The 111,275-nt window shown below is 68.2% G+C and carries 124 protein-coding genes (2 of these 124 cut by a window edge); 41 read left to right on the top strand and 83 right to left on the bottom strand.

Annotated elements, in window-relative coordinates; genetic code table 11:
• Both BKA16_RS20690 and BKA16_RS20695 read left to right on the top strand, forming a co-directional pair.
• On the top strand, positions 1–21 hold the 3' portion of the coding sequence (locus tag BKA16_RS20690) for a DEAD/DEAH box helicase (protein WP_183372440.1). Its footprint begins 1,539 nt before the window's first position; 21 of the gene's 1,560 nt are visible here — the last part of the coding sequence; the start codon falls outside the window, past its left edge; the stop codon is at positions 19–21.
• 24 nt (positions 22–45) lie between these two features.
• Entirely contained in the window at positions 46–1,308 is a 1,263-nt protein-coding gene (locus BKA16_RS20695) for an Rv3212 family protein (protein ID WP_183372441.1), read from the top strand.
• 4 nt (positions 1,309–1,312) lie between these two features.
• On the opposite strand, the gene BKA16_RS20700 is transcribed toward BKA16_RS20695, so the two are convergent.
• Both BKA16_RS20700 and BKA16_RS20705 read right to left on the bottom strand, forming a co-directional pair.
• The gene (locus BKA16_RS20700) at positions 1,313–2,104 is read right to left on the bottom strand and encodes a ParA family protein (RefSeq protein ID WP_183372442.1); all 792 of its coding nucleotides are present in this window, start codon (positions 2,102–2,104) and stop codon (positions 1,313–1,315) included.
• 33 nt (positions 2,105–2,137) lie between these two features.
• Positions 2,138–2,566 (bottom strand): hypothetical protein, encoded by a 429-nt coding sequence (locus tag BKA16_RS20705; protein WP_183372443.1) that lies wholly within the window; start codon positions 2,564–2,566, stop codon positions 2,138–2,140.
• Positions 2,567–2,669: 103 nt separating this feature from the next.
• On the opposite strand from BKA16_RS20705, the gene BKA16_RS20710 reads away from it, so the two are divergent.
• Both BKA16_RS20710 and BKA16_RS20715 read left to right on the top strand, forming a co-directional pair.
• Entirely contained in the window at positions 2,670–3,617 is a 948-nt protein-coding gene (locus BKA16_RS20710; RefSeq protein ID WP_183372444.1) for a diacylglycerol kinase family protein, read from the top strand.
• A gap of 263 nt (positions 3,618–3,880) precedes the next feature.
• On the top strand, positions 3,881–4,135 hold the full coding sequence (locus BKA16_RS20715; RefSeq protein ID WP_183372445.1) for a WhiB family transcriptional regulator: 255 nt from the start codon (positions 3,881–3,883) through the stop codon (positions 4,133–4,135).
• Positions 4,136–4,195: 60 nt separating this feature from the next.
• On the opposite strand, the gene BKA16_RS20720 is transcribed toward BKA16_RS20715, so the two are convergent.
• Positions 4,196–5,707 carry a sensor histidine kinase gene (locus BKA16_RS20720; RefSeq protein ID WP_183372446.1) on the bottom strand — a complete coding sequence of 504 codons (1,512 nt, stop codon included), beginning with the start codon at positions 5,705–5,707 and terminating at the stop codon, positions 4,196–4,198.
• Between the two features lie 10 nt (positions 5,708–5,717).
• Positions 5,718–5,936, bottom strand: a complete 219-nt coding sequence (locus BKA16_RS20725; protein WP_183372447.1) for a biotin/lipoyl-binding carrier protein — start codon at positions 5,934–5,936, stop codon at positions 5,718–5,720.
• A 117-nt stretch (positions 5,937–6,053) separates the two neighbouring features.
• On the opposite strand from BKA16_RS20725, the gene BKA16_RS24360 reads away from it, so the two are divergent.
• Positions 6,054–6,128: a 50S ribosomal protein bL37 gene (locus tag BKA16_RS24360; protein ID WP_382427732.1), complete on the top strand. Its 75-nt coding sequence runs from the start codon at positions 6,054–6,056 to the stop codon at positions 6,126–6,128.
• A 63-nt stretch (positions 6,129–6,191) separates the two neighbouring features.
• Here the strand turns inward: BKA16_RS24360 and rsrA are convergent, their stop codons facing one another.
• Entirely contained in the window at positions 6,192–6,494 is a 303-nt protein-coding gene (gene rsrA / locus BKA16_RS20730; RefSeq protein WP_183372448.1) for a mycothiol system anti-sigma-R factor, read from the bottom strand.
• Complete coding sequence (locus BKA16_RS20735) at positions 6,491–7,204, bottom strand: sigma-70 family RNA polymerase sigma factor (RefSeq protein ID WP_221247600.1); 714 nt, start codon at positions 7,202–7,204, stop codon at positions 6,491–6,493. Before BKA16_RS20735 ends, rsrA begins: the two co-directional genes overlap by 4 nt.
• A gap of 130 nt (positions 7,205–7,334) precedes the next feature.
• Here BKA16_RS20735 and BKA16_RS20740 point away from each other — a divergent pair, with 130 nt between their 5' ends.
• Together BKA16_RS20740 and BKA16_RS20745 are read left to right on the top strand one after the other, a co-directional pair.
• On the top strand, positions 7,335–8,084 hold the full coding sequence (locus tag BKA16_RS20740) for an SOS response-associated peptidase (protein WP_183372450.1): 750 nt from the start codon (positions 7,335–7,337) through the stop codon (positions 8,082–8,084).
• A gap of 51 nt (positions 8,085–8,135) precedes the next feature.
• Positions 8,136–8,507 carry a DUF5313 family protein gene (locus BKA16_RS20745; protein ID WP_183372451.1) on the top strand — a complete coding sequence of 124 codons (372 nt, stop codon included), beginning with the start codon at positions 8,136–8,138 and terminating at the stop codon, positions 8,505–8,507.
• A 9-nt stretch (positions 8,508–8,516) separates the two neighbouring features.
• Here the strand turns inward: BKA16_RS20745 and BKA16_RS20750 are convergent, their stop codons facing one another.
• From BKA16_RS20750 to BKA16_RS20760, 3 genes are all read right to left on the bottom strand, one after another.
• The gene (locus BKA16_RS20750; RefSeq protein WP_183372452.1) at positions 8,517–10,007 is read right to left on the bottom strand and encodes a flavin-containing monooxygenase; all 1,491 of its coding nucleotides are present in this window, start codon (positions 10,005–10,007) and stop codon (positions 8,517–8,519) included.
• A 75-nt stretch (positions 10,008–10,082) separates the two neighbouring features.
• On the bottom strand, positions 10,083–11,006 hold the full coding sequence (locus BKA16_RS20755) for a quinone oxidoreductase family protein (RefSeq protein ID WP_183372453.1): 924 nt from the start codon (positions 11,004–11,006) through the stop codon (positions 10,083–10,085).
• A gap of 22 nt (positions 11,007–11,028) precedes the next feature.
• Positions 11,029–11,214, bottom strand: coding sequence for a hypothetical protein (locus BKA16_RS20760; RefSeq protein WP_183372454.1), 186 nt, complete (start codon positions 11,212–11,214; stop codon positions 11,029–11,031).
• 180 nt (positions 11,215–11,394) lie between these two features.
• On the opposite strand from BKA16_RS20760, the gene BKA16_RS20765 reads away from it, so the two are divergent.
• Entirely contained in the window at positions 11,395–12,237 is an 843-nt protein-coding gene (locus tag BKA16_RS20765; RefSeq protein WP_183372455.1) for an aldo/keto reductase, read from the top strand.
• An 85-nt stretch (positions 12,238–12,322) separates the two neighbouring features.
• Complete coding sequence (locus BKA16_RS20770; protein WP_183372456.1) at positions 12,323–13,480, top strand: aminotransferase class I/II-fold pyridoxal phosphate-dependent enzyme; 1,158 nt, start codon at positions 12,323–12,325, stop codon at positions 13,478–13,480.
• Positions 13,481–13,483: 3 nt separating this feature from the next.
• On the opposite strand, the gene BKA16_RS20775 is transcribed toward BKA16_RS20770, so the two are convergent.
• Complete coding sequence (locus tag BKA16_RS20775) at positions 13,484–13,936, bottom strand: NUDIX hydrolase (protein WP_183372457.1); 453 nt, start codon at positions 13,934–13,936, stop codon at positions 13,484–13,486.
• A gap of 161 nt (positions 13,937–14,097) precedes the next feature.
• Between BKA16_RS20775 and BKA16_RS20780 the strand changes: the two genes are divergently transcribed.
• From BKA16_RS20780 to rsgA, 3 genes are read left to right on the top strand one after another with little or no spacing between them, the layout of a single operon-like run.
• Positions 14,098–14,472: a VOC family protein gene (locus tag BKA16_RS20780; RefSeq protein ID WP_183372458.1), complete on the top strand. Its 375-nt coding sequence runs from the start codon at positions 14,098–14,100 to the stop codon at positions 14,470–14,472.
• A gap of 34 nt (positions 14,473–14,506) precedes the next feature.
• Positions 14,507–15,775, top strand: a complete 1,269-nt coding sequence (gene aroA, locus BKA16_RS20785) for a 3-phosphoshikimate 1-carboxyvinyltransferase (protein WP_183372459.1) — start codon at positions 14,507–14,509, stop codon at positions 15,773–15,775.
• Positions 15,772–16,824, top strand: a complete 1,053-nt coding sequence (rsgA, locus tag BKA16_RS20790; protein ID WP_183372460.1) for a ribosome small subunit-dependent GTPase A — start codon at positions 15,772–15,774, stop codon at positions 16,822–16,824. Before aroA ends, rsgA begins: the two co-directional genes overlap by 4 nt.
• Before the next feature lie 131 nt (positions 16,825–16,955).
• On the opposite strand, the gene BKA16_RS20795 is transcribed toward rsgA, so the two are convergent.
• The 14 genes from BKA16_RS20795 to mtrA all read right to left on the bottom strand — a co-directional run bounded on the left by BKA16_RS20795 (position 16,956) and on the right by mtrA (position 33,750).
• Entirely contained in the window at positions 16,956–18,170 is a 1,215-nt protein-coding gene (locus BKA16_RS20795; protein WP_183372461.1) for a fatty acid desaturase family protein, read from the bottom strand.
• Between the two features lie 8 nt (positions 18,171–18,178).
• Complete coding sequence (locus BKA16_RS20800) at positions 18,179–19,441, bottom strand: fatty acid desaturase family protein (RefSeq protein ID WP_183372462.1); 1,263 nt, start codon at positions 19,439–19,441, stop codon at positions 18,179–18,181.
• Between the two features lie 63 nt (positions 19,442–19,504).
• Positions 19,505–20,617 (bottom strand): ferredoxin reductase, encoded by a 1,113-nt coding sequence (locus BKA16_RS20805; RefSeq protein ID WP_183372463.1) that lies wholly within the window; start codon positions 20,615–20,617, stop codon positions 19,505–19,507.
• Positions 20,618–20,708: 91 nt separating this feature from the next.
• Positions 20,709–21,302, bottom strand: a complete 594-nt coding sequence (locus BKA16_RS20810) for a mycothiol transferase (RefSeq protein ID WP_183372464.1) — start codon at positions 21,300–21,302, stop codon at positions 20,709–20,711.
• A 117-nt stretch (positions 21,303–21,419) separates the two neighbouring features.
• A complete protein-coding gene (locus BKA16_RS20815; protein ID WP_183373220.1) occupies positions 21,420–21,917 on the bottom strand; it encodes a DUF6912 family protein in 498 nt (165 codons plus the stop codon).
• A 62-nt stretch (positions 21,918–21,979) separates the two neighbouring features.
• Complete coding sequence (locus BKA16_RS20820) at positions 21,980–23,410, bottom strand: wax ester/triacylglycerol synthase family O-acyltransferase (protein WP_183372465.1); 1,431 nt, start codon at positions 23,408–23,410, stop codon at positions 21,980–21,982.
• A 60-nt stretch (positions 23,411–23,470) separates the two neighbouring features.
• A complete protein-coding gene (locus BKA16_RS20825; RefSeq protein ID WP_183372466.1) occupies positions 23,471–23,908 on the bottom strand; it encodes an Rv3235 family protein in 438 nt (145 codons plus the stop codon).
• Between the two features lie 71 nt (positions 23,909–23,979).
• A complete protein-coding gene (locus BKA16_RS20830) occupies positions 23,980–24,921 on the bottom strand; it encodes a DUF808 domain-containing protein (RefSeq protein WP_183372467.1) in 942 nt (313 codons plus the stop codon).
• Between the two features lie 53 nt (positions 24,922–24,974).
• Positions 24,975–27,728 carry a preprotein translocase subunit SecA gene (gene secA / locus BKA16_RS20835; RefSeq protein WP_183372468.1) on the bottom strand — a complete coding sequence of 918 codons (2,754 nt, stop codon included), beginning with the start codon at positions 27,726–27,728 and terminating at the stop codon, positions 24,975–24,977.
• Positions 27,729–27,913: 185 nt separating this feature from the next.
• Entirely contained in the window at positions 27,914–28,651 is a 738-nt protein-coding gene (gene hpf / locus BKA16_RS20840; RefSeq protein ID WP_183372469.1) for a ribosome hibernation-promoting factor, HPF/YfiA family, read from the bottom strand.
• A 314-nt stretch (positions 28,652–28,965) separates the two neighbouring features.
• Positions 28,966–29,664 carry a ComF family protein gene (locus tag BKA16_RS20845; RefSeq protein ID WP_343067550.1) on the bottom strand — a complete coding sequence of 233 codons (699 nt, stop codon included), beginning with the start codon at positions 29,662–29,664 and terminating at the stop codon, positions 28,966–28,968.
• Positions 29,665–29,726: 62 nt separating this feature from the next.
• On the bottom strand, positions 29,727–31,469 hold the full coding sequence (locus BKA16_RS20850; RefSeq protein ID WP_343067551.1) for an LpqB family beta-propeller domain-containing protein: 1,743 nt from the start codon (positions 31,467–31,469) through the stop codon (positions 29,727–29,729).
• The gene (mtrB, locus tag BKA16_RS20855; protein WP_183372470.1) at positions 31,466–33,076 is read right to left on the bottom strand and encodes an MtrAB system histidine kinase MtrB; all 1,611 of its coding nucleotides are present in this window, start codon (positions 33,074–33,076) and stop codon (positions 31,466–31,468) included. The genes BKA16_RS20850 and mtrB overlap by 4 nt, the downstream gene beginning before the upstream one ends.
• Positions 33,073–33,750, bottom strand: coding sequence for an MtrAB system response regulator MtrA (mtrA, locus tag BKA16_RS20860; protein WP_387995862.1), 678 nt, complete (start codon positions 33,748–33,750; stop codon positions 33,073–33,075). The genes mtrB and mtrA overlap by 4 nt, the downstream gene beginning before the upstream one ends.
• Positions 33,751–33,857: 107 nt before the next feature.
• Between mtrA and BKA16_RS20865 the strand changes: the two genes are divergently transcribed.
• Positions 33,858–34,493 (top strand): dTMP kinase, encoded by a 636-nt coding sequence (locus BKA16_RS20865; protein ID WP_183372472.1) that lies wholly within the window; start codon positions 33,858–33,860, stop codon positions 34,491–34,493.
• Between the two features lie 152 nt (positions 34,494–34,645).
• On the opposite strand, the gene BKA16_RS20870 is transcribed toward BKA16_RS20865, so the two are convergent.
• The 3 genes from BKA16_RS20870 to BKA16_RS20880 form a co-directional block, all read right to left on the bottom strand.
• A complete protein-coding gene (locus BKA16_RS20870) occupies positions 34,646–36,151 on the bottom strand; it encodes a DHA2 family efflux MFS transporter permease subunit (RefSeq protein WP_183372473.1) in 1,506 nt (501 codons plus the stop codon).
• 237 nt (positions 36,152–36,388) lie between these two features.
• Complete coding sequence (gene ahcY / locus BKA16_RS20875; protein ID WP_183372474.1) at positions 36,389–37,861, bottom strand: adenosylhomocysteinase; 1,473 nt, start codon at positions 37,859–37,861, stop codon at positions 36,389–36,391.
• Positions 37,862–37,968: 107 nt separating this feature from the next.
• The gene (locus BKA16_RS20880) at positions 37,969–39,522 is read right to left on the bottom strand and encodes an amino acid permease (protein ID WP_183372475.1); all 1,554 of its coding nucleotides are present in this window, start codon (positions 39,520–39,522) and stop codon (positions 37,969–37,971) included.
• Between the two features lie 327 nt (positions 39,523–39,849).
• Between BKA16_RS20880 and BKA16_RS20885 the strand changes: the two genes are divergently transcribed.
• From BKA16_RS20885 to BKA16_RS20895, 3 genes are all read left to right on the top strand, one after another.
• Positions 39,850–40,986 (top strand): LLM class flavin-dependent oxidoreductase, encoded by a 1,137-nt coding sequence (locus BKA16_RS20885; RefSeq protein WP_183372476.1) that lies wholly within the window; start codon positions 39,850–39,852, stop codon positions 40,984–40,986.
• Positions 40,983–41,642, top strand: a complete 660-nt coding sequence (locus tag BKA16_RS20890) for a CE1759 family FMN reductase (protein WP_183372477.1) — start codon at positions 40,983–40,985, stop codon at positions 41,640–41,642. The genes BKA16_RS20885 and BKA16_RS20890 overlap by 4 nt, the downstream gene beginning before the upstream one ends.
• Positions 41,643–41,836: 194 nt before the next feature.
• Entirely contained in the window at positions 41,837–42,235 is a 399-nt protein-coding gene (locus BKA16_RS20895; RefSeq protein ID WP_183372478.1) for a DUF7144 family membrane protein, read from the top strand.
• 64 nt (positions 42,236–42,299) lie between these two features.
• On the opposite strand, the gene BKA16_RS20900 is transcribed toward BKA16_RS20895, so the two are convergent.
• The 6 genes from BKA16_RS20900 to BKA16_RS20925 are packed head-to-tail and all read right to left on the bottom strand — an operon-like array spanning position 42,300 to position 45,349.
• Positions 42,300–42,593 (bottom strand): WXG100 family type VII secretion target, encoded by a 294-nt coding sequence (locus BKA16_RS20900; RefSeq protein WP_183372479.1) that lies wholly within the window; start codon positions 42,591–42,593, stop codon positions 42,300–42,302.
• A 26-nt stretch (positions 42,594–42,619) separates the two neighbouring features.
• Entirely contained in the window at positions 42,620–42,937 is a 318-nt protein-coding gene (locus BKA16_RS20905; RefSeq protein WP_343067553.1) for a WXG100 family type VII secretion target, read from the bottom strand.
• Between the two features lie 27 nt (positions 42,938–42,964).
• Positions 42,965–44,314 carry a ribosomal eL19 family protein gene (locus tag BKA16_RS20910; protein ID WP_221246936.1) on the bottom strand — a complete coding sequence of 450 codons (1,350 nt, stop codon included), beginning with the start codon at positions 44,312–44,314 and terminating at the stop codon, positions 42,965–42,967.
• On the bottom strand, positions 44,314–44,616 hold the full coding sequence (locus tag BKA16_RS20915; RefSeq protein WP_183372482.1) for a hypothetical protein: 303 nt from the start codon (positions 44,614–44,616) through the stop codon (positions 44,314–44,316). Before BKA16_RS20915 ends, BKA16_RS20910 begins: the two co-directional genes overlap by 1 nt.
• The gene (locus tag BKA16_RS20920; RefSeq protein ID WP_183372483.1) at positions 44,613–44,990 is read right to left on the bottom strand and encodes a YbaB/EbfC family nucleoid-associated protein; all 378 of its coding nucleotides are present in this window, start codon (positions 44,988–44,990) and stop codon (positions 44,613–44,615) included. Before BKA16_RS20920 ends, BKA16_RS20915 begins: the two co-directional genes overlap by 4 nt.
• Positions 44,987–45,349 carry a hypothetical protein gene (locus tag BKA16_RS20925; RefSeq protein WP_246371840.1) on the bottom strand — a complete coding sequence of 121 codons (363 nt, stop codon included), beginning with the start codon at positions 45,347–45,349 and terminating at the stop codon, positions 44,987–44,989. The genes BKA16_RS20920 and BKA16_RS20925 overlap by 4 nt, the downstream gene beginning before the upstream one ends.
• A 121-nt stretch (positions 45,350–45,470) precedes the next feature.
• Here BKA16_RS20925 and BKA16_RS20930 point away from each other — a divergent pair, with 121 nt between their 5' ends.
• On the top strand, positions 45,471–46,721 hold the full coding sequence (locus tag BKA16_RS20930) for a MinD/ParA family ATP-binding protein (protein WP_183372484.1): 1,251 nt from the start codon (positions 45,471–45,473) through the stop codon (positions 46,719–46,721).
• Between the two features lie 63 nt (positions 46,722–46,784).
• Here BKA16_RS20930 and BKA16_RS20935 read toward each other — a convergent pair whose 3' ends face one another.
• Entirely contained in the window at positions 46,785–48,053 is a 1,269-nt protein-coding gene (locus tag BKA16_RS20935) for an NAD(P)/FAD-dependent oxidoreductase (protein WP_183372485.1), read from the bottom strand.
• A gap of 129 nt (positions 48,054–48,182) precedes the next feature.
• Between BKA16_RS20935 and BKA16_RS20940 the strand changes: the two genes are divergently transcribed.
• Complete coding sequence (locus tag BKA16_RS20940) at positions 48,183–49,049, top strand: LysR family transcriptional regulator (protein ID WP_183372486.1); 867 nt, start codon at positions 48,183–48,185, stop codon at positions 49,047–49,049.
• Positions 49,050–49,053: 4 nt separating this feature from the next.
• Here the strand turns inward: BKA16_RS20940 and BKA16_RS20945 are convergent, their stop codons facing one another.
• Positions 49,054–49,647, bottom strand: coding sequence for a TetR/AcrR family transcriptional regulator (locus BKA16_RS20945; RefSeq protein ID WP_183372487.1), 594 nt, complete (start codon positions 49,645–49,647; stop codon positions 49,054–49,056).
• A 197-nt stretch (positions 49,648–49,844) separates the two neighbouring features.
• On the bottom strand, positions 49,845–50,303 hold the full coding sequence (gene soxR, locus BKA16_RS20950; protein ID WP_183372488.1) for a redox-sensitive transcriptional activator SoxR: 459 nt from the start codon (positions 50,301–50,303) through the stop codon (positions 49,845–49,847).
• A 65-nt stretch (positions 50,304–50,368) separates the two neighbouring features.
• Between soxR and BKA16_RS20955 the strand changes: the two genes are divergently transcribed.
• Positions 50,369–52,243, top strand: a complete 1,875-nt coding sequence (locus tag BKA16_RS20955; protein ID WP_183372489.1) for an ABC transporter ATP-binding protein — start codon at positions 50,369–50,371, stop codon at positions 52,241–52,243.
• Positions 52,244–52,250: 7 nt separating this feature from the next.
• On the opposite strand, the gene truA is transcribed toward BKA16_RS20955, so the two are convergent.
• The 8 genes from truA to infA form a co-directional block, all read right to left on the bottom strand.
• The gene (gene truA, locus BKA16_RS20960) at positions 52,251–53,129 is read right to left on the bottom strand and encodes a tRNA pseudouridine(38-40) synthase TruA (protein ID WP_183373224.1); all 879 of its coding nucleotides are present in this window, start codon (positions 53,127–53,129) and stop codon (positions 52,251–52,253) included.
• A gap of 17 nt (positions 53,130–53,146) precedes the next feature.
• Positions 53,147–53,746 (bottom strand): 50S ribosomal protein L17, encoded by a 600-nt coding sequence (gene rplQ, locus BKA16_RS20965; protein WP_183372490.1) that lies wholly within the window; start codon positions 53,744–53,746, stop codon positions 53,147–53,149.
• 62 nt (positions 53,747–53,808) lie between these two features.
• A complete protein-coding gene (locus BKA16_RS20970) occupies positions 53,809–54,861 on the bottom strand; it encodes a DNA-directed RNA polymerase subunit alpha (RefSeq protein ID WP_183372491.1) in 1,053 nt (350 codons plus the stop codon).
• 96 nt (positions 54,862–54,957) lie between these two features.
• Complete coding sequence (rpsD, locus tag BKA16_RS20975; protein WP_183372492.1) at positions 54,958–55,563, bottom strand: 30S ribosomal protein S4; 606 nt, start codon at positions 55,561–55,563, stop codon at positions 54,958–54,960.
• 22 nt (positions 55,564–55,585) lie between these two features.
• Positions 55,586–55,993 (bottom strand): 30S ribosomal protein S11, encoded by a 408-nt coding sequence (gene rpsK / locus BKA16_RS20980; RefSeq protein ID WP_006895581.1) that lies wholly within the window; start codon positions 55,991–55,993, stop codon positions 55,586–55,588.
• Positions 55,993–56,361, bottom strand: a complete 369-nt coding sequence (gene rpsM / locus BKA16_RS20985) for a 30S ribosomal protein S13 (RefSeq protein ID WP_183372493.1) — start codon at positions 56,359–56,361, stop codon at positions 55,993–55,995. Before rpsM ends, rpsK begins: the two co-directional genes overlap by 1 nt.
• A gap of 175 nt (positions 56,362–56,536) precedes the next feature.
• Positions 56,537–56,650 (bottom strand): 50S ribosomal protein L36, encoded by a 114-nt coding sequence (gene rpmJ / locus BKA16_RS20990; RefSeq protein WP_009679193.1) that lies wholly within the window; start codon positions 56,648–56,650, stop codon positions 56,537–56,539.
• A gap of 30 nt (positions 56,651–56,680) precedes the next feature.
• Positions 56,681–56,902: a translation initiation factor IF-1 gene (infA, locus tag BKA16_RS20995; protein ID WP_007616247.1), complete on the bottom strand. Its 222-nt coding sequence runs from the start codon at positions 56,900–56,902 to the stop codon at positions 56,681–56,683.
• A gap of 359 nt (positions 56,903–57,261) precedes the next feature.
• On the opposite strand from infA, the gene BKA16_RS21000 reads away from it, so the two are divergent.
• From BKA16_RS21000 to BKA16_RS21040, 9 genes are read left to right on the top strand one after another with little or no spacing between them, the layout of a single operon-like run.
• Positions 57,262–58,119 carry an ABC transporter permease gene (locus BKA16_RS21000; RefSeq protein ID WP_183372494.1) on the top strand — a complete coding sequence of 286 codons (858 nt, stop codon included), beginning with the start codon at positions 57,262–57,264 and terminating at the stop codon, positions 58,117–58,119.
• A gap of 6 nt (positions 58,120–58,125) precedes the next feature.
• Positions 58,126–59,175, top strand: coding sequence for an MlaD family protein (locus BKA16_RS21005; RefSeq protein ID WP_183372495.1), 1,050 nt, complete (start codon positions 58,126–58,128; stop codon positions 59,173–59,175).
• Positions 59,172–60,200, top strand: a complete 1,029-nt coding sequence (locus BKA16_RS21010) for an MlaD family protein (RefSeq protein WP_183372496.1) — start codon at positions 59,172–59,174, stop codon at positions 60,198–60,200. The genes BKA16_RS21005 and BKA16_RS21010 overlap by 4 nt, the downstream gene beginning before the upstream one ends.
• On the top strand, positions 60,188–61,246 hold the full coding sequence (locus BKA16_RS21015; protein ID WP_183372497.1) for an MlaD family protein: 1,059 nt from the start codon (positions 60,188–60,190) through the stop codon (positions 61,244–61,246). The genes BKA16_RS21010 and BKA16_RS21015 overlap by 13 nt, the downstream gene beginning before the upstream one ends.
• The gene (locus BKA16_RS21020) at positions 61,246–62,361 is read left to right on the top strand and encodes an MlaD family protein (protein WP_183372498.1); all 1,116 of its coding nucleotides are present in this window, start codon (positions 61,246–61,248) and stop codon (positions 62,359–62,361) included. Before BKA16_RS21015 ends, BKA16_RS21020 begins: the two co-directional genes overlap by 1 nt.
• A complete protein-coding gene (locus tag BKA16_RS21025) occupies positions 62,358–63,407 on the top strand; it encodes an MlaD family protein (protein WP_183372499.1) in 1,050 nt (349 codons plus the stop codon). The genes BKA16_RS21020 and BKA16_RS21025 overlap by 4 nt, the downstream gene beginning before the upstream one ends.
• On the top strand, positions 63,404–64,372 hold the full coding sequence (locus tag BKA16_RS21030; protein ID WP_183372500.1) for an MlaD family protein: 969 nt from the start codon (positions 63,404–63,406) through the stop codon (positions 64,370–64,372). The genes BKA16_RS21025 and BKA16_RS21030 overlap by 4 nt, the downstream gene beginning before the upstream one ends.
• Before the next feature lie 33 nt (positions 64,373–64,405).
• Positions 64,406–65,173, top strand: a complete 768-nt coding sequence (locus tag BKA16_RS21035) for a hypothetical protein (protein ID WP_183372501.1) — start codon at positions 64,406–64,408, stop codon at positions 65,171–65,173.
• 1 nt (position 65,174) lies between these two features.
• Positions 65,175–66,014: an ABC transporter permease gene (locus BKA16_RS21040; RefSeq protein WP_183372502.1), complete on the top strand. Its 840-nt coding sequence runs from the start codon at positions 65,175–65,177 to the stop codon at positions 66,012–66,014.
• Positions 66,015–66,040: 26 nt separating this feature from the next.
• Here the strand turns inward: BKA16_RS21040 and BKA16_RS21045 are convergent, their stop codons facing one another.
• The gene (locus BKA16_RS21045; protein ID WP_183372503.1) at positions 66,041–66,883 is read right to left on the bottom strand and encodes an LLM class F420-dependent oxidoreductase; all 843 of its coding nucleotides are present in this window, start codon (positions 66,881–66,883) and stop codon (positions 66,041–66,043) included.
• 190 nt (positions 66,884–67,073) lie between these two features.
• On the opposite strand from BKA16_RS21045, the gene BKA16_RS21050 reads away from it, so the two are divergent.
• The 4 genes from BKA16_RS21050 to BKA16_RS21065 all read left to right on the top strand — a co-directional run bounded on the left by BKA16_RS21050 (position 67,074) and on the right by BKA16_RS21065 (position 69,877).
• Positions 67,074–67,481, top strand: coding sequence for a phage holin family protein (locus tag BKA16_RS21050; protein WP_183372504.1), 408 nt, complete (start codon positions 67,074–67,076; stop codon positions 67,479–67,481).
• On the top strand, positions 67,478–68,107 hold the full coding sequence (locus BKA16_RS21055) for an SIMPL domain-containing protein (protein WP_183372505.1): 630 nt from the start codon (positions 67,478–67,480) through the stop codon (positions 68,105–68,107). Before BKA16_RS21050 ends, BKA16_RS21055 begins: the two co-directional genes overlap by 4 nt.
• 49 nt (positions 68,108–68,156) lie before the next feature.
• Positions 68,157–68,609: a D-aminoacyl-tRNA deacylase gene (gene dtd, locus BKA16_RS21060; protein ID WP_183372506.1), complete on the top strand. Its 453-nt coding sequence runs from the start codon at positions 68,157–68,159 to the stop codon at positions 68,607–68,609.
• 62 nt (positions 68,610–68,671) lie between these two features.
• Positions 68,672–69,877 (top strand): glycosyltransferase 87 family protein, encoded by a 1,206-nt coding sequence (locus BKA16_RS21065; RefSeq protein WP_183373225.1) that lies wholly within the window; start codon positions 68,672–68,674, stop codon positions 69,875–69,877.
• Here the strand turns inward: BKA16_RS21065 and BKA16_RS21070 are convergent.
• From BKA16_RS21070 to rpsH, 10 genes are all read right to left on the bottom strand, one after another.
• On the bottom strand, positions 69,852–70,295 hold the full coding sequence (locus tag BKA16_RS21070; protein WP_183372507.1) for an Rv0361 family membrane protein: 444 nt from the start codon (positions 70,293–70,295) through the stop codon (positions 69,852–69,854). The two genes, BKA16_RS21065 and BKA16_RS21070, sit on opposite strands and share 26 nt — an antisense overlap.
• Before the next feature lie 121 nt (positions 70,296–70,416).
• Entirely contained in the window at positions 70,417–71,211 is a 795-nt protein-coding gene (gene map / locus BKA16_RS21075) for a type I methionyl aminopeptidase (RefSeq protein WP_183372508.1), read from the bottom strand.
• 10 nt (positions 71,212–71,221) lie between these two features.
• Positions 71,222–71,770 (bottom strand): adenylate kinase, encoded by a 549-nt coding sequence (locus tag BKA16_RS21080; protein ID WP_183372509.1) that lies wholly within the window; start codon positions 71,768–71,770, stop codon positions 71,222–71,224.
• Positions 71,767–73,098, bottom strand: a complete 1,332-nt coding sequence (gene secY, locus BKA16_RS21085; RefSeq protein ID WP_183372510.1) for a preprotein translocase subunit SecY — start codon at positions 73,096–73,098, stop codon at positions 71,767–71,769. The genes BKA16_RS21080 and secY overlap by 4 nt, the downstream gene beginning before the upstream one ends.
• Before the next feature lie 211 nt (positions 73,099–73,309).
• Complete coding sequence (gene rplO, locus BKA16_RS21090) at positions 73,310–73,750, bottom strand: 50S ribosomal protein L15 (RefSeq protein WP_183372511.1); 441 nt, start codon at positions 73,748–73,750, stop codon at positions 73,310–73,312.
• Entirely contained in the window at positions 73,747–73,932 is a 186-nt protein-coding gene (gene rpmD / locus BKA16_RS21095; RefSeq protein WP_183372512.1) for a 50S ribosomal protein L30, read from the bottom strand. Before rpmD ends, rplO begins: the two co-directional genes overlap by 4 nt.
• A gap of 3 nt (positions 73,933–73,935) precedes the next feature.
• Positions 73,936–74,589 (bottom strand): 30S ribosomal protein S5, encoded by a 654-nt coding sequence (gene rpsE, locus BKA16_RS21100; protein WP_183372513.1) that lies wholly within the window; start codon positions 74,587–74,589, stop codon positions 73,936–73,938.
• 34 nt (positions 74,590–74,623) lie between these two features.
• Positions 74,624–75,034, bottom strand: coding sequence for a 50S ribosomal protein L18 (gene rplR, locus BKA16_RS21105; RefSeq protein ID WP_221246940.1), 411 nt, complete (start codon positions 75,032–75,034; stop codon positions 74,624–74,626).
• A gap of 3 nt (positions 75,035–75,037) precedes the next feature.
• Positions 75,038–75,574 carry a 50S ribosomal protein L6 gene (rplF, locus tag BKA16_RS21110; RefSeq protein ID WP_183372514.1) on the bottom strand — a complete coding sequence of 179 codons (537 nt, stop codon included), beginning with the start codon at positions 75,572–75,574 and terminating at the stop codon, positions 75,038–75,040.
• Positions 75,575–75,589: 15 nt separating this feature from the next.
• Positions 75,590–75,988, bottom strand: a complete 399-nt coding sequence (rpsH, locus tag BKA16_RS21115; protein WP_183372515.1) for a 30S ribosomal protein S8 — start codon at positions 75,986–75,988, stop codon at positions 75,590–75,592.
• A 388-nt stretch (positions 75,989–76,376) separates the two neighbouring features.
• Between rpsH and BKA16_RS21120 the strand changes: the two genes are divergently transcribed.
• Positions 76,377–77,351: a type IV toxin-antitoxin system AbiEi family antitoxin domain-containing protein gene (locus tag BKA16_RS21120; protein WP_183372516.1), complete on the top strand. Its 975-nt coding sequence runs from the start codon at positions 76,377–76,379 to the stop codon at positions 77,349–77,351.
• Positions 77,352–77,397: 46 nt separating this feature from the next.
• On the opposite strand, the gene BKA16_RS21125 is transcribed toward BKA16_RS21120, so the two are convergent.
• From BKA16_RS21125 to BKA16_RS21170, 10 genes are all read right to left on the bottom strand, one after another.
• A complete protein-coding gene (locus BKA16_RS21125) occupies positions 77,398–79,080 on the bottom strand; it encodes a purine-cytosine permease family protein (RefSeq protein ID WP_183372517.1) in 1,683 nt (560 codons plus the stop codon).
• 104 nt (positions 79,081–79,184) lie between these two features.
• A complete protein-coding gene (locus tag BKA16_RS21130; RefSeq protein ID WP_183372518.1) occupies positions 79,185–80,168 on the bottom strand; it encodes a HoxN/HupN/NixA family nickel/cobalt transporter in 984 nt (327 codons plus the stop codon).
• Complete coding sequence (locus BKA16_RS21135; protein ID WP_183372519.1) at positions 80,165–80,881, bottom strand: urease accessory protein UreD; 717 nt, start codon at positions 80,879–80,881, stop codon at positions 80,165–80,167. The genes BKA16_RS21130 and BKA16_RS21135 overlap by 4 nt, the downstream gene beginning before the upstream one ends.
• Positions 80,878–81,606: an urease accessory protein UreG gene (gene ureG / locus BKA16_RS21140; RefSeq protein ID WP_183372520.1), complete on the bottom strand. Its 729-nt coding sequence runs from the start codon at positions 81,604–81,606 to the stop codon at positions 80,878–80,880. Before ureG ends, BKA16_RS21135 begins: the two co-directional genes overlap by 4 nt.
• The gene (locus tag BKA16_RS21145) at positions 81,599–82,255 is read right to left on the bottom strand and encodes an urease accessory protein UreF (RefSeq protein WP_183372521.1); all 657 of its coding nucleotides are present in this window, start codon (positions 82,253–82,255) and stop codon (positions 81,599–81,601) included. The genes ureG and BKA16_RS21145 overlap by 8 nt, the downstream gene beginning before the upstream one ends.
• The gene (locus BKA16_RS21150) at positions 82,255–84,033 is read right to left on the bottom strand and encodes an urease subunit alpha (protein WP_183372522.1); all 1,779 of its coding nucleotides are present in this window, start codon (positions 84,031–84,033) and stop codon (positions 82,255–82,257) included. The genes BKA16_RS21145 and BKA16_RS21150 overlap by 1 nt, the downstream gene beginning before the upstream one ends.
• Complete coding sequence (gene ureB, locus BKA16_RS21155; protein ID WP_183372523.1) at positions 84,033–84,362, bottom strand: urease subunit beta; 330 nt, start codon at positions 84,360–84,362, stop codon at positions 84,033–84,035. Before ureB ends, BKA16_RS21150 begins: the two co-directional genes overlap by 1 nt.
• 11 nt (positions 84,363–84,373) lie before the next feature.
• Positions 84,374–84,676: an urease subunit gamma gene (locus BKA16_RS21160; protein WP_183372524.1), complete on the bottom strand. Its 303-nt coding sequence runs from the start codon at positions 84,674–84,676 to the stop codon at positions 84,374–84,376.
• 126 nt (positions 84,677–84,802) lie between these two features.
• Positions 84,803–85,423, bottom strand: a complete 621-nt coding sequence (locus BKA16_RS21165) for a response regulator (RefSeq protein WP_183372525.1) — start codon at positions 85,421–85,423, stop codon at positions 84,803–84,805.
• Entirely contained in the window at positions 85,420–86,610 is a 1,191-nt protein-coding gene (locus BKA16_RS21170; protein WP_183373227.1) for a sensor histidine kinase, read from the bottom strand. Before BKA16_RS21170 ends, BKA16_RS21165 begins: the two co-directional genes overlap by 4 nt.
• Before the next feature lie 151 nt (positions 86,611–86,761).
• Here BKA16_RS21170 and BKA16_RS21175 point away from each other — a divergent pair, with 151 nt between their 5' ends.
• Together BKA16_RS21175 and BKA16_RS21180 are read left to right on the top strand one after the other, a co-directional pair.
• Complete coding sequence (locus BKA16_RS21175; protein ID WP_183372526.1) at positions 86,762–87,847, top strand: FtsX-like permease family protein; 1,086 nt, start codon at positions 86,762–86,764, stop codon at positions 87,845–87,847.
• Positions 87,844–88,542 (top strand): ABC transporter ATP-binding protein, encoded by a 699-nt coding sequence (locus tag BKA16_RS21180; RefSeq protein WP_183372527.1) that lies wholly within the window; start codon positions 87,844–87,846, stop codon positions 88,540–88,542. The genes BKA16_RS21175 and BKA16_RS21180 overlap by 4 nt, the downstream gene beginning before the upstream one ends.
• Before the next feature lie 94 nt (positions 88,543–88,636).
• Here BKA16_RS21180 and BKA16_RS21185 read toward each other — a convergent pair whose 3' ends face one another.
• From BKA16_RS21185 to BKA16_RS21210, 6 genes are all read right to left on the bottom strand, one after another.
• Positions 88,637–89,356: a hypothetical protein gene (locus BKA16_RS21185; protein ID WP_183372528.1), complete on the bottom strand. Its 720-nt coding sequence runs from the start codon at positions 89,354–89,356 to the stop codon at positions 88,637–88,639.
• Between the two features lie 18 nt (positions 89,357–89,374).
• Positions 89,375–89,554 (bottom strand): hypothetical protein, encoded by a 180-nt coding sequence (locus BKA16_RS21190; protein ID WP_183372529.1) that lies wholly within the window; start codon positions 89,552–89,554, stop codon positions 89,375–89,377.
• A 25-nt stretch (positions 89,555–89,579) separates the two neighbouring features.
• On the bottom strand, positions 89,580–90,776 hold the full coding sequence (gene sepX / locus BKA16_RS21195; protein ID WP_183372530.1) for a divisome protein SepX/GlpR: 1,197 nt from the start codon (positions 90,774–90,776) through the stop codon (positions 89,580–89,582).
• 135 nt (positions 90,777–90,911) lie between these two features.
• Entirely contained in the window at positions 90,912–91,568 is a 657-nt protein-coding gene (locus tag BKA16_RS21200) for a GNAT family N-acetyltransferase (RefSeq protein WP_183372531.1), read from the bottom strand.
• A 3-nt stretch (positions 91,569–91,571) separates the two neighbouring features.
• Positions 91,572–92,876, bottom strand: a complete 1,305-nt coding sequence (glp, locus tag BKA16_RS21205; protein ID WP_183372532.1) for a molybdotransferase-like divisome protein Glp — start codon at positions 92,874–92,876, stop codon at positions 91,572–91,574.
• Positions 92,877–92,937: 61 nt separating this feature from the next.
• On the bottom strand, positions 92,938–93,864 hold the full coding sequence (locus BKA16_RS21210; protein ID WP_183372533.1) for a UTP--glucose-1-phosphate uridylyltransferase: 927 nt from the start codon (positions 93,862–93,864) through the stop codon (positions 92,938–92,940).
• Between the two features lie 71 nt (positions 93,865–93,935).
• On the opposite strand from BKA16_RS21210, the gene BKA16_RS21215 reads away from it, so the two are divergent.
• Complete coding sequence (locus tag BKA16_RS21215; RefSeq protein ID WP_183372534.1) at positions 93,936–94,520, top strand: 5-formyltetrahydrofolate cyclo-ligase; 585 nt, start codon at positions 93,936–93,938, stop codon at positions 94,518–94,520.
• A 2-nt stretch (positions 94,521–94,522) separates the two neighbouring features.
• On the opposite strand, the gene BKA16_RS21220 is transcribed toward BKA16_RS21215, so the two are convergent.
• On the bottom strand, positions 94,523–94,831 hold the full coding sequence (locus tag BKA16_RS21220) for an FmdB family zinc ribbon protein (protein ID WP_183372535.1): 309 nt from the start codon (positions 94,829–94,831) through the stop codon (positions 94,523–94,525).
• A gap of 270 nt (positions 94,832–95,101) precedes the next feature.
• Between BKA16_RS21220 and BKA16_RS21225 the strand changes: the two genes are divergently transcribed.
• From BKA16_RS21225 to BKA16_RS21235, 3 genes are all read left to right on the top strand, one after another.
• Positions 95,102–95,743 (top strand): SAF domain-containing protein, encoded by a 642-nt coding sequence (locus BKA16_RS21225; protein ID WP_183372536.1) that lies wholly within the window; start codon positions 95,102–95,104, stop codon positions 95,741–95,743.
• Between the two features lie 96 nt (positions 95,744–95,839).
• Positions 95,840–96,616 carry a large-conductance mechanosensitive channel protein MscL gene (gene mscL, locus BKA16_RS21230; protein WP_183372537.1) on the top strand — a complete coding sequence of 259 codons (777 nt, stop codon included), beginning with the start codon at positions 95,840–95,842 and terminating at the stop codon, positions 96,614–96,616.
• Between the two features lie 110 nt (positions 96,617–96,726).
• Positions 96,727–97,395 (top strand): biliverdin-producing heme oxygenase, encoded by a 669-nt coding sequence (locus BKA16_RS21235; RefSeq protein ID WP_183372538.1) that lies wholly within the window; start codon positions 96,727–96,729, stop codon positions 97,393–97,395.
• Between the two features lie 15 nt (positions 97,396–97,410).
• On the opposite strand, the gene BKA16_RS21240 is transcribed toward BKA16_RS21235, so the two are convergent.
• The 7 genes from BKA16_RS21240 to BKA16_RS21270 all read right to left on the bottom strand — a co-directional run bounded on the left by BKA16_RS21240 (position 97,411) and on the right by BKA16_RS21270 (position 104,305).
• Positions 97,411–97,569, bottom strand: coding sequence for a hypothetical protein (locus BKA16_RS21240; protein WP_183372539.1), 159 nt, complete (start codon positions 97,567–97,569; stop codon positions 97,411–97,413).
• Entirely contained in the window at positions 97,559–98,122 is a 564-nt protein-coding gene (locus BKA16_RS21245) for a MogA/MoaB family molybdenum cofactor biosynthesis protein (protein WP_183373228.1), read from the bottom strand. The genes BKA16_RS21240 and BKA16_RS21245 overlap by 11 nt, the downstream gene beginning before the upstream one ends.
• Positions 98,123–98,171: 49 nt before the next feature.
• Positions 98,172–99,563 (bottom strand): trypsin-like peptidase domain-containing protein, encoded by a 1,392-nt coding sequence (locus BKA16_RS21250; RefSeq protein WP_183372540.1) that lies wholly within the window; start codon positions 99,561–99,563, stop codon positions 98,172–98,174.
• 70 nt (positions 99,564–99,633) lie between these two features.
• A complete protein-coding gene (locus BKA16_RS21255) occupies positions 99,634–101,052 on the bottom strand; it encodes a HAMP domain-containing sensor histidine kinase (RefSeq protein ID WP_183373229.1) in 1,419 nt (472 codons plus the stop codon).
• A 36-nt stretch (positions 101,053–101,088) separates the two neighbouring features.
• Positions 101,089–101,772: a response regulator transcription factor gene (locus tag BKA16_RS21260; protein WP_183372541.1), complete on the bottom strand. Its 684-nt coding sequence runs from the start codon at positions 101,770–101,772 to the stop codon at positions 101,089–101,091.
• An 11-nt stretch (positions 101,773–101,783) separates the two neighbouring features.
• A complete protein-coding gene (locus BKA16_RS21265; RefSeq protein ID WP_183372542.1) occupies positions 101,784–103,382 on the bottom strand; it encodes a 4Fe-4S binding protein in 1,599 nt (532 codons plus the stop codon).
• An 8-nt stretch (positions 103,383–103,390) separates the two neighbouring features.
• The gene (locus BKA16_RS21270; protein WP_183372543.1) at positions 103,391–104,305 is read right to left on the bottom strand and encodes an AurF N-oxygenase family protein; all 915 of its coding nucleotides are present in this window, start codon (positions 104,303–104,305) and stop codon (positions 103,391–103,393) included.
• Between the two features lie 147 nt (positions 104,306–104,452).
• Here BKA16_RS21270 and BKA16_RS21275 point away from each other — a divergent pair, with 147 nt between their 5' ends.
• Positions 104,453–105,226: an SDR family oxidoreductase gene (locus BKA16_RS21275; RefSeq protein ID WP_183372544.1), complete on the top strand. Its 774-nt coding sequence runs from the start codon at positions 104,453–104,455 to the stop codon at positions 105,224–105,226.
• Positions 105,227–105,235: 9 nt separating this feature from the next.
• Here BKA16_RS21275 and BKA16_RS21280 read toward each other — a convergent pair whose 3' ends face one another.
• The 4 genes from BKA16_RS21280 to rpmF all read right to left on the bottom strand — a co-directional run bounded on the left by BKA16_RS21280 (position 105,236) and on the right by rpmF (position 110,837).
• Positions 105,236–106,795 (bottom strand): GMC family oxidoreductase, encoded by a 1,560-nt coding sequence (locus tag BKA16_RS21280; protein WP_183372545.1) that lies wholly within the window; start codon positions 106,793–106,795, stop codon positions 105,236–105,238.
• Between the two features lies 1 nt (position 106,796).
• Positions 106,797–108,302, bottom strand: coding sequence for an aldehyde dehydrogenase family protein (locus tag BKA16_RS21285; protein WP_183372546.1), 1,506 nt, complete (start codon positions 108,300–108,302; stop codon positions 106,797–106,799).
• Positions 108,299–110,482 (bottom strand): choline BCCT transporter BetT, encoded by a 2,184-nt coding sequence (gene betT, locus BKA16_RS21290; protein ID WP_343067560.1) that lies wholly within the window; start codon positions 110,480–110,482, stop codon positions 108,299–108,301. The genes BKA16_RS21285 and betT overlap by 4 nt, the downstream gene beginning before the upstream one ends.
• Positions 110,483–110,663: 181 nt before the next feature.
• Entirely contained in the window at positions 110,664–110,837 is a 174-nt protein-coding gene (gene rpmF / locus BKA16_RS21295) for a 50S ribosomal protein L32 (protein ID WP_183372547.1), read from the bottom strand.
• A 194-nt stretch (positions 110,838–111,031) separates the two neighbouring features.
• Here rpmF and BKA16_RS21300 point away from each other — a divergent pair, with 194 nt between their 5' ends.
• Positions 111,032–111,275, top strand: the 5' portion of a protein-coding gene (locus BKA16_RS21300) for an AEC family transporter (RefSeq protein WP_183372548.1). 689 nt of this gene lie beyond the right edge of the window; only the first 244 of its 933 coding nucleotides appear in the window; the start codon lies at positions 111,032–111,034; its stop codon lies off the right edge, out of view.

Below are 111,275 nucleotides of genomic sequence, written 5' to 3' on the forward strand. Positions count from 1 at the left end.
GAGGCCGCGACCACCGACTGACTCGCCTTCCGTACTGTCGCCGATATGGGATCTCGTATCGCGCCGGAGCGCCGCACCCGAGCCGACCTGATCGTGACCGCGGTGATCGTGGTCGCGGTGGTCGTCGCGGGTGTGCTCGTCTGGGCGACGAGCAGCGCCCGCCAGTCCGATCTGCAGACCGCGGCCGCCGCCCCGTCGACGCCCGGCGCCGCGGAGACGTCGCCGCAGGCGCTGACGCAGGTCTGGTCGGCGCCCTCGTCCGCGACGACGGTCCCCCAGCTCACCGCCGCATCGGTGATCGCGGCCGACGACGGCGCGGTCCGCGCCCTCGATCCGGTGACCGGGGCGCAGCGGTGGCGCTACCACCGGACCAACGCGCTGTGCGGCGCGCTCGCGGCGTGGCCGGGCGGTGAGGACCTCGCCGTCGCCGTGTACCGCGACTCGCGCGGATGCAGCGAGGTGACGGCGCTGCGCGGGGACACCGGCCTGCGCACCGCCGGACGCACCTCCGACGCCGACGACGCCGTGTCGTTGTCCTACGACGGCGATTACATCCTGTCCGCGGGCGACACCCGACTCGAGACGTGGGGCATCAACCTCGTGCGCGGCATCGAGTACGGGCGCGTGGACGCCCCGGTGAATCCCGACGTCGCTCCCGCACGTACGGACTGCAGGCTGTACTCGGCGCTGCCCGGCGCGAATCGGATCGCCGTGATCGAACGCTGCGACCGTGACTTCGGCTATCGCCTCACCGTGCTGGGCTCGGCGCAGGACTCCGACGAGAAGATCGTCCAATGGGGCACGACGATGCTCACGCAGACCGCGCACGGCCCCGCACCCCGTCTGATCGGCGGGGGCGCCACGAGCTTCTCCGTCTACGATCCGGGTGTCGACGCCACGGGCGAGGTCCGCCCCGTGCCGGGGCCGCGCATCCGCACGTTCACCCCGCAGGCCGAGCAGCAGACCGACCGCCCGGTGGCGGGCGAACCCGCGCCGGCGGGTGCTCCCATCGTCGACTCCGGCATCATCACGTACTGGACCGGTCGCGGAACCGTCGTCCTGGACGGTACGACGGGCACGGTCCTCTACGAGGTGCCCGACACACTCGGCGCGGGCGCGGTGATGGCGGGTGAACTCCTGATCCCCGTCCGCGGCGGCATCAGCGTCCGACAGCTCTCCGACGGCCACGAGGTGCGGCGGATCGACGTCGACCGCGGCGGCTACGACGGATTCGTCGCCCTTCGGGTGTTGGGCGGCACGGTGATCGAGCAGCGCGGCGGCGAGCTGGTGGCGCTGCGGGCGCCGTGAGCCGCTACTCCGTGAGTTCGTAGGTGGCCAGTTCCGCGCCACCCCAGTACTCACGCAGGTTCTCGGCGAGTTCCCGGTACGCGGTGGCGCCCTTGTTCTTGCGACCGCGCATCACCGACGCCCCCGACGCCGACGCCTCGGCGAACCGGACGGTGCGCGGGATCGGCGGGTTCAGCACCGGCATGTCGTAGCGGTCGGCGACGTCGGCGAGCACATCGCGACTGTGCGTGGTCCGCGCGTCGAACAGGGTCGCCACCGTGCCGAGGATCTTCAGCTCCGGATTGGTGATCTGCTGGACCTCGGTCACCGTGCGCAGCAGTTGGCCGACGCCGCGGTGCGCGAGCGTCTCGCACTGGAGCGGGATCGCCACCTCGTCGGCCGCGGTGAGTCCGTTGAGGGTCAGGACGCCCAGCGACGGCGGGCAGTCGATGAGCACGACGTCGTAGTCCTGGGACACCTCGGCGAGCGCGCGTTTGAGCGCGTACTCGCGCCCCGGCCGCATCAGCAGCAGGGCTTCGGCGCCCGCCAGGTCGATGGTGGCCGGCAGCAGGGTCACCTGATCGTCGGTGTCGAGGAGGACGTCGGTGATGTCCTCGGCGCCGATCAGGACGTCGTGCACCGATGCGGTGATCTGGTCCGGGTCGTGGCCGAGGGAGAAGGTCAGGCAGCCTTGCGGGTCGAGATCGACCACGAGCACCGACAGGTCCTGTGCAGCGAGGGCGGCCCCCACCGACGCCGTCGTCGTGGTCTTCGCCACGCCGCCCTTCTGATTTGCGATGGCCAGGATGCGCGTCATGCGCACCACCCTACGTCCAGTTCGTCGCGAGCGTCACTTCGCGTCCGGCGGCAATGAGTCGGCGTTGAGCCAGCTCAGAGAGGCGGGCGCGAACAGGAGAATGAGCACGGCGATCGCGACGACGGCCAGCGGCGCACCCAGATACGGTAGATGACTGTCTGTGAGCAGCGCATATGCAACCGGGAGTAACAGGATCTGCGCGATCACTCCGACGCCTCGACCCCAGCGGCGACCACGGATCAGGGCGAGGCCGCCGGCCAGCACGCCGCCGAAGATCACGATGAACCAGCCCGCCGTGCCGTAGCCGCTGATCGCGTCCTCGTGGTGTCCGCCCGCCTCGCGGATGATGAGGACGACGGCGTACACGAGGCCGACCACACCCTCGACGGCGATGATCGCGCCCGCCCAGCGCAGCGTGGACGGCACGGCGGGGGTGGTGCGAGGGGAATCGGGACTGCTCACGTACTCCAGAGTAGACACGTCGCGCAGCGGTCCCGCCCGGAGGTCGCACGCGCGGGAGACTCGATTGGGCCGGACGGCCGTACACGCTATAACGTGTGCATTCGTGCGCGTCATGCTCATCACCAACCCGTTTGCGACCTTCACCACCGTGGAAGGTCGTGATGCGCTGGCCAACACCCTCGCTTCACGCTTCACCGTCGACATCCGCCGCACGACGCACCGCGGCCATGCGGGCGAGCTCGGCGCCGAGGCCACCGCGCACGGTTACGACGCCGTCGTCGTGCACGGCGGCGACGGCTCGGTCAACGAGGTGGCCAACGGAATGGTGGGCGCACCGTCGTCGACGATCCGCGATCGCGCCGACATCCCCGCTCTCGGCGTGGTCCCGGGCGGCAGCGCGAACGTCTTCGCTCGCGCCCTGAACATCAGCCGCGACCCGCTCACCGCCACCGCACAGCTGATGGAGTTGCTCGACTCGGGCGCCCGCCGACCGATCAGCCTCGGCCACACTCTGGACCGCTGGTTCCTCTTCAACGCCGGCATGGGCATGGACGCGATCGTCGTACGCCGCATGGAGGAGTTGCGACACAAGGGCCGCCGCGCGACGGCGGGCCGCTATCTGCGCACCACGGTCGGCTCGTTCTTCCGTCCGTCGGTCACTCCCCCGACGTTCACCGTCACCGTTCCCGACCACGATCCGATCGACGGGGTCCGCTTCGGATTCGTCAGTAACACCGGTCCGTGGACATATCTGGGCACCCGTCCGATCCGCACCAATCCGAACACCGACTTCTCGCGCGGGCTCGGAATCTTCGCTGCGACGTCCGTCTCAGTTCCCCGCAACATCGTGCTGGGCTCCAGACTCCTCCGCGGCGCCGATCCGAAAGCCGCGCACCTGTTCCGCGACGACGACGTTGAGTGGGTCGAGTTCCGGTCCGCAGAACCTGCCGATGTGCAGATGGACGGCGACTACCTGGGCGAATACACAGGTCTGGACTTCGGATACCGTCACGACGTGATCGATGTGGTGGCCGCGTCGACGGCCGATTAACCCCATAGTTACCTGCCGGTACGCATAAGTTGGCTTCACTGCCAACCCCTTGTGACGTATCCGGCATTCAGCGTGCAGCTATAGCCAAAGGTAACCGCACAGTAGTACAACAGTTAATGACCGCAACAACCGGCCCCGTCTTTCTGCGCCACAACGGCACGGAATCACACGGTGACATCCGTCGTTGCAGCCCACACAACGAACCGAACGTGAATCAGCGTGCCCCGAGCACGACGTGATCTTATCTTGAAGGAGTTAGTGTCATGGACTGGCGCCACAAAGCCATCTGCCGCGATGAGGACCCCGAGCTGTTCTTCCCGGTCGGGACCAGCGGCCCGGCGATCGCGCAGGTCGCGGACGCCAAGCTGGTGTGTCAGCGTTGCCCGGTGACCGCCGACTGCCTCACGTGGGCGCTCGAGACCGGCCAGGACGCAGGCGTCTGGGGAGGCATGAGCGAGGACGAGCGTCGCGCGCTCAAGCGTCGCAACGCCCGTACCCGCGCCCGCAGCGCCGTCTGAGTCGACCACGACCCCTCGTCGAGGGCCCCGACCGCCGGTCGGGGCCCTCGACGTTTCTGTTCAGTGCAACGGGATGTCCAACTCGACCCTGGTCCCCACCCCGATCGGGACCGGTGCGATGTCGATGGTCCCGCGCAGGTCGTTCGACACCAGCGTCCGCACGATCTGCAGCCCGAGACGGTCGGACGCGGCCAGATCGAAGTCAGGCGGCAGGCCCTTGCCGTTATCGGTCACCCGCACCTGCAGACTCCGAACGTCGCGTACGGCGTCGATGACGATGAGCGCCCCCTGCTGACCCGGTGAGAAGCCGTGCTCGATGGAGTTCTGCAAGACCTCGGTCAGCACCATCACCAGCGGCATCGCCAGATCGGCGGCCAGGACGCCGAGGCGGCTGTCGCGCCTGATCCGGACGCGGGCGCCCCCGCCGTCCGGCAGGGTGACGTCCACCAGCGACGACGACACCCGGTCGACGATGGCGTCCAGATCCACTTCCTCGTCGACACTGCCCGACAGCATCTCGTGGACCAACGCGATCGACGACACGCGGCGTACGGCCTCGGCGAGCGCCTGGATGGTCTCCTGGTTGCCGGACCGTCGCGCCTGCAGCCGCAACAGCGCGGACACCGACTGCAGATTGTTCTTCACACGGTGGTGGATCTCGCGGATCGTGGCGTCCTTGCTGATCAACGCGAGGTCTCGACGCTTCACCTCGGTGACGTCGCGGATCAACACCACGGCACCCCGCGACCGGTCGCGGGACCGCAGCGGCACGGCCCGCACCAGCACGTTGGCCCGCCGCGCGTCCAGTTCCATGCGCAGCGCCAGATCGGGGCCGGGCAGCGCGTCGCCGCTGGCCGCCTCGATCATGGCGGCCGCATCGGCCGACTCGAACGGATCGGTCAGGAGCCTGGCCACCAGATCGGCGACGACGACGCCCGACAGATCGGTGGTCCATCCCATGCGATGGACGGCCGAGAGCGCGTTGGGACTGGCGTACACCACACGCCCGTCCGGACCGACCCGGATGAACCCGTCACCGGCTCTCGGTGTCGACAGCCCGAGGGTGTTGGCCTCGTCGAGCGGGAACGTGCCCTCCACGACCATCTCGCACAACGCCTGCGCGGCATCCCGGTACGCGGCCTCCAGAGGTGAGGCCGGACGGGTCTCGGAGGCGTCGCCCGCGCGCCCGAGCACCGCGATCACCCGACCGTCGAAGGTCACCGGAATCGCGATGCGGTCGATCAGCAGGTTGCCGAACCTCGTGGCGATCGAGTCCTGCTCGATCCGGCCGGTCTCCAGTGCGGTGATGATCAGCGGATTGGCGCCCTGCGGGCTGGCGGGCCGTTCCACGCGGTGGCCGACCTCGTCCTGTTGAAACACCGTCGACGCCGTGTTGGGACGACATTGCGCCACGTACACGAGGTTGCCGTCGGTGCCGCGGACCGCGAGGAGATAGTCGGCGAAGGAGAGGTCGGCGAGGAGTTGCCACTCGGCGACCAGTCGCTGCAGATGCGCCGCCGCCGCATCGGGCAGGGTGGTGTGCTCGGCGAGCAGGTCGTGCAGTGTTGCCATGGCCCGGTGGTCAGGCGCGGTAGGTGGCGATCACATCGCCCGCCTGAATCACGTCGCCCACAGTGACCTCGACCCGGTCGAGGGTGCCCGGGTCCTCGGCCAGGACGGGAATCTCCATCTTCATCGACTCCAGGAGCACCAGGGTGTCGCCCGCGGCGACCTCCTGACCTTCGGCGACGGAGACCTCGAGGACGGTGGCGACGATTTCAGCGACGACGTCTTCAGGCATGGACTGATCCTAGCCGAGGAGCCTGTCGTCGCTCAGGCGCCGCGCGCGATTAACGCGCGGGCCGCCGGGCGTGAAACAATGGCCGACGCACGTGAACACTGGAGAAGGAGGTCCGGCATGAGCAAGCGCGGACGTAAGCGGCGCAGCCGCAAGAAGAACGCAGCGAACCACGGCAGGCGGCCCAACGCCTGACCGCGAGTCGGCGACGAGGCCCGGTCCCACAGGGACCGGGCCTCGTCTCGTCTCTGAATCCGTCTACTGTTCGGTGCGATAGACCGTCTGCCGGATGGTCACCGAGCGGCGGATCTCCAGCCGGAGTCGTTCGCGCAGCCCGTCGGGCGCGGCGTCGTTCCCGCATTTGCGGCTGATGAGCTCCTTGAGCTGGCGCTGCACGCCGTAATGCTCCAGGCAGCTCGGGCAGCCGTCGAGGTGTCCCTGGAGGCGATCCCGGGCTCCTGCGTCGCATTCGTCGTCGAGCAGAAGCCAGATGTCGGCGACGACGGCGGAGCAGTCGAGCATCTCGAACTGCTCGTCTCGTTCGGGTACCCCGGTGCTCATCGGACGGCCTCCCCGGTGCGATCGAGGCCGATGCCTCGCTCGTGCGCGACGTCGGCCAGCAGGTCGCGCAGCTGGCGACGACCGCGGTGCAGTCGGGACATCACCGTTCCGATGGGAGTGTCCATGATCTCGGCGATCTCCTTGTAGGGCAGGCCCTCCACGTCCGCGTAGTACACGGCCATCCGGAAGTCCTCGGGCAGTTGTGCCAGCGCGTCCTTGATCTCCTGGTCCGGGAGGGCGTCGAGCGCTTCGATCTCGGCCGACCGCAGACCCGTCGACGTGTGCTCGGCGGTGGCGGCGAGCTGCCAGTCGGTGATCTCCTCGGTCGGATACTGCGCAGGCTGACGCTGCTTCTTCCGGTACGAGTTGATGTAGGTGTTCGTGAGGATGCGGTACATCCACGCCTTCAGGTTGGTGCCCTCTTTGAACGATTTGAACGCCGAGAACGCCTTGACATACGTCTCCTGGACGAGGTCTTCGGCGTCGGCCGGGTTGCGGGTCATGCGCAGGGCGCCGCCGTACAACTGGTCGAGCAGCGGCAGCGCGTCGCGCTCGAACCGCTCGCTGAGCTCGGCTTCCGTCTCCTCATGGCCGTCCGGCTCGGGCGGCACCTGGGTGTCCGACACAGAGTTCCCTTCGCTTGACGCTGGTTCCGTCGAGTCTAGCGATCGCTGGTCCGCGTCTGTGTCAGACGGCCAGGCGATCAGCATTCTCGGCTCGAGGACGGCTCCGGTCACGGTGCTCACGGCGTCATCCACCTCCCTGGGGTCTCGTGCTTCGCGATGGTCGGCTGGTCCAACACCGGCGGGGTCGATCTTGTTCCGTGCCACGATGGAATGCATGTGCGGACGCTATGCAGTGACCACCGATCCGGCCCGGCTGGCGGCGGAGATCGACGCCTGCGACGAGATCACCGACACCGACGCCGCGGAGGCATTCGTCGACGGGAACTACAACGTCGCACCGACGACGACGGTGATGACCGTCGTCGATCGTCATGACCGCAACGACCCCGACGCCGACGTCGCGCGACGCGTCCGCGCGATGCGGTGGGGGCTCGTGCCGTCCTGGACGAAGGAACTCGGCAAGGGACCGGTGCTCTTCAACGCTCGCGCGGAGTCGCTCGCCGAGAAGCCCGCGTTCCGGAACTCCCTCAAAGGAAAGCGCGCCCTGGTCCCGATGGACGGCTGGTACGAGTGGAAGCCGGGGCCGACCGGTCCGAACGGGAAGCCGACGAAGGTCCCGTACTTCATGTCGCCGGACGACGGCACCCGCCTGTTCATGGGCGCGTTGTGGGCCGCCTGGCGGCCCGCCCCGGCACGGGCGACGGACGACCGCTCGGCGTGGGTCTCGTCGACGACGATCATCACCACCGCCGCGGTCGGCGACCTGACGCAGGTGCACCACCGGATGCCGCTGATCATGCCGTTCGAGTACTGGGACGCCTGGCTCGACCCCGACTCGGCCGTCGACACCGCGCTGCTCGCGCCGCCCGACACCGAACTCGTCGACCGCATCGAGATCCGCGAGGTGTCGCCGTTGGTGAATCGCGTCGCGAACAACGGACCGGAGCTGTTGGCTCCGGTGTGAGACCCGCGACCGGGCTCCGATCCCGGTGACACCCGTGGGATGATGTCCCGTATGAGTGCTACCCGTCCTGGTCCCCTGCAGAAGGTGGGCTATCTGCTCGGCCGCAGGCTTCCCGACGAGATGCGGGACTGGGTGCTGGTCGATCTGACCGGGCCGGGCCACACCCGCCGATACATCGTCCGCGGACTGGTCCCGATCGTCCCGTTCCTCATCGCCTTCGCGTTCATCCCCGGACCGTGGTGGATCGTCGGCGGCATGATGCTGCTCATCCTGATCCCGTTCGTCTACTTCCAGATCGCCCTGATCCGCGTCTACCGCCGCCACCTGCTGGTCAACAACGGCCTGGACGGGTCCCTGGTCGATGCGGTGAAGATCGAGCGGGCGAACGCCGCCGCCGACGAGTACCGGAGCAAGTACCGGTAGGCGCACCCGTCACGCGTACGTGTAGTCCTCCAGCGGGAACGAGTCCATCTCGCGCAGCGTGGACAGCGTCGACTGGGGACGCAGCAGCGTCGCCTCACCGTGCTGGTTGAAGTAGTAGCTCCGCGAGCCGCTGCAGTCGCCCGCATAGAACACGGAGTCGCCGAGCCTCTCGGTCGCACGGTCGAGGAAGCGCTCGTTGGCCTGTTCGGTCACCTCGAAGCGGTCGGATCCGCGGCGACGCATCTCACCGAAGAGCCTGGCCATGTGCCGCATCTGGCCTTCGATCGTGGTGAAGTACGAGAGGCCGCTGTAGGAGTACGGGCTGTTGAGCGTCAGGAAGTTCGGGAAATGCGGTACGGTGATGCCCTCGTAGGCCTGGAAGCGGCCTTCGCGCCACCATTTTCCGAGATCGCGGCCGTTGCGGCCGGTGATGGCGAACGCCGGGAAGTTCACGTCCCACAGGTTGAATCCGGTCGCCAGGACGAGAGTGTCGATCTCGACCTTCGTCCCGTCGTCGACGACGATCCCGTCGGGCTCCACCCGTACGATCGACGAGGTCTGCAGGTCGACGTCGGGCCGGTTGAACACCCGGAAGTAGTGGTTGCTGAAGGTCGGTCGCTTGCAGCCGAAGTCGTACGACGGCGTGAGTCGCCGACGCGTGCCCGCATCCCGGACCTGGGTGCGCAGGTGTGCCTTCGACAGGAGCGCGGCGAGCTGATTGCCGGGCTTGGCCTGGCGGTAGTGCAGGACACCGAACACCATCAGCGCTTCGAGCAGGGACGTGTTGACCGCGCGCGCCGCCTTCTGCGTCAGCGGGACCGCGCCGAACAGTCTGCGGACGGGCGCCGGGATCGGGAAGTCGATCTTCGGCACCACCCAGATCGGGGTTCTCTGAAAGACGGTGAGATGCGTTGCGGTCCGGGCGATCTCCGGAATCAGCTGGACCGCGGTGGCTCCGGTGCCGATGACCGCGGCCCTCTTGCCGTGGAAGTCGTAGCCGTCACGCCACGCGGTGGTGTGGATGATCTCGCCCTCGAACGAGTCGATGCCGGGGAAGTCGGGGGTGTACGGCTGCGACAGGAAGCCGGTGGCGGTGAGGAGGTAGCGCGCGGTGATCGCGCGGCCGTCCTCGGTGCGCACCGTCCACACGCCCGCGTCGTCGTCCCAGTCGGCGCCGGCGACGACGACGCCGAACTCCATGTGCCGTCGCAGGTCGTACTTGTCGGCGACGTGCTCGGCGTACGCCTTGAGCTCGGTGCCCGGCGCGAACAGTCGCGACCAGTCCGGGTTCGGTTCGAACGAGTACGAGTAGGTGACCGATGCGATGTCGACCGCGAGGCCCGGGTAGTGGTTGACGTGCCACGTGCCGCCGAGATCGTCCTCGCGTTCGAGGATCGCGATATCGGTGACGCCCTGCCGTTTCATCTCGATCGCCGCGCCCATCCCGCCGAATCCGGCGCCGACGATGACTGCTTCGTGGTCGGGTCTCACGTCGGTCATTCCTGCACTCCCCGTTCGGTGTTACGTGGAGTTACAGACTAGCGGCGAGGCGGTGCGGTGGCCAGGACGTCGGGCTCAGGGCACGATCAGATACTTGCCGCGCGGGTGCGGCCCCGCGAGCGCGTCGAACGCCGCGGCCGCCTCGGTCAAGGGATACGTCGCGGCGATGTCGACGGCGATGCGCCCGTCGGCGACCGCATCCAGGAGGGGTCGCACGGCGTCGCGACGATGTGCGCGGCTCGCCTCGCTCGATCCGTCCAGCAGTACGATGCCGTCGTCGGCGCGGCCGAACGCCGCGATGCTGACGATCCGATCGGCGGGCACGAGCTGCAGGGACGCGTCGATCGCGGCGTCGTTCCCGACGGTGTCGATCACCGCGGAGACCGGTGCGTCGACGGCCGCCCGCACACTGGCCGCGATGTCGCCGTCGTGGCCGATCGGAGTCGCCCCCAGCCCGCGCAGATACTCGTGGTTGGCGGGCGAGGCGGTGGCGATCACCGTCGCGCCGCGCGCCACGGCCAGGGATGTGGCGACAGATCCGACCGCGCCGGATCCGCCATGGATCAGGACGACGTCGTCGGCTCCGACGTCGACGGTGGCGATCGTGTCGTAGGCGGTCACACCGGCCAGGAGCAGTCCGGCGGCCGTCTCCGTCGTCACGGCGTCGGGCAGACGGTGGACGTTCGTCACGGGTGCGACGATCTCGTCGGCGAAGGCTCCGGTCGCGGGATAGACGACCACGCGGTCGCCGGGAGCGAACCCGGTGCCGTCGGCCGCGACGCGAACCGCTCCGGCGGCCTCTCCGCCGAGGACGAGCGGCAGTTTCGCCGGATCCGCGCCCATCGCGCCGTGAACGCGTTTGACGTCGAACGGGTTGAGCCCGGCGGCCTCGATCGATACGACCACCTCGCCGTCTCCGGGACTCGCGGCGTCGACGTCGACGAGGGACAGGACCGTGGCGGGCTCACCGTAGCCGGTGGCGAGGAGTCTGCGTGTCATGGCGCCATCGTAAGTCCGCCCGTCAACTCTTCGCCTTGAACAGGGTGTAGACGCCCACTCCGGCGAGCGCGAGCAGGCCGAGCCAGAAGACGGCCTTGACGATCGGGCCGATGAGGGAGACGACCACGAGGATCGCGATGACGATGGCGACGATCTTCCAGATCGAGGTGCCGTTGGAGGTTCCGGTGTTGTCAGTGAAGGTGCTCATGACTCCACCGTGCCACCGGCCGTCGCGAAAAGCACCAGCGCAGCGGCGATATCGGGGGAAGATCAGGGTGGTCCCCCACTGGTGCGGCGGCCCCGGCAGAACACCGCCGTGCGCGAGTGGAGCCGGTCACGGGGGCGAGACCGCGGAATACCCGCCCCGTTCCGCCGCATTGAACCGACCATGGCACACAACACCGTTCCGTCCATCACCTTGAACAACGACGTGGCGATCCCCCAACTCGGCTTCGGCACCTTCCAGATCCCGCCGGCCGACACCAAGGCCGCGGTCCTGACCGCGCTCGAAGCCGGCTACCGCCACATCGACACCGCGCAGATGTACGGCAACGAGCGCGAGGTCGGCGCGGCCGTCCGCGAATCGGGCATCCCCCGCGACGAGGTGTTCGTCACCAGTAAACTCAACAACGACAAGCACGATCCGGCCGCCGCCGTCGCGGGCGTCGCACAGTCGATCGAGGCCCTCGATCTCGGCCCGGTGGACCTGTACCTGATCCACTGGCCGATGCCCGAGGTCGGCGACTACGTCGAGACCTGGCGCGCACTCGAGGGCGAGTACAAGGCGGGCCGGACCCGCTCGATCGGCGTCTCGAACTTCCAGGAGTCGCACCTGGAGCGGCTGCTCGCCGAGACCGAGATCGTCCCGGCGGTCAACCAGATCGAGGTGCACCCGTACTTTCCGCAGCCGTCGCTGCGCGCGTTCAACCGAAACCACGACATCGTCACCGAGGCCTGGGCCCCGATCGGCCAGGGCGCGGTGCTCGACGACGAGACGCTCGCCGCGATCGGTGCCGAGGTGGGTCGCAGCGTGGCCCAGGTCACCCTGCGTTGGCACGTTCAGCGCGGCGACATCGTCTTCCCGAAGAGTTCGACCGCCGCCCGCGCCGCGGAGAACATCGCACTGTTCGACTTCGCGCTGTCCGACGAGCAGATGTCGCGGATCGACGCGCTCGACGCGGACCGCCGCCTCGGCCCGAACCCGGACGAGTTCAACTGGGTGCCCGAGTAGGCACCGCCACCCGCAGGTCGAGCACCCGCCGACCGAACAGAGCCGTCTCGGTCAGCGGCAGGAGCACGCACCTACGATGGTCTCCATGCGTTTCTCCCAGCGTGCCGAGGCCGTGTCCCCGTTCTTCGCGATGGAGTTCGGCCGCCGCGCAGCCGAACTCGAAGCCGCCGGACACCGTGTGGTCAAGCTCAACATCGGCGAACCGGACTTCGGCGCACCGCCCGCGTTCCTGCGGGCGGTGCGCGAGGTCAGCGACGGCCGCGCCCTCGCCTATACGGGCGCACTCGGCCTCACCGAACTGCGTGAGGCGATCGCCCGATTCACCGATGAGCAGTTCGGCGCACCGGTCGACCCGCGCCGCGTGGTCGTCACCACCGGCGCCTCCGCCGCCCTGCTCCTGTCCTGCGCCGCGCTCATCGATCCCGGCGACGAAGTCCTGGTCGGCGACCCGTCCTACCCGTGCAATCGGCGCTTCGCCGAGAGCTTCGGCGCGCGGGTCCGGCTCCTGGAGACCGATCCGGCGTCGCACTTCCAACTGGACGCGGCGACGGTCGCCGACGCCTGGGGCGAGTCGACCCGCGGGGTGATGGTCGCATCGCCGTCCAACCCGACGGGGACATCGCTCGCCTACGACGCTCTGCTCGACCTGTGCGAGGCGGCACGCGAGCGCGACGGCTGGCGGATCGTCGACGAGATCTACCTGGGTCTGGCCGACGGCGACCGGCACAGTGTGGCCGCCGACGATCCCGGCGCGATCGTGGTGAACAGCTTCTCCAAGTACTTCGGGATGACCGGATGGCGCCTGGGGTGGGCGATCGTCCCGGACGAGATGGTGCCCGTCGCCGAGCGCCTCGCCCAGAACTACTACATCTGTCCGCCGACCCCTGCGCAGCTGGCCGCGCTGACCTGCTTCGAACCGGAGACGATCGCCGTCGCCGAACAGCGGCGCGAGGTGCTGCGTGAACGGCGACGGCTCGTCCTCGACGGTCTGGCCCGCATCGGCCTGTCTGTTCCGACCGAGCCCGACGGCGCGTTCTACGTGTACGTCGACGTGTCCGGAACCGGCCTGACGGCGACCCGGTTCTGCGACCGAGCGCTCGCCGAGGCCCAGGTGGCCCTCACCCCGGGCAAAGACTTCGGCGACGCCGGAGCCGAGCGGTACGTACGCCTGTCGTACGCGACGTCGAGCGACGACCTGGCACTGGGCGTCGAACGGCTCGGAACGTTCGTGGCCGCGCTGTAGTCCCTACCATTCCACACGCATCACGATCTCGGCCTGTGCCGCGTTGAGCTTCGTCGCGGCTTCCGCCCTGGTGAACCACGCGGCGCGGTCGACTTCGGGGAACGTCTGCGTCCGACCGGATCGCGGCGGCCACACCGTCTCGAACGTGTTGCTCACGACCGTCTCCGGGTCGAGGTCGCCCTCCAGCGCGAACACGTGCACCCGTTTGCCGGACTTGAGCCGCGCCTGGCCGAGATCGACGGCGTCGCCGTCGGGCGCCTGGTGGCCGGTCTCCTCGGCGAACTCACGGCGAGCGGCGACGAGCAGGTCCTCCCCCGGTTCGACCAGCCCTTTCGGGATCGACCAGAAACCATCGTCCTTCCGCGCGAAGAACGGCCCGCCCGGATGGACCAAGAGCACCTCGACGTCGTCGGACCGCCGCCGCCACAACAGGATTCCCGCACTGGTCTGAGGCATGGCCGCTCCGCTCCACGATGTCGACGGCGGTGACGCACTCGGTCGCGGCCACCACTGGAAACGTACCGGCAGCCGTCGGCCGTCGACGGGCTTTCGACCGGCCCGCGTCGCGGAGTCTCGTATGGGCGTCCCGCTCGGCGAACCTCGATACGCTGGCTCCCATGGAGATCCTGACCAGCCGCACCCTGCTGACCTCGGCCGACCCGCAGACCCTCACCGACTTCTACCGGGACGTCCTCGGGCTGGCCGTCGCGCGGGAGTATCCGGGCGGCACCGTCTTCCATGCCGGAGCCGGACTGATCGAGATCCCCGCGCACATGCCCGCCCGCGACGGCGTCGGCGATGTGCTGTGGCTGCAGGTGCGCGACGTCGCCGCCGCACGCGGCGAGCTGGCCACGGCCGGGGTTCCGATTGTCGCCGAACCGGAGACCAAGCCGTGGGGCCTGATCGAGATGACCGTGCACGATCCGGACGGTCGCGCGCTGATCCTGGTGCAGATCCCGGCGGACCATCCACTGCGCCGCGACCTGCGCTGACCGGTGACGCATGCACCATGAAACACTGGAGCGCATGAGCACCTGGCCGTCTCCGTCTGTCAGCACGCCCGTCGACGCCGTCGTCGACCTGCCCGGATCCAAGTCGATCACCAACCGCGCACTGATCCTGGCGGCGCTCGCCGACGGACCGTCTCAGATCACCGGCACGCTGCGCAGCCGCGACACCGACCTCATGCTCGACGCACTCGCCGCCATGGGCGTCGGGATCTCCCCCGCCCCTGACGACCCCACCACCGTCGATGTGACTCCCGCTCCCCTGCACGGCGGCCGCATCGACTGCGGCCTGGCCGGAACCGTGATGCGCTTCCTGCCCGCGGTCGGCGCGCTGGCCGCCGGCGACGTCGAATTCGACGGCGACGAGCAGGCCCGCAGCCGCCCGCTGCACACCGTGCTGGACGCCCTCCGCGATCTTGGGGCGTCCATCGACGGGTCGAGCCTGCCGTTTACCGTGCACGGCACGGGCGCGCTCGCCGGCGGTCCGGTGACCGTCGACGCGTCGGCGTCGTCGCAGTTCGTGTCGGGACTGCTGCTGTCGGCGGCACGATTCACCGACGGCGTGACGATCACTCACGACGGTCCGCCGGTCCCGTCCATGCCGCACATCGAGATGACCGTCGACATGTTGCGCGAGGCCGGCGCCGCCGTCTCCTTCGACGGAGCGTCCTGGACTGTGGCGCCCGGACCGATCCGCGCCGTCGACTGGGCGATCGAACCCGATCTGTCGAACGCCGCGGCGTTCCTGGCCGCCGCCGCCGCGACGGGCGGCCGCGTCAGCGTCCCCCGCTGGCCGACGGCCACCACCCAACCCGGCGCCGAGATCACCACGATTCTCGAGCTGATGGGCGCCACCGCCGCCCGCTCCGACGACGGTCTGCTCACCGTGACGGGCCCCGATCGACTCCGGGCGATCGACATCGATCTGCACGATGTCGGCGAACTCACGCCGACCGTCGCCGCGCTCGCCGCTCTGGCCGACGGCGCGTCGACGCTGCGCGGCATCGCCCATCTGCGCGGACACGAGACCGACCGCCTCGCCGCCCTGGCCACCGAGATCAACCGGCTCGGCGGCGATGTGACGGAGACCGACGACGGACTGAGGATCGTCGGCGTGCCACTGCGCGCGGGCGTCTGGCACACCTATGCCGACCACCGGATGGCGACGGCGGGTTCGCTTCTGGGCCTTGTGGTTCCGGGCGTCGAGATCGAGAACGTGGCGACCACGTCGAAGACTCTGCCCGACTTCGTGTCGATGTGGGAGACGATGGCCGGGTCTGCGTCGTGAGCCGCCGCGCGGGGAGCTACGACGAGTCGGATGTTCGCATCCGACCGGGCAAGGGCAGCCGTCCGCGCACCAAGACCAGACCCAAGCACGACGACGCCGAGACCGCGATGGTCGTGTCGGTGGACCGCGGCCGCTGGGGTGTGGTGCTCGACGACGATCCGGACCGCCGTGTGGTCACCATGCGGGCCCGCGAACTCGGCCGCACGCCCGTCGTGGTCGGCGATCGCGTCGGCGTGGTGGGCGATCTCTCCGGCCGACCCGACACCCTGGCCCGCATCGTCCGCGTCGAGGAACGGCGAACCGTCCTGCGCCGCACCGCGGACGACACCGACCCGTACGAGCGGATCGTCGTCGCCAACGCCGACCAGCTCCTGATCGTCACCGCGCTCGCCGACCCTCCGCCGCGCACCGGTTTCGTCGAGCGCGCTCTCGCCGCCGCGTACGCGGGCGGCCTGTCGCCCGTCCTCTGTCTGACCAAGTCCGACCTCGCCGACCCCGACGAGTTCGTCTCCCACTTCGCCGACCTCGATCTGCGCGTGGTGATCGCCGGCCGCGACGACGGGATCGGCGAGCTGCAGGAGATCCTCGCGCACAAGCTCACCGCGTTGATCGGTCACTCCGGCGTCGGCAAGTCGACCCTGGTGAATCGTCTCGTGCCCGACGCCGACCGGGCGACGGGCATCGTCTCCGGCGTCGGCAAGGGCCGCCACACGTCCACCCAGTCGGTGGTCCTCGCACTTCCCGAGACCGCCGACGGTGTGCGCGGCTGGGTGGTCGACACCCCCGGCATCCGTTCCTTCGGGCTCGCCCACGTCACTCCCGACGAGATCGTCGACGCCTTCGACGACCTGCGCGACGCCATCGACGACTGTCCCCGCGGCTGCACGCACCTCGGCCCGCCCGCCGACCCGGAATGCGCGCTCGACGCGTTGGACGGCGCCTCGCATCGTCGTGCGATGGCCGTCCGGGAGTTGCTGCAGTCGGTGTCCGCGACGGGGCCCGCCGATCCCGAGGTCGAGACCGCGTCCGATGCCCGTGAGACGACCTGACACAGCCGTCGGCTCCGCGCACCCGTACCACTGGCGCGAGTGACACCGGAGGGGTCTCGACTCCGCCCGACCATCGGGGCGCCGCTCGACCGGCAGAGCCCGGACTCGTCCGGCCGGTAGCGTTCGGCGCGTCAGCGTCGGACCGGTTCGCCCCTCTTACGTCGCGCCTTCAGCTCGGCGATCGCCGTCCGCAGACCCTTCGCACGCGGTTTGATCGCGTCGAACCGACGCTCCGACGCGGTCTCGGGCGCATCGTCGACGGTGTCCCACAGGAAGCGGTCCGGGAGCGCGAGTTTGTTGATGGTGCGGAGGGTCCGCAGGTACTGCATGGTGAACGAACCGGTGTTGTACGGCAGGTCGTACTTGTCGCAGAGTTCGCGCACCCGCACCGACATGTCGGCGTACCGGTTGCTCGGCAGGTCCGGAAACAGGTGGTGCTCGATCTGGTACGACAGGTTGCCGCTCATGAACCCGAGGACCGGACCGGCTTCGAAGTTCGCGCTGCCGAGCATCTGCCGCAGGTACCACTGACCCTGCGTCTCGTTCTCCAGCGTGTCCATCGTGAACTTCTCGGCGCCGTCCGGGAAGTGACCGCAGAAGATCACCACGTACGCCCACAGGTTGCGGACGAAGTTCGCCGTCAGATTCGCCTTCAGCGTGTGAAGGAAGTTCGGGCCTGACACCGCGGGGAACAGCACGTAGTCCTTGGCCATCTGGCGGCCGGCCTTGTGTACGAACTTCCGGATCTCGGGGCGCGCCACCTCCATCGGCTTGCGTCCGGCGATCACCTCTTTGAGTTCGAGGTCGTGCAGGGCGATGCCCCACTCGAACGTGGTCGCCAGCATCACGTTGAAGAACGGCTGGAACGCACGCCGGGGCTCCCACGGCTCGTCGCGTGTCACACGCAGGATCTTGTAGCCCACATCGTGATCCATCCCGATCACGTTCGTGTACTTGTGATGGATGAAGTTGTGGGAGTGCTTCCAATGCGGCGAGGCGCACACCATGTCCCACTCCCACGACGTGGAGTGCACCTCGGGATCGTTCATCCAGTCCCACTGCCCGTGCATCACATTGTGCCCGAGCTCCATGTTCTCGATGATCTTCGCCAGCGAGAGCGCACCGGTGCCCAACCACCACAGGGACCTGCGATGACTGCCCAGGAGGGCGACGCGGCCGAGGATCTCCAGGGACCGCTGCGCACGGATCGTGCGCCGCAGATACCGCGCGTCGCGCTCCCCCCGGTCCGCCTCGACCTCACGACGCAGCGCGTCGAGCTCGTGTCCGAGAGCCTCGACGTCCGCATCGGTCAGGTGCGCGTACTCATTGATGTCTGAGATCGCCATAACGCCTATTATGCGCTAGCGCGCTCGCGGCGGCGTTCGCGGTTGTCCGCGATCGCCGACTTCAGCCCGCGACGACGCCCCGTCCGCTGATCGACCGACGACACCAGGCGCGGTTCGCCGTCCGCGCGGAAGCGTCGTTCGGACGCCGTCTCGGGCGCGTCGTCGGCGGTGTCCTTGAGGTACTTGTTGGGAAGCGAGAGCTTCGCGATGGTCCGCCACGACTTCGCGTACTGCACCGGGAAGGATCCCGTCGTGTACGGCAGATCGTACTTCTCGCAGAGCGCGCGCACCCGCACCGAGATCTCGGCGAGCCGGTTGCTCGGCAGATCCGGGAAGAGGTGGTGCTCGATCTGGTACGACAGGTTGCCGCTCATGAACGCCAGCGTCGGACCGCACCGGAAGTTGGCGCTGCCGAGCATCTGCCGCAGGTACCACTGACCCTGCGTCTCATTGTCCATATCGGCCTTGGTGAACTTCTCGGCGCCGTCCGGGAAGTGGCCGCAGAAGATCACCGCGTTGGTCCACAGGTTGCGGATGACGTTGGCCAGCAGGTTCGCGCCGGCCGTCTTGCGTGCGGCGCGCGACGAACGGTTCAGCACACCGGAGATCGCCGGTGCCAGCACGTAGTCCTTGCCGACCTGACGCCCGATCTTGCGGCCGACGTCGGCCAGGTCGCGTTTGAGCGCGGCCTTGGCCTCCGGGGTCTTCCGCTTCTTGCCGAGTTCGAGATGCTGTGCGGCGACCCCGTACTCGAAGAACACCGCGAGCAGCGTGTTGTACGCGATGTTGCCGAGGTAGAACGGCCGCCACCGCTGATCGCGGGTCACCCGGAGCAGACCGTAGCCCACATCGTCGTCCATGCCGAGCACGTTGGTGTACTTGTGGTGGATGTAGTTGTGCGTGTGCTTCCAGTGCGCACTCGGCCCGGTGTTGTCCCACTCCCACGATGTGGAGTGCACCTCGGGATCGTTCATCCAGTCCCACTGCCCGTGCATCACATTGTGCCCGAGCTCCATGTTCTCGATGATCTTCGCGACGCCGAGCGTGCCCGCTCCCGCCCACCAGAGAGATCTCCGGCTCGCCCCCATCGTCAGCATGCGCCCGGTGAACTCGAGACCGCGCTGCAGGCGGATCGTGTTGCGCAGATAGCGCGCGTCGCGCTCCCCGCGGTCGGCCTCGATATCGGCCCGGATCGCATCGAGTTCGGCGCCCAGCGCCTCGACGTCGGCACCGGTCAGATGCGCATACTCTGGAATGTCGGCGATCGCCATCGTCACCCTCTCCCTCGTGGAAAACTAACCTACGCAATCGTAGGTTACGGGAGCGTAGGTTGTCTAGACGTCCAGCGTGCAGTCGCCTGCGGCGGCGGTCACACAGGTCTGCACACGCTCGCCTTCGACGTGCTCGACACCGGTCCGCAAGTCCCGGACACACCCCTTGTCGAGCATGACGACGCAACTCTGGCAGATGCCCATGCGGCAGCCGAACGGCATGAGCACACCCGCCTCCTCACCGGCTTCCAGGAGTGTCTGCGCGCCGTCGGCCTCGATCTTCTTGCCGCCGCGTCCGAAGGTCACCGTGCCGCCCTGCGCTCCGGCTGCGCCGCGTTCGAGGGCGAACCGCTCGACGTGCAGTCGACTCCGGATCCCGCGGTCGTCGAACATCCCACCGAGCATGTCGATGAAGCCGCCCGGCCCGCACGCCCACGTCTGGCGATCGCCCCAGTCCGGGACGAGCTCGTCCAGGCTCGCGGCGTCGAGCCGACCGTCGACGCCGGTCAATCGCAGCCGCAGGTCGATGAGGCCGTCGGCGGCGAAGCGGCGCAGCTCGTCGACGAACAGGACCGAGTCCTCGTCGGGCGCCGAGTGCACGAGAACGGCGTCGACGCGACCGCCGCGGCGCGCCATCGTGCGCAGCATCGAGATGATCGGGGTGACTCCGCTGCCCGCGGTGGCGAACAGCAGCTTCGCCGGCGGCGGATCGGGCAGGACGAACTCGCCCGCGGGCGCGGCCAGACGCACGACGGTGCCCGGCTTGAGTCCGTTCACCAGGTGCGAGGACAGGAAGCCCTCCGGCATCGCCTTGACCGTGATCGCCACGGTCCGCTCCGCCGCGGAACCGGCGGGCTCCGAGGTCAGCGAATAGGAACGCCACGTCCATCGACCTTCCACGAGAACGCCGATCCCGATGTACTGGCCCGGGTGGTAGTCGAAGGAGAAGCCCCACCCCGGCTCGATGACGATGGTGGCGCTGTCGGCGGTCACCGGGGTCACGGCGACGACCTTGCCGCGCAGTTCCCGCGCCGACCACAGCGGGTTGAGCAGATGCAGGTAGTCGTCCGGCAGCAGCGGCGTGGTGATCCGCGCGGCCGCGGCCCGCACCCAGTTGGTGGCCTTGCTCCCGGCGACCCCGGCGACCGGCGCCTCGAATCGTTCCCGCCAACTCATCACTCGACTCCTCCGTATGCGCTCCGGTCCGATCCTCGAACCGCTAACTTACGCCTCCGTAGGTTAGCGGGTCGAGGCCGACCGGCGCATCTCAGGACAGGAGGGTTCCGGGTACGGGCACGAACGGGGTGAAGAAGTCGTTGGCGGGCGCACCGGACAGGGCCAGCACGAGCCCGGGCACCGACTGCCCGTCGATCTGCTCGCGGATGATGTCGGCATGCCCGGCGTGCCGCGCGAACTCCTCGATCTGGTGGCCGAGGTAGAAGCGGTTGTTGATCGGACGCGGGTCGAAGATCCCGTTCCAGGGAGCCGGCGGCTCCGTCGACTCACCGTCCGGATCACATGCTCGGACGGCGGCCAGGTAGTCGATGCGGTCCGCGTCGAACCGAACGACGAGGTCGGCGGCGGTCTCATCGTCGGTCAAGGCGAATCCGGACATGTACTCGGCGAAGGCGGCCTCGTCGAAGACGCGGTCGAGCGGTTCGCCGCGCAGTCTGGCGGTGGCCGCGGGCAGCGACTGGGCGACGTGCTTGAGAATGCCGCCGACCGAGAGCGCGCCGGCGCACGGCGTCGTCCTCGCCTGCTCTTCGGTGAGCCCGTACAGCGCGGCGCGCAGGTGATCGAGCTGCTGGTCGATGTATCCGGCGAAGGTGTCGATCTCGGTGTCGCGGGCGGGTGCGTACATGTTGTCCTCCAAGTGGTCTGATCTGCGTGTGCCATCAGTCTGACAGGAGAACAGGACCGTTCCTGTCCGGATTGGCCGAGGAAGATCCGGTCACTTTCTGACCGGAATCGGACCGACCTACAGCAGCTCCAGCAGGAAGGGCAGTTCTTGCGTCGCATACCAGCCGAGGTCGTGGTCCTCGACGTCGCCGAGGACCAGTTCGGCGTCCTGGTCGCCGAGGTCCGCGGCGTCAATCACCTCGACGGCGGCACGCACCGCGGACTCCGCGGCGGCGCCGTCGACATGCACCGCGACGATGTCCCCGTTGGGCACCGAGCCGGAGACCCGGACGACGGCGTCGTCGAGGTCGGGACGCACCTGTGCGTCGACGTCGGCCACCACGACCACGCGGCGCGGCGGGAGGTCGGACTCGTCGGTCGACAGCAGTCTCAGGGACGCGCGGGCGGCCTCCCGCAGCGCGACCTCGCCGAGCTCCTCGTCGTCGCCGGAGGTGTACGCCTCCCGCAGCGTCGGGGTCACCGCGAAGCCGGTGCCCCCGAGCGGGGTGAACGCGTTGTCGGTGTCGGCGGTGAACTCGCCGATCATGGACAGGGTCGCGGGCAGGTAGACGCGCATCGGCATAGTCCCTTCATCGGAGGTCAAGGTTCATCGGAGGTCAAGGTTCATCGGGTCAAGGTTCATCTAGTCGAGGGCTCGCCCGGTCCGGCGTGCAGCAGTTCGTCGAACGACTCGAGCAGATATCCGGCCATCGCCGGGAGGTCTTCGACGACGGCGCGGTCGGCGAGGAAGGCGAACTGCACCGCGTCGCCGTACTGGTTGACGCTGATCGCGAGCGCGCGCTGCGCGGCGAGCGTCGGCAGCGTGTACACCTCGGCGACACGCCCGCCTGCGAGATATCGGTCGGACACCGATCCGCTCATCGAGATCGGCACGTTGTACGGGCGCTGAAAGATGCTGCTGAAGGCGCGCGCGGACAACTCGCCGAACGGGACGACACCGAGATCGGGCAGCAGCGGCTTCAGTTCGGGCGCCAGCCGACGGGTCGACCCGGCATATCGATCGGCGAGTCCCGCGACCTGCATCAACCGGACCGCGGGCGAGTCTTCGCCGACCGGGAGGTCCGTCACGAACTCCGGTCCGTCGACGGGCATCCACGAGTCCTGCCCGACGGCCTGGGCCTCGACGTCACGTGCGCGCAACGGAAGGATCACCCGGACCGTCTCCCCGTGGCCGACCGAATCGGTCACCGACAGCATCCACCGCCGGAGCACCCCGGCGACCACCGCGAGCAGCACGTCGTTGAACGTGCAGTCGAAGCGGGCGGCCACCCGCATGCAGTCCTGTCGGGAGATCCGGCCGGTCGTGAACAGGCGCAGCGAGGTGGTCACCTCGTTGAGCGGACTGTCGGGTGCCGTGTTGATCAGCTGCTGCACGGTCGACGCAACCAGACGAGCCGACCGGTCCGCGACCGACCAGACGTCCGCGACCGGGCCGTTGCCGCGCAGGAGCGACTCGACGAGCTCCCCGGGCCGGGCCATCGCCTCGGCGAGCGCTCCGACGGCCATCGAGGCCTGCCCGGGCGGTTCGCCGGGCATCCACAGGTCCTCGTCCAGCGTCACCGGCTCCGGTGTCGCATCGGTGACGACCTCGCTGAGCTCCCGATTGTCGGCGCCGTCGATCAGACACCGATGCGATTTGGTCAACAACGCGATGCGACCGTCCCCCAGACCCTCGATCAGGTACATCTCCCACAGCGGTCGCGACCGGTCCAGCGGCCGCGACATCAGCCGCGCGATCAACTCCTCGAGCTGCAGCGCCGACCCCGGCTGGGGCAGGGCGGAGAGCCGGACGTGGAAGGTCACGTCGAAGTCCGGGTCGTCCACCCACACCGGTCGCCCGAGTCCGAGTGCGATCTCCTTGACGATCTGTCGGTACCTCGGGACCAGTTGCAGCCGATGTTCCACCGTCGACACCAGGGCGGGATAGTCGACGCGTCGGCCCCCGCCCTCGACGGGGTCGATGATCAGCAGCGCCCCCGTCAGCGCACTCGTCCCGGCTCCGTCGAGGAAGTAGTACATCGAGTCCTCGGCCGACAATCGATTCACCATGATGGGTTCGAGTCTAGGCCGTGTCGCGAGAGTCCTCCGGCCGCCGAGGCGCGCAGCAGGTCACACGATGCCGAACTCCGCCAGCATCCACCGGGTCTGGGCCCGCCTGCCCGGCATGACGATCCGGTGCAACTCCACTCGGCCGGCGACGGCTCGGGTCCGTAGTCCTCGTTCGACGGTGCCGAAGTAGTTCGCCGCCGTCGCCGACGCCATCTGCAGGTGCATCCGGCGGAGTCGGGCGGTCGGACCGCGCATCGGAGCGTGTGCGATCACGTCCTCCCGGCGCCGCAGGGCCAGAGCCACCTGCGCGAACACCTCCTCACTCACGGCCGGGGTGAGGTGCTCGCACGGGCGGCGGCCGTCCAGCACCTCCAGGATCCGACCGACGACGTTCACCGCGAAGGTGCGCGCCATGCGGGCCGATTCGACGGGCGGGCCGACCGGCGCCGCGGGTGACAGGGGAACGGTGTCTGGCCGGATCTGTGTGAAGGTGCTCATACCGGTTGGACGCACCGGAGCCCGGTTCGGTTCCGCGACACGCCGACGTAGCGCGGACGTCGTCCGAGGGGTCAGTGCGCTCCGCGGTGCCGCAGCACTGCGGCACCGCGGGACGCCGCGAGCACGAGGGCGCCCCAGACGACGCCGAAGACCGCCGAGCACAGGGTGCCGGCGATCCAGCCGACGACGTCGCCGATCGACTCGATGAGACCGGCCGCCCAGTGCTCGACGTGGTGCACCACCGAGTACGGGAGAGCCCAGCCGAGTTCGTCGGCGCCCTGCAGGACGATGTGGCCGCCGACCCAGCACATGGCGATCACGCCGACCGTGCTCAGGACCGTCAGGACCACCGGCATGGCGGTGACCAGTCCGCGGCCGAAGGCGGAGACCGCCCGCGCCTGTCGCTCGGCCAGGGCGAGGCCGACGTCGTCCATCTTCACGATCACGGCCACCACTCCGTACACCAGCGCCGTGATCAGGATGCCGACGATCACCAGGATCACCGCACGGGCCACGAACGGCTCGTCGACCACCTCGTTCAGTGCGATCACCATGATCTCCGCGGACAGGATGAAGTCGGTGCGGATCGCACCGGAGACGACGGACTTCTCCTGATCGTCGCCGATCTGCTCGGCGGTCTCGGACGCCTTTCCGTGCCCGGAGATCCACTCCCACACCTTCTCCGCGCCTTCGAAGCACAGATAGGTGCCGCCGACCATCAGGATCGGGGTCAGCAGCCACGGCAGCCACTGGCTCAGGATCAATGCGACCGGGAGGATGATCAGCAGCTTGTTGCGCAGTGACCCCTTCGCGATCCTGCCGATGATCGGCAGCTCCCGCTGCGGGCGCACCCCGTGGACGTAACGGGGTGTCACCGCGGTGTCGTCGACGACGACGCCGATCGCCTTCGTGCTCGCCTTGGCTGCGCCCGCGGCGACATCGTCCAACGACGCGGCGCTCATCTTCGCCAGCACCGCGATGTCGTCCAAAAGCGCGGCCAGTCCAGCACTCATGGCGACAACAGTAGTGCCCGGCAGCGATCGCTGCCGGGCACTACGGTCACGTTCTACTTCTTGCGGCGGTTGCGACGCTCGGCCTCGCGACGCTCCTTACGGCTTCCCGTCGGCGCCTGCGGCCGCTCGGGAGCGGGCGCCGCGAGTGCCGCGGCGAGCTCGTCGGCCTCCGAGCGCACCGTCGCGTCGCCGTCCTCGTCGGGTCCGCTGAACATGTACTCCGACTCGTCCTCGGTCGAAGAGTCGCCGCCCAGACCGGCCAGCATGTCGCTGACCGACGTGCCCAACGCCGGCGCGGGCGCCTCGACCTGGACCTGCGCGTTGAACAGGATGGAGACGGTCTCCTCCTTCATCGCGTCGAGCATGGCGTTGAACATGTCGAAGCCCTCGCGCTGGTACTCGACCACCGGGTCGCGCTGCGCCATCGACCGCAGGTGGATGCCCTCGCGGAGGTAGTCCATCTCGTAGAGGTGATCGCGCCACTTGCGGTCCAGAACCTGCAGGAGCACCGAACGCTCGAGGTTGGCCATGCCCTGTTCGCCCGCCATCTCGATGATGTCCGCGACACGCTTGTCGTAGGCGGCGAGCGCGTCGTCGACGAGCTTCTCGCGGAGCTCCTCGCGCGAGATGTCTCCGCGACCGCCGTCGGCGTCCTCCTCCACGACGTCAGCGGCCTCGACACCCACCGGGTACAGGTTCTTCAGCGCCGTCCACAACGTGTCGAGGTCCCAGTCCTCGGCGTAGCCGACCTCGGTCGCACCGTCGACGTAGGCGCCGACCACGACGGCCACCATGGCGCGGATCTGATCGCGGTGACTCTCCCCCTCGAGGATCTCGCGGCGCTCGGCGTAGACCACCTTGCGCTGGGAGTTCATCACCTCGTCGTACTTGAGGACGTTCTTGCGGATCTCGAAGTTCTGTTCCTCGACCTGCGTCTGCGCGCTGCGGATGGCCCGGGTGACCATCTTCGCCTCGATCGGAACGTCGTCCGGCAGATTGACACGCGTCATGATCGTCTCGAGCGCCGCACCGTTGAATCGGCGCATCAGCTCGTCACCGAGGGACAGGTAGAACCGGGACACGCCGGGATCGCCCTGACGGCCGGATCGACCGCGCAGCTGGTTGTCGATGCGCCGGGACTCGTGACGCTCGGTGCCGAGCACGTAGAGCCCGCCCGCCTCGATGACGTCCTTGGCCTCCGACGCGGCGGCCTCGCGGGCGACCGTGATCGCCTCCTCCCACGCCGCCTCGTACTCGTCCGGGGTGTTCACCGGGTCGAGTCCGGCCTTGCGCAGACGGGTGTCGGCGATGATGTCCGGGTTGCCGCCGAGGACGACGTCGGTGCCTCGACCGGCCATGTTCGTCGCGACGGTCACACCGCCGAGACGCCCGGCCTCGGCGACGATCTGCGCCTCCTGCTCGTGGAACTTCGCGTTCAGCACCGAGTGCGGGACCTCGGCCTCGGTGAGCTTGTTCGACAGGTACTCGGAGCGCTCGACGCTCGTGGTGCCGATCAGGATCGGCTGGCCCTTCTCGTGCCGTTCGACGATGTCGTCGACGACGGCCGCGAACTTGGCCTCCTCGGACTTGTAGATGAGGTCGCCCTGATCGTCGCGGATCATCGGCTTGTTCGTCGGGATCTGCACGACGCCCAGCTTGTAGATCTGCTGGAACTCGGCGGCCTCGGTCTCGGCCGTACCGGTCATGCCCGAGAGGGTGTCGTACAGCCGGAAGTAGTTCTGCAGGGTGATCGTGGCGAGCGTCTGGTTCTCGGCTTTGATCTCGACGCCCTCCTTCGCCTCGATGGCCTGGTGCAGACCCTCGTTGAAGCGGCGGCCGTCGAGTACACGGCCGGTGAACTCGTCGACGATCATCACGTCGCCCTTGCGGACGATGTAGTCCTTGTCCCGGTGGAACAGCTCCTTGACCTTGATCGCGTTGTTCAGGTAGCTGACCAGCTGCGAGTTCTCCGGTTCGTACAGGTTGTCGATGCCGAGACGGTCCTCGACGAATTCGACGCCGGACTCGTGGACGCCGACGGTCTTCTTCTTGATGTCGACCTCGTAGTGGACGTCCTTCTCCAGCAGCGGGGCGATCCGCGCGAACTCGGTGTACCACTTGCTCGAGGAGTCGGCCGGACCCGAGATGATCAGCGGGGTCCGCGCCTCGTCGATGAGGATCGAGTCGACCTCGTCGACCACGGCGAAGTTGTGTCCGCGCTGCACCAGGTCTTCGAGCGAATGCGCCATGTTGTCGCGCAGGTAGTCGAAGCCGAACTCGTTGTTCGTACCGTAGGTGATGTCGGCCGCATAGGCGATGCGGCGGGCGTCCGGGCTCATCCCGGTCAGGATCACCGACGTCTCCAGGCCGAGGAACCGGTGCACACGGCCCATCTGCTCGGCGTCGCGCTTGGCGAGGTAGTCGTTCACGGTCACGACGTGAACGCCCTTACCGCTCAACGCGTTCAAGTACGCCGGAAGGACACAGGTCAGCGTCTTGCCCTCACCGGTCTTCATCTCGGCGATGTTGCCGAAGTGCAGCGCCGCACCGCCCATGATCTGCACGTGGAAGTGCTTCTGGTCGAGCACGCGCCACGATGCCTCACGAGCGACGGCGAAGGCCTCGAGCAGGATGTCGTCGAGCGTCTCGCCCTGGTCCAGACGTTCCTTGAACTCGTTGGTCTTTGCCCGCAGTTCGTCGTCGCTGAGCGCTTCCATCTCGCCGGAGAGCGCCTCGACGCTCGTCGCGTACGAGTCCAGTCGCTTGACCAGACGTCCTTCGCCGAGTCGGAGCAGCTTGTTGAGCAACGGTAATCCTCTTGATAGGCGGTCGAGTTCGCCGCCGGCCGCCGACGCGTGCGCCGCCGGACCGGACAGTCCCGGCCTCTATGGTACGGGGCGCGCTGATCGGTGCATGTCGCAGACACGGCACAGCAGCGGATCGGGCCGCCTCCACACGGTTGCGGAGGCGGCCCGATGGGGCGGTCAGGACGTCAGGACAGTCGGATCAATCCGTAGTCGTAGGCGTGCCTGCGGTACACCACGGACGGCCGGTCGGTCTCCTTGTCGTGGAACAGGAAGAAGTCGTGTCCCACCAGTTCCATCTCGTAGAGCGCGTCGTCGACGGTCATCGGCGAGGCCGGGTGGTCCTTGACGCGCACCACCTGCCCGGGCCGGTACTCGTCGACACCGTCGTCCCACGGATCGGCCGCACCGTCGACGTCGCCGACCTCGCCGACCGGCGGCATCGCGACTGCGGACGCCTCCGCGAGCGACGTCGCCCGGTTGGGGCCGTCCTTGCGGATCTGCTTGCGCCGCTTGGAACGACGCAGCCTCTTCTGTAGTTTCTCGAAGGCCAGTTCGGTCGCGGCGTAGAAGTTCTCGCCCGCGCCCTGCGCCCGGATTATCGGGCCGCGGCCCACGGCCGTGACTTCCACCACCTGACTCTGTTTGGCCTGTCGACGGTTGGGCTCGTGATAGAGCACGACGTCGAAACGGAAGATCGAATCGTCGAAATGCTCCAGTCGCGAGAGCTTGTCACCCAGATATGCGCGGAAGTGGTCGGGAATCTCCACATTGCGCCCGTTCCACGAGACGTCTGCGTTCGGAACGGACAGCTCGCCTGCATTCGACGAATTGGGCGGCGGTGTGAACGCGGCCGCCAATTCCTCTCGTGTCTGCGGCTCGGGACCCTTCGGTTCGCGCTGACCTTTGCGGTGAACGACCGTCATATCGAGTTCCTCCTCTGGTTCCTCTCACTCGGACTGCCGTCCGATGAGATACCAATTCGCTTGGCGCACTGCAGGAATCACTACTCATGGATTCGCGTGCGCAGCAGTGCTGGTGCACATCAGACAGTGATGCCTCCCCGGCCACAGCAGTATCGTCCAGCTCGGAGAAAAGGTGCTTCACCTCCCGGCACTCGACGTTCATCACTGCCACTTCCGAAGGTATCCGCAAACTCGGTTTCCGGCCATGTTTTCTTCAATTAATCGGCCGCGAGTCCTGTATTCGCCGCACTTGTGCCGCCGGGACGTGGTCGACGTCATACCCCGGCGACGGCGAGTACCGCAGCGACCTCCACACCCGCCCGGGCGAGCAGCCGTGTCGACGCCGCCGCCGTCGCCCCGGTCGTCACCACGTCGTCGACCAGAACGACGATCGAGTCCGACGACGTCGCAGCGGACGGCGGGGTCCGCGTCAGCCGGACGGCCCCGGCGAGATTCGCGGCGCGGGCCCCCGCCCCGAGGCCCGCGGAGTCCCGCGCGGATGCCGCGGTCACCAGCAGCGGGGCCACCGCCGCACGAGGACCCAGGCCTCGTACGGCGGACGCACACATCGCGGTGACCGGATCGCCGCCCCGTCGCCGCGCCGCCGCAGCGCGGGTCGGGGCGGGCACCAACAGCATCCGCCGACCCGCGGGCAGATCGCCCCACCGTGCCAACGTGATCAGCGCATCCGCGAGGCCGCCGCCGAGCACCGGCGCGAGGTCGGTCCGACCGTGTTCCTTCAGCGCGAGCACCGACGCCCGCAGCGGACCGTCGTACCGACCGAGCGCCCACACCGGGGCACCCGTCTCGACCCTCGGGGTCAGCGCGCGCGGGACATCGCTCAGACATCGATCGCATGTCGGACACCACGGGGTGTCGGGGCGCCCGCAACCGCCGCACAGCAGCGGGACGGCCAGGTCGCCGACCGCCGCGGCGATCCGCCGCAGCGTTCGCACCGGTCCAATCGCGCCCACGGGCTCATCATCGCCGAGACGCCGCACGGTGTCATCCGCGTCGTGCACAGGCGCGGCCCGCACTATCCGGCGGGCACCACCGGGATCGTGTCGGGCACGGGTTCGGCGGTGACCGCCGTCCAGTACTGGTCGGGGCGTCCGGACCCGGTCCCGAGCTGCTGCACGCCCTGGGTGTCGGCGACGTAGACGGTGTCCTCACCGGCGCCGACCGCGGTCAGCGGTGGCTTCAGGTTGCCTGCGACCAGCCCGACCGCCGGTCCCCCCGCCAACGCGATCCGCATGACCGGTGAGTCGTCGCCGGAGCGGACCGCGTACATCACCGTCGACCCCGACCAGGCGATGTCCTGCACCGCGGTGTCGATGTCGAGAGCCGCGGGCCGCACTCCGGTCAGCGAGGGAACGCCGCGTTCGTTGGTCGTCAGCGCGGCGAGCATCGGGCGACCGGCCACGACGAGAGCCACGCGCACCCCGTCGGGCGCGACTCGCAGAGCGGTGATCGGGCCGGGCACGGCCGCGCGGACCGCGCTCACATCCAGGTCGACGATGCTCGGCGCGCCCTGTGCGTTGTACGACCACTGGATCGGACGACCGTCGATGATCGCGTAGCCGGTCGATTGATCGGCCCCGTACGACGGCGACGTGATCGTCGTCCCGGAGGCGATCTCGGTCGGCTCTCCGCCGTACGGCCCCTCGACGAGCGTCGGACGGGGTCCGCGCGCGAGGACCGCCGCCGCCCGGCGGGAGTCGACGGTCACGGCCGCCGCCCGCACATCGCGCGTGGCGCCGAGCTCACCCGGGACGGGGATGGTGTGGCCGGCCGTCGATCGGACGAGAGCGCCCTTGTACACCAGGTGCAACGGCAGCGGCCCGTGCTCGCTGTCCGGTTCGAACGACGCGACGTCGGCGGTCCGCCACCCGCCGTTGTGACCGGGTACCAGCGGGGCGTCGTCGGCGTTGAGGACATAGGTTCCGGTGACGTCTGCGCTGTCGAGCGTCCAGATCAACTGCGCGGCCAGGACCGTGCGGTTGCGAGTGTCGTCGTCGGACACGTTGTCCAGGTTGACGATCACCGAATCGCCGTCGACGGTGACCTGTCCAGACAGACTGGCGCCGCGGTCGGCGCCCGAGCCGATCGCCCCGGCCAGATCCGGCGACGGTCCGCGCAGCAGCAGGGACACCGCATCGGTCGGATCGGTGGAGGCGCCGAACAGCCACCGGGGGTCGGTCACCAGCCGGGTCATGGTGCGATCCGGGAAGTACAGGTTGACCTGCCGATACGCGATCAGGAACTGGCCGCGATCGGTGACGGCGCCGCGCGGCAGATCGCCGGAGACACGCCATGAACCTCGGACCCGGGTCAGGGACACCGGCATCACCATCTGACCGTCGGCGGGCAGCAGCTGTCCCGCGTCGCTGAGCACACCGACCTTGTCCGCGGTGATCCGGAGCCGGACGGCGCTCTCGGTCCGCTCGTCGATCACCACTCCGACGTTGTCGACGATCGTCGTGCCGCCCTGATCGTCCCACCGGCCGGAGGCCGTCGACGTGAGGAATTTGCGCGCCGCCCGATGCCCCGAGCTGGGGTCGGCCATCGCCTTGAGGAAGTTGCGCGACAACGTCTCCGGATCGTCCGAGCGACGCGGGACGGGTACCGCGCCCGCCGGGTCCTTGCGGCTGAACGTCCCGATCGGCTGAGGCGCGGACGAGTCGGGCACCGACACGCAGCCCGCGAGGACCGCCGCGGCGATCACCAGCAGAACGGCGACGCCCGCACGCGCCGCCCGCATCGACGAGCGACCGGTCACTTGGTCACCTCCGGATTCGGCTTGAGGGGCAGCGGACTGCCGAGGAGTTTGTGTCCGCGCAGCAGTGGCAGCGTCAGGCGGAAGCTGGATCCGTTGCCGGGCTCGCCCCAGGCCTCGAGACGACCGGCGTGCAGGCGGGCGTCCTCGATGCTGATCGCCAGACCGAGGCCGGTGCCGCCGGACCGTCGGACGCGGGACGGGTCCGACCTCCAGAACCTGTTGAATACGAGCTTCTCCTCGCCCGGACGGAGTCCGATCCCCTGGTCGCGAACGGTGATCGCGACCGCGTCGCCGTCCGATCGCATGGTCAGGGTGACCGGACGGTGCTCACCGTGATCGATGGCGTTGGCCAGGAGGTTGCGCAGGATCCGTTCCACCCGGCGCGGATCGATCTCGGCGATCACCGGCTCGGCGGGCAGGTTGACGACCAGTTCGGTGCCCGACTCGGCGGCCAGATGGGTCACCGTCGACACCGCGCCGTCGATCGGGATCGCCATGTCCATCCGCTCGGCGGCGAGGTCGGCCATCCCCGCGTCATGGCGGGAGATCTCCAAGAGTTCGGTGAGCAGCGTCTCGAACCTGTCGAGTTCCTTCGACAGCAGCTCCACCGACCGTCGCTGCATCTCGTCGAGGTCGTCACGGCTCTCGTAGAGCAGGTCGGCAGCCATCTTGACGGTCGTCAGCGGGGTCCGCAGCTCGTGGCTGACGTCGCTGGTGAACTGGCGCTGAAGTCCTCCGAACTCCTCCAGATGCGTGATCTGCTTGGCCAGGCTCTCGGCCATGTCGTTGAAACTGACCGCCAACCGCGCGAACTCGTCCTCCCCGTTGACCGGCATGCGTTCGGTGAGGCGTCCGTCGGCGAATCGGACCGCGATCCGTGACGCCGACCGCAGCGGCGCGATCACCTGCCGCGACACCAGCCAGGCGATCGCCGCCAGGAGTCCGAGAAGCACCACCCCGCCGATCAGCAGAGTGCCCCGCACCAGGTCGACCGTGTTCTCCTCGCCGCTGAGCGGGAAGACCAGATACAGCTCGAGATCCTGCACCGGTGACTCCACCGGTGTCCCGATCACCAGGCCGGGCACCGTGTCGCCGTCGCGCACGATGGAGGTGTACTGGTAGGCCACCTGCCCGCTGCCGACCATCGACTGCAGCGACCGTGGGATCTCGTCGATCGGTCCCACGGACAGACCCGAGTCGACCGATCCCCGACCGCCGACGGTCAGCACGCTGTCGAAGGTCCCCACTCCCGGCGAGGACTGCGCGGTCTCCGAGTCGGTGTCGGAGAGGACCGAGCGGGCCCGGGCCATCAGATTCTGCGCCGACGACGTCGCATCGGTGGAGCTGAGCACACGTTCCACGGCGCCGCGCGCGCGATCGACCTCCTCCATAGCGGCCGCCTGCTTGGCTTCGAGGAGCCGCCCGGTGATCTGGCTGATGAGCAGGAACCCGACCACGAGCAGGACGACGAACGACAGCACCAGCGTCGACACGACGACCCGCAACTGCAGCGAACGCGACCACAACGTGCCGAACGCGCGGCCGACAGAGGCGGCCGCGCGTTGGATGCGTGCGATGAACCGGTTGAACCGGCGTCGACCGCTCATGGCGGTCCGGCCTTGTAGCCGACCCCTCTCACCGTGAGCACGATCTCCGGATTCTCCGGATCGGTCTCCACCTTCGCGCGCAGACGCTGCACGTGCACGTTCACCAGACGGGTATCGGCGGGATGCCGGTACCCCCACACCTGTTCGAGCAGCACGTCGCGCGTGAACACCTGACGTGGTTTGCGGGCGAGCGCCACCAGAAGGTCGAACTCCAAGGGCGTCAACGAGATCGGCACGCCGTCGCGGGTCACCTTATGCGCGGGCACGTCGATCTGAACGGGCCCGATCGCGAGCAGTTCGGCCGGCTCGTCCTCGGTACGACGCAGCCGCGCGCGGATCCGCGCGACGAGCTCCTTCGGCTTGAACGGCTTCACCATGTAGTCGTCGGCACCCGATTCGAGTCCCAGCACCACGTCGACGGTGTCCGACTTCGCGGTCAGCATGACGATCGGTACCCCCGAGTCCGCGCGTAGGACGCGGCACACGTCGATGCCGTTCATGCCGGGCAGCATCAGGTCGAGGAGCACCAGGTCGGGTCGCACTTCACGGACCGCGGTGAGCGCCTGCGTCCCGTCACCGACGACGAACGGCTCGAATCCCTCGTTGCGAAGCACGATCGTCAGCATCTCGGCTAGAGCAGCGTCGTCGTCGACGACCAGGATGCGTGGCTTCATGGCACCCAATGGTGTCACTTCTTCTGCCGGAAGGCCTTCCGACGCGCCGGAAGCGGCGCTCACCGGCCGGCAGTGCAGACTCCGTCGCAGCCCGTAGACTGTGACTCGTGGGCATTCTGGTGGCAATCGAAGGTCTGGACGGAGCAGGCAAACGGACGATCGTCGGCCGCATCCACAACGAGGCGACCGCACGCGGTGCGCGGGTCACCACGTTCACGTTCCCGCGGTACGGCGAGTCGATCACGGCCGACCTCGCGTCCGAGGCGTTGCACGGCGAACACGGCGACCTCCGCGACAGCGTGTACGGCATGGCGATCATGTTCGCCCTCGACCGCGCCGCTGCGGGGACCGCGCTGCGGACCGCGTGCGCCGACCACGACCTCGTGCTGTGCGATCGCTACGTGGCCTCCAGCGCGGCGTACAGCGCGGCCCGTCTCGGCGAGACGATCGGTTCGTCGCCGGTCGTCGACTGGGTGGCCGACCTCGAGTACGGCAGGTTCCGACTGCCCACGCCCGACCATCAGCTTCTGCTCGGCGTGCCGCCGGAGGTCGCGATGGCTCGCTCGTCCGGACGCGCCGCCACCGACGCCGACCGCCCGATGGACCACTACGAACGTGATCGCGACCTCCAGGCGGGCGTCTATCGCGCGTATTCGGACCTCGCGGCGTCCGGCTGGATGTCGACGTGGTCGCACGCCGCCGACGACGAGGCGGTCGCCGCGGTCCTCGACCGGTTGGGCTAGTGCCAAGGCCCTGCATCCGCGGCATATAGCGACATGAGCGGCACTCGGGAGTGCCGCTCATGTCGGTGAGGGCCGCGGATGCTCATCTCGACGCTCCGCTCGCTCAAGTCGGCGCGCCGAGCGGCTCAACCGGCGACGGGGACGCCTCGGGATTACACGTCGGCGGGCTTGCCCCGTCGCAGGAAGAACGCGGGGATCAGGGTCACCGCGACCAGGCACACCGAGACTGTCCACGTGTGCGCGAACGCGGACGCGGCCTGGTCGAGCCCCTCACTGACCACGTCGGGCGGGATCGTGTCGCGGAGCTTCGGGTTCATCTGGGCGCCGATCGCGGGCTGGGCGAGCGTGTACCGTGCCAGGAGCGTCGTCAACACCACCGAGATGACCGCCGTGCCCATCGAACTGCCCGTCTGATTGACGATGTTCATCAGGGTGCTGCCGCGCGCCACCTGCTGGTGATTGAGCGTCTGCAGTGCCGCCGTCATCGTCGGCATCATCGTGGCGCCCATGCCCAGACCCATCACGAACAGTGCGGTCTCGATCTGCCACAGCGGGGTGTCGGCGGCGACCTGGGTGAAGAACGACAGTCCGATGACGATGACGACCAGACCGGTCAGGACGACGCGGCCGGGGCCGATCTTGTCCACGAGGCGACCCGCGATGGGCATGGTGAGCATGGCGCCGAGGCCCTGCGGTGCGATGAGCAGACCCGCGGTCAGGGTTGTCTCACCGCGGACCTGCTGCAGATAGCTGGGCAGGAGCAGCGCGGCACCGAAGAACGCCATCGCGAAGAACACCATGGTGAGGACCGCGAACGTGAGGTCCCGGTTCGCGAACAGACTCAGGTCGATCAGCGGATGGTCCACGCGCAGCGCATGCCAGACGAAGACGGCGAGCAGGATCAGCCCGATGATGCCGGGAATGAGGACCCGCGCCGATGCGACCGTGCCCTCCCCCGGGATCGACGAGACGCCGAACAGGAACAGCGCCAGACCCGGCGAGGCCAGGAGCATGCCGACGAAGTCGAACGACTCGGACGGCTGCGGCGCGTCCGGTTTGAGCACGATCAGCGCCAGGATCCAGGCGACCGCGCCGATCGGCACGTTGATCAAGAAGATCCAGTGCCAGCTGAAGTACTCGATCAGCCAGCCGCCGAGAATCGGTCCCATGATGGGACCGAGCAGCATCGGGACACCCATGATGGCCATGACTCGGCCTACTCGCTGCGGTCCGGCCGCGTGGGTCATGATCGTCATGCCCAGCGGCATCAGCATGCCGCCGCCGAGTCCCTGGATCACACGGAAGGCGATGAGCGAGGTGATGTTCCACGAGGTGCTGCAGAGAATGGAGCCGAGGACGAACAGCACCAGCGCGAGCATGTACAGGCGTTTGGTGCCGAACCGGTCGGCCGCCCACCCGGTCAGCGGGATCACCGTCGCCAGCGCGAGGGTGTATCCGGTCATCGACCAGGCGGCATACGTGTAGCTGGTGTCGAAGACGTCCTGGAAGGTGGGGATCGCGACGTTGACGACCGTGATGTCGAGGATCGACATGATCGCGCCGAAGATCACGACTCCGGCGATCTTGAGGACGCCCGCGTCGAGCTTGTCGGAGGTGGGGTCGAGTTCCGGCGCCGCACCGGACGATGGTGTACTCACTGAACAATGGTGGCACCGGACGCACTCGGCGTCCACTGAATTCTCGCAGGTCGTCGTCGGGCGTCCGATTCGGACCCGGCAGATGAGACATACCAGGTGACGACGCACTGATCGACGCGACCGCGGCGCCGATCGACGCGCCCCTCACGCCGATCGAGCGGAGCCGAGATCTCCATCGGGGTCTCGGCTCCGCTCGATCAACAGGGGTCCGCTCGATCAGCGGTCGGCGAGCACGGCTCAGTAGCGGTAGTGCTCCGGCTTGTACGGGCCTTCGACGTCGACGCCGATGTATTCGGCCTGCTCCTTGGTGAGCTTGGTCAGCGTGCCGCCGAGGGCCTCGACGTGGATGCGCGCGACCTTCTCGTCGAGGTGCTTGGGCAGCCGGTAGACCTCGTTGTCGTATTCGCTGTTCTTGGTCCACAGCTCGATCTGCGCGATGACCTGGTTCGAGAAGCTGTTGCTCATGACGAACGACGGGTGGCCGGTCGCGTTGCCCAGATTCAACAGGCGGCCCTCGGACAGCACGATGATCGAGTGTCCGTCGCCGAAGACCCACTGGTCCACCTGCGGCTTGATCTTGATGCGGGTCATCTCCTCGGCCGCCTCGAGACCGGCCATGTCGATCTCGTTGTCGAAGTGACCGATGTTGCCCAGGATGGCCTGGTTCTTCATCTTCTTCATCTGCTCGAAGGTGATGATGCCGAGGTTGCCGGTCGACGTGATGACGATGTCGGCGTCGCCGATCGCGTCGTCGACGGTGACGACGTCGAAACCGTCCATGAGCGCCTGCAGCGCGTTGATCGGGTCGATCTCGGTGACCTGGACGCGCGCGCCCTGCCCCTTGAGGCTCTCGGCGCAGCCCTTGCCGACATCGCCGTAACCGCAGACGAGGGCCTTCTTGCCACCGATCAGAACGTCGGTGCCACGGTTGATGCCGTCGATGAGCGAGTGCCGGGTGCCGTACTTGTTGTCGAACTTGCTCTTGGTGACCGAGTCGTTGACGTTGATCGCCGGGAACTTGAGGTCGCCGGCCGCGGCGAACTGGTACAGGCGCAGGACACCGGTGGTGGTCTCCTCGGTGACGCCCTGCACCGACTCGGCGACGGCGGTCCACTTGCCCGCGTCGGCGGCCATCGACTTGCGAAGCAGTTCGAGGAACACCTTGTACTCGGCGGGGTGCGACGAGTCCTCGGGCGGCACGACGCCCGCCTTCTCGAACTCGGCGCCGCGCAGCACCAGCATGGTGGCGTCGCCGCCGTCGTCGAGGATCATGTTGGCCGGCTGGTCCGGCCAGGTGAGCATCTTCTCGGCGGCCCACCAGTACTCTTCGAGGCTCTCGCCCTTCCATGCGAACACCGGCACGCCCGCGGGCTCTTCCGGGGTTCCGTTCGGTCCGACGACGATCGCCGCGGCGGCCTCGTCCTGCGTGGAGAAGATGTTGCACGAGGCCCAGCGGACCTCTGCTCCCAACGCGGTCAGGGTCTCGATGAGAACGGCGGTCTGCACGGTCATGTGCAGCGAGCCGGAGATGCGGGCGCCCTTCAGCGGTGCGACGTCGGCGTACTCGCGACGCAGCTCCATCAGGCCCGGCATCTCGTGCTCGGCGAGACGGATCTCCTTGCGGCCGTACTCGGCGAGCGACAGGTCGGCGACCTTGAACTCGACTCCATTGATGGTCTGGCTGGTCATGGCGTCCGAAGGCGCTGTCATCTGGTCCCTCTCGATCGGAAAGCGTGGTTCGTGAACGAGGAGTACCGGCCACCCCCGAAGGAGGGACCGGTACGAGTCTCGGCTAGGGCAGAGTATCGCGGACGGCGTCAGGTGTCCGAGCCCGCATCCGCGGAGGGTGTCGTGTCGCCGTGGCCGTCGACGGTGGCGAAGCCCGGCAGTTCCTTTCGCTCACGCATGCCGAGGACGGAGTGTCGGACGCCGTACGCCATGTAGACGACGATGCCGATGACCATCCACACGAGGAATCGGACCCAGGTCTCGATCGACAGGTTGATCATCAGCCAGATGCACGCGAGGACCGCGAGAATCGGCACCAACGGCACCAACGGCACTCGGAAGCCGCGCTTGAGGTCCGGTCGCGTACGCCGCAGCACGACGACGCCGATGCAGACCAGGACGAACGCGAACAGGGTGCCGATGTTCACCATCTCTTCGAGGGTGCCCATCGGGAAGAAGAAGGCCAGTGCGGCGGACACGACACCGACGATCACCGTGATCCGGTACGGGGTGCCGCGCTTACCGGTCTTGGCCAGGCCGCGTGGCAGCAGCCCGTCGCGCGACATCGCGAACCCGACACGGGTCTGGCCGAGGAGCATCACCATCACGACGGTGGTGAGTCCGGCCAGGGCTCCGACGTTGATCGCCCACTGCGCCCAGGTGATCCCGTGGACTTCGAACGCGGTGGCCAGAGTGGAGGTGACCTCCTTGCCGTCGACCTCCTTCGTCGCGAGTTCGGTGTACGGCACCATCCCGGTCAGCACCAGTGAGACGCCCACGTACAGGACGGTGACGATCGCCAGCGAGCCGAGGATTCCCCGAGGCAGCGACTTCTGCGGATCCTTGGTCTCCTCGGCGGTGGTGGCGACGACGTCGAAGCCGATGAAGGCGAAGAAGACGAGCGACGCCGCGGCGAGCAGTCCGTACCAGCCGAAGTTGCTGCCGGCACCACCGCTGATCCAGGAGAACAGCGTCTGGTGAATGCCCGACGCCTGCTCGCCGGTGTCCTGGGCGGGCGGAACGTACGGGTCGAGGTTCTTACCGCTGAAGTAGAACGCGCCGACGATGATGACCAGAAGGACGACGGCGACCTTCACACAGGTGATGATCAGCGAGACGCGCGACGACAGCTTGGTTCCGAGGACGAGCAGCGTCGTCAGGACCGCGATGAGGAGCGCGGCGCCCCAGTCGAAGGTGTGCCCGCCGATCACGAAGACGTTGTTCCCCTCGCCGATCACATTGCCCAGATACGACGACCAGCCCTTGGCGACGACCGACGCCGCGAGAGCGAATTCGAGGATCAGGTCCCAGCCGATGATCCAGGCGATGAACTCGCCGAACGTCGCATACGAGAAGGTGTAGGCCGATCCCGCGACCGGCACCGTCGAAGCGAATTCCGCATAGCAGAGCGCGGCGAGTCCGCAGGCGATGGCTGCGAGGACGAACGCCAACGAGACCGAGGGCCCCGCGACGTTTCCCGCAGTCGTCGCGGTCAGGGTGAAGATGCCCGCACCGACGACGACGGCGACGCCGAACACCGTGAGGTCCCAGGCGGTCAGGTCTTTTCTGAGTTTGGTGTCCGGTTCATCGGTGTCGGCCATCGATTGCTCGACGGACTTCACCCGAAACATCGGGTTGCTCACGGCACTACTCCTTGTCCACTGTGTGCATGTCTGGGTCGCAGACTTCTGCTCGAGAAGGGGATTTGTGATCCCGTTCATACCTTTCGGTGAGCAAGAACCTATCGCATCAGACGATCATGTCCGGCCACATTCCCGTTTCTTCTGCAGGAGAACAGTATTCGTCCGACGCCCGACCCGAACGCAGCGACGCGCGCCGATGTCGTGTCATATCGCCCGGCGTCACGCCGAGTACGCCCGTCAACCCTTCGGAATTAATCGGACCGCGGTCCGGTTATGCTGATCGAGTCCGGCGCAGCAGAGCGACGGCGAGACGAAAGCGAGAGGTCAATGCAGTTCGGCATCTTCAGCGTCGGCGATCTGACCGCCGACCCCACCACCGGCAGCACGGTCAGCGAGCACGAACGGTTGACGGCGATGACCGCGATCGCTCTCAAGGCCGAAGAGGTCGGTCTCGACGTGTTCGCCACCGGCGAGCACCACAATCCGCCGTTCGTGCCGAGTTCGCCCACCACGATGCTCGGCTGGATCGCCGCGCGGACCGAGCGGCTTCAGCTCTCCACCGCGACGACCCTGATCACCACGAACGACCCGGTCAAGATCGCCGAAGACTATGCGATGCTGCAACATCTGGCGGACGGTCGGGTGGACCTGACCCTGGGCCGCGGCAACACCGGACCGGTGTATCCGTGGTTCGGCAAGGACATCCGCAAGGGCATCCCGATGGCCGTGGAGAACTACCATCTGCTGCGTCGTCTGTGGCGTGAGAAGAACGTCGATTGGGACGGCGAGTTCCGCACTCCCCTACAGGGATTCACCTCAACCCCCGCTCCGCTGGACGATACGCCGCCGTTCGTCTGGCACGGCTCCATCCGTTCGCCGGAGATCGCCGAACAGGCCGCGTTCTACGGCGACGGCTTCTTCCACAACAACATCTTCTGGAACAAGGAGCACACCGAGCAGATGGTGAACCTGTACCGGCAGCGCTACGAGCACTACGGCCACGGCTCCGCCGATCAGGCGATCGTCGGACTCGGCGGACAGGTGTTCATGGCCGAGACCGAGGCCGAGGCCAAGCGGCGCTTCCGTCCGTACTTCGACAATGCGCCGGTCTACGGGCACGGCCCGTCGATGGAGGAGTTCACCGAGATGACTCCGCTGACGGTCGGCACTCCGGAGCAGGTGATCGAGAAGACGCTGACCTTCGCCGGCTACGCGGGCGACTACCAGCGTCAGCTGTTCCTCGTCGACCACGCCGGTCTCCCGCTGGACCAGGTCCTCGAGCAGGTCGAGATCCTGGGCCGCGAGGTGGTGCCGACCCTGCGCACCGAGTTCGAACGCCGACGCCCGGCACACGTGCCGTCCGATCCGCCGTCGCACGCGGACCTGGTCGCCGCGGGCGCCGACAGCGCTCACCGCAAGGTGATCTCCAGCCCGGCGGTCGCGGCGGCCGAGGCCGCACGATGACCCGCCGGGTGGTGGTCGTCAACGCGGGAGTCTCAGCGGCGTCGTCGACACGGCTGTTGTCCGAACAGCTCGCGGGTGCGGTCGAGGCCGCGGTGTCTGCGCGCGGAGAGCAGGCGACGATCGACTACATCGACGTCGCATCGCTCGCCCGCGATCTGGCGACCGCGGTGACCTCCGGCGTCGCGTCGCCCCAGGTCCGCGCGGCGCAGGACGCGATCGCCGACGCCGACGGTCTGATCGTCGCGACACCGGTGTTCGCCGCGTCGTACAGCGGCATCTTCAAGATGTTCTTCGACGTCCTGGATCCGGACGCGCTCACCGGAGTGCCGGTCCTGGCCGCGGCGACGGCCGGTACACCGCGCCACTCGCTGGTGATCGACCACGCCATCCGCCCGCTCCTGGCGTACCTGCGGGCCGAGGTGCTGCCGACGGGTGTCTTCGCAGCGACCGACGACTTCGGTTCCCCCGAACTCGGCACCCGCATCTCGCGGGCAGGCGCCGAGCTCGCCGACCGCATGATGGTCGGCGGCTCCGTCGCCGGGTTCGGCGGTCCGACGGACGGCGCAGCGGCGCCGCGTCGCAGCGGTCATCCCACCGATCTGGGACCGGTGGCCGACTTCGCCGACCTGCTGCGCGGGCACACCGGAGAGAAGTAGGTAAGCGGTCGGCGTCGAAGGCTCAACGCCAGACGGCTCTGCGAGGCCCCCGAGCGGGGCTGACATCGCGCGCTGATCTGCGATGAGGCCACGATATCGCCAATCCCCGTCAAAACCGTGACAAGACTCTCGAATCCCTCTTATATCTCGATACAGTCGGCTGCCGTCTGTCGTCCATATGAAAGGGAAACCACATGTCGAGACCTGATCCCGTCGATAACGCCTACGCGGGTGGAATCACGATCGGCGCGGCCGCGCTGCTCTTCGTCGGAGGTGTGCTGGAAGCCCTGCAAGGCATCTCCGCGCTCGCCGACGACAAGATATTCGTGATCGGCGAAGACTACGTCTACTCGTTCAACCTGACCACCTGGGGATGGATTCACCTGATCCTCGGCATCATCGGCATCGCGGTCGCGATCGGTATGGCGATGGGTTCCGACTGGGCCCGCATGGCCGCGATCGTCATCGCCTCGGTGTCGATCATCGCCCAGTTCATGTGGCTGCCGCAGCATCCGTGGTGGGCGATCCTCATCATCGCCGTCGACGTCATGATCATCTGGGCCGTCAGCACGTGGCGGCTCGACACCGCCTGACGTCCTCGACCTCCGGCGCCGGTACCGCATCCCCCGACGAATGCGGCACCGGCGCCGGCTGCGTTCAGGCGCCGAATGTACGACTGACACGCAGGTCGGTGTCGCGCATCTGCGACGCCGCCTTCTGCACTCCGACCCCCAACGAGTCGAGCCTGGTCCGCGCGTCGGCGAACAGCTTGTCCCATTGAGCCTGCGACTGCTGGTACGCGTTCGCGCCACCGGAGTCCCAATGACTGGCGAGCGCGGTCACCTGCCGTTTGAGCTGCCCCGACAGCTCCTCCAACCGCTGAAACTGACCGCGCAGATCCCCCGACAGCGTGTCGAGACTCGCGAAATTGTATCGAATCACTCCGGACATGTTCTGTACCCCCTGATCTGCCGGCGCTAGAGCGCCAGTGTTCCCTGACCCGAGCCGCCGACCATGGCGGCCGCGGTCGCGTCCTCGTCGTCGTAGCCGCGGAAGCCGGTGGTCAGCTTGGCCTCGATCTCGTCGAGCGCGTGCTGCAGCCTGGTGGCGGTCTGGTGCCAGTCGGTGTGCGTACCGTCGAATGTGGTCGACGCCTTGCCGTCCCAGGTGCTGCTGCCGTTCGCCGCCGCCGACTGGATGCGGCCGATGATCCCCTGCATCTCGCTGACTATCCCTTTGATACTCGCCGTCGACGCCTGCGAGGCGCCGAGGTCGACATTGAGTCCTGTGGTCACGTGCATTCCCCTTCTTCAACTGCCGGATCAGACTGATCCGGCGAAATCTGTGGTGTCGGTGCCGAGCCGGAGGGCGACCTCGGCGCCGAACGGTTGCGCGAGCAGCGTCGCGAGGTCCGTACCGGTCGGATCCGCCTCCGGTGTCGCCGGCGACGTTTCGGTCAGGCGCAGCGGCGTCGGATCAACGGCTCGCCCGGCGGCCGCGACCGCCGTCGATGTCATCGGCACCGGCGGAACACCGCTGTACGAGACGGGTGCGGCGGTGCTGATCGATGCCGGTCCGGTATCGGCGACGACGGTCGCATTGCTGGTGACCGGTCGGTCGACGAGTTCGATCGGAGTCTCGGCGAGAGACGTCGCGGGCGTGTCGACGGCCTGCACCGCTGGTGTGGAGGCAGCGGGCCGAACCGTCGCCGACGGCGCAGCGGACGTCTGGACCGCGGTCGTCGACTGCGGCGTAGTCGGCGCCGTCGCGGTCGCGCACGGTGCGCAGCAGTCGGGCGATGTCGCGGCGGTCGACGCCGTCTCGTCGCCCCCGACCGCGACATCGCTCTCCGGGGCCGCGTCGCCGTCGACGCCGAGCAGTGACCCCGCGATCTGGACGCCGGCTCGGAACAGCGGCCCGGCCTGTTGCAGCAGAGTCGACCAGGTGTCGCCGGTCAGAGCGGTCGGCGGATCCGAGACGGAGACCGGTGCGCCGACACCGGCGATGTGCGCGGTCGGCGCCACCAGTTGTGCCCGGGTCTCGGCCACCACTGCGAGACCTTCGGTGAGCCCTTCGGCGGCGATGCCGAGTGCGGCGATCTGGCCGGGCGGTGTCGCCAGCGCCGGTGCGGCCGCAGCCAGCAGCCCCGCGGTCTTGGCGACGACGCTCTGCAGTCGGGTGAAGCCCGCACCGACGATCGCCCCGGCCGAAGCGACATCGGACGCCATCGCCGTGCCCTGCGCCGCGACCTGCTCGGACTGGCCCGCCGTGCGAGTGGCGGCACCGATCGCCGCGGCCGCGGCCTGTCCGGCCCAGTCGATGTCGACGCTGCTCGCCGCGTCCAGCAGGGCGGACGCACCCGACCGCAGGAGTCCGGCGAGGCCGCCCAGCGATGCGACGGGGTCGGCCCCGCCGGACATCGAACCGGTGCCGAACGTGCCGAGCAGGTCGACGATCGGCTTCATCAGCGACACCGGATCGATCCCGGTGATCGAGGGGAACGACCGCAGGTTCAGCGACGACAGGTCGGGCAGGCCGACCTGTGCCGGTGCGTCGAATCGCGGCAGTCCGAGTCCGTCGAGAACCTCGCTCACCGGGGTGTCGAACAGTGCCGTGATCCCGGTCGGCGCCAGAACGTCGCCCACGGTGAGCCCGTCGGCGTCGCAGGTCATCATGCCTCCAGACCGGACGCCCCGGCCGTGTCCGCCGCCGACAGCGCGGCCAGACCCGCCGTGGTCGCCGATGCGGTGCCCCCGTGCACGGCCGCGAGACGGGCGACGGCGGCGAGGTGATTGGCCTCGGCGACGCCGTAGGCGGCCAGGAACTCCTGTCCGATCAGACCGAATGCGGCGGCCATCACGGCCGCCCGCGCCGTATCGCCGACCGCGGCGCCCGCCGTCGCCGTACCGAGTGTCGCCGACGTCGCGGCGAACGCCTCGATCCCTGCCGGGACCGCGTGAACACGACCACTCATGACTCCCCCTTCGACGAAAAGTGCTCTCGGTAGGTTGGACGCACGGTCGGCCCGTTCGGTTCCATCGACTCGCCGGTGAGTTCGGCGAAGTCCTCGACGAACGCCGCCATGATCTCGGCGCGCTCGGTGAACACCTGGGTCGCCGCACGCACAGCCGTCCGGACGATCGCCTCCGCCAACGCGATCGGATTCCCTTTGCACGCCCCGGGAAGCAGTTCCAGACCGGTGAGTGCACCCGACACGTCGACGTGGACGATCACGCGACCGTCGTCGCCGGTCTCGCGCACCGTCAACGCCCCGAGTCGGGTCTGGACGTCCTCGAGCATCTCGAGCTGACGCTCGGCATTGCGTGCGATCTCGTCCATCACGCTCATCGCAGACTCCCGCCGCGCCGGACCGATCCGGCGTCGACCGCGTCCTCGGAGGCCAGCAGATCGTCGCGGGACGGCAGGCCGAGCAGCGACAGCGTCTCCTCCGGCACGCCGTCGGCGGCCAGACTCGCCCGTCGTCGGACGCCCGCGGTGACACCGGCATGTCTGCACAACGCGAGGATGTCGGCGGCGAGCTCGCCCGGGTCGCGGCGGCACTGCGCCGGCTCGAGCCGCATGGCCACCGGCAGTCCGGTCGGGGTGCAGGTCACGACGATTCCGCCGCCGCGCGAGCGCACCGTGGTCATCCCCTCCGGCGCCGCACCGCCGGGACCTGTGGGTTCGGGTGAATTCTTCGTCTCCATGAAGGGTCAGACGCACGCCGGACCGATCGGGTTCCATTGTCTTTCTCTCGGGCGTGTCGCGGTTCCACGGGCGTAGCGTTCCGCGCACCGCAGGAACACCGCATTCGAGGGGACCACCGCAATGACGACCGACTTCGCCTCACCGACCGGATCCGGCACCGGCCCGTACGACCCGGAGACTCCGCCTTGGCTGGTGAGTGCGACTCCGCCGGAACCGGCCGCCGCTCCGGTAGCGGCCGACCCGACTCCGATCCCGGCGGGCGCGGTGGATCTCTCGCAGATCGTGCCGCCGCCACCGGTCGGCGTCGTCAGCCCGCCCGTCACCCCGCCGCGACCGGCACCGCCGCCGCCGATGCCGCCACCGGGCGGTCCCCGGCCGAATTTCCCGAATCCGATTCGCCCGACGCCGCCTCCCACGACCGGGCAGCTCGGTCCGGCCCTCGACGAGGTCGCACTGATCAGGAAGGCCAGACGCGCGCCGGCGCATGGATGGCGTCGAGCGGTGCACACGCTCAGCGCCGGCACCGTGAATCCGGGTGAGTCGCCGGCCGAGCTCGAATACCGCGACCTGCTCGACCGCGTCCGGCAACCGGTCCGCGGCGACTACCGCATCGCGGTGCTCTCCCTCAAGGGCGGCGTCGGAAAGACCACCACGACCATCGGCCTCGGATCCACGTTCTCGTCTCTGCGCGGCGACCGCGTCATCGCCGTCGACGCCAATCCCGACCTGGGCACGCTCGCACAGCGCATCCCGCTGCAGACCCAGTCGACGGTCCGCGATCTGCTCGCCGATCCGGTCCTGTCCCGCTACTCCGACGTCCGTGCGCACACCTCGCAGGCGCCGAGCCGCTTGGAAGTCCTGGCGTCCGAACGCGATCCGGCCGCCGCAGAGGCGTTCGACGAGAGCGAGTACCGCGGCGTCATGTCGATCCTGCAGCGGTTCTACAACATCATCCTCACCGACTGCGGGACCGGAATGTCCCACGATGCAATGCGCGGTGTCCTCGACCTGGCCGATGCGATCGTGCTGGTCAGCTCGCCGGCCCTCGATGGCGCGAGGAGCGCGGGCGCCACCCTCGACTGGCTCCAGGGACACGGCTTCGGTCATCTGATCGGCCGGTGCGTCGTGGTCCTCAGTTCGGCACGGCCGGGCGCGTCGTCGATCGACGTCGGCAATCTGACCCAACACTTCCTGACCCGGTGTCGAGCCGTTCAGGAGGTGCCGTTCGACGACCATCTCGCCGAGGGCGCCGACATCGACCTCGATCTCCTCGGCAGACACGCGCGCCGGGCGTTCGTCGAACTGGCCGCCACGATCGCCGACGACTTCGGCGGCACTGTGCTGCGACGCCACCCGCCTTTCGAGGGGTGAGGCGGCGGCGACGCAGCGGCCCGGAGAGATCGGGGGATCTCTCCGGGCCGCCGATACGAGCGGTCAGGCCGCGGTGTCGACCCCGTCGGACCGGTCGTCCGGCCGACCGTCGGCGGACGGCACGGCCTGCGCGAATCCCGGGCGTGCCCGACCCGCGAACGACTTGAACCACGAGGCCACCGCGACCGCCCGGTTCCGGAAGCCGACCAGGTAGTACAAGTGCACACCCAACCAGGTGAACCAACCGAGCACTCCGGTGAGTTTGATCCCGAACGGCGCGTCGACGACGGCGTTGTGGCGGTTCACCACCGCCATGCTGCCCTTGTCGGTGTACACGAACTCGGTACCCGGCGCCTTCTTCCCGCGGATCATGTCGGCGACGTGGCGGCCCTGCTGCATGGCCACCGGGCTCTGACCCGGGTAGCCCTTGAGGCTGGTCATGTCGCCGATGGCGAAGACGTCGTCGCGGTCGCCGACGGTCAGATCGTCGTCGATCAGCAGGCGCCCGGCCCGGTCCGTGGCGCAGCCGGTGGCCTCGGCGATGGTCGCCGACAGGTCGGTGGCCCGAACGCCCGCCGACCACACGATGGTCGCCGCGCGCAGGACGCGTTCGGTCTGACCGCTGCGAACTGTCACCGCATGACCGTCGATGTCGGTGACGAAGGTGTCGGTGAGCACCTCGATCCCCGTCTTCTCCAGGGTTGCGCGGGTGAAGTCCGACAGCTTGCCGCCGTACACCGGCAGCAGGTCGCCCGCGCCTTCGACGAGGTAGACGTGCGCGGGGACGTCGGTGAAGTGGCGGACGGCCAGCTCCCGGATCTGCCCGGCGATCTCGACGCCGGTCGCACCGCCGCCGACCACCACGAAGGTGTGCGCGTCGACGTCGTCGGCCGGTGCCGCGAAACAGTCGAGCAACTGTCCGCGGAGCGCGACGGCGTCGTCGAGCGTCTTGAGCGAGAAAGTGGCCTCGGCCCACTCGTCGTGACCGAAATAGCCCTGCGCGACGCCTGCCGCCGCGATCAGCTTCCGATACGCGACCTCTTCGACTCCATCGTCGGTGCGGTAGACGACGACCTTGCGCTCGACGTCGACGGCGGTCACGTATCCGCGGACCACCGACACGGTCTCCTTGGACGCGAGCACGTCGGCGATGTTCGGCGCGATCTCCTCGGTCGGCAGGACGCCGGTCGCGACCTGATAGAGCAACGGCTGGAACAGATGCTCGTCGGTGGCCGAGATCAACAACGTGTCGACTCTCGACTTGGCCAACCGCTTCGCTGCGGCCAGACCGCCGAATCCCGATCCGATGATCACCACGTCGGTGCTTCGCATTGTCCCTGCGCTCCTCTCGCGTCCGTAACTGGTGCTACAACCAGATTGCTAGAACGCACGTGCATGGACAACCTCGATGAACAGGCATTCTGTTGTAGGTTCCATCTGGTTTTCTCATACAATGACGGAATGGAGTTTCGTCAGCTGGAGTACGTCGCGGCCGTCGCCGAGACCGGAGGCTTCTCACGTGCGGCGCAGCGCTGCTTCGTGTCGCAGTCGGCCATCAGCCACCAGGTGGCGGCCCTCGAACGCGAACTCGCGGTCGAGCTCTTCGATCGGTCGCAGCGCCGCGTCCGACTCACCGAGGCGGGCGAGACCTTCCTGCCGTACGCCCGCGATCTGCTCGCACTGCGCGACGATGCGATCGCCGCGACCGCACCGCGCCCCGACCGAGTCCGCATCGCCGCCAACATGTCGTTCGCGCGCGCCGCACTGGCGGCGGTGTCGGGGGTCCGCGACGCCAACCCCGACGCCGAGATCGACTTCCTGATCAAACCGTTCGCACAGCGCATCGACGCGGTGGCCTCCGGCGAAGCCGATCTGGCCCTGATCCGCGGCACCGTCGACCGCGACGGCCTGTACCTCGATCCGTTGTGGGTGGACCAGCCCGTCATCGCCTTCAGTTCGCGTCATCCGCTCGCAGCAGGCGGCCAGGCGCCGACTCCGGCCGATCTCGCCCCCTACCCCCTGCTGCTGCCGCCCGCCGATCGACAGGTCCTGCTCCACCGCCTCGTCGACCGGGCCTTCGACCGCGCCGACGTCGAGGTGACGTACGGTCCCGAGATCCGGGAAGGACACTCGGTGGCCTTCGACCTGATCAACCGCCCGGACTCGTGGACGCTGCTCTACGAGGACCCGTTGCAGCCGGGCATCTCGTGTCGGCGCAGCCTGAGCTTCACTCTCCCCGTGTCGGCCGTTCTACGCGACGACGCCGCGCCGAACCAACTCGTCGCCGAACTGCTGACCGAGCTGTCGCACGGCTTCCGGCGCAGCTGAACGCTCAGTCCCCGGCCGCGAGCACCGCTCGCAGCACTCTCCGCATCGAAGCGCGCCAGGCGTCGTCGAGTCCGTCGCCACCGCGCATGAGGACTGCGGCCAGGGTGCCGCCGAAGGCCATCTCGATCACCATCGTCGGATCGTCCGGGGCGTCGATGCCGTCGCGCGCGGCGGCGTCGCGCAGACGTTGCGTCACATCCGGCCATACGACGTCGCGCAGACGGTCCGTCAGCTGCTGCTGCACATCGGCCTGAGGTCCGAGGTCGCCGATCAGTCCGATGACCGCCTGGCGAGTGGCACAGTCACCGAAGATCACCGCGCATCCGTCGATGATCGCCACGATCTCGTCGTCGAGCGTCGCGTTCGGATTCCGCGGCGGCATGGTCACTTCGCTCGGAAACAGCACATGGTGCACCAGATGCACCTTCCCCGGCCAGCGGCGACGCAGAGCGGGCACCGACGTGCCCGCGCGGGCCGCGACCTCGGTCAACGTCAGTCCGGCATAGCCGACTTCGCTGAGCACCTCGCGCGCGGCGCCCAGCACCGCCGCATCGATCCGGCTGTCTCGCGGTCTCCCCGTACCGACCTCGGTCGTCATCGATTCCCTCCCCCGTTCGCCGAGCAGCGATGCTTGACGATCGACCACACTGTAGCTTATGTTTCGTTCTACAAACGAACGTAATTCCTGTGAACGTCGGCTCCCTCCCTGGCCGCTCCACCCGCGGGCCGCATGCCCGTACCGACGAGCATGCGGCCCGTGACGTTCCTCCGGACGGCACGGGCAGACGGCACGGATTACGTCTCGATCAGTCGGCGGGGCCCGTCGCCGTGGCCACCGTACTCGTCGTGCGGATTGGCCAACGCGCACCGCTGCAACGACAGACAGCCGCACCCGATGCACCCGTCGAAGTCGTCTCGGAGCTGCTGCAACCGGTGGATCCTCTCGTCGAGTTCATCGCGCCACGCCAGCGACAACTCCGCCCAGTCGTGTGCGGTCGGCGTGCGCCCCTCGGGCAGTCGGGCCAGCGCGGCTCCGATGTCGGCCAGCGGAATCCCGACTCGCTGCGCGATCCTGATCAACGCCACGCGACGCAACGTGTCGCGCCGGTACCGACGCTGGTTGCCGCTGGTCCGGCGCGCGTCGATCAGCCCCTCCCGCTCATAGAAGTGCAACGCCGAGACCGCGACGCCGCTCCTCGCCGACAGTTCACCGACCGTCAGCTCCCGACGCTCCCACGGCGGCTTGTCCGTCATCTCGGCTCCCCTCGTCGATCACCGACACTTGACCTCAACCATAGTTGATGTTTCACAGTCGAGGCATGAGCATCGAGAGCACCGCGTGGAACACCGTCTACTCCGCGATGAACACCCGAACCGGAGACGGCACCGTCGACCGGTCGACGATCGCACGCATGGCGCGGTTCGCACGACCGCATCGTCGCCGACTGACCTGCTTCGCCGCGGTGAGCGTCGCGGTAGCGGCGACGGCGGTCGCGACGCCCCTCCTCGCCGGACGAGTCGTCGACGCGATCACCCGTGCCGCACCCGCTCGGACCGTGATCGTCCTGGCCGTCGTCATCGCCGTCGTCGCGGTAGCCGAGGCGGCGCTGGGCCTGGCCCAGCGATGGCTGTCGTCGACGATCGGCGAACGACTGATCTTCGATCTGCGCACCGCGGTGTACGACCACGTGCAGACCATGCCCGTCGCCTTCTTCGGACGTACTCGCACCGGCGCACTCGTCAGCCGTCTGAACAACGACGTGATCGGCGCCCAGCGGGCCTTCAGCGATGCGTTCGCGGGCATCGTCTCGAACGTGGTGACTCTGCTGCTGGCGCTGGCCGCGATGCTCACCCTGTCCTGGCAGGTCACCGTCCTCGCCCTGGTTCTGCTGCCGCTGTTCCTGCTGCCCGCCCGTCGGATCGGCGCGCGGCTGGCCGGTCTCCAGTACAGCAAGGCCCATCACAACGCGGCGATGAGCGACCGGATGACCGAACGGTTCTCGGCGCCCGGAGCCACCCTGATCAAGCTCTTCGGCGACGCCGACCGGGAGTCGGCGGAGTTCGCCGCGCGCGCAGGTCGGGTCCGCGATCTGGGCGTACGGTCGGCCATGGTGCAACAGACCTTCGTCCTCGCCCTGATGCTGGTGTCGGCGCTGGCACTGGCCTTGACCTACGGTGTGGGCGGAGTGCTGGCCCTCGATCACCGCATCCAGGCGGGCACCGTCGTCTCGCTCGCCATGCTGCTGACCCGGCTGTACGCACCTCTGACCGCGTTGGCCAACGCACGCGTGGAGGTGATGGGCGCGCTCGTCAGCTTCTCCCGGGTGTTCGAGGTCCTCGATCTGCCACCGCTGATCACCGACCGCCCGGATCGGACGCCCCTGCCCGACGGCCCCCTCGCCGTCGAGTTCGACTCCGTCGACTTCACCTACCCGTCGGCCGAATCCGTCTCGCTCGCATCATTGGAGGACGTCACGACGCTCGATCCCACCGTCGGAGCACAGGTTCTGCACGACGTCTCGTTCGGCGTGCCCGCGGGAGGGACGGTGGCCCTCGTCGGATCGTCGGGGGCGGGCAAGTCGACCGTCGCCGGACTCATTCCCCGACTGTTCGACGTCGACAACGGTTCCGTCCGCATCGGCGGCGTCGACGTCCGGGACACCGACTCGACACAGCTGCACCGCGCGGTCGGCATGGTGACACAGGACGGACACCTGTTCCACGACACCGTGCGCGCGAATCTGACCCTGGCCCGGCCGGATGCCACGGACCCGCAGGTGTGGGACGCCTTGCGGCGCGCCCGACTCGACCGGCTGGTCGCCGCGCTCCCGGACGGTCTCGACACCGTCGTCGGCGAGCGTGGACACCGGTTCTCCGGCGGCGAACGTCAGCGGCTCACGATCGCTCGCGTCCTGTTGGCTCGGCCGCGCGTGGTGGTCCTCGACGAGGCGACGGCTCATCTGGACTCGACGTCGGAGGCCGCCGTGACCGAGGCGCTCGCCGAAGCGCTCACCGGTCGGACCGCGGTGGTGATCGCACATCGGCTGGCGACGGTCCGAGGCGCTGATCGCATTCTGGTCCTCGAGGCCGGTCGGGTCGTGGAATCGGGCACACACGTGGAACTGCTGGCCTCGGACGGTCGGTACGCGGAGCTGTACCGCACGCAGTTCGCCGAGGATGCCGAGGCCGCCTGAACGACGGTCAGTCGCCGCAGCAGCCGCCCGCGAGGTCACCCGCGTCGCGTACGTCGCGGGTCAGTTCGGCGCGGGCCGCCCATTCGGCCGGCGGCGGGTAGGCGACGTGCACCAGGCAGAGGCCGCGCGCCTGGGCGACCGGGACCTGCGCGGAGCGACTGCGCTCGGCGAGCAGACCGGTGCACCAGTCCCGATCGCGGCGGCCGTCACCGACCAGGGCGACGGCGCCGACCAGGGAGCGGACCATCGACCAGCAGAAGGCGTCCGCGCGGACCACGGCCACCAGAACGCCGTCGTCATCACGACGCCAGGAGAACTCCTGCAGTTCGCGGATGGTGGTGGAGCCCTCGCGGTAGCGGCAGAAGGCCGCGAAGTCGTTGAGTCCGACGAGGCCGTGCGCGGCGTCGTTCATCGCGTCGACGTCCAGATCGCGCGGCCAGTCGGCGGTGACGCGGGCCGCTGTGGGCTCGGCGCCCCAGCGTGCGTCGGCCAGTCGGTAGCGGTAGGTGCGCGCCAACGCCGCGAAGCGCGCGTCGAAGTCGGTGGAGACCTCGTCGACGGCTTTGACGCGGACGTCGTCGGGCAGCATCTTGGCCAACCTGCGGACCAGACGCGACGGCTCTCCGTCGATGGACCGTGTCCGCAGGGAGGCGACGGGCACGTCGCAGTGCGCGATCTGCCCCGAGGCGTGCACACCGGCGTCGGTGCGTCCGGCGACGGTGAGCCGCACGGGCGCGCGGAGCACGGTGGCGAGCGTCGACTCGACGGTCTCGCAGACGGTGCGGCGGCCGGGCTGGGTGGCCCAACCGGAGAAGTCGGTGCCGTCGTAGCCGATGGTGAGTCGAAGACGACACTGCCCGCCCTCGTCGGTGACGGGGGCGGGCAGCGAGGTGTCAGGAGGAATCAGTCTTCCTTGGCGTCCTCGGCGACGGCTGCCGACGACTGATCGTCGACCGCCTCTGCCACGGCGTCGGCGTTCTCGACCTCTGCCTCGGTGGCGTCGGCTTCGACCTCCTCGACGACGTTCTCGGCCTCGACCTCGTCGGCCTCAGCCTCGTCGGCCTTGGCTTCTTCGGCCTTGGCTTCTTCGGCCTTGGCCTTCGACGCTGCGGCACGTGCGACACGGCTCGCCTCGCTGGAGGCGGTCGATCCGCTGACCAGTTCGATCACTGCCATCGGAGCGTTGTCGCCCTTGCGCGGCAGAGTCTTGATGATGCGGGTGTAGCCACCGTTGCGCTCGGCGAACTGCGGGCCGATCTCGGCGAACAGCGTGTGGACGACGTCCTTGTCGCGGATGTCCTTCATCACCTGGCGACGGTTGGCGAGCTCGCCGGTCTTCGCATGGGTGATGAGCTTCTCCGCGTACGGACGGAGCCGCTTGGCCTTCGCTTCTGTGGTGGTGATGCGGCCGTGCTCGAAGAGCGCCGTGGCGAGGTTCGCCAGGATCGCCTTCTGGTGGCTGGCCGACCCGCCGAGGCGGGCACCCTTTGTGGGCTTTGGCATTTCTCTCTCCTAGGAGGGGACTCGCCGATCTCTCGACCGGAAGTCGTAGTGGTTCAAGCAGCTCAGAGCTGTTCGGTCTCCGCGAAATCCTCACCGGAGTCGGCGTCGTACGACGCCTCGTCCGTCCACGTGCCGGTGGCCGGGTCGTAACCGGCGACCTGCGACGGGTCGAAGCTGGCCGGGCTGTCCTTGAGGGCCAGTCCCAGACCGTGGAGCTTCACCTTCACCTCGTCGATGGACTTCTGACCGAAGTTGCGGATGTCGAGCAGATCCGACTCCGTGCGTGCGACCAGCTCGCCGACGGTGTGCACACCTTCGCGCTTGAGGCAGTTGTACGAACGGACGGTCAGCTCGAGGTCCTCGATCGGCAGCGTGAACGCGGCGATGTGGTCGGCCTCGGCAGGCGAGGGTCCGATCTCGATGCCTTCGGCCTCGACGTTGAGCTCCCGAGCCAGGCCGAAGAGCTCGACCAGGGTCTTACCGGCGGACGCCAGGGCGTCACGGGCGGTGATGGAGTTCTTGGTCTCCACGTCGAGCACCAGACGATCGAAGTCGGTGCGCTGCTCGACACGGGTGGCCTCGACGTTGTAGGTCACCTTGAGGACCGGCGAGTAGATCGAGTCGACCGGGATGCGGCCGATCTCTGCGCCGGTGGCCTTGTTCTGCACGGCCGGAACGTAACCGCGGCCCCGCTCGACGACGAGCTCGATCTCGAGCTTGCCCTTGTCGTTGAGGGTCGCGATGTGCAGGTCGGGGTTGTGGACGGTGACGCCTGCGGGCGGCACGATGTCGGCGCCGGTGACGGCTCCCGGACCCTGCTTACGGACGTACATGGTGACCGGCTCGTCTTCTTCCGAGCTGACCACGAGACCCTTGAGGTTCAGGATGATGTTGGTGACATCCTCCTTCACTCCGGGGACGGTGGTGAACTCGTGCAGGACGCCGTCGATGCGGATGCTGGTGACTGCCGCGCCCGGGATGGACGAGAGCAGCGTGCGCCGCAGCGAGTTGCCGAGGGTGTAGCCGAAGCCCGGCTCGAGCGGTTCGATGGTGAACTTCGACCGGTTCTCGGCGATGACCTCTTCGGACAGGGTGGGTCGCTGTGAGATGAGCATGTGAGGGTGTTTCTCCTTCGTGACCGCCCGCTATTTGACGGTCTGGAAGCGGAACCGAAGCAGCTGCGGGGCTGCTCAGGTTTTCTGGTGAGCGGCTTACTTCGAGTAGAACTCGACGATGAGCTGCTCGGTCAGCGGGACGTCGATCTGTGCGCGCTCGGGCACCGAGTGCACGAGGATGCGCAGCGTCGACGGAACCACCTGCAGCCAAGCCGGCGGGGTCCGGTCGCCGAGGGTCTCCTGGGCGATCTGGAACGGCGTGGTCTGCAGCGACTTCGGACGGACGTCGATGATGTCGTACTGGCTGACGCGGTAGCTGGGCACGTCCACGCGGACACCGTTGACGGTGAAGTGGCCGTGGCTGACCATCTGGCGGGCCTGACGACGCGTGCGGGCGATGCCCGCGCGGTAGACGACGTTGTCGAGACGGGTCTCCAGGATCTGGAGCAGCACGTCACCGGTCTTGCCGGAGCGACGGTTCGCCTCTTCGTAGTAGCGGCGGAACTGCTTCTCCATGACGCCGTAGGTGAAGCGAGCCTTCTGCTTCTCCTGCAGCTGGAGCAGGTACTCGGACTCCTTGATCCGCGCGCGACCGTGCTGGCCGGGCGGGTACGGACGACGCTCGAACGATGCGTCTCCACCGATGAGGTCGACCCGGAGGCGACGGGACTTCTTAGTTGCGGGGCCGGTATAGCGAGCCATGGTTTATCTCTTCCTCTCTCGCCTAGACCCGGCGCCGCTTGGGCGGACGGCAGCCGTTGTGGGGCTGCGGGGTCACGTCGGAGATCGTGCCGACCTCGAGGCCGGCTGCCTGCAGCGAACGGATGGCGGTCTCGCGACCCGAACCCGGACCCTTGACGAAGACGTCGACCTTCTTGACGCCGTTCTCCTGCGCCTTGCGAGCGGCGTTCTCGGCAGCGAGCTGCGCGGCGAACGGGGTGCTCTTACGCGAGCCCTTGAAGCCCACGTGGCCGGACGAGGCCCAGCTGATCACATTGCCCTCGGGGTCGGTGATCGAGACGATGGTGTTGTTGAACGTCGACTTGATGTGTGCGTGGCCGAGCGGGACGTTCTTCTTATCGCGACGGCGGGTGCCCTTCTTGGGGCCTGCGCTACGTGACTTCGGAGGCATTACTTCTTCTTCCCGGCGATGGTCTTCTTCGGGCCCTTACGAGTGCGGGCGTTGGTCTTGGTGCGCTGACCGTGGACCGGCAGGCCGCGACGGTGGCGCAGACCCTGGTAGCAGCCGATCTCGATCTTGCGACGGATGTCGGCCTGCACCTCGCGGCGGAGGTCGCCCTCCACCTTCACCGAGGCCTCGATGTACTCACGCAGCTTCGAGACGTCTGCGTCGGTCAGATCCTTCGCGCGCAGGTCCGGCGAGATGCCGGTGGCGGCGATGATCTCCTTGGAGGTGGTACGACCAACTCCGTAGATGTATGTGAGTGCGATCTCCAGCCGCTTTTCGCGGGGAAGATCCACACCAGCAACACGTGCCATGTGGCGTTTCCTTCTTGTGTCTCAGAGGTCTGCTTCCAGTCCGTCCCGAACTCATACGTCGGGCCCCGGCCTCTGAACCGGGGGTGGGTGTCCGCGCGTCTGCGGACACTGGTGCTGGAAGTTCATCGATCGATATTCAGTTGTGTGTTTCAAGCGACCCGAAGAGGGGCGTTGATCAGCCCTGACGCTGCTTGTGACGCAGGTTGTCGCAGATCACCATGACCCGGCCGTTGCGGCGGATCACTTTGCACTTCTCGCAGATCGGCTTGACGCTCGGCTTGACCTTCACGTCAGCGTTCTCCTTGTTGAACTTCCAGGGTTACTTGTACCGGTAGACGATGCGTCCACGGGCGAGGTCGTAGGGCGAGAGCTCTACGACCACACGGTCCTCCGGGAGGATGCGGATGTAGTGCTGCCGCATCTTTCCGCTGATGTGGGCGAGAACCTTGTGTCCGTTCTCCAGCTCAATGCGAAACATTGCATTGGGCAGGGGTTCGACCACTCGACCCTCGACCTCGATGGCTCCGTCTTTCTTAGCCATATCCTCCGCGATTCCTCAGCGACGTCCGATGACGCCGCCAACCTTGGATCCTTCGACTTTCCGGTACTTCCGGTGCCCCACCTGCGACCGAAGTCCGAATCAGACACCTCTCGACACCTGATCGCAGACATGCGGAACCGCACGACGCACCGAGGTTCGAGTCTACGCGAGATGGACACTTCTCTCCAAGTCGGGCCGGGTGACGTCACACCGCGGCACCCCGGCACACCCACTCGAACCGATGTAACAAACTTCGCATTGTCGTTCCATTCGTGGTACAAAACACACATCAGTTGTAACACCGCGCTGGCGGGGGCCGGCGACGACGGCAGACGAGACGGGTCGGGGGATCGAGCAGAGTGGGCATTCCATCAACGTATGAGCCTCGCCGCCTGCGGTGGCTCGTCTCGGCGAAGAACGACGTCGACGTCTCGTTGAGCTATCTCGGCCAGTTCCTGACGTTCCTCTGGCAGACCGTCCGCTACGTGCCGGTGACCCCGCTGCGCTATCCGCGCCAGACGATCCGCACGGTCACCGACCTCACCTGGGGCCGAGGCGCGGTCGTCGTCGGCGGCGGCACCGCCCTGCTCATGGCCGGTCTGGGCGTCGCGGCCGGGGCGACGGTCGCCATCATCTCCGACAGCACGCTGAACCTGATCGGACTCGGCCCGATGACCGGCTCGGTGTCGTCGTTCGCCATCACCCGCGAGTTCGCGCCGATCCTGGCCGCCGTCGCCTTCGCGATCCAGGCGGGCTGCCGGATGACCGCCGAGATCGGCTCGATGCGGATCAGCGAGGAGATCGACGCCCTCGAGGTGATCGGCGTGCACTCGATGTCGTTCGTCGTGTCCACTCGCGTGATCGCGGGCATCCTCACCACCATTCCGACCTTCCTGGTCGCGCTGGTCGCCAGTTATCTGTCGAGTTCGGTCGTCGTGGTGGCCCGCGGCGGCTCGGCGGGCGCCTACGCCCACTACTTCGACCAGTTCGTGAACTTCCCGGACATGCTGGCGGCGACGGTCAAGACGATCACCTTCGTCGTCGCGATCACCCTGATCCACTGCTACAAGGGGTTCTTCGCCCACGGCGGTCCCGAAGGAGTCGGGGTGGCGTCCGGGCGCGCGGTCCGCGCCAGCCTCGTCGCGATCATGGTCCTCGACCTCGCCCTGACGCTCGCCTTCTGGGGCGTCAACTCCCCGTTCCTGTTCCGAGGATGACGCCCCGTGACTGAATTCCGCATACCCGGTATGTCGGCGAGCGCGGCCACCTACCGCAACCGTGCCCTCGCGACGATCGGCGTCGTCGCCGTGGCGAGCACTGCGACAGCCGTCGGCGTCCGCGCGCTGCCCGACGACTCGACGCACATCACGATGGTCACCGAATCGGTCGCCGGAGGCATCACCTCCGGGTCCGCGGTGATCCTCAACGGCTCGGAGATCGGCACCGTCTCCGACATCCGACTCGCCTCCCCCGGCAGCTACGAGGTGACCCTCGACCTGCACGGCGACTCCGGCGACGAGGCGCTGACCGTCCTGACCGACCGCGCGCTGGTGTCGTACGCACCGAAGAACCTGTTCGGGATCTCCGCCGTCGTGCTGACCAGCCAGTCCGGCGGCGCGCTGCTGCACAACGGGTCGACCCTGGAGGCGGGCGATCCGGAGGACGCCACCATGACCACCCTGCTTCGCAAGCTCAGCGACGTGCAGAACGAGGCGTTCGACCCGTATATGAGCGACATCCTCGCCGTCGCCGACCAGGCCACCGACGGGCTGCTGCCGATCCTGGGCGTCGCGGGCCAGATCATGAGCGACATCGCCGAGACCCAGGTGGTGAGTCCCCGCACCACGCTCCCCCAGTTCACCGAGTTGATCGGTCAGCTCCGCGGCACCTTCGACGATCTTCTGCCGCCGATCAGACAGCTGATGGCGTGGGAGGCGCCGCGTCGCCCCGGATACACCGAACTGGCCGAGGCCGGACTCTCGTTCACCGCCGGACCGGCGATGGACGAGGTCACCGAGCTGCTGTCCGATCCCGAACTCGGTCAGACCGCTCCCCTGATGCCGGTGCTGACCGCTCTGCTGAATCGGATCAACGACACCTTCCCGGGGTCGCAGCGCAACGGCAGGCAGATCGCCCAGCTGATCGCGAACCTGAACCACGCGCTGCCGCCGGGCCCCGACGGCAGGCCCGTCCTGACCCTCGACGCTCTGATCGCCTCGGCGCCCGCGCTCGGCGTCGCCCTGGACCGGCCGGCGAACGGCGGGCGACGATGACCAAGTTCTCCCGCGCCCTGATCTACCTGATCGTGTTCGCCGTGTTCTGTGTGGCGGGCGGACTGTTCATCGGCAACGCGATCGTCCGCCCGATCGACGCCGCCACCGCGACCTACACCGCCGACTTCACCAGCGTCGCCGGGCTCAAGGTCGGCAGCGACGTCCGAGTTCGCGGCGCCCGCGTCGGCAAGGTGACCGAGGTGTCGGTCCACCACGACGACGCGAACGGCGACTCGGTGGGCCGGGTGGAGTTCGAACTCGACGACACGCAGAAGGTCTACGACAACACGACACTCGCGATCCGCTACCTCAACCTCACCGGAATCCGCTACGTCGACGTGCAACAACCCGACGATCCGGGGACACCGGTTCGCAAGGGACAGGTCGTCGACACCGGCTCGACGGTCCCGTCCTTCGACGTGACACGTGTCTTCCACGGACTCGCCCCGGTGTTCGCGACGATGAACACCGACGACATCAACCACTTCTCGGAGAGTCTCCTGGCCCTCCTCGAGGGCGACGGCACCGGATTCAGCACGTTCGTCGCCTCCCTGACCAAGGTCGTCGAATTCGCCGACGACCGCGCGAAGGTCCTCGACACCCTCGTCGACAATCTCGCCGAGCTGTCCGGGTCGATCCAGGGCCGCGCGCAGTACATCACGCCGATCATCGACTACATCTCCCGGTTCGGCAGCGTGCTGGCCCAGTGGACGCCGTCCCTGCGCGACCTGGCGGACAAGACCGGGGCGATTCTCGTCCAGGCCGATCGTCTTCTCGCCTCGCTCGGCGTGCAGCCCAACGAGACCCCCGACGCGAACAGCCTGATCGCCCAGGCGAAACCAGGTATGGAGGCCGCCATCGCCATGCTGTCTCTGGCCCCTCCGCTGCTGCGTGTCGTCGACGGCGCCACGCCGGCGGCCGGTGCCCCGACGACCCCGACGACGTGCAGCAGGGGCCGGGCGGAGCTGCCCGCCGATCTCGCGCTGTTCATCGGAGAGAACCGGGTGACCCTGTGCAAGCGTTGAGAATCGTCACCGCACCCTGGCGGTGGGTCCGCGCGGTGATCGACTGGGTGATCGACCCGCGACCCAAGACCGCCCGGCACGATCGGGCCCTCGAACTCGGGTGGGGTGTCGCCGCCGTCGGTGTCACGCTCGTCGCCACCCTGATCGGCGGCGCGATCTACTGGTATTCGCCCGGCCACTACCGGGTGGTCGCCGAGTTCACCGAGGCGGGACAGCTCTCCTCCGGGGACAGCGTCCGCGTCGCGGGCGTGCCGGTCGGCACGGTCAAGAAGGTCGAACTCGCCGGCGATCACGTCGACGTCGAGATGGCCGTGCGCTGGGGCACGTTCCTCGGCGACGAGACCGACGCCGACGTCAAGATGCTCACCATCGTCGGCGGCAGCTACATCGATCTGACGACGGTCGGCACCGTGCCGCTCGGCGACGCGGTGATCCCGCAGGAGCGCACCAGCATCCCGTACAGCCTCGCCGAGACCTTTCAGAAGATGCAGCCCAAGCTCGCCGAGATCGACGCAGCTCCCGCACGCAGATCCATCGCGCAGATCGGCGTCGCCCTCGAGGAGAATCCGGACGCGCTCCGCACGAATCTGACGATCATGCAGTCGATGCTCACCAATCTCCAGCAGCGCCAGGACCAGTTCGGCTCCATGCTGCGACTGGCCGCCGACTACGCCGAGCAGATCGACGCCGACGGCGACGTCCTCACCGAGCTCGCCCGCAACCTCGACTCGTTCATCTCGGAGTACTCGATCTTCGGCTCCCGCCTCAACGTGGTGCTCGACCACCTGTCGCTGCTCCTTCAGCGCGTGCGCGGTCTGGCGATGCTCTACACCAAGGACGTCCAGCCGCTCGTCGACCGGATCGACGCGGTGGGCCGCGAGTTCGGTCCGGCGCTGGAGAAGTACACGCCGATGATCGAACAGGGCCGGGATCTGATCACCCGCCTGGAGGGCATGGTCCAACCCGACGGCTCGATCGTCGTCGACCACGGCCAGACCCTGCTGACCTCGAACTTCTGCATTCCGTTGCCGGGGGTGAGGTGCTGATGATCGCCACAGTCCTCCGTTCCCCCTGGCTGATCACCGGGATCGCCGTCTCCGTGGTCGTCGCCGTGGTCGCCGGCTTCCTGATCGCCGACCGGCAGTCCTCGCGCGCGGCGTCGTACTGCGCCGAGTTCGACGACGCCACCGGTCTGTTCGTCGGCAACCAGGTGACCCGCCGCGGGGTGCCGATCGGCGAGATCACCGGCGTCGACACCGCCGACGGTCACGCCGTCGTCCGGTTCACCGCGTCGAACCGGCAGAAGATCCCCGCCGACGTGTCCGCGGCGACCGTCGCGCCGTCGGTGATCGCGGTCCGACAGCTCGCGCTGATCGGCGACTACACCGGCGGCCCCGAACTGGCGACCGACCGATGCATCCCGAAGATCGACACCAACACACCCGCGTCGATATCGGAGTCGATGCAGAGCCTGTCCGACGTCGCCGCGCAACTGACGACCGACGGAGGTCTGGCCGAGTCGAAGCAGGTGCTGTCGGCGATGACCCGCCTCGACGACGCCCTCGACGGCACCGGTCCGCTGTTGAACACGATCATCAAACAGCTCGCTCAACCCGGCCGCACGCCCATCAACGGCGCGCTGACCGACACCTCCCGGATCATCGACAGCGCGAGTTCGCTGTCGACGGGGCTGGCGAGCAACTGGGGGTTCCTGGAATCGTTCATCACTGAGATCTCCGGAGTCGTGAAGCCGCTGATCCTGCCGACCGTCGACAGCGTCGCGGGCATCATCGGCGCGCTGCCGGAGACCCTGAACATGCTCAGCGGCGTCATCGACCAGTACAGCCACTTCATCTGGCCCGCAGCCGACGTCGTCGTCCCGCTGGCTCGTCTCGTCGGCAACGGCATGCGCAGCTTCGGCGACGTCCTGGGCATCGTGCCCGTCCTGATCCGCGCGTTCACGGTCTCGTTCGACCAGAAGAACATGGGGCTGCGCATCCGGTACACGCCGCCGACCACCCGCATTCCGGCGCAGAATCCGAAGGCCACATGCGCCAACATCAACCGGTACGCCCCCGGCCAGTGCACCGTGACCGATCCGTCCGGCATGGACATCGACGTGCTGACGCTGATCCTCACCATGACGGGAGCGGCCCGATGACGATCGATCTGCAGAGGGTACGGACCGCCGCGATCCGCGCGGTGGTTCTCGCGGTGGTGGCGACTCTCGGTCTCACCGGATGCTCGGCGTACGCGAAGTTCGCCCCGGAGAACCTGCCGACGCCGCAGAGCATGTCCGACGGCTACGAGATCGCGGCGCTCGTCCCGACCGCCGTGAACCTCCCGCTCGAATCGAACGTGGTGGTCGGCGGCATCACCGCGGGCGGCGTCGCGGCGATCGAACCCGCCGACGGCGCCACCCGGATCACGCTGCGCATTCACGACGGCGTCGTGGTCTCGGCGTCGGCCCGGCTCGAACTGCGCCAGGACACGCTGCTCGGCGACACCTACGTGTCGATCACCAATCCGCGCGACCCCAGCGGCGACGCCCTGCGTCCCGGAGGGACGCTCGCGCTCAAGCAGGTGGCGCAGCCAGTGCAGATCGAACAGTTGATGTCGTCGTTGACGAACTTCCTCGGCAGCGGCAGCCTGCTCCAGCTCGGCAACACGTTCAACGCGCTGACCGGGCAGTTCCCGGAGGATCCGAAGGAGATCGTGAAGATCGAATCGGTGCTCACCGACACGCTCGACACATGGGCGACCAGCACCGATGATCTGGGCGGCATCCTGACCGACCTCGCCGCGCTCTCGACCCGGCTCACGTCGATGCGCGACACTCTCGAGTTCACGCTCAGCCCGGCGGGCGTCAACCAGTTCAAAGCCATCAGCGACACCACCTACATGGTGGCGATCCTCGGCCGACTGTCCGATGCGCTCGGCCCGGCCATGCCGCTGGTCCCGGTGTTGACGAGCCTGACTCGAACCGTCCAGGACGTGCTCACCCCGCTGATGATCCCCGGATATCCGGGCAACACGATCTCCAACGCCGAGATGCTCAGCGACGTGCTCACCGACAAGGTGATCCCGTGGCTGAACAATGCGCCCGGCGTCGACCTGCGATCGGTCACCGTCGCCAACAACGTCTCCGACCGTGACGTCACCGCACAGATGGTCCGAATGTTCCGCATGTTGGGGCTGGTGGAGTGAACCGAAACAGCAGGATCGAACTGGCCCTCAACGTGTTGGCGTTCGCCGTCGTCGTCGTGGTGTGCGGCGGCTACCTCGCGACCCAGGCCTATCACTGGCATCCGCTGGCGAACACCAAGACCGCGTATGTCGAGGTCACCGACGCCAACCTCGTTCTCGAGGACACCGGAGTCTTCGTCAGCGGGGTCCGCATCGGCAGCGTCGCCGACGTCCGCCTGCAGCCCGAGGGGGCGACGCTGGTTCTCGAGTACGACGCGCAGAACCGACTGCCCGCGGATTCGACGCTGTCGATCGGCCTGCAGTCCGCGCTCGGCGAACCGTTCCTGAACTTCGTTCCGGGAACAGGCCGCGGCGGCTACCTCGAGAACGGTGCGACGGTCGCCGCGGACGCCCTCGACGAACCCGAGTCGATCCCGGGGATATTCGATCGGATCTCGACGATGTCGTCGCTGTTCGCCGCCGATCCGATGTCGGGGATCCTCAAGACCGTGTCGGAGGCGCTCGACGGGACGCAGGACTCCCTCGACCGGATCAGCGACGGCACGCGGCTCGTGGCGGCGATGCTGTTGTCCCGCTCCCCGCGGCTGCGGACGATGTTCGCCAACACGCAGATCTACACGTCGAACCTCGACTGGATCCTGGAGCAGCTGCCGTTGTTCTCCGGCGGGCTGGGCGACATCGTCGTCGACTTCGACACCGCCCTCGACGCGACCGGCAGGCTCGTGAATCAGGGGCATCTGAACTCGGCGATGCGCGACTCGTTGTACCCGTTCCTCACCCGGCTCAACCCGTACCTGCGGAAGATCCTGCCCGAGGTCATGGACGCCCTCGGACCGTTGCTGCCGATCGCCACCGCTATCGACGGCACCGTCCCGCCGATCGACATGAGTGCGTTCCTGTCGCAGGCGCTCGAACTGTTCGGCGGCGGCGACGGCGTCCGACTCGTCATCACCCAACCGAAATGACCCGTACCTCTCCCGCACCGAATGGAGTATCCGATGTCTGAGCAGACACTGACCCACGACGACGTCGTCCCCGAGGACGAGACCACCACCGACGATGCGGCGCCCGCGTCGACCGGTGACGAACCGACGTCCGAGTCGTCGGCGAAGGAGACGAAGACCGACCGACGCCCACGCAGGCAGGTCACGCTGTCCGTTCCCATGCTGATCGCCGGACTGATGATCATCGCGCTCATCGCATCGACCGTCGTATTCGCCGTCCGCGACTTCTCCGCGCGTGGCGACCTCGACGCCGTGCGCGCCGAGCAGGCCGACGAGGCCGAGGCCGAGCGGGTCGCGGGCGACTACGCGGTCGCCGCGATGACCCTCGACTACCAGGATGTGACCGCGTGGATCACGGCCGCGAAGAAGGGCGTCTCCCCCGAACTGGCCCGCACCCTGACCGCCGCGGGCACCGCCATGGAGCAGGTGCTGCCGATGATGCGGATCAAGAGCACGGCGGACCTGATCACGACCTCGGTGACCGACGCCGACGGCGACCTGTTCCGCGTCGACGCGACCCTGAACGTGAACATGTCGACGATCCAGAACCCGTCGGGATCCAGCCAGGTCAGTGCGTTCCAAGTGGTGATGGACCGGTCCAAGGACTGGATGATCACCGCGGTCGGCGATCCGGCGGGCAACGGTCCGCTCGACTCGATCCCCGGTCTGCCGCAGCCCGGCGCCGGACAGACCGACACGCCGGCACCGCCCGCACCCGCCGCGCCCGGGACTCCGGCGCCGGCTCCCGCGCCGGGCAACTGACGTGCGGATCGAGGGCCGGGAGCGCCCGTCGGCGATCGGCGGTTGGACGGACAACTTCTCCGACAACGCGCTCGGACCGGTACGGACGCTCGGTCGCACGTTCCGGCTCGCGATCGTCACCGTCGTCGCGATCGTCACCGACATCGTCCGCGGCCGGTTGAAGGTCAAGGAGACCGTGGTGATGGGCTGGTACCTGGTCAGCGTCACCGCGATCCCCGCGTTCCTGATGGCGATCCCGTTCGGTGTGATCGTCACCATCCAGATCGGCAACATCATCAATCAGCTGGGCGCACAGTCGTTGCTCGGTGCGGCGAGTGGGTTCGCGGTGATCCAGCAGGCCGCACCGCTGGCCTCGGGTGTGCTTCTCGGTGGGGCGGGGGCTTCGGCGATCGCCGCCGATCTGGGCGCCCGCACGGTGCGCGAGGAGATCGACGCGATGCGCACGATGGGCATCGATCCGATCCAGCGCCTCGTGGTTCCGCGGGTGCTGGCCGCGGCGATCGTCGCTCCCCTGCTCGCACTGTTCATCATCCTGGTCGGCGTGGTCGCCGCGTTCTATCTGGCGGTCACGATCCAGGGCGTCGGCCCGGGCAGCTACTGGCAATCGTTCGGGGCGTTCGCCTCCGGACGCGATCTGGTCCTGGGCGCGGTGAAGGCGATCGTGTTCGGCCTCATCATCGGGGTCATCGGCTGTCAGCGGGGCCTCGAGGCGCGTGGCGGCCCGCAGGGGGTGGCCAACGGAGTCAACGCCACCGTGGTGGTCTCCACGGTCGGCATCATCGGCGTCAACTTCATCCTCACGCTCATCTACACGGTGTTCTTCCCGATCCAGATCGGATAGCGAGCGTCACCGGCTGAGAGGGTCTCTCACGCTCGGATGATCGCCGCCAACTCGACGGTCACGTCCGACGAGCCCAGGACCTGGATCGCGACGTGGTCCGCGCCCGCGGCGAGATGCTCGTCGACCTTCGCGCGAACGGCAGCGGCGTCGCCGTGGGCGACGAGCGCGTCGATCAGGTCGTCGGTGCCGCCGTCGGCGATGTCCGCGTCGGTGTATCCGAGTCGTTTCAGATTCGACGTGTAGTTGCGCAGGTGCAGGTACGGCTGGTCGACCGGCGGGCGGCCGACGGCGCGCGCGGCCACCGGATCGGTGTCGACGACCACCTTGTGCTCGGGCGCGAGGAGCGCGCCGTCGCCGAGGGTCTCGCGTGCGACGGCGGTGTGCGCGGGCGGCGTCAGATACGGATGCGCACCGAGCGCGCGTTCGGCCGACAGCGCGAGCATCTTCGGTCCGAGTGCGGCGAGGACACGGCGGTTCACCGGAACGCCTCCGCCGTCGAGCGCGTCGAGATAGGCCTGCACCGCCTGGTACGGGCTGGTGTACTCGGCCGTCGCCTCGGGATGACCCGCGCCGATCCCGAGGTAGAAGCGTCCCGGGAAGTCACGGTCGAGTTCGACGAACTCGGCGGCGATGGCGGCCGGATCGGTGTTCCAGATGTTGACGATGCCGGTGGCGACGGTGATCTGCTCGGTCGCCTCGAGCACCGCGCGTACGGGCCGCAGGTGCGCCGGGGACCCGCCGAGCCAGATGGTTCCGTATCCGAGTCGTTCGATCTCACCGACCGTGTCGGAGGAGAACTGGCCGAATCCTCCCCACACGCCGTGGCGGCCGAATCGGGCGATGTGCGCTGACTTGTCACTGTCGGTCATGACGAGTGCAACCGGTGGGGCCCGGCTCACTATTCCCGCGGGAGTCGCACGGGCTCCCCGCCTGGTGCGGCCGGTGCGTCGACGCGACGACGGCGCCGCCTCGGCGCAACGGTACGACCCGCGATACTGCGATACTGCGATACGTGGACGATTCACACCGTCGGCTCAGAACACGTGACAGTATGAACCCATGCGCGCATTCCTCATTCGAAGCGCCCTGACCGGGCTGGCTCTCTGGATCGCCACACTGATCGTCCCCGGCGTGACGTTCGACTTCGGCGATCTCACGACGTGGTGGGCCAAGGTGGGCGTCGTCCTGCTGGTCGCCGTGGTCTTCGGTCTGGTGAACGGCTTCGTGAAGCCGGTCGTGCAGATCTTGGCCATCCCGCTGTACATCCTCACCCTCGGGCTGATCCACATCGTCATCAACGCCCTGATGCTGAGCCTGACGTCGTGGCTCACCGACAACGTCTTCCACCTCGGTCTGGACGTGCGCGACTTCTTCTGGTCGGCGGTCCTCGGTGCGATCGTCGTCTCGGTGGTCGGCTGGTTCACGGCCCTGCTGATGAAGGACCGCGTGGAGAACCTGTACTCGTGACCTCGACCGTCGCGCCGCGCACCGTGTCCGTCGTCGGGCACGGCGGCGCCGATGCGACACCGGACGCCATGCGGGTGGAACTCGGCGTCGACTGTTTCGGCGACACCGTGGCCGACGCCCTCGCGTCGGCGAACGGCGCGGCGCGTGCGCTGACCGACGCGTTGGGCGGTGCCGGCGTCGCGTCCCGCGATCTGCAGACGTCCGGGCTGTCGGTGCATCCGCGGTTCGGCGATCACAGCCCCGACGGTGCACCGATCGTGGGATACGAGGCCTCGCACAACGTCACCGCCGTCCTGCGCGATCTGGACTCCGCCCCGTCGATCCTCGGCGCCGCTGCGGAGGCCGGCGGCGACGCCACCCGGATCACGAATGTCTCGATGATCGTCTCCGACGAGACCGAGGCCGCGGTCGCCGCGCGCGATGCGGCGTACGCCGACGCCCTCGCACGAGCCCGCCAGTACGCGCATCTGGCGGGGTACGAGCTCGGCCCGGTCGTATCGGCCTCCGAGACCCCGCCCGGACGTGAGCGACCACCGGTCGTGATGGCCGCGAGATCGTCGGTTCCGGTGCACGCCGGATCGACCACGGTGACCGCATCGATCGCGGTGGTCTTCGCTCTCGCCTGAGCCGGGCGGTCGATGCGGTCTTCGACGGCACTCCGTAACGTCCAGGGGTATGCGAGCAGTTCTTCAACGCGTCAGTTCCGCGTCGGTCACGGTCGACGGCAGGGTGGTCGGGGCCCTCGACCTCCCCGGCTCTCGGCAGGGCCTCGTGGCGCTGGTCGGTGTCAGCCATGACGACGACGCGGCCGCCGCGCGGAAGCTGGCCGACAAGATCTGGCGGCTGCGGATCCTCGACGGCGACGGCGATCGCCGAGACGCGTCGGCGGCCGACCTCGACGCCCCGATCCTGGTGATCAGTCAGTTCACGCTGTACGCCGACACGACGAAGGGGCGTCGGCCGTCGTGGAACGCCGCCGCACCGGGTCCGGTGGCCGAGCCGCTCGTCGACGCCGTCGTCGATGCTCTCCGCGGGGCCGGCGCGACGGTCGAGACGGGTCGTTTCGGCGCGCACATGCATGTCGATCTGATCAACGACGGCCCGGTCACCGTTGTGATCGACATCTGACTTCACGTCGCGCCCGCAGCGGGTGTTTTCCCTGGCAGCACTGATATTCTTTCGCGGTGCCGATGCCGCGTTCCACGAACCGAACTCCCGGGCTCCTCCTCGCAGCCTCCGTCGTCCTCCTGGTCGTGACGACGACGCTCGGTCTCAACGGATCGAACGGCTACTACCTCGATCTGATGGTCTACCGACTCGGCGCCCAGGCCTGGCTCGACGGTGATCCCGTCTACGGCGCGCTGCCGTCGTTGATGCACGGGTCGGTGCATCTGCCGTTCACGTATCCGCCGCTGGCCGCTGTCGTGTTCGCCCCGCTGGCCGCGATGCCTGCCGGCGCCGCGGGCGCCCTGATGTACACGCTGACCTTCCTCGCGGTCGGCGGCACCGTGTGGTTGGTGCTGCGGCGGCTACGGCCCGCGGTGGATCCGGTGACCCGGCTCGCGGCCGTCGTCGCGGTGGTCGCCGTGGCACAGTTTCTGGAGCCGGTCGCCCAGACCCTCGACTTCGGTCAGATCAACGCGATCCTCATGGTGATGGTGGCGTTCGACGTCCTCGTGCCGTGGCGCCGGTGGCCGCGCGGCGTCCTGATCGGCATCGCGATCTCGATCAAGCTGACGCCTGCCGGATTCGTCCTGCTGTTCCTGGTCCGCCGCGACTGGCGGGCGCTGGCGACGACGATCGTCTCGACCGCGGTCGCGATCGGTCTCGTGTGGCTGGTGATGCCCGACGACTCGCGCACCTACTGGTTCGAGAAGGTCCGCGAGACCGGCCGGATCGGTGCCGCCCACTACGCGGGCAATCAGTCGATTCGGGGCATGGTGGCCCGGTGGGGTCTCGGCGAGCACACGACGGCGATCCTGTGGCTGGGGCTGTCGGTGATCGCCGTCGCCGCGGCCGCGGTCTGGATGCGCCGTCTGCTCGCCGAGGATCGGCTCGCGACGGCTCTCACGGTGAACGCGGCCGCGATCCTGCTGGTCTCTCCGATCAGTTGGTCGCACCACTGGGTGTGGGTGGTGCCCGCTCTGGTGATCGCCGCCGTCGCCGTGCTCGACGGCCACCGGAACGCCTGGTTCGTCGGTGCGCTGGTTCTCGCCCTCGTCGTGTTCTATACGGGTGCGCACTGGTTCTTCCCGATCCGCCACGGCGCGGAGCTGCGGTGGGCGTGGTGGGAGCAGATCATCGGCTCGGCCTATGTGTGGTTCACGTTCGCCGTGCTCGCGGCGGGCGCCTGGCACAGCCGAGCCGACGTCAGGAATCTGATCCGAGTTCGCTGATGCACCAGCCGTCGCTCTCGCGACGCAGTGTCATGGGGATCGGGACCGATGTCGCGCCCAGGTCGATCCGCGCGTCGACCGCGGCGGTGTCGCCGGTGATCTTCACCGCGTCGATCACGGTCCGCGCGTCCCGGCCCGCCGCGATCTGTGACGGCTCCGGAGCCCCGTCCGGTGCGCCGACGACCGGTCCGAGCCCCGCGCAGACCAGGTCGCCGAACGCCTGGGCGTCGAAGTGCGTCATCACGTCGCCGTAGGCGCGGACGCGGTCTTCGATCTGCTCGGTGTCGGTCCGCGGTTCCTCCTGTGTGGACGTCGCCGCCCGGTAGACCGCGTAGGCGCCGACGATGACGGCGAGGACGCAGACGACGGCGATCCCGATCGCCGCCAGCCGACGTCGGCGGTCCGTCACGGATCGCACGCTCGTATCGTCGGGGTCGGTCGTCATAGTGGCTTGAACGGTACTCCGCGTCTTCGCGTCGTATACGACGAATGCGCCGTCGCACGGCATGTGCGGCGGCGCATTCGAGGCGGCGTGTGCCTCAGCTGGGTCGGACGGTGAGGATCCGCGGTCCGTCCTCGGTGACGGCGACGGTGTGCTCCCAGTGAGAGGCACGCGTTCCGTCATCGGTGACGACGGTCCACCCGTCGTCGAGTTCGGTGGTCTCCTCGGTGCCGAGCGTCAGCATCGGCTCGATCGCTAGTGTCGAACCGACGACGAGTCGGGGTCCGCGGTTGGGCTTGCCCTCGTTGGGCAGGAACGGCGGCAGGTGCATCTCTTGTCCGATGCCGTGTCCGCCGTAGTTCGCCACGATGCCGAACTTGCGCCCGAACTTGTCGATCGCGGCTTTGGTCCCCGCTTCGGTGGCGGCCGATACGTCGGTGAGACGTCCACCCGGCACCATCGCGGCGATGCCCGCCTCCAGCGACATCCTGGTGGCCTCGTTGAGCTCGGTGTCGGCCGTCGAGAGTTCGCCGACGCCGAACGTCCAGGCCGAGTCGCCGTGCCAGCCGTCGAGGATGGCGCCGCAGTCGATCGACACCAGATCGTGTTCGGCGAGAACGACGTCGGCCGACGGGATACCGTGCACGACGACGTCGTTGACCGACGCGCAGATCGAGCCGGTGAAGCCGTGGTACCCCTTGAACGACGGGACCGCTCCGGCGTCGCGGATCACCGATTCGGCGACCTCGTCGAGATCCAGGGTGCTGACCCCGGCCTTGGCCGCGGCGCGAACCGCGACGAGCGCCTCGCCGACGATGGCGCCCGCGGCGGCCATCGCGTCGAGTTCGCCCGCCGTCCGGAACGGCACCACCTTCGGTTTGCGAAATCCCACGTGCGGTTCTCTATGCCTTGCCGAGTGCGGTCAGGACGCGCTGGTGGACCTCCGGCAGTTCGCCGACGGCATCGATGGTCTTGACCGAGTCGGCGTAGTGCTGCAGCAGCGGCGCGGTCTCGGTCTCGTACACCGACATGCGGTTGCGGATGACGTCCTCGGTGTCGTCGGCCCGGCCGCGGGCGAGCATGCGCTCCACCACGACGTCCGCGTCGACCTCGAACGAGAGCACGCCGTCGAGCGCGGTGCCCAGATCGTCGAGGATCCCCTCGAGTGCGACGGCCTGCTCCACCGAGCGCGGGAAGCCGTCGAGGATGAAGCCCTTGGACGCGTCCGGCTCGGCGAGACGTTCGCGCACCATGTTGATGGTGATCTCCGGCGGCACCAGATTGCCCGCATCGAGGTACTTCTTGGCTTCGACGCCGATCGGGGTGCCCTGCGAGATGTTGGCTCGGAAGAGGTCGCCGGTGGAGATGTGGGGAATGCCGAGCGCCTCCGACAGCAGCTCCGCCTGCGTGCCCTTGCCTGCTCCGGGAGGACCGAGAATCACGAGTCTCATTTCAGGAACCCTTCGTACTTGCGTTGCATCAACTGGCTGTTCACCTGCTTGATGGTGTCGAGGCCGACGGCCACGATGATCAGCAGCGCCGTGCCGCCGAACGGAATGTTCTGTGCTGCACCCCCACCAAGGTCCATGAACAGGTTCGGGAGGATCGAGATGATGCCGAGGTACAGCGAGCCCGGCAGCGTGATCCGGTTGAGCACATAGCTCAGGTAGTTCGCGGTCGGCTTACCCGGACGGATGCCCGGGATGAATCCGCCGTACCGCTTCATGTCGTCGGCCCGCTCCTCCGGATTGAACGTGACCGCCACGTAGAAGTACGTGAAGAACATGATCAACAGGAAGTAGACGACGATGTGGAACCAGCTGGACGGGTTGATGAGGTTGTCCTGCATCCACACCTGCCAGCCGGAGATCTCGGTCGCGTTCTGGTTGGTGATCTGGAGGATCAGCTGCGGAATGTAGAGCAGCGACGATGCGAAGATCACCGGGATGACGCCCGCGGTGTTCACCTTGATCGGCATGTACGTCGACGATCCGCCGTACATCTTGCGTCCCACCATGCGCTTGGCGTATTGGACCGGGATCCGGCGCATGCCCTGCTCGATGAAGACGACGGCCAGCAGGATCACCACGACGGCGACGCAGACGAGGCCGAATGCGAGGCCGCCGCGCGAGGTCAGGATGGTGCGGCCCTCTGCGGGGAGGCGGGCGACGATGCCGGCGAAGATCAGCAGCGACATGCCGTTGCCGACACCGCGTTCGGTGATGAGTTCGCCGAACCACATGACGAGCAGTGCGCCCGCGGTCATGACGAGGATGATGATGATGAGGCCGAAGATCGATCGGTCGTGGATGATCTCCTGGCCGTTGCAGTCGCCTCCGCTCGTCGGCAGCAGATTGCCGCTGGCGGCGAGTGCGACGATGCCGGTGGACTGCAGCAGTGCCAGCGCCAGCGTCAGGTAACGCGTGTACTGCGTCATCTTGGTCTGGCCGGACTGGCCTTCCTTGCGCAGCTGCTCGAACCGCGGAATCACGACGGTGAGCAGCTGAACGATGATGGAGGCCGTGATGTACGGCATGATGCCGATCGCGAACACCGACAGCTGCAGCAGCGCCCCGCCGGAGAACATGTTGATCAGCGAGTAGATCTGACCTGAGTCGCCCTGGCTGGCGGCGTCGACGCATTTGTCGATCATCTTGAAGTTCACGCCCGGCGACGGCAGCGTCGCGCCCAGGCGATACAGGACGAGGATGCCGAGGACGTAGAAGATCTTCTTCCTCAGATCGGGCGTCCGGAAGGTCGCCACGAGGGGGGAAAGCACCAAGTCCTCCTATAAGCACCTGAATTGAACCGACCGCCGAGCGGGGTCCTCAAGCGATCACTCTCGAAAGATTCCGGGCACCCTGTCTTCAGGGCGCCCCTACGAACTTTAACAGTCCTCGAACCACCACCGGTCAGGCGAGCACTGCTTGGGACACGAATGTCCGGCATGTCGCTCGCCTGACCGGGGAGATCAGAACTTCACCGCGCTCTTACTGCTCGGTGGCGGTGCCGCCTGCGGCGGCGATCTTCTCTTTGGCGGAGCCGGTGAACTTGTCAGCGATCACATCGACCTTGACGCTCAGTTCGCCGTTGCCGAGAACCTTGACGAGACGGTTCTTGCGGACCGCGCCGGCCGCGACCAGTTCGGCGACACCGACGGTGCCGCCCTCCGGGAACAGACGGGCGATGTCGCCGACGTTGACGACCTGGTACTCCACGCGGTTCGGGTTGGTGAAGCCCTTGAGCTTGGGCAGACGCATGTGAATGGGCATCTGGCCGCCTTCGAAGCCGGCGGGCACATTCTTACGCGCCTTGGTGCCCTTGGTGCCGCGACCCGCGGTCTTACCCTTCGAGCCCTCACCGCGACCCACGCGGGTCTTATCGGTCTTCGCGCCCGGGGCGGGGCGAAGATGGTGCAGCTTGATGGTCATGACTTAACCTCTTCGACTGTCACGAGGTGGCGGACCACGTTGATGAGGCCGCGGTTCACCGGGTTGTCCTCGCGGGTGACGGTCTTGCGGATACCCTTGAGTCCAAGGGTGCGCAGGCTGTCACGCTGGTTCTTCTTGGTACCGACGGTGCCCTTGATCTGGGTGATCTTCAGCTCGGCCATGGCTTATGCTCCCTTGTTCGCTGCGGCAGCGGCGCGTGCACGCAGCATGCCGGCGGGGGTGACCTCTTCGACGGTCAGCCCGCGACGTGCAGCGACCTCTTCGGGCTGCTGCAGCATCTTGAGGGCCGCGACGGTCGCGTGGACGACGTTGATCGCGTTGTCCGAGCCGAGGCTCTTGGCGAGGACGTCGCTGACGCCCGCGCACTCGAGGACGGCGCGGACAGCACCACCGGCGATGACACCGGTACCGGAGCTGGCCGGGCGCAGCATGACGACACCGGCGGCGGCCTCACCCTGAACCGGGTGGGTCACGGTGCCGGCGATCAGCGGGACGCGGAAGAAGTTCTTGCGAGCCTCTTCGACGCCCTTCTGGATCGCTGCGGGAACTTCCTTGGCCTTGCCGTAGCCGACGCCGACCATGCCGTTGCCGTCGCCGACGACGACGAGAGCGGTGAAGCTGAAGCGACGACCGCCCTTGACGACCTTGGAGACGCGGTTGATGGTGACGACGCGCTCGAGGTGGTTCTTCTCCTCGCGGTCGCGGCCTCCGCGGTTGTCGCGACGATCGCCGCGGCCGCGGCCGCGCTCGTTGCCGCCCTGGTTGTTGGTGTTGTTTCCGGCGGGTCCGTTGCCGCCATCACGCTGACGTCCGGGCATCAGATGTCCCCTCCGTTGATCTTGTTGGTCATCATCAGAACTTCAGGCCTCCCTCGCGGGCGGCGTCGGCCAGGGCCGCGATGCGACCGTGGTACGCCTTGCCGCCGCGGTCGAAGACCACTGCGTCGATGCCCGCGGCCTTGGCGCGAGCCGCGACGAGCTCGCCGACCTTCGCTGCCTGTGCCGACTTGTCGCCACCGGCGGCGCGGATGTCGGCCTCGATGGTGCTGGCGGCGGCCAGGGTGTGACCGGTGAGGTCGTCGATGACCTGCACGTGGATGTGGCGGCTGCTGCGCTTGACGGCCATGCGCGGACGCTCGGCGGTACCGGAGATGTTCTTGCGCAGGCGGAAGTGACGGTTCTTGGTCGCGGTGCGACGGCGAGTCGACACGTCCTTGCCGAGGGGCTTACGAGCCTTATCAGTCGTTTGAGTTGCTTCAGCCATTTTCTACTTACCCGTCTTTCCGACCTTGCGGCGGATCTGCTCACCCTCGTAGCGAACGCCCTTGCCCTTGTACGGGTCCGGACGACGCAGACGACGGATGTTCGCCGAGATCTGGCCGACTTGCTGCTTGTCGATGCCCGAGACCGAGAACTTGGTGGGCGACTCGACTGCGAAGGTGATGCCCTCCGGTGCCTCGATCGGCACGGGGTGGCTGTAGCCGAGGGCGAACTCGAGGTCCTTGCCCTTGGCCTGGACGCGGTAGCCGACACCGAAGATCTCCATCTTGCGGGTGTAGCCCTCGGTCACGCCGATCACCAGGTTGTTGACGAGGGTGCGGCTCAGGCCGTGCAGTGCACGGTTGCGGCGCTCGTCGTTCGGACGGGTGACGACGATGGTGTTCTCTTCCTTCGTCACCTCGATCGGCTCGGAGACGGTGAGGCTCAGTTCGCCCTTCGGGCCCTTGACCTTCACGTCCTGGCCGTCGATGGTGACATCGACGCCGGCCGGAATTGCGATGGGGTTCTTACCAATACGCGACATTGTTCTACGCTTCCCCTACCAGACGTAGGCGAGGACTTCGCCGCCCACGCCCTGGTTAGCTGCCTGGCGGTCGGTGAGGAGGCCGGACGACGTGGAGATGATGGCCACGCCGAGGCCGCCCAGGACCTTGGGCAGGTTGGTGGACTTCGCGTACACCCGGAGTCCCGGCTTCGAGACGCGACGGAGACCAGCGATGCTGCGCTCCCGGCTCGGGCCGTACTTGAGGGTGACGACGAGCTTCTTGCCGACCTCTGCGTCTTCGACGCGGAAGTCGGTGATGTAGCCCTCGCGCTTGAGGATCTCGGCGATGTTCACCTTGATCTTCGACGACGGGAGGGTCACCTCGTCGTGAAACGCCGAGTTGGCGTTACGCAGACGCGTCAGGAAGTCTGCGATCGGGTCAGTCATGGTCATGGTTGACCGTCAACCTTTCTCGTAGCGGTTCCCATGCAGCGGTGACCTGCGATTTCTCGCATGCGGTACGCCGGTGGGCCTTCCACGAAGTGGATAGTTGTGCATTTTCTCCCCCGTCGATGCCATTGGCTTTTCGCCGGCACCCACGGGCTATGAAGTTGTAGCTCCCGGGGGCACAGTTCACCCAGGCAACTGGTTCAGTGTAGAGAACTCGCGGTCGCAGGCCAAATCGGCGACGGCGAGCAGCGTCGCGGAGGCCTGCGGGACGGACCGCATATTAGACGTGCAGATCATTACCCGCCAGTGGTAACGATCTGCATTCGAAGTCTATCCACAGCCGTTCGACTGGATCTGTCGAACGCCGGACTGTCGACGCAGACTTCACCGCATGGGGGAATCACAAGAGCTTCGTCACTTGGCACGACTGATCAACGACCAAGACGGCGTCGTCGCACGAGGCCAGGTCCTCGCCTGCGGTCTCGACTCTGCATTGGTGCGAAGGCGGTTGCGCCGGGGAACGTGGGTCACCCTCTATCCCGGCGTCTACGTGACACACACCGGATTACTGACCTGGGGGCAGCGTGCTTGGGCCGCTGTGCTGGACGCCGAGCCCGCTGCGCTCAGCCATCAATCGGCCATCCGAATCGCGAGCCGCAAGCCGAACGACGGCCCGGTCGACGAGGTCATCCACATCGCGGTTCCGGCAGGCCGGCACGTGAGCGCGCGCCCCGGCGTCGTGGTGCACCATCGTAGGACGTACGACACCGATGTACACGCGCATTTCACACCTCCTCGGGTTCGATTCGACGACGCCGTCGTCGACGTCGCCGCACAGGCGGACGACGAGATCGCATTGGTCTCGATCCTGGCCACTGCGATCGGCAATCGCCAGACCACGGCAGACCGTCTGATCAACGTGGTGGGGCGTCGACGCCGCCTTCGACGGCGATCTCTCATCGTCGCCATGCTCGAAGACGTCCGCGACGGAACCTGTTCAACGCTGGAACACGAGTACTACGTCAAGGTGGAGAAGCCGCACGGCCTTCCGTCTCCCGAACGGCAGGCCCCGACGTACACCCAACGGCCTGGCTTCCGAGACCTGCTCTATCAGAGGCTCGGCGTGGCGGTCGAACTCGACGGCCGCTTGTTCCATGACAGTGCGCGGGCTCGTGACCGCGATCTCGATCGTGACCTGGACGCGGCGGTCGAGCAGGATCTGCAGACGATACGACTCGGCTGGGGACAGTCATCAGTTCGTGCGTGCGCGACGGCGGTCAAGATGGGGCGGCTCTTCGTCAAGAACGGGTGGGACGGCACGCCGACTCCGTGCTCTCGTCCCGACTGCGCCGTCCGACGAGGATGAGTGCGGGTTTCTTACCGCCGAGAGGTAAGAACCCGCACTCATCCAGTCACCGCTGCGGCTGCGGCGGGAGCACGTGTTTCCCGGTCTTGTCGCAGGCCAGCGCCAACGACGAGATGTACTGCGTGGAACCGTCCGGGGCGGGCGACGCCGAGGCGAGCATGTCGGGGCGCTCGAACTCGACGCCCGTGACGCAGCAGAGGAGCTTGACATCGCTCGGGTTGCCGTGCTCGTCGTACATCGGCAGATCGATGCCGTCGTCGGTACGGCGCAGGTAGTAGCGGCCTCCGGTGGCGATCGCGAGAATCGGCGGGAGCACGAACGCCAGGGCGGCGGCCACCAGCGGCGAGTACGGTGCGACGCCGTCGCCGAAGGCTCCGAAGAACACCGCGATCGACGTGCCCGCGGCGACGATCACCGAGACGAAGCCGACGGGGTTCACCGCGTACAGCATGCCGCGGCGGAACTCGGGCGCCGTCGGGGAGATCTTCAGCAGCCACTTGTTGACGACGATGTCGGTCGCGACGACGACGATCCAGGCGATGCCGCAGTTCGCGTAGAAGTTCAGCAGCTCGTTGAGGAAGCTGAACATGTTCGACTCCATCAGGACCAGGGCGATACCGAGGTTCACGACCACGAACACGAGCCGCCCCGGGTAGGTCTTGGTGACGCGGGTGAACGAGTTGGTCCACGCCAACGAACCCGAGTACGCATTGGTGACGTTGATCTTGATCTGCGAGATCACCACCAGGATCACGGCGAGCGTCATCGCCGCCCACGGCGGCATGAACTCCTCGTAGGTGACGACGAACTGGTGCACCGGCTGATTCGCGATGCCCGCGCCGTCGGCGATGTGGCCGATCAGGTACACCGCGAGAAACAGTCCGACGATCTGCTTGATCGCACCGAACACGACCCAGCCCGGACCGGCGACGAGAACCGCCGTCCACCACCGGCGCGTGTTGTCCGGGGTCTTCGGCGGCATGAACCGGAGATAGTCGATCTGCTCGGCGATCTGCGCGATCAGCGACAGACACACACCGGCGCACAGCATGATCCCGGCCAGGCTCACCCCCTCGCCGCGCGGCGCGCCGTCGGCGTCGACGCCGGAGAACGCGAAGAAGTCCCCGACCGCGTCCGGGTGCGCGACGAGCAGGTAGACCAGCGGACCGACCATCATGATCAGCCACAACGGCGTCGTCCACACCTGCAGCTTGGCGAGCGCCTTCATCCCGTAGATCACCAGCGGCAGCACGATCAACGTCGAGACGAGATAGCCGATCGGCAACGGGATCGACAGTCCGAGCTGCAGTCCCTGCGCCATGATCGAGCCCTCGGTGGCGAAGAAGATGAACGTGAACGACGCGAAGATCAAGTTCGTCACCACGGATCCGTAGTAGCCGAATCCGCTGCCGCGGGTGATCAGATCCAAGTCGAGGTTGTAGCGCGCCGCGTACACGGCGAGCGGAATGCCCGTCGCGATGATGACCGTCGCGAACAGCGCGATGCCCCACAGCGCATTGCCGGTGCCGTGCGCCATGCCGATGTTCGCACCGATCGAGAAGTCCGCGAGATAGGCGATGCCGCCGAGCGCCGACGTCGCGACGACGGCGGTACTCCACTTGCGATAGCTCCGAGGCGCGAACCGCAGCGTGTAGTCCTCGAGTGTCTCGTTCAGCGCCTCGCGTTCACGCCCGCCCGCGGCCTGCGCCCGCGTCATTTGATCTGTCATGTGTGTCCTCACCAATCGGGGTCGGTGAGGACGAACCTATGGAGCAGATGTCACCACGACGGGGCGCCCGCGTTTCATCGCCGAAACCGTCGGTGTCGAGCGTGTTACACGATGCGCCGCCTCGTCATCACGAACGCCGCACCCCAGGTCACCAGGAGCACCCCGGTCAACCAGAAGCCGAGCGTCTCCAGATCCGCACCGCCGAGCCACGCGAACGGACCCTGCCAGCCCCACCTCTCATAGGCCACCGAGGACAGCTGCACGAGCGCGATGAACACGGCGACGGCCGCCGAGATCCCGGTCATCAGCACGCCGTACGACACGACCCGGGAGCCCTCGTCCGGGGACCACGTGTAGGCCCGCCGCATCACGGCGCCCTGCACCGTGTCGAGCAGCGACATCCCCGCCGCGAACAGGATCGGCAGGGTCAGCACCGCCCACCACGGAACCGCACCGAGCGACGCCGAACCGGCCAGTGCCAGCAGACCGATCTCGGTGGCCGTGTCGAATCCGAAACCGAATGCGAATCCGACGGCGTACATGCGCGTCGGCCGGTCGACGACGTGTTCCACACGACTCACGATCCGCCACACCGGGCCGCCCGCCGAACCGCCCGACCGCCGCAGCGAACGGATGTTGACCGCCGCGACGAGCAGCAGGAACACCGACGACACGAGCGGACCCCACACGCCGGTCACCTCGTGCAGGGTGGAATCGTCATCGGTGACGGCGCGACCGAGAGCGCCGATGCCGACGACCAGCGCCAGACAGAGCAGGAGAACGACGCTCGAATGGCCGAGCGAGAACCACAGACCCACCGTCGACGCCGGTCTGCCGCGATCGACGAACCGTCGGGTCGTGTTGTCGATGGCCGCGATGTGGTCGGCGTCGAACGCGTGTCGGAGACCGAGCGCGTACGCGCTCAGACCGACCGCGACCGCGGTGGGCCCGGTCGAGGCGTACGTGATGCCCGACGGGACGACGGCGAGCAGCAGGAGTCCCCAGCCGAGCAGATGCAGGGCGACGATCACGACCACGGCACCGCGTCCACCGGGGTCCCGAACCCGCGCATCGAGCCGCTGCGTCATCGGTCCTCCCCTACTGTTCGATCGCGCCACGAGCTCCAGATCGGCCCGAGCGGACTCTCGTGCACCGCGTCGCCGAGATGGCGCGCGAGCGATCCGGGCCCGGCCAAATCCATCACGTGCTCGTCGGATCCGTCACCGCCTCGCACCCCGGCCAGCAGAATCGACTCCAACACGCGATGCGGTCCGAGCACACCGGGCGTCGGACGATCGCCGCGCACGTCCACCGATTCCACGAGGAGCGGCACGTCGCCGATCGACGCGGACGTCTGCTGCACCAGCCTGCCGCCCGCCTCCCCGCTGCGGCCGAGGACGCTCACCTCGCGGATCAACGCTCGGGCCCCTGCCGCGAGCCGCACATCGGTGCGACGGTGCAGGCACGCGCCGTCGGCGACGACCGTCTCCAGCCCCCGCCACACGAACGTCCCGCCCTCGTCGACGATGATCCGCGTCCACCAGGTCGACGAGGCGCCGTCCGCGTCGTAGGCGACGGTGCCGCCGACCTCGGTGAGTTCGAGCAGACAGCCCGCGCCGACACGCACGTCGAGACCGATCGTGTCGCCGCCGAGCAGCAGGGCGCCGCCCGCGACCAACGCGATGTGCGCCGACGTCGCGGTCCGGGCGAGCAGTCGCGGCACCACCGTGGTGCCGGCCGCCGCGGACAGGTCGACGCGAGCGCGTCCGGGGGCGGCGTCGACCGCGATCCGCGCGGTCAATGCTCGTGCGTGTGGACGTATCCGCCGTCGGGATGCTCCTCGTCGGCGTGGAAATGCGGCGCCATGGGACCGGGATCGACCGGTTCGTGCGCACCCGATCGGTAAGACGTCAGCACACCGAGGACCCAGTCACGCAGGGCCTCGATCGATTCCGCATCCGTCCGAGACACCCCGAGCACCGGTCGCCCCTCCCGCGCATCGGACGCGTCGGCCACCATCTGCGCCACGTCGACGCCGACATGCGGTGCGAGATCGGTCTTGTTGACCACGAGCAGATCGGCGCGCCCGATGCCCGGTCCACCCTTGCGGGCGACGTCTCCGCCGCCCGCGACATCGAGCACGAAGAGCTGCGCGTCGACCAGGGCGGGCGAGAACGTCGCGGTCAAGTTGTCGCCGCCGGACTCGATGAGGACCAGGTCGAGCGGTGCGAAGTCGGCTTCCAAGTCCTCGGCGGCCAGGAGGTTCTCGGTGACGTCGTCACGGATCGCGGTGTGCGGACAGGCGCCGGTCTCGACGGCGCGGATCCGCTCCGGGGCCAGGACACCGGCCGACCGGAGGAAGCGGGCGTCCTCGTCGGTGTAGATGTCGTTGGTGATGACGGCGATCTGCAGATCGTCGGCGAGTGCCGCGCAGATCGTCGCGATGAGTGACGACTTGCCGGTGCCGACGGGACCGGCGACGCCGAGCCGGAGTGCGCGAGTGTGAGAGTGAGTGTGGTCAGGCACGGAACAACCTCTGGTTCAGGCGGGCGTGGGTCTGCGCCCACATCTCGCTGTGCGGAGCTCCCGCCGCCGGGACGACGGCGGGATCGGTCACGGCGGCCAGCGAGGCCACCGTCGGTTCGGCCGCGGCGCACGCGTCGAGGATCCATCCCGTGGTCTCGACGGGGTCGCGCGGTTCGAGCTTCAGCAGGGCGGCGGCCCCGGTCGCGGCGTCGTCGTAGATCACCAGACGCACCAGGTCGACGGCGGGCAGGCCGGCGACGGCGGCGATCGCGCCGAGGACGACGGCGCGGCACGGCCGCGCGGGCAACGCACCGACGGGCAGCTCGGGCCACAGCCGGCGCGCGAGCCGCAGATACCCGCGGGCCTGGGCCGTCGACGCATCGCGCACCGCCGGTGCGGGTGTCCGAGCGGCCCACGCGTCCTGTACCGCAGCCGACGAACCGCCCGTCAGGACGGCGTGACGCGCGGCGACGGCCGTGGCGGCCTCCACCTGCGAGGTGGTCACGGCCCGCGCACACAGCAGTTCGCGCGCCTGGTCCGGCGGCATCCCACCGGTCAGCGCGGGTTCCATGCCCGCCGAATAGGCGTGCGCGCCGGTCGGCAGGCGCGCATCGGCCAAGAGCATCGCGACGAGGGACGGCGCGCTCATCAGAACATCGAGTACAGCTGCGCCATCGGAAGTTCGGCGGCGGGCGCGGGGGTGACGCGTTCGCCGTCGATCGCGATGTCGAAGGTGTCGGGTCGTATGTCGATGCTCGGCAGTGCGTCGTTGACCTTCATATCGGCCTTGCCGATGTCGCGGGTCGGCCGGACCGCCGCCAGTCGACGCCGCAGCCCGAGTCGGTCGGCGAGCCCGTCCTCGAGTGCCGCGGGAGCGACGAACGAGACCGACAGATCCGCGCCGATCGCATCGCCGAACGCGGGCCGCTGCAGTACGGGCTGCGGCGTCGGAATCGACGCGTTCGGATCGCCGAGCGACGCCCACACGATGGTGCCGCCCTTGACCACCAGGGACGGCCGGACGCCGAAGAAGCGCGGATCCCACAGGACGAGGTCGGCGAGCTTACCCGGCTCGATCGAGCCGATCTCGTGGTCGACGCCGTGCGCGACCGCCGGATTGATCGTGTACTTCGCGATATAACGACGGACACGGAAATTATCGGCCCCGCTCGCTCCGCTCCCGGCGGCCGGGAAGTTATCGGCCCCGCTCGCTCCGCTCCCGGCGGCCGGGGAATTATCGGCCGGGCCGCCCCCGAGTCGGCCGCGCCGCGCCTTCATCACATGAGCCACCTGCCACGTCCGAGTGATCACCTCGCCGATCCGACCCATGGCCTGCGCGTCCGACGAGGTGATCGACAACGCGCCGAGGTCGTGCAGAACGTCTTCGGCGGCGATCGTCGTGGCGCGGATGCGCGATTCGGCGAATGCCAGATCCTCGGGCACCGCCGGATTCAGGTGATGGCAGACCATCAGCATGTCGAGGTGCTCGGCGACGGTGTTCACCGTGTGCGGCAGTGTCGGATTGGTGGAACCGGGAATCACGTTGGGCAGCCCGGCGATCGACAGGATGTCCGGCGCGTGGCCGCCGCCCGCGCCTTCCACGTGGAACGCGTGGATGCTGCGGCCGCCGATCGCGGCGACGGTGGAGTCGACGAATCCGGCCTCATTGAGCGAGTCCGAGTGCAACGCCACCTGCAGCCCCCAGTCGTCGGCCGCACGCAGCGCGGCGTCGATCGCGGCGGGCGTGGCGCCCCAGTCCTCGTGCACCTTGTATCCGGCGGCGCCGCCGAGCGCCTGCTCGGCGAGGCCCGGCGCCGACACGGTGTTGCCCTTGCCGAGCAGCAGCACGTTGACCGGCAGATGATCGAGCGCCCGATGCATCTGCCGCAGATGCCACGGACCGGGCGTCACCGTCGTCGCCTTGGATCCCTCCGATGGTCCGGTCCCCCCTCCGATCAGCGTGGTCAATCCCGTCGCGAGGGCCTCGTGGACCTGCGACGGCGACAGCAGGTGCACATGCGAGTCGATGCCGCCCGCGGTGAGTATCCGCCCCTCGCCCGCGATGACGTCGGTCGACGGGCCGATGATCAGATCCGGGTGCACACCGTCGGCGACGTCGGGGTTGCCCGCACGGCCGAGCGCGACGATCCGGCCGTCGCGGACGCCGACGTCGGCGCGTTCGACTCCCCACCAGTCCACGACGACCACGTTGGTGATCACGGTGTCGAGAGCACCCTCCCCACGGGATCTCGCCGACTGTCCCATCGACTCCCGGATCGACTTGCCGCCGCCGAACACCGATTCGTCGCCGCCGACGGTGTGATCGCGTTCGATCTCGATCCACAGGTCGGTGTCGGCCAAGCGCACCTGATCACCGGCGGTCGGTCCGTAGAGCGACGCGTAGGTTCCGCGATCGATCGACACCATCAGGCCCGCTCCTTGCCCAGCGCGATGCCGGGCACCCGACGAGCGCCGGCGAGCGCGACGGCCGCGACGGTCTTCGAGGCGCCCGGTTCGAATCTCACCGAGGTCCCGGACGGCACATCGAGCCGGAACCCGTCGGCCACCGCACGGTCGAAGGCCAGCGCGGGGTTCGCGTCCGGCAGGTGCAGGTGCGAACCGATCTGCACGGGACGGTCGCCGGTGTTCACCACGACGAGCTCGATCCGCTCATCCGGCCCACGGCGATTGAGTTCGATCGTGCCCGATCGGACGCGGATCGCGCCCGGTCCGTCGGTACGCGGTGTGGATGCCACTGGGTCTCCGTTCAGTCGATCGGGTGATGGATGGTGACGAGCTTCCGGCCGTCCGGGAACGTGGCCTCCACCTGCACGTCGTCGAGCATCTCCGCGACGCCCGGCATCACCTCGTCACGGGAGAGCACACGCCTGCCCTGCTCCATGAGTTCCACGACGCCGACACCGTCGCGAGCCCGCTCGACGACCCATGTCGACAGCAGCGCGACGGCCTCCGGATGATTGAGCAGAACGCCTCGATCGCGGCGGTCGCGGGCCACCATGCCCGCCACCGACAAGAGGAGCTTCTCGGTGTCGCCGGGTGTGAATCGCATGAGGCGATACTGCCACCGCCGGACGCCCCGCCGACTGCTCCGAGAGCTCGGCCGCGTCGAATCACCAGGTCACACGACTCGGTGTCACATGAACGTCATAGACGCGCAACATACGAGAAACGCGGTTCACCGCAGGATCCCGGCCTCGCGGGCGGCGGCGACCGCGGCTGTGCGCGAGGTGACCCCGAGCTTGGTGTTCACGTGCACGAGGTGCGACTTCACCGTCGCCTGGGTGATGAAGAGCGTTCTGGCGATCGTCTCGTTCGACGCTCCGTCCGCGACGAGGCGAAGGACCTCCACCTCGCGCGCACTGAGACTCGGCATCGGTGATCGCATCCGGGTCAACAGCCGTCCGGCGATCGACGGTGCGAGGGCCGTCTCACCGGCGGCGGCCGCGCGGATCGCCGCGGTGAGATCGTCGGGAGGGGTGTCTTTGAGGAGATAGCCACTGGCGCCGGCCTCGACCGCGCCGAGGATGTCGCCGTCGGTGTCGTAGTTGGTCAACACGAGCACGGCGGGCGGCTTCGGAAGCGCACGTATCCGGCGCGTCGCGTCGGCACCGGATTCGGCGCAGCCGAACTGGAGGTCCATCAGGACGACGTCCGGAGCGAGCTCGGCGGCCGCGGCGACGGCGGCGTCGGGCGTCGCGGCCTCGCCGACGATGTCCAGGGACTCCTCACCGGCCAGCATCGCACGCAGCCCTGCGCGCACGACGGGGTGGTCGTCGGCGAGAACGATCCTGATCACGACACGACCTTTCGCCGATCGCACAGCGGCACTCGCACCGTGACCGTCGTGCCGAGAGACCGCTGTGCGGAGATCTCGAACACGCCGCCGAGTTGCTCGGTGCGTTCTCTCATCGCGAGAAGCCCGAAGGAGCCGAGGTCATGCGTCCCCGAGTCGACGCTGTCGACGTCGAACCCGCAACCGTCGTCCCGGATCGCCAACTGCACAGAGTCGGGATCGCCGGTGAGCACGACCTCGACTCGCCGGGCGTTCGCGTGTCGGATCGAATTCGACAACGCGCCTTGCGCGATGCGCAGCAGCGCCGTCTGCACGTCCATCGGAAGATCGCGATCCTCGGCTCGGACATCGACGACCACCGAGGAGCGCTCGCCCTGCTCGACCCCCAGCCTGCGCAGGGCTGCGGCGAGACCGCCGTCGAGTCGGCTCGGCGTGAGTTCACCGATGATCTGACGAGTGTCGGCAAGACTCTCCGCGGCTGTCTCACGCGCCATCGCCAGATATGCGGCGCTCGTCTCCGGCGCATCGCGTTCGGCGGCGCGCAGCAGCATCTGAATGCTCGACAGGCCCTGTGCGACGGTGTCGTGAATGTCCCGGGCCAGTCGCGCGCGTTCGGCCAAGACGCCCTGCGCGCGCTCGACCTCCGCGAGCTGCCCACGCGTGCTGATCAACTCGCGGAGCAGCCGTTCACGTTCGCGGATCTCCCGGACCAGTGCGTGGTAGGCGAGGCCCATCAGCAACGCGACGCCCGCGCCGACCAGAGGACCGACCACACCCCCGACGCTGAATCCGCTGTGTCGTCCGAGTGCATAGACGACGAACGCCGCGGCGGCGAGGACCGCACCGACGCCGCCGATCCCCGGCAGCACACGCAGATACACGAAGAACAACGGGAACACGAGATACGCGCCTTCGGGACGCAGCATCGCCATGACCGCCCACAAGCAGGTCAGGACCACGAGCCACCCGATTCCGGCCGCGCGAGACGGCCGGCGTCCGCTCGAACACCCGGTCCGCACGCCGACCACGTAGACCACGACGAACGCTGCCCCGGCTAGAAGAATCCACGGAGCCGTCGCCGACGAGTCCACGTACGCGCTCGTGCACGCGAACGCCGCGAGCCCGACGACCAGGGCGTGCAGGCCGAAACGCATGCACGCCAGGATCGGGTCGAGCGAGGAGTCAGACATCACGGGTCGAGCCTATGCGAGCACCGACCGTGCGGCATCGAACGAAAGTCGGAGAACGATCTCGTCGGTTCCGACGATGCCCGACGGCCCCGCACTCGACGAATCTGGACGGCGAGACTCACACGTACCCGTGTGAGAGGAAAGGAGATCAGTGTTCGTCGCATGGAGAGAGCTGTGGTTCGCCCGCGGCAGATTCGTACTCGTCGCGGCGGTCGTCGCGCTCATCACGGTCCTCGTCGGATTTCTGTCCGGGCTCGCCGGAGGGCTCGCGGCCCAGAACGTCTCGGCGATCCTCCACCTCGCCGCGGACCGCGTGGTGGTGCAACAGCCCTCCGACGGCGAGGCGAGCTTCTCGACCTCGGAGATCAGCGACGCGACGATCGACAGGTGGCGGCACGCGGAGGGCGTCGAATCGGTGACCCCGATCGGTATCGCCCCGTCGCGGGCCGGTCGCGACGACGCCGAGGACTCGACCGGTGTCACCGTGTTCAGCGCGCTCTCGACGACCGAGGTCGCCAGCCCCTTCCGCGACGTTCGACCACTCGGCGACGCCGAGATCGCGCTCTCGGCCGGGGCCGCGTCATCACTGCACGCCGCGGTCGGCGACACCGTCACCGTTGCGGGCCTCGAACTCACCGTCGCGCAGGTCGGACCCGACATCTGGTACAGCCACACACCGGTCGTCGTCGTCCCACCCGGTGCCTGGGCCGATCTGAGCGCGGGCACGGGCCGTACCGGTGAACCCACCGCCCTCGCGGTGGTCGGCGACCCCGACTGGAACGGGCTCTCGACGGCCACCGGCACCAGCGCGCGGACTCCGCTCATGAGTCTGCGGGCGCTCGACTCGTTCACGTCGGAGATCGGCTCGCTGGGGCTGATGATCGTGTTGCTGTTCGCGATCTCAGCGCTCGTCGTCGGCGCGTTCTTCACCGTGTGGACCATGCAGCGGGCCGCCGACACGGCCGTTCTCCGCGCCCTCGGCGCCACGACCGGATCGCTGGTTCGCGGCGCGCTCGGGCAGGCGGCGATCGTGCTCGCCGTCGGTGTCGGCATCGGACTGTGCGTCGTCGTCGTGGTCGGCGGCCTGCTCGAACGCGCACTGCCGTTCGCGGTCACACCGCTGACGACCATCGCACCGGCAGCCGTCCTGGGGATCCTCGGGCTGGCTGGCGCGACCCTGGCCCTGCGACCGATAACCACAACGGATCCCCTCACCGCACTCGGGAGCAACCGATGATCGACCTGCGAAACATCACACTGAGTTTTCCGGACGGCCAGGACCGCGTCACCGCCGTCGACGACGTGTCACTGAAGTGCGCCGACGGCGTCGTCACCGGCATCACCGGCCCGTCCGGGTCCGGGAAGTCGAGCCTCCTCGCCGTCGCCGCGGCCCTCATCCGTCCGGACGCGGGCAGCGTGCTCATCGGAACAGGAGCCGACGCCGTCGACGCCGCGCGGCTGACCTGGAGTCGAGCCGCCGAACTCCGCCGCTCGCGCATCGGAATCGTCTTCCAGCAGTCGAATCTGCTGCCCGCGCTCACCGCACGCGAGCAGGTTCAGGTGATGGCCCGGCTCGGCGGGGCCGCATCGCCGGCACGGCGATCGGCCACCGACGAGGACGCCGTCGAACTCCTCGCCGCCGTCGGACTCGCCGACCACATGGACAAACGGCCGCATCAGCTGTCCGGCGGCCAACGCCAACGCGTCGCCATCGCGCGTGCCCTCGTCCATCGACCCGAGGTGCTCGTCGTCGACGAACCGACCAGCGCCCTCGATCGCGACCGCGGTGCGGCGATCATGCGGCTGATCTCCGAACTCACCCACCGACGACGACTCGCCACGCTTCTGGTGACACACGACCTCACCTACCGAGACACCCTCGACGAACTGGTCACCGTCGTCGACGGCGCCGTCGCGGCCGCCGGCGAGTAGGACCGTCGCCGGCCCGATCGTCACAGCCGTGGCCGACGCGGGTCCGGTCCGCATGGGCCGACGCGGACGTGAACCCTCGACGACCCCGACAGGTTCACGCGGGCGACGACGTCTCCGCACTGACCACGCCCGGATGCTTCGCGATCCAGCCGGTCGCGGCATCGACGGCGCGGCGCAACGCCATCCGCTCACCGACATACGTGAGCGGAGCGCCGACCAACGGGAGGGCGGCGCCCCAGCGCAGCAGTCGGGGCGGCCCGGGCCGGGAGTCCAACGAGCGCGACACCTCGTACAGGGTGGAGCCGATCTCCCACAGACGTCCGACCAGCCCGGGGTCGTCGTCGACGTCGTCCACCCGTTCGTCCACGCCGGCGACGATCTCCGACACGTCCCGGTCGAACAGTATCCGGGCGAGCATCACGACACCGACTCCGCGCGAGACGGCCCCGTGCTCGCGTGCCACGGCGCGGATGACGAGTGCCTGGTCGACATACCCGAGCCACGCGCCGAGCGGCACCACGCGGGCCGCCGCGCCGAACATCCCCGGAAAGGCGACCGCCAATGTGGTCACAGCGCCGATCCGTTCCACCCACCAGTCGGACCGATCGTCGACCGACGACCGGTCCCACCGCGGGGTACCGGGCCATCGGACGGTGTCGAGCGTCCACGAGGCGGCGTCGACGGCGAAGCACGAGCCGCTCCGCCTCGACTTCAGATCGAGGGGGTCGGAGTCCACGAGCAGGTCGAGCACCACGTCGATCGCACCGACCGTCCGGTCCAGGACGTCGACGAGTCGTGTATCAGTCAGAGCCACGCGGCCCAGCCTACGGCCTCAGTCGTCGTCGGCGTCCTTCTCGTCGGCCGCGGCGTTGCGTGCCGCCGCTATCTCCAGCGCGCGACGCGCCGTCGCCTCGTCCGGATACGGACCCATCCGGTCGAGGACCCCGACGAGTTTGCCGCGCATCACTTCGCCTGTCGAGATCTGGTAATACCACTCGTCTGAACCGCTCATCGGCGACCATGCCTCCCTGGTGTCGTCAGACGGCCGTGCGATGCGTGGCGACGTCGAAGTCGGTGTCGTCGAACTCCGAGCCCTGCGCATACGACCCGGTGAAATCGTACGTCGGAAGGTGATCGAACGCGGGGTCCTCGTCATCGATCTCCAGAACGATCGCACCGCCGGGGCGTCGCAGACGTGCGGGCGGCGCGACGTACAGCGGCTCGGCCTGCTCCCGCTCGACTCGTGCCTCCTGCTCGTCACGACGGCGCTGCCGCGCCATCCGCTGCGCGTACCGGGCGTGCTCGGCGCGGACGGCACGCCGCAGGAACACCAGATACGCGGCGGACACGACCACCATCGCACCGACGGCGACGTAGCCGAGCGGCTGAATGAAGAACGCGGACACCACGGCCGCGATCGTCAGCACGGTCAACCCGCCGAGAACACGACGACGCTCCCGGTAGGCGGCCTCGTCGTTCTCGGCAGCGCGGCCTCGACCGTAGCCGCCGGTGCCCCGCATCTCCCGCGGAGTCGGTTTCGGCGCCGGTCCGGGCTCGACGTCGTCGTCCAGCACGTCGAAGCTCCCGGCGACGTCGTCGCCGTCCGCGGTGAGTTCGAACTCCTCGTCGGACTCGTCCTCGAACTCGTCGGACTCGTCGTCGAGCTCCGCGGCCTCCGCCTCCGCCTCGATGCGTGCCGCCTGCGCCTCATCGAGGTCGACCACCTCCACGTCGACGATGTCGATCACGTCGGTCACCTCGAGGGGGCTCTCCGCATCGGCGCGCAGCGTCTTCTCGTCGGCGGGCTCCTCGACGAGCTCGGCCTCGACGACCTCCGCGTCCTCGGCCTCGTCGACCGGCTCGTCGAACTCGACGTCGTCGGTGACGTCGAGATCCTCGGCGTCGATCTCCACCTCGTCGATCTCGATGATCTCGACCTCGTCCAGCTCGACCTCGACCTCGTCCGGCTCGACCGCGTCTTCCGTGTCCTTCGTCGCCTCCTGCGCGGCCCGGCGCTCGGCGAGTCTCTTGGCCGCCGACTCCGCGCGCGAAGAACGCGAGGCCGCGGCGGCGCGCCGCGACGCCGCACTGCGACTGCCACCTCGATGGACGACACGCGTCTGCGCGGCCGCCTTGGTCGATGTACGCGCGGCCGGACGCCCGCGCAGCACCATCGGTACCAGCACGAACAGCCAGACGACGATCAGGAACACCCACAGCACCGAGTTAGGCATGTCGGGGTGCCTCCCTTCTCCGAGTCGAGTGACGAGTCTCTGATCAAACAGCCTAGGGACACGCGGCGATTCGATTCGTCAGGCGCGCCGAAACAACACCCGATTCACACGCGTCTCATAGGTAACAGCGCTCGGTCACGGTGCGGACGCCCGCCCCGCCCTGATCAGCACGTCGACGGCGCTCGTCTCCACCTCTTCCACCGTGAGCCCGAACAGCAGATGATCGCGCCACCGCGAGTTCACGTCCATGTATCGCTTGAGCAGGCCCTCTTCCCGGAATCCGATCCGACGCAGCACCGCTTGCGAGGCGAGGTTCTCCGGCTGCACCGTGGCCTCCAGTCGGTGGAGCCCCACCGGACCGAAGCAGTGGTCGACACCGAGCGCCGCGGCCGCCGCGGCCACGCCCTTGCCCGTGTGGTCGCGATCCACCCAGTATCCGATCCACGCGTCACGGACCGCTCCCCGTTGGATGTTGCCGATGGTCAGCTGACCCGCGTATTCGCCGTCGAGCTCGATGACGAACGGGAGCATCACTCCGTGTTTGGCCTCGCTCTTGAGCACCGAGAACAGCGGCGCCCACATCGACGGCTGGTGGCGGCGCTCCCACTGCCCCGCCCCGGTCGGCTCCCACGGCAGCAGTTCGTTCTGGTTGCGGATCCGCAGACGACTCCAGTCGGCGGCGTCACGCATCTTGACCGGTCGAAGTGTCACGAGTCCGGCGGGGATCCGCACCGGTCCCACCGTCGCGGGCCAGCCCGGATGGCTGGAGGGGTCGGTCAGCCAGCGCAGCACGGGTCAGCCACGTTCCGCCAGGAACATGACCTCGACCCGGTCGCCGGTCGCGATGTCGTCGACCTCCTCGGGCACCACGATCAGACAATTGGCCTCGGCCAACTCGGCGAGCAGGTGGGACGCCCCCGACTCGGACTCACCGATCACCTGCACCAGGTACTCCGCCGACCGCTCGTCGCGCATCAGCTGCCCGCGCAGATAGCCTCGCCGCCCCTCGACCGAGGCGATCGGCCCGATGGTGCGCGCGGTGACCGAGCGGCGCATCGGTTGACGCTTGCCCAGTGCGATACGGATCAGCGGACGCACCATCACCTCGAAGGTGACCAGCGCGCTCACCGGATTCGCGGGCAGCAGGAAGGTCGGGATCTCGTCGCGGCCCAACCGGCCGAAGCCCTGCACCGACCCGGGATGCATGCCGACGCGACCCACCTCGAGGTCACCGAGATCGGCGACGGCCTCGGTGATCAAACGCGATGCGACACCGCCGACGGCTCCGCAGATCACCACGATCTCGGCCCGGATGAGCTGGGCCTCCACCACTTCGCGGAGTCGGTCCTGATCGCGTTGGGCGATCCCGACACGGTGCACCTCGGCCCCAGCGTCGCGGGCGGCGGCCGCCAGCGCGTACGTGTTGACGTCGAACACCTGTCCCGGCCCGGGTTCCCGATCGACGTCGACGAGTTCGTCGCCGACGGCGATCACGGCCACCCGCGGGCGCGGGTGCACGAGCACACGAGAGCGTCCGACCGCCGCCAGCAACCCGACCTGGGCCGCACCGATCACCGTGCCCGAGCGGACCGCGACGTCGCCCGGCTGCACGTCGTCACCGACACGCCGCACGTAGTCGCCGCTCTCCACGTCGTGACCGACCATGACGCGCTCCTCGCCGCCGTCGGTCCACCGGTGCGGGACGACGGCATCGGCGAGGGTGGGCAGCGGCGCGCCCGTCTCCACTCGCACGGCCTGACCCGGCTGCAGCCTGGTGGGGGTCCGCGATCCCGGCGAGACGTCGCCGACCACGGGCAGATGCACCACGAGGCGGTCGGTGTCGGCGAGCACGGACACGTCGACCGACTCGTCGGCGAGGTCGGTGGTGTCCTCCGGCGCGTGCGCTCCGGCGAGCGCGACGTCGACGGCGCGCACGGCGTAACCGTCGATCGCGGCCTGGTCGAATCCGGGCAGCGGGTCGGTGGTGACGACCTCCTCGGCACACATCAGTCCCTGGGCCTGCGAGATGGCGACCTGGATCGGTCGAGGTGCCACCACGGACGCAGTCACGAGGCTCAAATGGTCCTCGACCGATCGCATCGTCTCTCCTACTCGTGGGCTGAACTCCGAGAATAACGGTCTGCGCGGCGCGCGCGGACGTCTACCGTCCGGCGAGGCGTTCGACCAGCCAACGCCTCAGCTCCGGCCCGTAGTCGTCGCGGTCGAGCGCGAAATCGACGGCCGCCTTGAGATAGCCGCCGGGGTTTCCCAGGTCATGGCGCGTACCGGAATGGATCACGACGTGCACCGGCTCCCCCTGTTCGATGAGCAGCGCGATGGCGTCGGTGATCTGCAGTTCGCCGCCCGCGCCCGGCGTGATCTCGCGCAGCGCGTCGAAGATCCTGCGATCCAGTATGTAGCGACCCGCGGCGGCCAGGTTCGACGGAGCGAGGTGGGCCGGCGGCTTCTCCACCATGCCCTTGACCCGCTTGACTCCCGGAGTCTCCGGATCGGAATCGGCGACGTCGAACACTCCGTAGGCGCTGATCGTCTCGTCGGGGACTTCGATGGCGCACAGGACGCTGCCGCCGTACCGAGCGCGGGTCGCGGCCATCGCCCCCAGGACGCCGCCGGGCAGCACCAGGTCGTCGGGCAGCAGAACGGCGATCGCGTCCTCGTCGTCGGCCAGCTCGCTCTCCACACAGCCGATGGCGTGACCGAGGCCGAGCGGCTTGTCCTGGACCACCGACGCCACTTCGAGCAGCGAGGGCGCATTGCGGACCTTGGCGAGCATCGCCTGTTTGCCGCGCGAGGACAGGGTGTGCTCGAGAACGAGGTCTTCGACGAAGTGCGCGACGACGCCGTCCTTGCCGGGCGAGGTGACGATCAACAACCGCTCGGCGCCCGCCGACTTCGCCTCCTCCGCGACGAGTTCGATTCCCGGCGTGTCGACGACTGGAAGGAGCTCCTTGGGCACAGTCTTGGTGGCGGGCAGGAATCGGGTGCCGAGTCCGGCTGCGGGGACCACCGCGGTGTGCGGGATCCGCGGCGCACCTGTCATGGACGCGGGTGTCGAGTGGGCAGACATGGCGACAAGTCTACGGTCGGAATCTGGCAGGATTCTGCAAGCACGCCGGGAGATCATCGGAAAGGACCGCCATGACCGAGGTGTCGAAGAAGGACCTGCGCCGGGAGATCCTCGCCGCACGAGAGTCGATGTCGCCGTTCCTGCTCGCGCAGACCAACGCCGAGCTTGCCGAGTGGATGTATCGACTGCCCGTCGAGCTCACCGCCGACGACGTGGTGGCCGCCTACGTGGCGACCGGCTCCGAACCCGGCGGCACGGCCATGCTCGACGCCCTCGCCGATCAGGGACTGACGGTGCTCGTGCCGATCGTCCCCGAAGGAGGTCCGGCTCGGCTGCAGTGGGGCGAGTACCGGGGCGAGGCGGCGTTGACACGACGACGATGGGGACTGCTCGAGCCGATCGGGCGACGCCTCGACCCGGACACCGTCCACCGCGCGAGACTCGTTCTGGTTCCCGCGCTCGCCGCCGATCGTCGCGGGGCACGACTCGGTCGCGGCGCCGGATACTACGATCGGACGCTCGCCGTCACAGACGTTCCGGTGGCCGCCGTCGTAGGCGACGCCGAACTCCTCGACGGACCGATCCCACAGGGACCCGACGACGTCCCCGTCGACTGGGTTCTCACACCCGGCGGCGGGTTCGTCCCGACACGCTGACCTCAGGCGCTGGCGGCGCTCGACGAACTCGTCGTGCTCGACGACGAATCAGACGATGAGCCGCTCGACGACGAACCGCTCGACGAGGAACTGCTCGACGAGTCCGAGGACGACGTGGCGGGCACCGATCCGTTCGAGCGCGAGTCGGTCCGGTAGAAGCCGCTGCCCTTGAACACGACGCCGACCGAGTTGAAGAGCTTGCGCAGCTTGCCGCCGCATTCGGGGCACACGGTCAAGGAGTCGTCCGAGAACGACTGCACGATGTCGAACTTGTTGTCGCACACAGTGCACGCGTAGCTGTAGGTGGGCACAGGAAACCTCCGGTCGTCAGATGCACCATTGTAAACGGATGCTGGCACTCAGTCATTCCGAGTGCCAGTCTGCTCCTCACGATCGGCGCGCGGCGACGCCCCGCGGACCGGAGATCGCCGACGACACGACGGCCGACGACACGCCACGAGAACCCGCTCGACCGTCGGGCCGTGCGCCACAGCTGTGGAATTCGACGGTCCGGAACGGACTTGTCCACATTCGATTCCACAATGGGACGACGAGCGTATTCACTGACATACATTCCGGACATGAACCGACGCCGCGACTCCGATCTCAATCCGACGATCACCGATCGAATTCGACGCCTCACCGCTCCGGGCTGGATGCGATCGGTTCTCGTCCGCCGATCGGTCGCGGTGGCGCTCGTGGTGTGTGCGGCCGTTCTCGCCGTCGTCGAACACCGTGATCCGCCCACGCCGACGGCTTTGGTCGCCGTTCGCGATCTGCGACCCGGCCAGGCGCTCACAGCAGAGGACGTGCGCATCGCCTCGGTACCCGAGGAGTTGACCCCCGACGACGCACCGACGGTCGACGAGGTCGTCGGACGCCAGGTCACCGGACCGGTGCACCGCGGGGAGATCATCGCCCGTCATCGGCTCCTCGACGCCCGCCTGCCCGCCGCGCTGACCGGCCGCTCCGATGCACGCCTGGTCCCCGTGCGCCCGGCCGACGACTCGCTCGCATCGTTCGTCCGCGCAGGCGACCGGGTGGATCTGCTGGGTGACGACTCGCAGGTACTGGCCCGTGACGCGATAGTGGCGACGACGCCGAGCACGGACAGATCCGGTCCGGGCGAGACCGGCACTCTGCTCGTGGCGATGCCCGCCGACGCCGCCCATCGGGTCGCCGCCGCCGGAATTCGAGATCCGATCACATTCGTACTGCATTGAATTCGTCTGACGCGTAGTGATTCTTGCCGGGAAATCCCTGCACCTCTGCATTAGACTCAGACCCGTCACGGCACACGAGGAACAAAGGAGAGCCGCGTGCTCAAAGGATTCAAAGACTTTCTCATGCGGGGAAACGTCGTCGAATTGGCCACTGCGGTCATCATCGGCGCGGCTTTCACCGCGGTCGTCACCGCATTCACCGACAAGATCATCGCGCCGCTGATCGCGGCGATCCCGGTCAATACCGACTTCGCCGGACTCGGGTTCCGGATCTCGGGAGACAAGCCCGAGACCTTCTTGGACTTCGGCGCAGTCGTCACCGCACTCATCAATTTCGTGATCGTCGCCGCGGTGGTCTACTTCCTGATCATCGTCCCGTTCAACAAGCTCTCCGAACTTCGGACCCTCGAAGAGGAGGCCGAGGTCGACAGCGAGATCTCGCTGCTCGTCGAGATCCGCGATCTGCTCGATCCGACCGCCAAAGAGCGCAAGGAGGCCGAGGCCGCGGAGAAGGCGCGCAGCGAAGCGGAGGCCGCGCGAGCAGCCGAGGCCGCACGTGCCGAGGCCCAGCAGCGTCAGCAGCAGCAGACGGCCCCGCCCGCTCCGCAGGACAACTATCCGTCGACCGGCGCGACCCAGCAGATGAGCGTTCCGCCGCAGGCGCAGCAGCCGCCGTACCAGGCGGGTCCGCCCAGCGGCGGCTTCCCGACGCCGAATCCGGCCCCCGGCGAGTACCCGCCTCCCGGCAACCTGCCTCCGGGCCAGTACGCTCCCGGCCAGTACCCGCCCGCTCCGGGACAGTACCCGCCGGCCGGCGGTCAGCCGCCCGTCGATCCCGGTCAGTTCCCGGACGGACCGCGACACTCTCGCTGACGCCCGACCCGGAAGGCCCCCGCTCTCGTGCCGAAGCGGGGGCCTTCTTCATGCCGGGACAAACATGTTAGGTTTACCTTGCCGATACCGTCTGTCGTCAGGAGATCCCCATGGTGATCGCGTCCCCCGCACGTATCGCGCCCGAGGACACCCTGTCGGCCGCGATGAAGAAGGGCTCGGCTGTCGAGCACGAGCAGGCGGAGGGGTCGTCGTACATGGCGGCGCTGCTCGACGGCCGCATGGACGCCGCCGGATACATCGCATATCTGCAGCGGCTCCGCCTGGTGTACGACGCCCTCGAGTCCACCGGACGCGCGCTCGCCGACGACCCGATCGCATCGGCCGTCATAGATCCCGCACTCGACCGGCTGCCCGCCATCGACGCCGATCTCCAGCACTGGGCGCCGAACGGGGTGCCCGAGGTGGTCTCCCCGGCCGCGGCGGCCTATGTCGAACGCATCACCGACTCGGTGACGTGGGGAGGCGCCTTCGTCGCCCACCACTACACGCGGTACCTGGGCGACCTGTCCGGTGGACAGGCCATCGGCCGGATCCTGGACCGGAGCTTCGATCTCGACGGCGCGGGCATCGCCTTCTACGCCTTCGACGAGGTCGGCAAGGTGAAGCCGTACAAGGACCGGTACCGCGATCGCCTCGATCAGGTTGGCGCCGCGATGAGTTACGACGACCGGCAGCGCCTCGTCGACGAGGTCCGGCTCTCATTCGGCTTCAACCAGGCCCTTTTCGAAGAGCTCAGCGAGCTGTATCCGGGTCGCTGACGCGACGCGGCGGCCTCACTCGTAGTGCGGCGGTCGGTTCGCGTCGTACCAGTCGCGGCCGCGGCCGTCACGACGCTCGCCCGGTTCGACGATCTGCTCGGGCAGATCGTCGCCGAAGACGGCGTCGAGACGGCGACGCCGCCGCCACTCCGGTTCGCCGGGCTCAGATGTCACTGATGTGCCCGATCACATGGTGCGCCAACGGAATCAGGGTGGCCATGCCGTCGCGGACGGCGGCCCGCGAATCGGCGATGTTGACGACCACCGTCTGACCGGAGATGCCTGCGAGACCGCGGGAGAGGCCGCCGTCGGTGGCACCGGCCGACAGTCCCGAACTCCGGATGGCTTCCTCGATGCCCTGCAGACGGCGATCGAGCAGGGGCTCGGTGGCCTCCGGCGTCACATCGCGAGCGGCCACCCCGACGCCGCCGACCGACACCACGAGGTCGACGCCACCGATCACCGCGGTGTTCAGCGTGTTGCGGATCTCGACCTCGTCGCCCTGCACGGTGACGGTCGCATCGACGTGGAAGCCCGCCTCGCCGAGCAGTTCGCCGACGAGCGGTCCCAATGAACTCGGCGACTCCCCGTTGGCCGCGCGATCGTCGACGACCACGACGAGAGCGCGGGAGAACTCACCGCCGACCGTCTCGGACGCGTCGGGAAGGTTGCGTCGGGCGGCCGCGTCGGCGGCCTGTTCGTCCGGGTCTACGGGGGCGTTCGTCATCATCGGCCTCTCTGTTGCTGCTGCGGACTCTCGTCTGGGTGAGCACCGGTCACATGGTGCCGAGCGTGGCTTCGGCCGTCTTGCTTTGATCGCGCACCGAGTACGTCACCTTCACCGTATCGTTCGGAGCGTACGAGCGGATAGCGGCGACCAGTGCTTCCGAGGTGGAGATCTTGCGATCGTCCACACCGGTGATCAATGCACCGTTCGGAATGCCCGCCTTCTCGGCGGCGCCGCCGCGGACGACGGAGGCGACCAACGCGCCCGGCTTCTCCACATCGGTGTTCGGCCGCACGCTGACGCCGAGACTGGCCTGCGTCGCCTTTCCGGACGCCTGCAGTTCCTTGGCGACGCGCATCGCCTGATCGATGGGGATCGCGAAGCCCAGGCCGATGCTGCCTGACTCGCCCTCGGCGCCGGTGGTCGCGATCGCCGTGTTGATCCCGATGAGCGCGCCGCTGGCGTTGATGAGGGCGCCGCCGGAGTTGCCGGGGTTGATCGCGGCGTCGGTCTGGATCGCATCGATCACCGACTCCTGCGACCCGTCCGTACCCGATGTCGACACCGGACGGTTGAGCGCCGAGATGATGCCGGTGGTGACCGTGCCGGCCAGACCGAGCGGCGACCCGATCGCGATGACGTCCTGCCCGACCGACAGGTTCTTCGACGCGCCGATCGTGATCGGAGTCAGTCCGGTCTTATCGGCCTTGATCACGGCGATGTCCGACACGGGGTCGGCGCCCAGCACCTTGGCCGGGGCACGCGAACCGTCGTTGAACGTCACCAGGACCTGCTGTGCTCCGGCGACGACGTGGTTGTTGGTGAGGATCACGCCGTCGCTGTCGAGGACGACGCCCGAGCCCGAGCCCTCCTGTCGGCCGTCGGACACCAGGATCGAGACCACCGAGGGCAGCACGCGATTGGCCGTCTCCTGCACCGAGCCCGGCGCCGCGGTGGGCTGTGCGGTCTCGGTGGCCCCGGCGGCGACCGACGTCGAGGGAGCACTCGACGCGCCGTCGCTGTTCGCGACGAGGGCGCCGGCACCGGCGCCCGCCGCACCGGCGAGGACGACGACGGCTGCCGCTCCGACGAGGAACTTCTTTCCTCCGTTGCCGCGCTTGCCGCCGCCCCCGCCGCTGCCGTCGCCCGCCCCGCCGAACGGCGAGGTGGGCGGAGGATTCGGCGGGACGGAGCCGAACTGACCGGTACCCTGCCCGCTGTACGGAGCGCCGGCGTACGGAGTGGTCGGCTGGGGACTCTGCGGTGCGGCGGGAGCGCCGTACGGCTGGGCGCCGAACCCGCCGGTGCCGGGTGTCGAGGTCGGGCGGCCGAACGGATTCTCTCCGTACTGGCCCTGACTGTAGGGGTTCGGCGAAGCCGGCTGCTGCCCGGTGAAATCGTCGTTGCCCGCGGAGGTGTCGCGATACGCGCCGTCGTTCATGAGAACGAGCGTATGACACGTCCCTGTGAAGTTGGTCAAAGCCCGCTGGGAATCGGCTCCTCGGCGGCTGTCACCGTCGGACGACCACCGGGTCCGGCTCGGTGTGCTGCGCCGATCCCGGGAGTTGCATACGGATCAACGCGCCGCCGTCGGCGGAGCCCTCGGCGACGACCGAGCCGCCGAGTCGGGTGACGACCTGACGGACGATCGCCAGCCCCAACCCCGATCCGGGCATCGAGCGAGTGGCGTCCGCACGATAGAAGCGCTCGAAGACGAGTTCCCGGTCTTCGAGCGGGATGCCGGGTCCGGCGTCGGACACCGAGAGTTCGGCCGTCCCCGGTCCGGTCTCGGCCAGCCGCACGTGCACCGCGCGTCCCGGCGGGCTCCACTTGGCCGCGTTGTCCAGGACGTTGAGAACCGCGCGCGAGATGCCGTGCTCCTCGCCGAACACGAACCACGGGACGGTCTGCACGTCGAACTCGATGTCGGTGCGGCGTCGACGGACCCGTTCGAGCGCATCGGCGATCACCGACTCCAGGGAGACCTCCTCGTGCACCGTGTCGAGGGCGTCCTCGCGCGCGAGGTCGACGAGGTCGCCGACGAGCGTCGAGAGCTCCTCGATCTGCGCCACGACGTCCGAGCGCAACTCGATCATGTCCGCGGCCGGTATCTGCGGCGCGCCCGGCTCCGACGACGCGATGAGCAGTTCGAGGTTGGTCCGCAACGAGGTGAGCGGAGTCTTGAGTTCGTGGCCCGCATCGGCGACCAGGCGCGCCTGCTGATCGCGCGACTCGGCGAGGGCGCGCAACATCGTGTTGAAGCTCGCGGTCAGGCGCGCCAGTTCGTCCTGCCCACTGACCGGTATCGGAGTCAGATCCTGGGTGCGCGCCACCCGTTCGACGGCTCCGGTCAAGCGACCCACGGGCCGCAGACCGCCGCGAGCCACCGCGGTTCCGGCGAGCGCGGCGAAGGCCACACCGACCCCGCCCGCCACGAACAGGACCGACGCCAGTCGTTTGAGGATCGCGTCGGTCGACTCCAGCGACTGCGCCATCATCAGGGTGCTGCCGTCGGAGAGCTTGCGGGAGAGAACCCGGTGGTTCGACGTGGTCCGCAGACTCTGATTCAGCTTGCCGGGCGGGTTCACCGAGTCGGCGATCTTCATCTCGGGGTCCCCGTACGGCACCTCGCCGACCATGATCATCTGGCCGTCGGGTTCGACCAGCGCGATCGAGATCGACGTCGAGAACACGGTTCCGGCGAGGAGCGCCTCCGGTCCGCTGGAGAGCCTGCCGAGCTTCGACAGCGCCGTCATGCCGTCGGCGCGCGCCACCAGCTGTGAGTCGACGTCGTTGTACAGCGATCGCTGCACGACGAAGAACGCGGCGCCCGCCATCAGCATCGCCGACAGGAACACCACCGCCGCGGCGAGCAGCGCGACACGGTTGCGCAACGACACCGACCGGGTCAAGGCGATCGGATCTCGCATCGGGCGGCGGACGCCGGGAGGTCGGCGCACCACGTGCTACGCGTTCTCGCGCAGCACGTATCCGACGCCGCGCACAGTGTGGATCAGTCGGGGTTCACCGTCGGCCTCGGTCTTACGGCGCAGATAGCCGATGTACACCTCGAGGGCGTTGCCCGAGGTCGGGAAGTCGTAGCCCCAGACCTCCTCGAGGATCCGACTGCGAGTCAGGACCCGCTTCGGATTCGCCATGAGCATCTCCATGAGCGCGAACTCCGTGCGCGTGAGGCTGATCTGCCGTTCGCCACGCGTCACCTCGCGGGTCGCCGGATCGAGAGTCAGATCCGAGAACGAGACCGCCTCGGACCCCTCGTCCTCATCCCGGGCGGTGCGCCGCAGGAGCGACCGCAGACGTGCCAGCAGCTCTTCGAGCGCGAACGGCTTCGGCAGGTAGTCGTCGGCGCCCGCGTCCAGCCCGCTCACCCGCTCGGACACCGAGTCGCGCGCGGTCAGCACCAGGATCGGCAGGTCGTCGCCGGCCGAACGCAGGCGACGACACACCTCGAGCCCGTCCAGGCGCGGCATCATCACGTCGAGCAGAAGCAGGTCGGGACGGTCGGCGATCACCTTCTCCAGCGCTTCGAGGCCGTCGCCCGCGGTGTCGACGGTGTATCCGTTGAACGTCAGGGACCGTCGGAGTGACTCTCGAACGGCACGGTCGTCGTCGACCACGAGAATACGCATGTCTACTAGTCTTACCGACCGAACTTCAGATGCGGCTGAGAACGCGCCGCATCCGACATCTCGCGAACATCGGTGAACTTGATGCGCGGCCGTCCTGCGATCCGTCCGCGCGCTCGCTCGATCCGGTCGATCACGGCGGCACCGCGATAGTCCACGACGTCGGGCGCGCGACGACGCACCAGTGCCGTGAAGTACTCGCGAGTCGCCGCGCTCCGGGGCAGGCTGCCTGCCGCGGCATCGGCGACGAACGACTCCACCGCCGCGACCGCGTGCGCCTTGTTGGCGCCGATTCCACCGCGGGCGCCGCGCGCCGCCCACCCCACCGCGTACAGTCCCGGAACCGGAGCGCCGTCGGCGCCGGTGACTCGACCGTCCACGGTGGGAATGACGCCGGCGACGTCGTCGAACGGAAGTCCGGGCACTGCGACACCGCGATAGCCGACCGATCGGACCACCAGGTCCGCGCGGATCCGATGCGAGATCGACCCGGTCGTGACGTCCACGGCCCCCGCGCGACCGGATCCGTCCGCCACGATCTCGGTCGGCACGGAGCCGAACAGGAAGACGATGCGCCGACGCCCCGGGGCGGGCGGACGGTCGAGCCCCAGCTCGGCGATCGTCGCCGCGTCGTCGCAGACGATCAGGTCCACGTCGGGGAGTGCCTGCAGCGCGCGGTACTCGGCATCACTGTAGGCGGCGTCCGCCGGACCTCGGCGTCCGAGCAGCACCACCTCACGCACATCCTGACGTCGTAGAAGATCCACCGCTCGGTCGGCGATGTCGGTCGCGGCCAGTGTCTCCGGAGAGGACACCAGGATGCGCGCGATGTCCAGGGCCACGTTGCCGGTGCCGACGATCACCGTGCGGCCGCAGTCCGCGGCCGGAGGCGCGCCGACGGCGCCGGGCACCGCGTTGTACCAGGCGACGAGGTCGCCGGCCGAGGTCGAGCCCGGCAGGTCCTCACCGGGAATCCCCAGTGATCGAGCGGCCGGGGCGCCCACCGCATAGAACACGGCGTCGAAGTGGGCGGCCAGTTCGGGATGCGACACCGCGCCCGGACCGTCACCGATCGCCAGACCGCCGATCAGGTCGACCCGCGGATCGCGGTATGCCAGGTCGAAGGTCCGCAGGACGCCCTTGGTGCCCGGGTGGTCGGGCGCCACACCCGCGCGGACCAGACCTCCGGGAGTGGGCAGCCGGTCGATCACCGTGATCTGCGCATCGGTTCGGCCGATCAACGTCGTGAGCGCGTAGCCGCCCGCCGGACCGGTTCCGACGATCGCGACCCGCAGACCGTCCGGCAGTCGCGGAATGTCCGGGTACACCACCTGCGGCGGGTTCGCCCCCGCGTCGGGACGGTCCCGGTAGTAGTCGGCGTTGAGGTCGACGAAGACGCGGTCGGCCGTACCGAGACGTTCGGCCGGGAAGATCGCGTCCACCGGGCAGGCGTCGGCGCAGGCGCCGCAGTCGATACAGGTCTGCGGATCGATGTGCAGGATCTCCGACGTGCCGAAACCGGGTTCGTCGGGGGTCGGGTGGATGCAGTCGACCGGACACACCGAGACGCAGCCGGCATCGCTGCAGCACGATGCGGTGATGACGTGAACCATGGGAGCTCTCAGATCATGTGGACGCGACGGTAGTTCTTCCGCGCGGCGGGCGTCAGCAGCCCGACCTCGTCGAGGAACTCCATCAGGTGCGTGCAGTTGCTGCGGACCATGGCGTGGAAGTGTCTGTTGCCCCGTCGCTCGTCGATCGCGCGGCCGACGTCGAGTCCGGCGTCGGCGTACGCCTGGGGTCGAACCAGGTTGCGAACGATCTCCATCGCGCCCACCGACGTGTACAGCGCACAGAACCGCCGAGTGGTCGGTCGCATGTCTCGCATCGACTCGCGGACCTGCTCCCGCGCGTACTTCATGTGCCTGGACTCTTCGAGCACGTGGATCTCGTTGACCGTCCGGATGAACGGCAGCACGCGGTCGTCGCGCATGCACCCGCGCTGAAAGACGTCGAGGATCTCCTCGGCGACGAGGATCCCGGCGTACGACACCGCTCCCCGCGCGGTGTGCTGGAAGATCCGCCCCACTCGGCCGATCGCGGGCGACGGCCGGTAGGTGGTGCCGACCATCTTCTCCGACGCCTTCGCGAACATGATCGAGTGGCGGCACTCGTCGGCGATCTCGGTGAGCGCGAACTGGAACTCGGGCCGGTGGTAGTCGCCGAGGTACTGATCGCGCAGGACGAGCTCCTGCAGGAGCATCTCGAACCAGATGCCGATGTTCATGATCGACGCGAACTCGTGCCGGGTCAGCGTGACCCGTTGCTGCTCGGTGAGCTCGTTCCAGTAGTCGGTGCCGTAGAGCGTAGACCACTCCGGACTGCACCCGTAGTGCGACGGGTCCATCGGCGCCGCCCAGTCGATCTCGGTCATGGCGTTACGGGACAGTCGCGTCGAGGAGGCGACCAGCCTCGCCGAGACCTCGTCGATCCCCTGGTCGGCCCTGCTGGTCGACAGCTCCGTCAGGTCAGTCATCTCAGACCTCCATTGATCGATGACACAATGTTTATTGTCACGATAACGCCACGTGTCGGCGTTCACAAGGTCTAGCCACCCTACTGGCGAGTAAGTAAGATCCAGCTCGCACGCGTACCAGGTAGTTCACATTCCAGAGGAGACCCCATGCCGTCCATCTTCATCAGCGGAGGCGCCGCAGGCATCGGCCTGGCCACCGCGAAGCTCTTCCGCTCGCACGGCTGGACGGTCGGCGTCTACGACATCAGCGACGACGCGCTGGCCGCGGCGAAAGCCGACGACCCCGAGTTGATCACCGGTCGCCTCGACGTGCGCGACGCCGACCAGTGGGACACGGCGCTGGCCGAGTTCACCTCGCACACCGGCGGCCGGCTCGACGTCCTCGACAACAACGCGGGCATCCTGCTGTCGGGCGACGTCGCCGACATCTCCCCCGAGGCGATCAAGGCGCAGATCGACATCGACGCCCTCGGCGTGACTCTGGGCGCCCGGGCCGCATTCGGCTATCTGAAGGCCACCCCCGGATCGCACCTGGTGAACATCGCGTCCGCATCGGCGATCTACGGTCAGCCGGGCATCGCGACCTACAGCGCCACCAAGTTCTACGTCGCCGGACTCACCGAGGCGCTCGAACTCGAATGGGAGGACGACGACATCCGCGTCGTCTCGATCTGGCCGCTGTGGGCCAAGACCGCCCTCGCCGACGAGACGGACGCCAAGAGCACTCAGACCCTGGGCGTCCGCCTGACCGCCGACGACGTCGCGGCCAAGGTGTGGGAGTCGGTGCACCCGACGACCGTCGACAAGCTCCTGCGTCGCACCAGCTACTCCGTCGGCGTCCAGACCACCGTCCTCGGCAACGCCGCCAAGTTCATCCCCAACGTCCTCAACCGCGGCGTCAACAAGTTCCTGTCGCAGTAGGGGCGCCTCCTACGCCCTCCCCGACACGAGGTCCGCGCACCGCTCGCCGATCATCATGCAGGTGATGTTGGGGTTCACCGAGGTGTGCTCGGGGAACACCGAGGCGTCGGCGACGCGGAGACCCTCCACTCCCTTGACGCGCAGCCGCGCGTCGACCGGGGCACCGTCGGCCGACCCCATCGCGGCGGTGCCCACCGGGTGGTACACGGTGTTGTGGGTGGCGCGGATGTAGTCCGCGAGTGCGGCGTCGTCGACGGTGCCGACCCCGGGGAACAGTTCCTCGCCGACCCAGTCGGCCATCGCGGGCTGGGCGACGATCTCGCGAGCCCGGCGGATGCCTGCGGTCATGATGCGGATGTCGTAGCCCTCGGGATCGCTGAAGTAGCGAGGGTCGACCATCGGCTTGTCCCGGAAGTCGCGCGAGCGCAGGCGGACGGTGCCGCGTGAACGCGCATGCGTGACGTTCGGGGTGAGGCAGAAGACGTTCTCGGCCGTCGGGTATCCGCGGCGCAGCGTGTGCATGTCGAACGGCACGCTGCCGTAGTGCATCATCAGGTCCGGACGATCCAGACCGTCGTCGACCATGTCGAAGACGCCGATCTCCCACCACTGTGTCGACTCGGTCGGCATCGGCCTGCGCGCGACCCAGGAGATGACGCCCTCCGGGTGATCCTGCAGGTTCGCCCCGACGCCCGGTGCGTCGACGAGCACCTCGACACCGTTCTCGCGCAGGTGATCGGCGGGGCCGATACCCGACAGCATCAGCAGCTTCGGCGTGTCGATCGCACCGGTCGACAGCACGAGCTCACGCTCGGCGGTGATCGTCCGCGTCTTGCCGAACTGGTTGTCGACCACCTCGACGCCGATGCAGCGGACACCGTCGAACAGCAGCCGCTTGGCGCGCAGCCCGGTCAGCAGCGTGAAGTTCGCCCGGTCGGCGATCGGGTGGATGTACGAGACCGACGATGATGCGCGCGTCCCGTCGGCCTGCCGGTTGATCTGGAAGAAGTTCGCGCCGCGGGTGACCGTCGTGCCGGTGTTGAACCTGGTGGTGGGCAGTCCGGCCTGTTCGGCAGCGGCCAGGAGCGCCACACCGCACTGGTCGGCGGGCGGCACGTTCATCAGGTGGACGGGTCCGGAGTCGCCGTGGTGCGGGGCGTCGGGTCCGGCGTCCTCGTTGGTCTCCAGCCGTTTGAGGATCGGCCACACGCTGTCGGCGCCCCAGCCGGTGGCGCCGAACTTGTCGGCCCATTCGTCCATGTCCTCGCGCGGCGGCCAGAACGCGATGCACGAGTTGTGCGACGAGCAGCCCCCGAGCACGCGAGCACGCGCATGCCGCATGAACGAGTTGCCGGTGGCCTGCGGTTCGATCGGATAGTCCCAGTCGTACCCGGACTCGAGCAGTTCCATCCAGCGGTCCAGCTGCAGCACCTCCGGGACGCCGCGGTCGTCGGGACCGGCCTCGATCAGCGCGACACGCACGGACGGGTCCTCGGACAGGCGGGCGGCCGCGGCGCACCCGGACGATCCGCCGCCGACGACGAGGTAGTCGAAGGATTCGTTGGTCATGTCAGTTCTCCTGCCTCGTCCGATCGGCGAACCAGCCGGTCACCTCGGGAGCGATGTTCTGGTAGACGTGCTTGGCCTCGCGGTACTCGTCGAGTCCGGTGGGGCCGAGTTCGCGCCCCACGCCCGACTGGCCGAACCCGCCCCATTCGGCCTGCGGCAGATACGGGTGGAAGTCGTTGATCCACACGGTGCCGTGCCGGAGGCGGTTCGCCACCCGCTGCGCCTTCCCCGCGTCCTGCGTCCACACCGCGCCCGCCAGACCGTAGATGGTGTCGTTCGCGGTCGCGACAGCGTCGTCCTCGTCGGTGAAGGTCTCCACGGTGACGACCGGGCCGAACGCCTCGTCGACGACGACGGACATTCCGCGGCGCACCTGGTCGAGGACGGTCATCCGGTAGTAGAAGCCCGCGTCGAGATCACTCGATCCCGATGTGCCGGTGGCGAACTCGCCGCCGCACCGGACGCGTGCGCCTTCGGCGACGCCGGCCTGGACATAGGCGTGCACTTTGTCGCGGTGGGCCGCCGAGATCAGCGGACCGGTCTCGGCGGCATCGTCGAAGGGACCGCCGATCCGGATCTGCTGCGCACGCTCGACCAAGGCGTCGACGAACTCCTCGGCGATCGAGTCCTGCACCACCAGTCGCGCGCCGGCCGAACACACCTGACCGGAGTGGACGAACGCCGCGTTGAGCGCGTTGTCGACCGCCGCGTCGAAGTCGGCGTCGGCGAACACGACGTTGGGATTCTTACCGCCGAGCTCAAGCGCCACCTTCTTGACGGTCGGCGCCGCCGAGGCGGCGATCACTCGGCCGGTCACCAGGCCGCCGGTGAACGAGACCATGTCGACGTCCGGGTGCGACGACAACGGGGCTCCAGCCTGGGCGCCGGCGCCGGTCACCAGGTTGCCGACGCCCGCGGGCAGACCCAGTTCGTCGAGCAGTCTCAATGTCAGGATCGCCGTGTGCGGGGTCAGCTCGGCGGGTTTGAGCACGAACGAGCACCCCGCGGCGAGCGCCGGGCCGATCTTCCACGCGGCCTGCAGCAGGGGGTAGTTCCACGGGGTGATCAGCCCGCACACCCCGACCGGCTCGTACTGGATGCGGCTGACCACGGCCTCCGACCCGGCGTCCACCAGTCGCCCGGCGTCCTTGGACGCCAGTTCGGCGAAGTAGTCGAAGCAGTTCACGATGTCGTCCATGTCGATGCGGGCCTCGACGATCCGCTTGCCGGTGTCGAGGGCTTCGGCGCGTGCGAACTCCTCGTGGCGGTCCCGGATGCCGTCGGCCAGGCGTCCGAGCAGCTTGCCGCGTCGGGCCGCGGGCACGGACGCCCAGCGTCGATCGTCGAACGCGCGACGGGCCGCCGCGATCGCGCGTTCGGTGTCGGCGGCGCTCGCCTCGCTGACGTCGCCCACCGGCGAGCCGTCGGCCGGACAACGGATCTCGCGGGTGGCGCCGTCGGCGGCGGCCTCCCATCGTCCGTCGATGAACAGGGTCTGTGCGGTCACGATTCCTCCTTCGCCGGTTCTTCCCGCCCGGCCTCGTCTTGGTCTGTGTGCGCGGCCGCCTCGTCGGCGCCGTCGTCGAAGTCCGCCGACCAGTCGATGATCTGTTCTCCGGACAGCGGCGCCGCTTCGTCACCGACGGCTTCGAGGTAGTGCAGGTGACGTTCGTAGTGATCGAGCACGTTGGAGCTGATCTGGGTCTTGGTGAGTCCGTACACGTTGAAGCCCTCACTGCCCTGGGCGGTGAACACTTCGAGGCGGAAGAACTTGTCGCTGACGTCGGGCGACCGGCCGAACACCGGGGTCGGGTGCCGCGTCGGATACACCTGATAGTGGAAGGCGCGGCCGTTGCCGAAGTCGACGTCGAGGTGGTAGCTCTCCAGGTCGTAGGCGTCCACGTGCGCGCTGCCGGTCCGTGCGTCCATCCCGGACTTCACCAGTTCGGCGGCCACATCCTGCAGCGCGGGCCACACGATGTTCGTCGAGTACCTCCGCATGTCGTCGGCGTCGGGATAGTGCACCAGCCGTTCGACGCGCTGACGCCAGTTGAGGGCCGTGCCGCCCGAGGAGCGGTGCGAGAGCGCGTGGGTGATCGCATCGCGCCGGGAGGCCACCCAGTCGCCCTCGTCGCGCAGCGCGCGGAACAGTCCGAGCATCATCAGGGCGACGACGACCGCGAACGGCAGCCCCATGATCACCGTCGCGTTCTGCAGGGTGGTGATACCGCCGATCAACAGCATCGCCATCGTCAGCAGGCCGGTGACCACGGCCCAGAAGATGCGGACCCAGCGGGCGGCGTCCGACTCGTTGTCGGTCACGTGGGAGCTGAAGTGCGACATCACCAGGGCGCCCGAGTCGGCGCTGGTGATGTAGAACAGCAGACCGGTGAACGTCGCGATCACCACGAGGACCGTCGCCCCCGGATACTCGTGCAGGAGCGCGTAGAACGCCTCCTCCGGTCTGTTGACCGCGGTGTCGGCGAACTCGTCGTTGCCGCGGGCGATCTCGAGCGCGCTGTTCCCGAAGATCGAGATCCAGATGAGGATGAACGCGAACGGGATCGTCAGCGTGCCGAACACGAACTGGCGGATGGTGCGGCCGCGGGAGATGCGAGCCAGGAACAGACCGACGAACGGAGCCCACGCGATCCACCAGGCCCAGAAGAACAGGGTCCAGGTGGCTTTCCAGTCGCCGGTGTCTTGGTAGGCGAAGGTGTCCAACGCCATCGACGGGAAGCGGCTGGCGAAGTCGCCGATGTTCTGCACCAGCGCGTTCATCAGGTACGTCGTCGAGCCGGCGATCAGAATGAACAGCAGCAGCCCCAGAGCGATGACCACGTTGATCTCGGACAGCCGTTTGACGCCCTTGTCGACGCCGGACACCGCCGACAGCGTCGCGATCGCCACCGCGACGACGATCAGCCCGGCCTGTGCCCAGTGACTCTGCGCGATTCCGAACAGGTCGTCGAGCCCGACGTTTAGCTGGGCGACGCCGATGCCCAGGCTCGTCGCCAGTCCGAAGATGGCACCGAGGAGGGCTGCGATGTCGACCGAGTCGCCGAGGATTCCGTCGAGTCTGTCGCCGAAGATCGGCCGCAGTCCCGAACGCAGGGACAGCGGCATGTTGTAGCGGTACGCGAAGTACCCGAGTGACATGCCGATGAGCGCGTACAGGCTCCAGCCGATCAGGCCGTAGTGGAACAGGGTCCACACCACGGCTTGTCGGGTGGCCTCGAGGGTCTGCCCTTCTCCGGTCGGCGGGTGCATCCACTGCGTCACGGGTTCGGCGACGGAGAAGAACATGAGGTCGATGCCGATCCCCGCCGCGAACAGCATCGCCGTCCAGGAGAAGAGATTGTAGACGGGCTTGGAGTGGTCCGGTCCGAGTTTGACGCCGCCGACGCGCGAGAGCGCGGCCCAGACGACGAACAGGACGACGGTGACGACGAGTCCGATGTAGAACCAGCCGAGTTCGTCGGAGACCCAGGTGACGGCCGCGGAGATGACTCGGTCGGCGCCGTCGGCGTCGATGAGGGCCCACAGGATGATCGCGATGACTCCCGCACTGGCGCCGACGAAGACGCGCTTGTTGACCGGGATCCCGAGCGCCTTCGCAACCGGGTTCGGAGGACGGAACCGTCCGTTCTCCGGCGTCGACGAACTCTCCCCCACTGGCAACCCCACTAACGAACTTTCAGCGCTTCACGGACTTCTCTGGATTCGATCGGTAACCAACCTACTGACATCGCACGGGTCTTCCGCGTCCGTTATCGTTCCGGAACTCGTTCGTGACATGAAAAAGCTGCGGCCGACGGGTGAACACCCGTCGGCCGCAGCCTTTTACGCTACTTCGTCGCGAGTGGTCTCAGCGACGGTCGAGATCGACCAGGCCGAGCTTGGCGGCCTTCACGAGGCGACGCGGCACACGCTGCGACACACCGTTGATCTTCTCTTCCTGCAGTGCGACGTTGTCCGCCTTCCACTGCGAACGACGTGCGCGGGTGTTAGCCCGCGACATCCGACGCTTGGGTACTGCCATGGTTCTCGCCTTCCTCACGTTCGACGCGGGCGCAGCCGGGTACGTCCCGACCCGCCTCACCCGCTGATCGCCTGTATCCACGGCAATCCGACCGCGGCACACAACCCGAACAGATTAACCGGCGAGACCCCCGTAGTGCAAAACGAGGCAGGTGAGCGCTCGCCCGCGCGGCCCTCCTCCCTACCATTGCGGGAATGTCAGGCGTCGTCTCCGGGTTCACCGTGATCTTCCTCGTCGTCGGGCTCGGCTACGTTCTGGGCCGGACCGGCGTGCTGGGCGATCACGCGTCGACGACCCTCGCCCGACTCGTGTTCTTCGTCTGCACCCCGGCGCTGCTCGTGCACTCGCTGGCGACGAGCGACCTGTCGGCGGTGTTCTCGCCGACACTCGCCGTCGCCGCGACCACCGCGGTCGGCACCGGCGCGGTCTATCTGGCGA

This window comes from Gordonia humi (genome assembly GCF_014197435.1).
GTDB lineage: Bacteria > Actinomycetota > Actinomycetes > Mycobacteriales > Mycobacteriaceae > Gordonia > Gordonia humi.

Coding starts and splice junctions, on each gene's coding strand:
- BKA16_RS20695 (WP_183372441.1), top strand. CDS start 46: ATGGGATCTCGTATCGCGCCGGAGCGCCGCACCCGAGCCGACCTGATC.
- BKA16_RS20700 (WP_183372442.1), bottom strand. CDS start 2,104: ATGACGCGCATCCTGGCCATCGCAAATCAGAAGGGCGGCGTGGCGAAG.
- BKA16_RS20715 (WP_183372445.1), top strand. CDS start 3,881: ATGGACTGGCGCCACAAAGCCATCTGCCGCGATGAGGACCCCGAGCTG.
- BKA16_RS20720 (WP_183372446.1), bottom strand. CDS start 5,707: ATGGCAACACTGCACGACCTGCTCGCCGAGCACACCACCCTGCCCGAT.
- BKA16_RS20725 (WP_183372447.1), bottom strand. CDS start 5,936: ATGCCTGAAGACGTCGTCGCTGAAATCGTCGCCACCGTCCTCGAGGTC.
- rsrA (WP_183372448.1), bottom strand. CDS start 6,494: ATGAGCACCGGGGTACCCGAACGAGACGAGCAGTTCGAGATGCTCGAC.
- BKA16_RS20735 (WP_221247600.1), bottom strand. CDS start 7,204: ATGCTGATCGCCTGGCCGTCTGACACAGACGCGGACCAGCGATCGCTA.
- BKA16_RS20740 (WP_183372450.1), top strand. CDS start 7,335: ATGTGCGGACGCTATGCAGTGACCACCGATCCGGCCCGGCTGGCGGCG.
- BKA16_RS20745 (WP_183372451.1), top strand. CDS start 8,136: ATGAGTGCTACCCGTCCTGGTCCCCTGCAGAAGGTGGGCTATCTGCTC.
- BKA16_RS20750 (WP_183372452.1), bottom strand. CDS start 10,007: ATGACCGACGTGAGACCCGACCACGAAGCAGTCATCGTCGGCGCCGGA.
- BKA16_RS20755 (WP_183372453.1), bottom strand. CDS start 11,006: ATGACACGCAGACTCCTCGCCACCGGCTACGGTGAGCCCGCCACGGTC.
- BKA16_RS20760 (WP_183372454.1), bottom strand. CDS start 11,214: ATGAGCACCTTCACTGACAACACCGGAACCTCCAACGGCACCTCGATC.
- BKA16_RS20765 (WP_183372455.1), top strand. CDS start 11,395: ATGGCACACAACACCGTTCCGTCCATCACCTTGAACAACGACGTGGCG.
- BKA16_RS20770 (WP_183372456.1), top strand. CDS start 12,323: ATGCGTTTCTCCCAGCGTGCCGAGGCCGTGTCCCCGTTCTTCGCGATG.
- BKA16_RS20775 (WP_183372457.1), bottom strand. CDS start 13,936: ATGCCTCAGACCAGTGCGGGAATCCTGTTGTGGCGGCGGCGGTCCGAC.
- BKA16_RS20780 (WP_183372458.1), top strand. CDS start 14,098: ATGGAGATCCTGACCAGCCGCACCCTGCTGACCTCGGCCGACCCGCAG.
- aroA (WP_183372459.1), top strand. CDS start 14,507: ATGAGCACCTGGCCGTCTCCGTCTGTCAGCACGCCCGTCGACGCCGTC.
- BKA16_RS20795 (WP_183372461.1), bottom strand. CDS start 18,170: ATGGCGATCTCAGACATCAATGAGTACGCGCACCTGACCGATGCGGAC.
- BKA16_RS20800 (WP_183372462.1), bottom strand. CDS start 19,441: ATGGCGATCGCCGACATTCCAGAGTATGCGCATCTGACCGGTGCCGAC.
- BKA16_RS20805 (WP_183372463.1), bottom strand. CDS start 20,617: ATGAGTTGGCGGGAACGATTCGAGGCGCCGGTCGCCGGGGTCGCCGGG.
- BKA16_RS20810 (WP_183372464.1), bottom strand. CDS start 21,302: ATGTACGCACCCGCCCGCGACACCGAGATCGACACCTTCGCCGGATAC.
- BKA16_RS20815 (WP_183373220.1), bottom strand. CDS start 21,917: ATGCGCGTCTACCTGCCCGCGACCCTGTCCATGATCGGCGAGTTCACC.
- BKA16_RS20820 (WP_183372465.1), bottom strand. CDS start 23,410: ATGGTGAATCGATTGTCGGCCGAGGACTCGATGTACTACTTCCTCGAC.
- BKA16_RS20825 (WP_183372466.1), bottom strand. CDS start 23,908: ATGAGCACCTTCACACAGATCCGGCCAGACACCGTTCCCCTGTCACCC.
- BKA16_RS20830 (WP_183372467.1), bottom strand. CDS start 24,921: ATGAGTGCTGGACTGGCCGCGCTTTTGGACGACATCGCGGTGCTGGCG.
- hpf (WP_183372469.1), bottom strand. CDS start 28,651: ATGACGGTCGTTCACCGCAAAGGTCAGCGCGAACCGAAGGGTCCCGAG.
- mtrB (WP_183372470.1), bottom strand. CDS start 33,076: ATGAGCGGTCGACGCCGGTTCAACCGGTTCATCGCACGCATCCAACGC.
- mtrA (WP_387995862.1), bottom strand. CDS start 33,750: ATGAAGCCACGCATCCTGGTCGTCGACGACGACGCTGCTCTAGCCGAG.
- ahcY (WP_183372474.1), bottom strand. CDS start 37,861: ATGACAGCGCCTTCGGACGCCATGACCAGCCAGACCATCAATGGAGTC.
- BKA16_RS20885 (WP_183372476.1), top strand. CDS start 39,850: ATGCAGTTCGGCATCTTCAGCGTCGGCGATCTGACCGCCGACCCCACC.
- BKA16_RS20890 (WP_183372477.1), top strand. CDS start 40,983: ATGACCCGCCGGGTGGTGGTCGTCAACGCGGGAGTCTCAGCGGCGTCG.
- BKA16_RS20895 (WP_183372478.1), top strand. CDS start 41,837: ATGTCGAGACCTGATCCCGTCGATAACGCCTACGCGGGTGGAATCACG.
- BKA16_RS20900 (WP_183372479.1), bottom strand. CDS start 42,593: ATGTCCGGAGTGATTCGATACAATTTCGCGAGTCTCGACACGCTGTCG.
- BKA16_RS20910 (WP_221246936.1), bottom strand. CDS start 44,314: ATGACCTGCGACGCCGACGGGCTCACCGTGGGCGACGTTCTGGCGCCG.
- BKA16_RS20915 (WP_183372482.1), bottom strand. CDS start 44,616: ATGAGTGGTCGTGTTCACGCGGTCCCGGCAGGGATCGAGGCGTTCGCC.
- BKA16_RS20920 (WP_183372483.1), bottom strand. CDS start 44,990: ATGAGCGTGATGGACGAGATCGCACGCAATGCCGAGCGTCAGCTCGAG.
- BKA16_RS20925 (WP_246371840.1), bottom strand. CDS start 45,349: ATGGAGACGAAGAATTCACCCGAACCCACAGGTCCCGGCGGTGCGGCG.
- BKA16_RS20930 (WP_183372484.1), top strand. CDS start 45,471: ATGACGACCGACTTCGCCTCACCGACCGGATCCGGCACCGGCCCGTAC.
- BKA16_RS20935 (WP_183372485.1), bottom strand. CDS start 48,053: ATGCGAAGCACCGACGTGGTGATCATCGGATCGGGATTCGGCGGTCTG.
- BKA16_RS20940 (WP_183372486.1), top strand. CDS start 48,183: ATGGAGTTTCGTCAGCTGGAGTACGTCGCGGCCGTCGCCGAGACCGGA.
- BKA16_RS20945 (WP_183372487.1), bottom strand. CDS start 49,647: ATGACGACCGAGGTCGGTACGGGGAGACCGCGAGACAGCCGGATCGAT.
- soxR (WP_183372488.1), bottom strand. CDS start 50,303: ATGACGGACAAGCCGCCGTGGGAGCGTCGGGAGCTGACGGTCGGTGAA.
- BKA16_RS20955 (WP_183372489.1), top strand. CDS start 50,369: ATGAGCATCGAGAGCACCGCGTGGAACACCGTCTACTCCGCGATGAAC.
- rplQ (WP_183372490.1), bottom strand. CDS start 53,746: ATGCCAAAGCCCACAAAGGGTGCCCGCCTCGGCGGGTCGGCCAGCCAC.
- BKA16_RS20970 (WP_183372491.1), bottom strand. CDS start 54,861: ATGCTCATCTCACAGCGACCCACCCTGTCCGAAGAGGTCATCGCCGAG.
- rpsD (WP_183372492.1), bottom strand. CDS start 55,563: ATGGCTCGCTATACCGGCCCCGCAACTAAGAAGTCCCGTCGCCTCCGG.
- rpsK (WP_006895581.1), bottom strand. CDS start 55,993: ATGCCTCCGAAGTCACGTAGCGCAGGCCCCAAGAAGGGCACCCGCCGT.
- rpsM (WP_183372493.1), bottom strand. CDS start 56,361: ATGGCACGTGTTGCTGGTGTGGATCTTCCCCGCGAAAAGCGGCTGGAG.
- infA (WP_007616247.1), bottom strand. CDS start 56,902: ATGGCTAAGAAAGACGGAGCCATCGAGGTCGAGGGTCGAGTGGTCGAA.
- BKA16_RS21010 (WP_183372496.1), top strand. CDS start 59,172: ATGACCAAGTTCTCCCGCGCCCTGATCTACCTGATCGTGTTCGCCGTG.
- BKA16_RS21020 (WP_183372498.1), top strand. CDS start 61,246: ATGATCGCCACAGTCCTCCGTTCCCCCTGGCTGATCACCGGGATCGCC.
- BKA16_RS21025 (WP_183372499.1), top strand. CDS start 62,358: ATGACGATCGATCTGCAGAGGGTACGGACCGCCGCGATCCGCGCGGTG.
- BKA16_RS21035 (WP_183372501.1), top strand. CDS start 64,406: ATGTCTGAGCAGACACTGACCCACGACGACGTCGTCCCCGAGGACGAG.
- BKA16_RS21045 (WP_183372503.1), bottom strand. CDS start 66,883: ATGACCGACAGTGACAAGTCAGCGCACATCGCCCGATTCGGCCGCCAC.
- BKA16_RS21050 (WP_183372504.1), top strand. CDS start 67,074: ATGCGCGCATTCCTCATTCGAAGCGCCCTGACCGGGCTGGCTCTCTGG.
- dtd (WP_183372506.1), top strand. CDS start 68,157: ATGCGAGCAGTTCTTCAACGCGTCAGTTCCGCGTCGGTCACGGTCGAC.
- BKA16_RS21065 (WP_183373225.1), top strand. CDS start 68,672: ATGCCGCGTTCCACGAACCGAACTCCCGGGCTCCTCCTCGCAGCCTCC.
- BKA16_RS21080 (WP_183372509.1), bottom strand. CDS start 71,770: ATGAGACTCGTGATTCTCGGTCCTCCCGGAGCAGGCAAGGGCACGCAG.
- rplO (WP_183372511.1), bottom strand. CDS start 73,750: ATGACCATCAAGCTGCACCATCTTCGCCCCGCCCCGGGCGCGAAGACC.
- rpmD (WP_183372512.1), bottom strand. CDS start 73,932: ATGGCCGAGCTGAAGATCACCCAGATCAAGGGCACCGTCGGTACCAAG.
- rpsE (WP_183372513.1), bottom strand. CDS start 74,589: ATGCCCGGACGTCAGCGTGATGGCGGCAACGGACCCGCCGGAAACAAC.
- rplR (WP_221246940.1), bottom strand. CDS start 75,034: ATGGCTGAAGCAACTCAAACGACTGATAAGGCTCGTAAGCCCCTCGGC.
- rplF (WP_183372514.1), bottom strand. CDS start 75,574: ATGTCGCGTATTGGTAAGAACCCCATCGCAATTCCGGCCGGCGTCGAT.
- rpsH (WP_183372515.1), bottom strand. CDS start 75,988: ATGACCATGACTGACCCGATCGCAGACTTCCTGACGCGTCTGCGTAAC.
- BKA16_RS21120 (WP_183372516.1), top strand. CDS start 76,377: ATGGGGGAATCACAAGAGCTTCGTCACTTGGCACGACTGATCAACGAC.
- BKA16_RS21125 (WP_183372517.1), bottom strand. CDS start 79,080: ATGACAGATCAAATGACGCGGGCGCAGGCCGCGGGCGGGCGTGAACGC.
- BKA16_RS21130 (WP_183372518.1), bottom strand. CDS start 80,168: ATGACGCAGCGGCTCGATGCGCGGGTTCGGGACCCCGGTGGACGCGGT.
- BKA16_RS21145 (WP_183372521.1), bottom strand. CDS start 82,255: ATGAGCGCGCCGTCCCTCGTCGCGATGCTCTTGGCCGATGCGCGCCTG.
- BKA16_RS21150 (WP_183372522.1), bottom strand. CDS start 84,033: ATGGTGTCGATCGATCGCGGAACCTACGCGTCGCTCTACGGACCGACC.
- BKA16_RS21160 (WP_183372524.1), bottom strand. CDS start 84,676: ATGCGATTCACACCCGGCGACACCGAGAAGCTCCTCTTGTCGGTGGCG.
- BKA16_RS21170 (WP_183373227.1), bottom strand. CDS start 86,610: ATGTCTGACTCCTCGCTCGACCCGATCCTGGCGTGCATGCGTTTCGGC.
- BKA16_RS21180 (WP_183372527.1), top strand. CDS start 87,844: ATGATCGACCTGCGAAACATCACACTGAGTTTTCCGGACGGCCAGGAC.
- BKA16_RS21190 (WP_183372529.1), bottom strand. CDS start 89,554: ATGAGCGGTTCAGACGAGTGGTATTACCAGATCTCGACAGGCGAAGTG.
- sepX (WP_183372530.1), bottom strand. CDS start 90,776: ATGCCTAACTCGGTGCTGTGGGTGTTCCTGATCGTCGTCTGGCTGTTC.
- glp (WP_183372532.1), bottom strand. CDS start 92,876: ATGCGATCGGTCGAGGACCATTTGAGCCTCGTGACTGCGTCCGTGGTG.
- BKA16_RS21210 (WP_183372533.1), bottom strand. CDS start 93,864: ATGTCTGCCCACTCGACACCCGCGTCCATGACAGGTGCGCCGCGGATC.
- BKA16_RS21215 (WP_183372534.1), top strand. CDS start 93,936: ATGACCGAGGTGTCGAAGAAGGACCTGCGCCGGGAGATCCTCGCCGCA.
- BKA16_RS21225 (WP_183372536.1), top strand. CDS start 95,102: ATGAACCGACGCCGCGACTCCGATCTCAATCCGACGATCACCGATCGA.
- BKA16_RS21235 (WP_183372538.1), top strand. CDS start 96,727: ATGGTGATCGCGTCCCCCGCACGTATCGCGCCCGAGGACACCCTGTCG.
- BKA16_RS21245 (WP_183373228.1), bottom strand. CDS start 98,122: ATGACGAACGCCCCCGTAGACCCGGACGAACAGGCCGCCGACGCGGCC.
- BKA16_RS21250 (WP_183372540.1), bottom strand. CDS start 99,563: ATGAACGACGGCGCGTATCGCGACACCTCCGCGGGCAACGACGATTTC.
- BKA16_RS21255 (WP_183373229.1), bottom strand. CDS start 101,052: ATGCGAGATCCGATCGCCTTGACCCGGTCGGTGTCGTTGCGCAACCGT.
- BKA16_RS21260 (WP_183372541.1), bottom strand. CDS start 101,772: ATGCGTATTCTCGTGGTCGACGACGACCGTGCCGTTCGAGAGTCACTC.
- BKA16_RS21265 (WP_183372542.1), bottom strand. CDS start 103,382: ATGGTTCACGTCATCACCGCATCGTGCTGCAGCGATGCCGGCTGCGTC.
- BKA16_RS21270 (WP_183372543.1), bottom strand. CDS start 104,305: ATGACTGACCTGACGGAGCTGTCGACCAGCAGGGCCGACCAGGGGATC.
- BKA16_RS21275 (WP_183372544.1), top strand. CDS start 104,453: ATGCCGTCCATCTTCATCAGCGGAGGCGCCGCAGGCATCGGCCTGGCC.
- BKA16_RS21280 (WP_183372545.1), bottom strand. CDS start 106,795: ATGACCAACGAATCCTTCGACTACCTCGTCGTCGGCGGCGGATCGTCC.
- rpmF (WP_183372547.1), bottom strand. CDS start 110,837: ATGGCAGTACCCAAGCGTCGGATGTCGCGGGCTAACACCCGCGCACGT.